The organism is Pseudomonas sp. B1-22, from assembly GCF_050474425.1.
Classification (GTDB): Bacteria; Pseudomonadota; Gammaproteobacteria; order Pseudomonadales; family Pseudomonadaceae; genus Pseudomonas.
In genome coordinates this window covers 1-108,687 of sequence record NZ_JBCHVH010000002.1, presented here as the reverse complement: position 1 = coordinate 108,687, position 108,687 = coordinate 1, and the positions used below count along the sequence as shown (strand labels likewise).

The window sequence follows — 108,687 nt, the reverse complement described above, 5'->3', positions numbered from 1 at the left end:
GGCAGGTGCTGTCTTCGGTGCGTTGTTAAAGAGCGGGCGGCTCGGTGGCCTGGCGCCGGTGTGCTGGCGCAGTGCAAATATGTACCAATGGTTCATATTCGGCAAGAACCGAAAGTACATATTTTCTGAGCATTCTGCTAAGTTATTGATTAATTGAGGTTTTATTTTTTACGAACCAGCGGTTCTTGAAGGTGACGCAGCGTCGAAGTACTGTATATGCGTACAGTAAAAGCAAGGAGCTATGGCAATGACGAAGCAAGCGGTCTCGGCATCCAAGGGAAGCGGCATCCACGCGCTGGATCGTCTACGGCTAAGGGTGGCGGCGATGGTTGGTAGCCCGAAGGCACAGGCAGACCGCCGGGCGACGATCTGGCGGCTGGACAGCGATACGGATCAGGCGTGGAACCAGGTGCTGGAGGAGTTGGCGGAGACTGACGGCCTGGAGATGACCAGGAACGAGGACGGTACGGTGCTGCTGCAATGGCAGCCAGGCGAGGAGGAGGGCGAGGGCGCCCAGGGAGAAGGTGAGGAGCTACCGGCCGACTTCAAGGTGCAGTACCTGCACGATCAGCCGGCACCTTTCTAAAACCGTTTGTGGCTTCGCTCTGGCTCATGCATCGTCATACCACCTCACCAGCGGGAGACGCTTATGGCAGGGCCAGACATCTACCGAGAAAACGGCTACAAGATCATGCAGAACGAAAAGGGCTGGGTGGTCTTCAGTGATGAGGGTGTTCGAGCGGGCCCATTCCCCAGCCTGGCCGAGGCGCGACAGGCCGCGCGGAACATGGAGCCCGAGAGGTAGCCAGAAACAAAAAGCCCCGCATTGCGGGGCTTTTAGCTATTTCGAGCGTTTTCCGGCAGCAGCCGGAGGGGATTCGGCAGAGCGAGCTTCTAGCTTCTCGTTAATCTGCTTGAGGAGGGCCTGAGTTTCGGATGCCTGTTTTGCGAGGTTATCTTGAGCTTGCTGAAGGGCCTGAGCTTGCTGCGTGATTCCAGCCTGAACGGTCGCAACGTCCCTGCCGGCGCCGAAGCTACTAATGGCATTCGAAACCAGCATCTGATTGTCGCTCTTGATTCCGAAGTAGATCGTGAAACCTGCCCCGACGACAGCAAGAACAACAGCAAGAACTCCGCCCCAGATATTGCCCTTTAGATTTTTGAGCCCGGCTAGCTCTTGGTTCACAGCCTTGAGGTCGCCAGATACGCTACCAAGGTCACCGCGAAAATTGCCAATCTGCTGGCCAATATCGCCTCGAAGCTGTCCCATCTCGCCGCGGAGCTCGCCCATCTCGCGCCGAACATCAGCAGAGTCCTGTCGAATTGCCGCAAGTGTCTCACGGACTGTGTTCTCAATAGACGCAAGCCTTGCGTCGACCTTGGCAGTCGTCGCCTCAAGCTTGGCATTGAGTTCTTCGCGTGTGATTTCAGTCATGGGGGCATTATGGGGCCGAGGTTCTTCTTTTTCAAAAGTGGCCAACAGCTCTTCGAGGCTTATTTCTCCTTTTTCAACTGCATCTTTACGGGGCTTTGGCGTCAGATACTTGCCAAATTGAGCCTTTATCGCCTCTTCGCTGATTTGAGAGCCGTTGCCTTGCTCAATCGTTGCCATCGGCATCGACCTCTACAAAGCAATCGCGGTAAAGGCCTAGGGCGTGAAGCCGCATAAAGCCACAATTTTGACACATCAGATGGATGACGGGCATGCCGCTCATATAAAGCTCCCCATCAATGTCCCCATGCGGGAGAGACAAGCCGACAATTTTGGGGGCGCCAGGATAGGTCCATTTATTGGTTCCGCACATCGGGCAGGTGTCACGCACGGACTTTTCGTTCAAAGCTGCTTGGAACTTCTTAAGGTCAAGCTTGGGAACTTTGGGCTTCTCAGTTTCAACTGTCATTTTTCTGACTCGTGAATACAAAATTGCGGCGACGGGGAATCCGCTGCTCAGCGTCCTAAACCAATTGCGAGTTCCAGACCAGCAGGACCCGGGCATGGATATAGGTCTCATCCATCCGGATGACCCGATCCTTGTGCTTCTTGTTGTCCGAGATCATGTCGAAGTGATCGGCATCCTGTACCTGCAGGCGCTTGATGTAGAGGTGCCCCTGCCAGGTGAAGATGAACACCCCGTCGCCGTTGAACGCTTGGACGCTGATGTCCACGATCATCGGGTCGGCATGCTTGATGGTGGGCTCCATCGAGTGGCCCCAGCCGTACACCATCTTCAGGTGGTTCGGATCGTCGTAGGTGACGCCGAGCTTGCGCAGCTGCTCCTGGCTGACCTTCACGTCGCGGAGCATTTCCATGTAGTCGGCCGGTACCTGGCCGTTGCCCATGGCGCCGCGGATGTCGTAGTGAGCGATGCTGATTTCGTCGCCGACCGGGCCGGGACGCGCGAAGTCGGCGACGATCACGTTGCCGCCATGCGTTGCAGACTCCTCAGCCTCCACGGCCTCGACGATGTTGCGCCGAGCATCGGCGGTGAGTCCTTTGCCGTGCTTCTCCAACATCTTGAACACGATGTCTGCCGCGGACGACTTCGTGGCCTGCGGTGTGGATAGCGGCGCTTCTGCGCCATCCCGCATCTCGCCCTCTCCATATTCAAGCCACTCGACGCGAACACCAAATGCATTGGCCATCGCCTGCATGTTGGAGCGGCCCGGCATGCTCTCCATGTTCAGCCACTTGCTCGCCGCTTTCGGCGTGACTTTGGCGATATCTGCGAGGCGAGCGCCAAGCCCCCAGTCAGGAATGCCTGCTGTGGCCGAGGCTTGCTTGAGGCGGGCGACGAAGGCCTGCCGAATATTCGATGACTGAACCATAGGTTCACTATCCCATGCGCTTGCGTGTACTTTCAGTTCCGATCTAATATGTACTTATGGTTCATAATTTGCGGAGGGCTCATGAGCCAGCTGAAGCAAGCAATTGATGACGCCGGCGGAGTCCCTGCCGTGGCTGCAGCGTGCGAGGTAAGCCCACGCGCCATCTATAAGTGGGTCGCGTCTGGCTGCCTGCCCCGTACCGAGTACACCGGCGAGACTCGATATGCCGAGCAGATTGCGCGTCTTGCCGCTGAGCGCGGTGAAGGCGTTGATCCGGCAGCTCTCCGCGCGAGCTCGACCCCAAAGACGAAAGCCATGGAGGGCTGCCAGTGAGCTCCATCCTTTCGCGAGATGCGGCGCCCGAAGAGCGACTCCGAGTACTTGAGGAGCGTTTGCTGGCGCAGGTCCAGAGCCTGCTCACCTTGGCGAAAGACCTGATGCAACTGCGCGAGGACATGGCAGCAGGCGAGGGCGGCCCAACCGATCACGACGACACCAGTTCGAGCTGAGCCTCGAACCCCGGCATCACCGGCCCTGACCACTCGGTGCTGATGATGTCGACCCTGGCCAGGTCTACCTGGCGCTGCAGGTGTTCCTGCACTGATGCACGGACCACTTCCGGCATCGAGGCAAGGACTGCATTGAGTTGAGCCTGAAGGGCGAGCAGTTGGCCCTGTAGGTGATGGATAGATGGCTGGCGCACGGGCGATTCCCTCCGCTGGCCTCCAACAAGAAGGCCTCTTTGATGGGGGCAGGTTAGGACCAGGAGCGCAACGTGAAAACGTCCAATTCCAGACAAGAACTCTCCCGCGACCAGGTGCTGGTGGCCTACGCCGCCGACCAGATCGCGCGCACCAACCTGAGCCAGGACGACTTCGCCCAGGCGCTGAGCCGCTCCCTCTATTCGATGTGCCCCGCCAAGGCGAAGGCCGAGCGCGTGCCTGACTTCGAGTCGGACGAGCTGAAGACCGACGTGGGCGAGTTCATCAAGGCGACTGGCCGCTGGCTGAAGCGCGTTCAGCGCCTGCTGGCGAGCGAGCAGGAGCTGCCGAGCTGGATGGAGGAGGGGTGGGTAGCAGCCCTGGAGCCTCAGTGGCGGGAGCGCTGCGTGAATGAACTTGCTGCGCGCTATGGCCTGGTCGGCGCCCGCGCATCGGCCGTTGAAGCCTGCCCGGTTGGCGCCTTCGCACAACTGGTGACCCGCCTTGGCCAGGCCGTCGAGCTGGGGAGCGAGGTTCTCGCAGACGGGAAGATCGATGCGACCGACCTGCCGCACCTTCCGGAGTTCATTGCCCGCCTGCTGGCGGTAGAGGGCGTTGCGTGCGGTCTGCGCCGCAAGGCCGAGAGCGAGTTGGCGGTCCACGCAGGCGCTCAGGCGCTGTCACTGGTCCGCTGAAAAAACAAACCCCGGCAGGAGTGGGGACTCGGCGCCGGGGTTCAGATCATCAGGAGGCAGTATGCACACCACCACTGGAACTGACAACGCCGCGCCACGAAATCGAGTAACGAAAAACGTGGCGCGCCCGATTACCATGAGCAGCCGCGAACTCGCGGAGCTGACTGGTAAGCGCCACCCTGACGTGAAGCGGGACATCCAGGTCATGCTCGATGCCCTGGAAGAAGATGTGAGCAGTTTTGCTCACATCTACCGCGACAGCATGAATCGGGAGCAGACCGAGTACTTGCTGGATCGCGACCACACCGACTGCCTCCTGACAGGCTATAGCGCGCCACTGCGGATGAAGGTGATCCGGCGCTGGCGAGAGCTCGAGGAGCAAGCTGCTGCGATGGCGGCATTCAAAGGGCCAGATCCGGCCTGGCTGGAAGCTCGCAGGATCGGCAAGGCGATGTTCAAGGGCCTGCACGACTACATATCGACGCTGGACGGTAGCGACAACCAGAAGCGCTGGGCGCATGAGAACGCCACCAATCGCATCTACAAGGCTCTGACTGGCGGTGTTGTTGGAAGCGCGAAGAGCCTCCGCAAGCTCTACGGCATCGAGAGCGGCACGCCCCGCGACAAGATGAGCCACCACGCCCTGGCCCAGATCAGCCTTGCTGAGCGGCGCATCTTCGAGGAATGCCAGAGTCGCGGGCTTGAGACGGTTCCGCAGTTCAATGCCGTGGTCGACGGCATCTGCGAGCGCTTACTGCACGGCATGGGGGCACTCTTGCTTGAGGACCGGCCCGCGATTGTCGGCCAGATCCCCGCGCCGGTTCAGTTGGTGCGCCGCACCGTGGTGACCGAAGAGTTCGCTACCCGGGGGGCAATCTGATGGCCGGCGACTGGATCAAGATGCGCACCGCGCTGGCAGATGACCCTGCGGTGATTGCGATGGCGGATCGCCTCGGCCTGGACGAGTTTTCCGTGGTCGGCCGTCTCCATCACCTGTGGAGCTGGGCCGACAGTCAGTCACGCGATGGTCACGCTGTTGGCGTGACAGTTCGGTGGCTCAATCGGTACGTGCAGTGCGATGGCTTCGCCGAAGCGCTCACTCAGGTCGGATGGCTGGTCATCGATGGCGAGGGCATCCGCTTCCCCAACTTCGACCGTCACAACGGTGAAAGCGCCAAGGCACGCGGGCTGGCGAAGAATCGTCAGGAAAAGCGGCGCGCAAAAGTCACGGAAGAAGCGGGGCAAGCGTCACGCAACGAGCGTGACAACAGCGTGACCAGAGAAGAGAAGAGTAAAGAGCAAACAAACACTGACGCGGGCGACACTGGTGCGGAAGCCAGCCAGGGCGGCGCCCAGCCGATGACGCTCGACTGGGAGCCTGACCAGAAGACCCTCAAGGCCTATGCCTTCAGCGCCGGCCTGAGCCTGGCTCTGTTCGACGAGAGGGTGATCGGAGCCTTCCGCGTCCACCACCACAGCCGCGGCACCGCTGACCTTCCTGCCGGTTGGGTTGGTCAGCTTGTCGGCTGGGTGCGCCGTGACGTGGCCAGGGATGCTGGCAAGGCGCCTCACCTGCGCGCCGTGCGGTCCGGCGAACCGGTCGATTTTGACTCCACCGGCTGGCTGGCGGGGGCTCCGCAATGAACCGCGCCGGTCAAGTAGCTGCCCAGGTCATGGCCCGACCCGCACCTGCTGCGGAGCTTGTCGTGCAGTCGCTCGACGACGGCGCCCGCCGGGCTGTCGAGGCGCTGGTCAACCAACTGTTCCGCGAAATCCGCACGGCCCGCCCGGGCTGGCGTCAGGCATGGCCGACCACCGAGGTGCTCGAAGCCTCGAAGGCCACGTGGGTGAAGACCTTCGTCGAGGCTGGAGTCACCGACTGGGATAGCCAGATTGCCTATGGCCTGCAGGGCCTGCGCGCGGAGCCGAGCGATTGGGTTCCGTCGCCGGGCAAGTTCGTCACCTGGTGCCAGCCAACCCCTGAAGCGCTGGGGCTGCCCTCGCTGGAAGCGGCCTACGCCGAAGCGCTGAGCAAGAGCCATCCGGCCATGGCTGGCGCGGCGCGCTGGTCTTGCCCTGAGGTGTACCACGCTGCTGCCCGTGCCGGCTTCAACACCCTGCAGGTACTCAGCCGGTCCGATGGCCTGGCGCTGCTCGAAGAGCAGTACCGGAAGATCCGCCGAGATAGGGCCAGGTGCGTGCAGCTGCCGCCGGTACCTGTCGCCGCCATTCCCGCCCAGCCGCACCGCACTCCGGAGGTCGGTAAGGCCGCCCTGGCCGAACTGCGCGCCAAGATGAAAGGAGCACGACATGCCTGAAGTGATGAAGTTGGGCGAGAAGCTCGACGCCGCCGGCAAGGCCATCCCCAACTGCTGGGAGACCGATGAAGGCTACACGATCAGCTTGACCGGCCGTCCCGCGCCCCTGCGCTATGCCGTCACGCGCCCCGGAGACCGCGCACCCTTCTCCTACGTGCCCGACGAGGTCGACATGCGGGCCGTGATTCGCGCCGACATCGAGGCCAGTGAGGTGTTGGTATGACGCCCGCCAAGCAAGAGGCCCTGATGCAGGGGCAGACCGGGATCGCCAGGAAGGTCTTCGAGTGCGTGCCGATCGCCGAGGCCTGGAGTTCGTTCCAGGTGATGGCCGCGCTGCGCAACCTCACCGGCAGTACCCCAGACACCCGGATCGTTTCCGGATGCCTCACGTCGCTGGCGGATGCCGGCCTGATCAAAAAGACCGGCCGCGACGCATACCAACGCCACCCGGTCGAGCAGAAGCAGAAGCCCAAGGAGCAGAAGATGACCGACCCGGCGACCAAGCCTGTGCCGCAAGTTGAGCAAAAACCGGTGGACGTTCCGCTGGAGCTGCTGGGGGAACTGGCCGGCGAGGTCGTTGCCATGGCTGAGAGCATGAAGCGGCTGGCGAAGCGAATCGAGGACTACGCCCTGGTGTTGGAGCAGGGCCGCGAGGCGACCGCCAAGTCCCTGGAAGGCTATCGCCAGCTCAAGGCGGTACTGAAGGGCCTACAGGAGGAAGCCGAGTGATGAAGCCCGTTAAGATCAAGCCGCTTAGCGCTGTCCCGCGCACCTTGCGCCGGCCTCGCATCGACTGGGAAGGCCAGCAGCAAGCCCAGCTGTTCGGCATCCTGAAGATCAAACACCCGGAGTTCTACCGGCTGGCATACCACGTTCCGAACGGTGGTCACCGTCACAAGGCCACCGCCGGGAAGATGCGCGCTCAGGGCGTGAAGGCCGGCGCCAGCGACATCGCGGTCACGCTGGCGCGCGGCGGATGGTTCGGTCTGTACATCGAGTTCAAGGCTGCGCCGCCGAACGACTCTGCCGTGTCTCCCGAGCAGAATGCCTTCATCCTCCGCGTCGAGCAGCAGGGCTACTACGCCACTGTCTGCCGCGGCGTCGAGGAAGCCCTGAAGGTCATCGAGTGGTATCTGGCCTTGCCGCCGACCCAGGTGGTGCGCCCATGACGACCATCGCTTCCATCGCCTTCACCAATGCCGAGATCCGCCGCCAGGCCGCCGGCACTTCCCGCGACCTGAAGGATCCACGCCATCAGGGGCTGCGCCTGCGCTTCGGTACCCAGCGCGAGCGCGGCAGCTGGTACCTGATCGTCCGCCGGGTGTGGCACAAGATCGGCACCTTCCCCGAGATGAGCGCCAAGGACGTACTGGCCGCGCTGCCAGAGCACCGGCAACGCCTGTCCAAGAACCCCGAGGCCGTGATCGGTCAGGCCGGCTGGACCCGTGTCGAGCAGGTGCTGACCTGGCACCGCGACCGCGTGATGCGTGACCGGGCGCTGTCGGAGAAGCGCAAGACTCAGGTGCGCTCGGCCATCGACTGCCACCTGCTGCCGCGCCTGGGATCGCTGCTGATCACCCAGCTGAGCCGGGCGCAGATCGACGAGCGCCTGATGTGGCCGCTGCAGCAGGAGTTCAGCCTGGGCTATGTCCGCCTGATCCTGCGGGTGCTGATGATGGCCTTCGCCAACGCCCTGCGCCTGCACATGCTCGACAGCAACCCGATGGCGGCCATCAAGTTCGGCGACTTCGTCCAGGCGAAGATCAAGCCCAAGGCGGCGCACCTGCATGGCATGCACGCCGAGCCGCTAATGGCCGCGCTGGCGGAGCGCTTCGAGGAGGAGCCCGCCGAGGGCATGCTGGCCCTGATGATGCTCGCCCATGGCAGCCGCATCGGTGAGACCCGCCAGGCCCGGTGGCGCGACATCAGCCTGGCCGAGCGCGTCTGGTTGATCCCGGCGGCCAATACCAAGACCCGAGTGCAGCATGAGCTTCCGCTGACCGACCAGGTGTGCGCGCTGCTACAGCGCTATCGGGAGCAGCAGGTGGAGGCCGGCGGGGAGCAGGCCTACCTGTTCCCCGGCACCGGAAGCAAGCCCATGGGGGAGAAGCAGGCCAGCGCAGTGTTCGCCAAGCTGGGCGGCGGCGAGTGGACCAGCCACGACCTGCGCAAGCTGGCGCGCACCACCTGGGCGGACCTGGGCGTGGACTACCTGATCGGCGAGCTGCTGCTGAACCACTCGATGGGCTACTCGGCGAAGACCTACATCCACACCACCGCCGAGGACCTGAAGCGGAGCGCCCTGGAGAAGTGGCACGGCTGGTTAGACGCCCGTGGCTTCGACCGGATTCACCGTCAGATATGTGCAGGATCGGCGGTTATCGAAAACGGCGCAGGCGCCAGCAGCGGCGCTGCCTCCAAGGCTTCGCTGGAATTTTCACAGGAGAGGCTGAACGTAGCCGGCGGGGAGGGCGCGGAGTGATCCAGACGCAACGTCGGCCAGATATGACGGCCCGTATCAAGCCCCTGCCCGAGTGCACTGGATGCACCGGGTCGGGCCTGGAGCAGGGCCTGTTCGGGAAGGTGGTCTGTGGCACTTGCCATGGCGCCGGTATGACCACCGCAACGGGTGAACCGTTACCGATCGAGGAGGCGCTGCTGCAACTGCGCCTGCGACTGAACAAGGGCCAGGCCGCTCTACCTCCAGTAGGAGCGAGCGAACCGCCCGTCTATGTCGAGAACCGCCACGGGGCGGGCGGCACCACTTACGCTGGGGATTGAGGGGGAAGGACATGATCTATTCGGGAACACTGAGCGCCGTTGTGGCCGTCCTGGCTGCCGAGTGCATCGACAACACCGCCAAGCAGGCGTGGCAGCGCCTCTACTCGGCCACTGACGTAGTCGCTAAGGGCTCGGGTATCACGCCGCATGAGCGCATGCAGGCTGACTGCTGGGTGCACGCCCGGCTTCACTCCGAACTGAAGCCGCGCCACTGGAACGTGCTGATGGCGCGGTACAGCACGCACGGCGCGCGGAAGGTCGCGGCCATCAGCGCCCTGGCTCCGCTGATCGCATCGCATGCCCCGGCTCTGTTCGTCTACAAGGCATTGACCGCATGGGCCATCCCGCAGCTCAAGGGCAAGCAGGTGGAGCGCAAGGTGCACGACAGTGGCGTGGTGAGCCGTAGCGCGAGGGCAGATGCCGAGCGCCAGGCGCTGTTCGCCTATGCGATGTCGACCAAGCGCGGCAAGGAGTATGTCCCGCCTGAGCGCGATCAGTTCGTGGTGTCGGCGCCCGCGGTCGTGGTCCTGCCTGCCGACTTCTACGACATGAACACCTGGGACCCGACGGCAGCCACCGAGCGCACTCGGCGCCGGTGGCGCAAGGGTGTGCACGACGTGCTTGATGGGATGGTGGCTGACGCCTTGGTCGCCGCCGAGGAGATCCTGAAGCGGGAGGGAGTGCTTCTTCGCGCTGCAGCTTGACTCCCGTGTCCGCGTGTCCGAAGATATTCCCATCCTGCCGTCATTGCGCGTTGCGATGATGTCTGACAAAAACCCGGCCACCGCGCCGGGTTTTTTGTTGCCCACGATTTTAGGTGCGCGCTCCTGCGCCTTCGCCCGCAGCACGCGCGGGCCTTTCTATTCACGCAGTGCCAGGGCTGGCCAAGCCTGGGGACACCCTTATGAGGACGAACACCATGACCGAGCCAGCCTCGACTGTTCTTGGCGGCATCGGGATCTACAAGCTGGGCGCGTTCGGAGGCTTCGCCTTCCTCGCCGCCATCCTGGTGATGGTCATGACCCTGCCCAAGACCCCGCGCGAGTTTGTGGTGGCGATGGTCAGCACCGTCGTCTCCAGCGTCTGCGGTGGTGCGTTCCTGGTTCGATGGCTGGACATTGGCCATTGGGTGCAGGACGACTTCGGCATGATCGCCATCTGCGGCCTGATCTTCGTCTGCGGCCTGCCGGCCTGGGTCGTTGTCCGCGCCTGGTTCGCCTGGAGCGAGGCGCGCAAGGGTGCGGCCCTGCCCGATATGGTGAAGGAGTTCCGCGAGGGCACCGGCCTGTGATCGTCGTCAGCGCTGACGGGCTGCAGGATCAGCTCGACGCGCTGACGGAACTTGAGCGCGACATGATCCCCTACGCGGTATCGACCGCCCTGACCAAGACGGCACAGGGTCTGATGGGGCGACTGCAGGACGAGATGCGCTCGGTGTTCGAGAAGCCCACGCCGTACACCCTCAATGCCTTGCGCCTGATGCCTGCGACCAAGGACAAGCTGAGCGCACGGGTTTGGTTCAAGAACGAGGCGGACGGGGCGCAGCCTGCATCGGTCTGGCTCGCGCCAGAGGTCCATGGTGGCCCTCGTCGGAACAAGCCGGCCGAGCTGCAGCTGAGAGACAAGGGCATCCTTCCTGCTGGCATGTACGTAGTGCCTGGCGATGGCGCTGAGCTGGACGCATACGGAAACATCAAGCGTGGCCAGATCATCAAGGCCATGTCGGGCGTGAAGGGCTTCAGCAAATCCGGCTACCAGGCCAACGCCACTGACAGCAAGCGCAGCGTGAGGAAGGCCAACGCCAAGAGCTACTTCGTCATGCGCCGCGGCAGCGAGCCAATTGGTATTGCCCAGCGCACAGGCTGGGGCAAGGGCAGCAGGGCAGAGGTGAAGATGATCCTGGCCTTCGTGGCCAAGCCTAGCTATGGCGAGCGCCTGAGCTTCTTCCAGATCGCAGAGCAATACACGAATGAGCATCTACCGCGCGAGTTCGATAACGCGATGGAGACCGTTCGTCGGCGCTTCGCCGCCCGATCACGTAGGGGTTGACAGGCGGCGCGACAGCCACCCCTGCCTTGGGTCCTCCCTGGGTGGGGGTGGGTAGAGGGTAATTCGAGCCCCGCGCGCGAACTACATATGACTTTTTTTCGGAGGTTGGTTGTTGTTTTGTCATGGCCGAAAAAGAAACAACCAAACAGCGCGGATGGTTGAACAAATCCGAGATGGCCGCGAGCCTCGGGATTTCGCCGCAAGCCTTTGAAAAATGGGGCGTTCAGCCAATCGAAAAGATCGGGCGCGAGACGTTCTATACCGTCGCGAATGTGGTCGAAAACCGCATCCAACACGCCGCCCGGAAACAACAACCTGAGGGGGACCTTCCGGAAGGTGTGGACCCCTACGTCGAAGCGAAGCTGCTCCAAGCGCGCCTCGATCTCACCCGTGCCCAGACCTATGCCCAGGAACAGAAGAACCAGGTAAACGACAAGCTCCTGGTCCCTGTCCCGTTCGCCACGTTCGCGCTGGCGAAGGTCGCCGCCAAGATCGGCTCGAAGCTGGAAACGGTCGGCAAGACCGTGAGCCGTCGTCACCCCGACATTGACCCCTTAATCCTGGAGGCATTCGAGCGGGAGATCGCATTGGCGCGAAATCTCTCCGCCGATTTCGGCGACGACATCCCGGGAATCCTCGATGAGTACCTTGCAACCCTGGATCAATGATCTGCGTGGAGCGATCAAACTAGGCCTGCAGGGTATGTACAAAGAGCCGCCGATGACGGCGGTGGAGTGGGCCGACAAGCACTTCTACATGTCGGCCGAGTCCTCGTACAACGAGGGAAGCTGGAAAACCGCACCCTTCCAGGTCGCCATCCTGAACTCGATGGGCAACGACCTGATTCGGGTGGTCAACTTCGTGAAGTCGGCGCGAATCGGCTACACGAAGCTGCTGATGGCGAACATCGGCTACAAGATCCAGCACAAGCGCCGCAACGTCATGATGTGGTCGCCGACCGATTCGGACGCCGAGGACATCAGCAAGAGCCACGTCATGGGCATGATCCGTGACGTCCCGGTCGTGCTGGAGCTGGCGCCCTGGCACGGCAAGAAGCACAGCCACAACACCCTCGATAACAAGATCTTCTCCAACCGACGCAACCTCTGGATTCGCGGCGGTAAGTCGGCGAGCAACTATCGCGAGAAGTCGGCCGACGAGGTTATCTACGACGAGCTGTCGAAGTTCGACGCGAACATCGAGGGCGAGGGCTCGCCGACCTTCATCGGTGACAAGCGTCTGGACGGCGCGGTCTACCCGAAATCCATCCGCGGCTCGACGCCTAAAACGGCCGGAAGCTGCCAGATCAGCCTTGCCGCCGAGGAGTCGCCGCGGGCAATGCGGTTCCACATCGCCTGCCCGCATTGCCGCCAAGAGCAAACCCTGAAGTGGGGCGGCAAGGACTGTGAGTTCGGCCTGAAGTGGACCGCAAACGAACTCGGCGAGGCGGTCGACGCCTGGTATGCCTGTGAGCACTGCAGCGCCTGTTTCTCCCATCGGGACATGGTGGTCGCCTCCGAGCAGGGCCGCTGGATTTGCGAAAAGACCGGCATCTGGACCCGCGACGGCATGGATTGGTGCGGGCCTGACGACCAGCCGATCCGCACGCCGCGCTCGGTCAGTTTCTACTGCTGGTCGATCTACAGCACCTGGACCACCTGGCACTCGCTGGTAGATGAGTGGCTGAAGGTCAAGGGGGATCGGGAGAAGCTGATCGCCTTTATCAACACGACGCGAGGCGAGGTGTGGGAAGAGGATCAGGGCGAGCGCGTCGAGTGGGAAACCCTGTACTCGCGCCGCGAACTCTATCCGGCCGTGCCGCCTCAGACATTGGTGTTGATGGGCGGCATCGACACCCAGGATGACCGATACGAGGGACGCGTCTGGGCTTTCGGGCTTGGCGAGGAAGCCTGGCTGGTGCACCGCTTTGTCTTGACTGGAGACCCGGCCAGCGAGGAGTTGCGCCGCAAGGTGGGTCTGGAGATTCACCGGCAGTTCACCCGCGCCGACGGTATTCCGATGCGCGTTGAGCGCTGGTGCTGGGACGCCGGCGGCCACTACGCCGACGAGGTGGAGGCCGAGAGCCTGAAGCACGGCGTGCACTGGGTGATCCCGACCTTCGGTGCCAGCACCTACGGAAAGCCCATCGCCAACTTCCCGAAGCGCCGCAAGCGCCGGGTCTACAAGACCGAGCTGGGCACCGACAACGCGAAGGAGCTGATCTACAGCCGCCTGCGTATTCCGGTTCCGATCCCTTGGCAGCCCACTCCGGGCTGCGTGCATTTCCCGCTGAACGACAGCATCTGCGACGAAGATGAGTTGAAGCAGATCACCGCCGAGAAGAAGAAGGCGGCGATGGTGAAGGGCGTCCGCGTGCTGCGCTGGGATGCCGGCGGCCGGCGCAACGAGGCGCTGGACTGCTTCGTGTACGCCCTCGCAGCTCTGCGCATCAGCCAGCAGCGCTTCGGTCTCGACCTGGATCAGCTGGAGTTGGTCCGCGTCGAGCCAGTCCCGGCGCCGGTAGCTGAGCGTCAGCCATCAAACGAAAACCCTGCCGCCGCCTCTGGCGGGTGGCTCAACACTGGAAGCGGACCATGGCTCTGACTGCACAGCAGATGCTCGAAAAGTACCTGGAGGCCGAAGCCGAGGTGCTGGAAGGGCGGACGGTGATCTTCAACGGGCGCACTCACACCATGGAGGACATCGAGAAGATCCGTGCCGGCCGCCGCGAGTGGGAGCGCCGTGTTGCGAGTGAAAACGGACGGCGCGGGCCGGCCTTGGCGGAGTTCAGCTGATGAACCTGATCGATAAGCTGCTGGCGCCCTTGGCGCCCAGGTTTGTGGCTCAGCGTCTGGCGGCCCGCGAAATGATCCTTGCCTACGAGGCAGCCAAGCCGGGCAGGACCCACAAGGCGAAGCGGCAACCGCTGGGCGCCGACACCTCGCTCCAGAAGTCGGCTGTCTCGCTGCGCGAGCAGTGCCGCAAGCTGGACGAAGACCACGATCTGGTCACCGGCCTGTTTGACCGATTGGAAGAACGCGTGGTGGGCGGCGCTGGGATTGGCGTCGAGCCGCTTCCGCTCAAGCTCGATGGCTCGCTTCATGCTGACTTCGCGATGGAACTGCGCAGCGCCTGGGCGGAGTGGTCGCTGAGCCCGGAGGCTTCCGGCGAATTGTCGCGGCCGCAGATGGAGCGCCTGGTGTGCCGCACCTGGTTGCGCGACGGTGAGGCTCTGGCGCAGAAGTTGATGGGCGCGGTTCCGAACTACTCCTTCGCCACAGCCACGCCGTTTGCCCTGGAACTGCTCGAGCCGGACTACCTACCATTTAGCTACAGCGACCTGTCCAAGGGGATCGCGCAGGGCATCGAGCGTGATGCCTGGCGCCGCAAACGGGCCTATCACCTGCTGAGGGATCACCCGGGCAACCTGCAGACGCTGGGCGGCAGCATGGCGGTCAAGCGGGTGGATGCGGAACGCATCATCCACATCGCCTATCGCAAGCGGATCGGGCAGAACCGAGGCGTGCCGATGCTGCACTCGGTGCTTGTTCGCCTGGCCGACCTCAAGGACTACGAGGAGAGCGAGCGTGTTGCGGCGCGCATCAGCGCGGCGCTGGCCATGTACATCAGGAAGGGCAACCCCGACAGCTACGCGGCCCAGCCCGGGAAGGAGCGCACCGGCCGAACGATCCCCATCGCTCCGGGCATGGTTTTCGACGACCTGGAACCTGGCGAAGACGTCGGGATGATCGAGAGCAACCGGCCGAACCCGTTCCTAGAGAGCTTCCGCAACGGCCAGCTGCGAATGATCGGCGCCGGCACCCGCAGCACCTACTCCTCGGTGGCGCGAGCCTACGACGGCACCTACTCCGCGCAGCGTCAGGAACTGGTCGAGGGATGGCTGGGTTACGACCTGCTGCAGCACGAATTCATCGACTACTGGTGCCGCCCTGTCTATCGGACCTGGCTGGAGATGTACCTGCTGGCCAGGAAGGGGCCTCTGCCTGGCGACCTAGATCCGCGCACCGTCTACGGTGCCGTATACCAGGGGCCGGTGATGCCCTGGATCGACCCGATGAAAGAGGCCAACGCCTGGGAGGCCCTGGTGAAGGCTGGCTTCTCCGACGAGGCCGAGGTAGCGCGAGCGCGCGGCCGTGATCCACGCGAGCTGAAAAAGTCGCGTGAGGCAGAAATCAAGGCGAACCGAAAAGCTGGCCTGGTCTTCAGCTCTGACGCTTATCACCAATACGTCAAGGATGGCATGAATCCCGTCGAGGCAGTCCAGAAGGTCTATCTGGGTGTCGGGAAGATGATCACCGCCGACGAGGCTCGCCAGCTGGTCAATGAGTTCGGAGCCGGCCTGGCATTGCCAGGGCCGGATTTCCCCAACGAGAGCAACAACGGAGGCGCCAATGGGCAGCCATCAACCCCTGATCCACAAAAGCCTGATGCTGCCGGCGGCAATGTCGGCGGCGCTGACTGAAGACAGCGCGCCGAAGGAGTCGTGGTACAGCATCAAAGCCGCCGCCCGCGGCGTTGCCGAAGTGCTGCTGTACGACGAGATCGGCATGTGGGGTATCACTGCGCAGCAGTTCGCTCGAGATCTGCTGGCCTTGGGCGAGCTGTCCAAGATCAAGCTGCGCATCCATTCCCCGGGCGGCGATGTCTTCGAGGGAACCGCGATTTACAACCTGCTGCTCAACCATAAGGCCGTCGTCGAGGTGTACATCGATGGCCTGGCGGCCTCGATGGCCTCGGTCATTGCCATGGCCGGCGACACGATCTACATGCCCGAGAACGCCATGATGATGGTGCACAAGCCCTGGGGCATCCAAGGCGGTGACGCGGACCAGATGCGCCGCTATGCCGACCTGCTCGACAAAGTTGAGGACACCCTGGTCTCGGCCTACGTGGTCAAGACCGGGAAGTCTCCCGACGACATCAAGGCGCTCCTCAAGGAGGAGACCTGGATGAATGGCCGAGAGGCCGTCGCTGCCGGCTTCGCCGATCAGCTCACTGAGCCGCTGCAGGCGGCCGCTCACCTTTCCTCCAAACGCATGCAGGAGTTCGCCCACATGCCCGAAGCTATGAAAACTCTGCTGGCCCCGCGCGCCTCTGGCCCCGCACCGGCACCCGCCGCTCCCGCTGCCCCGGCTGCTCCTGCCGCTCCGGTGGCTGCAGCTCCCGCGGCGCCGGTCGCCGCCGCCCCGACCGAAGCCGATATCCGCGCTCGCGTCGTCGCCGAGGAAGTCGCCCGTCGCGCCGCAATCACCGCAGCCTTCGGCGGCTTCGCTGCCGGCCATGCCGAGCTGCTCGCCTCCTGCCTGGGCGACATGAACGTCACCGTCGACCAGGCGCGCGAGAAACTGCTGGCCGCCATCGGCGCCCCCACCCAGCCCGCCAATGCCCCGGGCGCCGGCGCGCACGTCCATGCCGGCAACGGCAACCTGGTGGGTGATTCGGTGCGTGCCTGCGTGCTGGCCCGCGTTGGCCGTGGCGAGCGTCAGGCCGACAACTTCTACAACGGCATGAACCTGCGCGAGCTGGCGCGTGCCTCCCTGGTGGATCGCGGTATCGGCGTAGCCTCGCTGCACCCGATGCAGATGGTCGGCTTGGCCTTCACTCACACCTCCAGCGACTTCGGCCAAATCCTGCTCGACGTCGCCAACGCGTCGGTGCTGGCGGGCTGGGAAGAGTCCGGCGAGACCTTCCAGCAATGGACCAAGTCCGGCATCCTGACTGACTTCAAGCCGGCGCGCCGTGTCGGTCTGGGCGAATTCGCTTCTCTGCCCAAGGTGCGCGAGGGCGCCGAGTACACCTACGCAACCCTCGGCGCCCATGGCGAGCAGATCATTCTGGCCACCTACGGCAAGCTGTTCAGCATCACCCGTCAGGCGATCATCAACGATGACCTGCAGATGCTGAAGGACATCCCGTACAAGCTGGGCATGGCAGCACGCGCCACCATCGGCGACCTGGTCTACGCGGTGCTGACCGGCAACCCGAAAATGGCCGACGGCAAGGCTCTGTTCCACGCCGATCACGACAACCTGCTGACTGGCGCCGGCTCGGCTCTGTCCATCGAGAGCATGAGCACCGCGAAGAAGCAGATGGCCCTGCAGAAGACCCAGACCGAGGAGGGCAAGGCGCGAACCTTGAACATCCGTCCGGCGTACGTGCTCACCCCGGTGGCGCTGGAGGACAAGGCCAAGCAGCTGATCCGCTCCGCCTCCGTGCCGGGCGCTGACGTCAACTCCGGCGTCGACAACCCGATCCGCAACTTCGCTGAAGTGATCAGCGAACCGCGCCTGGACGATGCGTCTGCGTCCGCTTGGTACCTGGCAGCCAAGCAAGGTTCGGACACCATCGAGGTGGCCTACCTGGATGGAGTCGACACCCCGTACCTGGAGCAGCAGGAAGGCTTCACCGTCGACGGCGTGGCCAGCAAGGTACGCATCGACGCCGGCGTGGCCCCGCTGGACTTCCGCGGCCTGCAGAAAGCCAACGGCGCCTGATCGCAGTCGCCTCCCCAAGCCCCGCACCTGCGGGGCTTTTTCATTTAAGCCATCTGGAGACCCAACATGGCCAAGAATTTCGTACAGGACGGCGACGTCCTGACCCTGATCGCTCCCGCCGGCGGCGTCACCTCCGGTGTTCCGGCAGAAGTCGGCGACCTGGTGGTGGTCCCGCTGGAAACCGCCGCCGCCGGCGATGAGTTTTCCGCCAAGGTTGGCGGCATCTGGAGTCTGCCCGCCGCCGCCGGCCTGGCCCAAGGCGTGAAGTGCAGCGTCCTCGACGGTGAGCTGGTCGCCGCCGCCACCGCTTCTTCGGTGCCCTTCGGCTATATCACAGAGCCGACCGCCGATGGTTTCGCCTCGGCTCTGCTCGTCCAGCAATGAGTGCCGGCCGGTTCGCCAGCGCGATCGGCCGACTTCACCAGGTAGCCCACCGGCGTCTCTCCGATTCGGTGGGCGACTTTCATCCGCAGGTCGGTGCGCCGGTAGAAGGGCTGAACCTGCAGGTGAATCGAGATCTGGTGTACGAGGGGCCGGACGGGCGCTTTGTTGCTGACCAGGTTGGTATCACCTGGCTGGTCAGCGATCTCACAACGGCGGTCCGGGGCGACACCTTCGTCATCGGCAGCGAGCGCTTCCTGGTCGACAAGATCATTTCCGCCGACGGCCACGCCATCACAGCAGCGACCACCCCGCTATGAAACCGAACCTCCTGACTGAGGGCCGGAAGGCCCTAATTCGCCAGCTTGAAACCATCACCTCGGCCGGCGGCTATCGAACCGATGCCGGCATCAAGGTCTTGTCCGGCTGGTTCTCCGACCTGATCACGCCGGACACGCAGGGCTTTCCCTTGATCGTCGTGCAGAAGCATCGCCATCTGGAGCCGACACCTGGTCCGGCGGCAATGAAGATGCACCCTGGCTTCTCAGTCATCGGCGCCGTCGATGTCGGTTTCGATGGCTACGAAGATGCCCTCGAAGACCTGGAAGAGGACCTGATCCGCTGCCTGATGCCGGATCTCCACCAACTGCCGAAGTGGCTGCCGCGCGGAATCACCGGCTGCACCTACGGCGCGCCGCAGAGCTTCCCGCCAGGGAGCGGCCTGAAGTGCGCCACCGTGATCATCCCCATCTACCTGAAAACCATCATCGAGAAGGGCTAGCCGCCCTCTGCGGCGCCCGCGCCGCGCTCACTCATGCAACCCCATCCATCAGGAGAAGCTCCGCCGATGAGCGCTGATAAAACCGTGCAACTGGTCGAGATCGAACTCGCCGGCGAGCACACCCACCAGGGCCGCGACTACAAGGCCGGTGACAAGATCAAGGTAACCCCGCGCCAGAAGGCCTTCCTCGAAGAGGTCAAAAAGGTCAATGGCGCCGCCACTCCCTCGAAGGAGGCCTAAACGATGGCAATCCATAAAGAAACGGTCGTCATCGGCGGCCACCTGAAAGCGCGCGTCGCCGGCTCTGGCGTGCCGTTCCAGAAGGTCGGTCTGGTCTCCACGATCCAGCACGCCACCGAAACCAACAGCCTGACCCTGGCCGACACCACCACCCCGCAGGGTGGCGAGTACGACAGCCTGGACCGTGTGACCGGCGTGTCGCTCTCCATCAACTTCCGCGAAATCTTCACCTGGGTGCTGGCCGCCCTGGTCTGGGGTAGCGCTTCTGATGTCGCCGCCACTACCGTGACCGGTGAGATGCACGTTGCCGAGGTTGACGGAACGATCGCCCTCGCAAATATGCCGCTGACCATCTCCGGCGTGAGCAACGAGGCGGGCACCACCGACTACGACGAGTTCGACGACTGGGTCATGACTGGCTCGGGCATCGAGGTCGTCTCCGGCGGCGCGCTGGAAACCGCCATCAAGGCCGCTGCCCCCGGCACCCCGTTCAAGGTCAGCGTCGACTACAGCTCCGCCGCGGTGGATGTGATCGAGGCCCTGACCAACAGCGGCAAGGTGTTCGAGTTCCTCTTCGAGGGCGAGAACGCCGCCGGCACCCAGAAGCGCGTCGAGGCTCGCTTCTTCCAGTGCCGCCTCAACCTGGCGACCCAGATGGACTGGATCAACACCGAGGACTTCGGCGGCTTCCAGGCCACTGCCAAGGTGTTGCGCGACTCCACCAAGGTCGGCGCCGGTACGTCGAAGTACTTCCGCATCAAGAAGGAAAAGGCCGCCGCGTGATGGCTGCCGACATTGGCGGCTACCCGCCGTAGCCGCCCTGAACCTGCCACACGCAACCGTCCACGATGTAGATGTACGAAGTGGAGTCCCGCCAGTAGTAAACAAGCTGCTCAGGTCGTCCGCCGTTGATGGCGCTTGGCGATCCCCATGCGGAGATCGCGGCGGCGCGCGGCATACCTGGCTCGACGGACTTCGACACTACCAAGGACCGGAGTGCAGTGCTGCTGTAGCTGCGGCAGTACCCGGGGTCGCTCGACCCAGAGCCGCCCGATGAGCGCGGCTTCTGAGCCCATCGCTGCTGATCCTCGATCTGCTTCTTGCTGGCGATCGGGTCGGTGATGTTCTGCGGCGTGACGTCGATCTTCTGCGCGGGCGCCTCCATAGCCCCTGCACATGGCCGGTCCGAGAACGAGAGCTTCCCGTCGGGACCTGGGCAACGATAGACATCCGCGAGCGCGATGCCTGGCATGAGAAGCAGCAGGATGGCGAGTTTGCGCATATTGAGTCCATTCAGCTGGCGCGTGTCCGCACACGCGAGAAAGTTCTCAACGGTGATGCATTTCCTGAATTTGTTCAATAAGGCCTGCCTCGGCGAGGCGGGATGGGGGAGTCATGTCTGAAGTTGCAGGCCGCCGGCTGATCCGAATCGGAGATGTCGATGTTGTCGTCAAGGAAATCACGGTGGCTGATGCGCGAGCGCTCCTCGCTCGCGAGGGCGGTGAAATAGATTTTGTCCGCGACAGCCTGTTCACGGACGTCAGTTTGCGAGACCTCGAGATGTTCACGAATCTCACGGAGGAGCAGATGGATGGGATGCTCCCAAGCCAGCTACGTGCGGCAGCTGACGCGGTGATAGAGATGAACCGCCATTTTTTCGATCTTCTGGGCCGGCTGAGCAAAGCCATGGCGAGGCCCTCAGTCAGCTCGAACTGACGATTTGCGCCTTGGTCAGGCTTGGCCATGTTGGCGTCCTCCACTACCCGTGGCGCCTATTCCTGAGCGCCCTTAAGGGCTGAGACCATGACTGATATTGAAGTACGCCTCGGCGCGGACGTGGACGGCGCTACCCGTAACGTCGGGTCATTCCGGAGTGAATGGCAGAAACTCGTCAAGGAGGTCGAGAAGCCGCTACGCCAGGTCAACTCTTTCCGTGCCCTGGAGGATGAACTGGATAAGGGACAGCGTGCCACTGCGCGGGCACGCGACCGTCTGCGCGAGCTTGGGGATGAACTCGCCCGCACCGCCGCGCCCAGCAAGGAACTCCAGGCCAGTTATCGAGCTGCCACCGTCGAGCTTCAGAAGATGGAGCGTTTGGAAGTTCAGCAGCGCGTCCGTCTCTCCGCCATGCGTGCCGAGTTGCAGGGCGCCGGAATCGACACGCGCAATCTCGCCGCTGAACAGCGCCGTCTTCGGGTCGAGTTGGATCAGAGGGTATCCTCTGGCGGAGCTGATGCTGCTCTAGGTCAGGCGCAGGGAAATCTTGGCATCAGTCGACTCCGTCAACTCCAGGCGCAGCTTCAGACTCTTCCGGCTGACTACGACCGGCTTGCGAAGGCTGGTTTCCGCTCGGCTCAGGAGCAGGCCGCTGCTCAGGCGCAGCTGCAGCGCCAACTGGGGGCAACCCGCGCGGCCATCAAGGAGCTTTCGAGCGTCGATCAAGGCGGAGGTGCCCTGGGGTTTATCGGAAAGATCGGAGCTGCCGCCGTCGCCGGCTACACCCTGACCTCGCTGGTTGGGCAGTACGTTCGATCGGCTGACGGCCTGCGGAAGATGAATGGCCAGCTGAGCCTGGCCACCGAGGGGCAGCAGGAATTTAACGTTGCCCAGCGCGCTCTCGGCCAGCAGGCAGACGATTACCAGGCTTCGCTCAAAGGACTATATGACCTCTACTCGAAGCTAGCCCCTGCACTGCGCGATGCGAACAAGGGGCAGGTGGAAACGCTTGGCGTCACCGAGGCCGTGACGGCATCGATGAAGATTAGCGGTGCGACCGCCCAAGAGAGTGATGATGCGATTCGGCAGTTTGCCCAAGCCCTTGGCGCTGGCGCACTCCGTGGTGACGAGTTCAACTCCGTTGCCGAGCAGTCACCGCGACTGATGCGCGCATTGGCTGAAGGTCTGGGTGTTTCTCGAAGCGCGCTGAAGGGCATGGCTGACGCTGGTCAGCTGACCACCACTGTGGTGGTAAATGGCCTGCTCAAGGCGCTGCCTAAGCTCCGCGAAGAAGCCGCCAAGATGCCGAAAACCCTCGACGGCAGCCTCACTGGCTTGAAGAACCAGGCGAACGAAGCAGTAGGGGCGTTCGACAATCTCACCAACTTCACTGCGCGCCTGACCGAGCAAGTATCTGGGCTTGGCTCGCCACTCAAGAAAGCCTCGGACTACCTAAAGGCCTTCAACCAGAAGGGATTCAAGGGTGTTGGCGAGTTGTTTGACGCCAACTCCCTGGCCGACCAGGCGAAGTTCGCTCAGGACCGGGTTGCCGCAGTGCAGAAGGCCCTGGAGGAGCTGCGCAAATCCGGCAGTGTGAGTGCTGCCAGCCGGGTCTCTCTTGGAACGGGTGATCGAGCCGAACTTGAGGCTCAGCTGGCGATGTATCGAGCACAGTTGGCCAAGGTCCAAAGCGCCCAGGCGGAGTCCGTCCGGCAACAGGAGGGGTCTACCAAGGCGCTTGAGCGGACCTATGACGAGCGCTCTCTTGCGCTCGCAGAGAGCTTCGACGCTCAAGCTGCCGATACGCAGGCGGCCGCGGCGACCACCAAGGCGGCAGACGAAAAGGCTGTTTCCGATCGAGAGGCCTACAACCTTCAGCTGGAGCTGCTCGATCGCGAGCAAAGTGACTCCAGGGCCCGCCGGCTGGCGAAGGAGGAATTGGCCGCCCAAGAGGAGAACGGTGTCCATCTCGACGAAATCGACCTGCTGAAGAAGTACGTCGCTGAAACCGGAAGCACCTGGGACGACTACCTGAAGCGACAGCAGGAGAGGCAGCGTCTGGACCTTGCCGCCGAGAAGTCGTGGCAGGACAAGAAGAAAGCGGCCAGGGCGCAGGCTACGGTTGACCTGCAGGCTCAGTTGGCGCGGCAGACTGATGCGCTCAAGCAGGCGCAGCAGAACGCGGAGCAGATCAACTCCCAGACCACGGATGTTCTGCAGCCATTCAAGGATGCCCTTAAGCGCCCCACGGTGGCGGCTCCTGGTGCTGACTATGGCACCGCGAGTGCCTACAAGGCGAATGCCAGCCAGGCACTGCAGAAGGGGAACACGGCCGCCGCACTGAGGGAGGCTCAGAAGGCGCTCGATGTCATCCAGCAGATTGAGGAGGCCGGCGGCAACAGCTACGGCCTGCAGGGGTTCAAGCAGCAGTTGCTGGATATCGCCACCGGTGCGCAGGAGTTGGAGAAGGTGCGCGCCGCGGATGCGGTGAATCGTATTCAGCAGAGCATTGCCGATCTGCAGAAGCAGCTGGATGCCGTGAAGATTGTGGATGTTGGCTTCCAGTTGAGCGAAGACACCGTTGCGCAGCTCACTCAGCGCATCAAGGAACTGGCCGCCAGCTTGTCGCAGGCAATGATCATTCAACCGGTCATCGTCGGTCCGAGCGGGACTCCCGTTCTGGCTCCAACTGGCGCCGCGCCTGGAACGATTTCCACCGATCCGGCACAGCCTGCGTTCGATGTTGGCGGCTATACCGGCCCAGGCGGCAAGTACGAGCCAGCCGGTGTGGTTCACCGCGGCGAGCACGTACAGCCGCAGGAGGTGGTTCGTGAGCCTGGCGCTCTCGGCTTCCTCGAGCGCGTCCGCCTGTACGGCTTCCGGAACACGATGGAGGCGCTGCGCGGGAAGCTGCGTCAGGGCTGGCGCGGCTACGACACGGGCGGCCTGGTCTCGCCGAGGCCAATCCCCAGCATCCCCGCGCTGGCTCCGGCGCTGACCGCTGGCGCTGGTGGCGGGGACAGCTTGGGCACTGTAGTCCTGCAGCTGGACGGGAAGTCGTACAGCATGCAGGCCTCCAGCGACCAGTTCACCGCGCTGCATCGCGAGTCCCTGAAGAAGGGCCACCGACGAACCTCGAAACCCAACTAGCCCCGCTCTGCGGGGCTTTCTCTTTTCTGGAGCTGCTGAATGTCTCTACCCATGGTGATGCTGGGCGGGGTGCCTCTCTTGCTGGCCGCGGGCAGCGTGTCGCAGTCGATCACGCCGCTTGGCGGGCCGGAGATCATTCGCCTGAGCGGTGGCGTCGGTGTGCCAATGACCCACTGGCAGCGCTCGGCGATCTCACTCAGCGCTTCGGGCTGGATGCCGCCTGGGTTGGACGGACTCGACTACACACAGCCCCTGGAGCTGCGCTGTACCAAGCACCTGTCGATAGTCAGCACCTCTACCTCATTCGTCATCACCGGCACACCGCGCCCGGATTTCGCGCCCTGGGCGCTGGCGCTCGTCGGCAAGGAATGGGTTGAGACACCCGTGGTGCTGACCGGCAGCGATGCCGAGGTCACGCCAGTGCCCGGGGCGAGCGCCTACCAGGTGTGCTGGATGCCGGTCTTCATCGTCTCGGCGAAGCGCCCCCAGGGCGACATGGACCCCAGCAGCAACGCCCATGGCTGGCAAATCAACTGCGAGGAGCTGTAGATGCTGAACGGACTGCCGCTCAACAGCGCCGCGCTGAATGCTTTGTGGCAGTTGTCCATCACTCCGCCCGAGCCGGTTGCGGCGCCGACATCGCTCGTCTGGGCATGCCGGGTGCGCCTTGGCGTGGAGAACGTCAGCGCGCAGCTCACCGGCAAGGTACGAATCGAGCGCGAGGAGGGCGCCGCGGCCATCGCGGAGCTGTCCCTGTACCTGCCGGAGGCCGGCGTCGACGTGGTTGGCTGGACGGGGCGCCCGCTGGAGATCTACTTCCAGCACCTGGTCGATGGCGTCTGGGTGGAAGAACGGCGCTTTTCTGGCTGGCTGGAGCAACCGACCTACGACCCGCGCAATCGTATCGTTGCCTGCGAAGCCACCGACCGCCTGCAGGACCTGGTGGAGGCGATGGAGATCGACGCCATCGACCTGCTCGCCGGCGGGGTCTGGTCGGAGGATGTCTTCGAGGCGCTCGATGGCCGCAGCCGCTGGGACTATGCGATGGAGCGCATGGGGACGTTGCCGGCCAGCCTCGACCGCTCTGTGGCTGGCGCCCTGCGCGTCACGCCGTGGGCGAGAAAAGCCCCGATCAAGGTGTTTGGTCCGGGCACAACGATCGACCAATCCCTTTCGGTGGAGATCGCCAAGCTGTCCGATCGGGTGAACCGTGTCGAGCTGTCGATCGACTACCGCTACAGCCGGCTCCGGCAGCGCAGCTACAGCTACAGCTGGCAGCACCCGGACATTGAGGGATGGAGTGAGTCACAGGGCTTCTGCCTGTGGCGGCACAACACGACCGAGCTGCCGACCATCGACATGATCACCGATGCGCTCAGTTCGGCCGGGCTGCACTCGATGGGCGGGAGCTTCCTCACCGTTCCGCTGAGCGGCGTCTACTGCGACCCGCCTCAGGGGTGGACCAACCAGTTCGACAATCTGGTGCTGGCATTTGGGGTTGCGGGGGGCGTGCGCTGGGTTCAGCCGATCACCGAGAAATACGTGCTGACCGTGGAGGCTCCGCCCAGCATCGCCCAGGCTGGCGAGGTCATTCGCCGTGATGGTACGGCGGTGGAGAGTGAGCTGGATCGCGCGGACAACTGGGAGTCGGAAGACTTCTCGACGACCGAGCCGGATGCAGTGATCGACGAACTGGGTGACGCGGTGATCAACCTGCGCGAGCCCGAGCGCCTATCTCTGGCCATCCGCTGCCAGCTCGCGACGTCTGCGGCGTCGATCCTTTCGGCGCATCGGGGTACGCGGGTTGGCTTCCAGGTGCCGACATCGATGGCGCTGGGTATTGACCTCGTCCACACCGTCCGCCTGGAGGATCGCTGCACTGCCGAGGGCAAGACGTGGTCGATCATCGACGAACTCGATATCGACAACCAGACGGCAATCTCCACGCTCACCCTGGCAATCAGCCGCGGCGGTGGTGAGGCCGCTGACCCTTTGTTACCTCCCGCGCCGCCAGCGACCAATCCCGGTGGTCCGGTGCCGGCGCCGCCGTTCTTCTCGACGCAGCTTCGCGGCCGAGGGCTGATGACCTACGACGACGAGCGCGAGGGCTTCGCCGGGAACTATGACGAGGTCGACGCAGGGACGCCCGTGGATCCATTCCCCAGGCGCCTGCAGATGACGGCCCCGGACATCCCGGCAGAGCAGCGCGACGAGTACACCGCCGAAAAGACCGCCACCTACCGCGTGGCAATCCCTGACGACCCACTGGTGCTATGACCATGGCCGACATTCGTACTGACCTGAACAGCCTGCAGGTGGCTGAGCGAAAGCAGCGCGCCCTTCGAACGATCGAACCCCGAGGGGCACGGGCGGCAATTCGCGGCCGCTCCAGCTACTCCGCGCCATCCGCCGGAGGTGGCGGTATCGCCAGCCCGCTTATCGAGGTGAGCACCGAGTACTGGCCGGGCGGCTGGCGAAGCACTGATGGCCTCTTCGTCCTGCCGGCGCCGAAGCGGAAGGTGTTCACGGATGCCAATGGAGACGAGGCCGTGTTCATGTTCTCCGATCCAGGTGCTGCATGAGTGGGCCGCATTGGGGGTGCCCCTGGCACGGCCTGGTGCGCGCTGGGGTGCTGACGCTCCCGAATGGCCAAACCAAGGCCTACCCGGAACTGCCGCCCAGCGAACGGCGCACCGGCGACACCTTCCTGGTGCAGGTGCCGGGCGTGCCGGAGGTTGTTCGCACTCCAGCAGAGCAGGCAGCTGATACGGCGGCCGGCCGGCAGTGGTGGAACAAGGCGATCATCTCCAGCCAGCAGTTCCTGCTGTACGGGAAGTCGATTGACGGCTGGGTCTACTGCGATCCTGCCGGCGCTCGCTGGCGGGTGGATGGCCTGACCTTCGAACCTGTGACCGGCAACGCTGGCTCCTGGCCGGTCAAGCTGGTGCGCTTCGGCGAGTTCCAGGGGGCGGAAGAGAGCTACAGCCACACGGTTGCCCTGTCCGACCTTGGTCAGGCGACCCCGCCCCTCAACAGCGTGTCGCAGACCACGATGCAGGTGCGCGACATCTCGCCGGATGGTTCTCGCGCCCTGCTGGCCATCGTCGCCCAGCGTGGCATTTCGGGCGAGTGGCCCCTGTGGCCGGACGGCTCTAGCAGTCGCTGGATGCCGGCGCTGGGCTGGCTTGAGCTGACCATCAGCGGGCTTGGCTCCGAGGCGGTGCTCAGCCTTAGTGTGCTGCATACGCGCGCGCAGACCATCGGCACCTATAACGCTGACCTGGGCGAGCCGTCGGCACCGGTGTGGTACTGGCTTGAGACGACACGGACGGTCGTTTCGGAAGGGCCTCCGCTTATCACCGAGAACACGCCGTCTGTGCATACCACCAGCACAGGTGAGGGCCAAACTGGTTGGACCTCGCTACTGAAGGCAGGGCCTGGCAGCACGTCGGTGTACGAAGAGCGTACCGGCGCAATTTTGGCGGTGTGGTACGCCCCCGATGGCACCTACCAGCGCCTCACCTATGACGTGCGAATGGACCTGAACAAGTTCGCGTCGCCTGTCGAATGGGTCTGCACCGGCAAAGACCGTTTCGAAGACAGCGTCCTCGTGAGCGAGTACGTACTGGAGGGCAGCCAGAGCTTCGGGTGGAGCCGCTCGACGAAGGCGGTCATCCGCGTTGATGGCGTGGAGGTCGACTCCTTCCAACTGAGTGCCGAGCAGGTGGTAGGCACAAACTTCGAGCGGCGGGCCGGGTGGTCGCAAGTAGTGGACGGCGTGAGCACACCGATTGCTCCTCCGCCGGCCTGGGCGGCGGTCGCTGCGGAGTCTTCCACTGCAGAGCTGCAGGATTCGAGGTTCGTCCTGTTGGATCGCGTCGAGTTCGGCAATGGCAGCAACTACCACGCTGTGTGTCCCTACGAACTGAGTAACCACGCGTGGGCTCTCCTGGTCTGCGCCGCCGAAGGCGATGGTTGGCGGTGGACTTGGCGCCCCCTTGTTGGGCCTGCCGCTGTCACCGATGGCCAGACCACCACGCTCACCTACAGCAACGGCCGACGCCTGTACGGCAGCTGGTGTCCAGTTACCCACCAAATTGTCCGGGACACGGTGCCCGTGTTCTGGATTTGAACCAAGAGGCCTATGCCCAATGCGATACGTGAATAACTGGATTACTCGCCTGACCGGCGAGCTGGCCCAGGGGGCGGGTGTGCTGCCGGTCCCCCCGGCCATGCTGGAGCGCCTGGACCTATCCGACGGCGAGGAGTACACCCTCACCCTGGTCAGCACGCTCGACCCGGAGCAGCAGGTCGTTGAGATTGTGACCATTGCCGCCGACGGCGCGGGCCACGTCCTCACCCGTGCATGCGAGGGCACTTCCGACCAGACCTGGCCGGCTGGCTCATACGTCTACGCCAGCGTAACGGCAGGTATGCTGGAACAGCTCAACGGTGGTTCGGTGGGCGTTACCAGTTTCAACGACCGCCTCGGCGCGGTGGTGCTGACCGAAGATGACGTAAGCGGTGCGTTGACGTATATCCCGGTCAATCCGGACAGCCTTTCTCCGGTTGCTATCAGCGGCAGCTATGCCGATCTTGCCGACAAGCCCTTCATCCCGGCCACGCCGGGCGATGTCGGCGCCGCTACCGCTGCCCAGGGTGCCAAGGCTGACAGTGCCGTACAGCCGGCCGCGTTGACTGCAGGTCTCGCCACCAAGGTCGACAAGGTCGCCGGCTATGGCCTGAGCCAGGAGAACTACACCAGCGCCGAGAAGACCAAGCTAGCCGGCCTGGAGTCGAGCCACTTCAAGGGCCTCTACGCCTCCCTGGCGGCGCTCCAGGCCGCTCACCCGACTGGGGCCGGTGGTGATTATGCTGATGTCGACGCAGGTGCTGGCGTCGACGTGGTGCGCTACCTGTGGGACGTAAGCGATACCCAATGGGTAGCGCAGACCTCCGGCGGCGGCAGCATGACCCCGGCGCAGGTCAAGACTGCCTACGAGTCCAACGCGGACACCAATGCCTATACCGATGCCGATAAAACGAAGCTGGCCGGTGTAGCGCCTGGCGCCACTGTGAACCTGAGCACCACCGGCCTGGCTGAAGGCAGCAACCTCTATTTCACTGGCGCACGCGTGCTGGCCACTTTGCTGTCGGGGCTGAGCCTCGCTACGGGTGGAGCTATCGTCAATACCGATTCGGTGTTGGCGGCCTTCGGGAAAATTCAACGCCAGCTCAACGACCACTTCGGCGCGGGTGGTACTGCCCACGCCAGCGTGGTGGCCGGTGGTGCGGCGGGGTTCATGACCGGTTCCGACAAGACCAAGCTCGATGGGGTGGCGGCCGGCGCCACGGCGAACACCAGTACCACCAGTCTTTCGGAAGGTACGAACCTCTACTTTACCGAAGCGCGAGTGCGCGCCTCCTTGCTGACCGGTCTGAGCGTGGCGACCAACGCTGCGATCGCGGTGACGGACAGCGTGCTGAGCGCCCTAGGCAAGCTGCAGGCGCAGCTCACCGCGCATTTCGGTTCCGGTGGCACGGCGCACGCGGCCGCCACCACTGGTACGGCCGGCTTCATGAGTGCGGCCGATAAGACCAAGCTCGATGGCCTGAATACAACTGCTGCACCAGCCATTAGCTCCGGCACCCTGGCACTTGCCGCCGTCACGGCAGATACCGTCCAGGTAAGTCTGAATCAGAACATCACCGCAATCACGCTGCCTGCTGGTGCTGCTGGGGTGCGCAAGGACTTGCTGATCCGCTTTACCCAGGATGCCACTGGTGGCCGCACCGTAGCTGGCTGGACGGGCGTGACCTGGGAGGGCGGAAGTGCGCCGGCTATTGCTTCAGCGGCGAATGCCTCGACCATGATCGTGCTGTCGAACCTGGACAACGGCGGGTGGTATGGATTCGTTGACCAAGGCTATCGGCCGGACAACATCCTCGGAACGGTCTCTCAAGCCGCTGGAGTTCCGGCCGGCGCGATCATCGAGCGCGGCAGCAATGCTAATGGTGAATATGTCCGCTTTGCGGATGGGACCCAGGTCTGTTTCGCATCGAAATCCGACGCATCGGCAGCCATATCGAATGCCTATCTCGGTGGTTTCAGATCGGCCGGGCTCAGCTGGACCTTCCCAGCAGCATTTGTTTCGGCGCCTTTCCCATCAGCCTCGCCGGGCGATATCAACTCTGGCTTCGGCGCTTCGGCGGTTGGGCCAAGCACTACAAGTACAACCTATATCTACACGGCGGCTACTTCTCAGGCGGCAGCTACGCGCACTGTCTATCTGATTGCTATAGGAAGGTGGTTCTGATGCGAATTTCCTTATCGCCAGTCCGCGCGGACGCGCAACTGGCCGTCGAGCTCCACGGCGATGTCCTGACGGTGAACGGGCAAGAGTTCGATTTCACGCCCCTGCCGGATGGCGCCACGCTACCGCAAGAGGCTATCGGCTCCGATTGGTTCGTCAGTCCCGTTGAGCGTATCGACGGCGAATTGCGCTTGACGTTGCTCCTGCCGCATGGCCCGAACCCTCCGAGCGCCGTGGCGTTTCCCGAACCCATCACCATCACCGCTGATGGTCCCGTGGAGCTGCCGCAATGATCGACTGGAACCAAGTACAAACGGCTGAATCCAAAACCGATGAAGCCGTGGCCGCCGCGCAGCAGCACCTCACCGCTTTCGTGCAAAGGATCATGGACGCCGAGGCTGGCACGCGCGGCTATGACTCCATCCTGAGCCTCTGCACCTACGCCACCAGCTCCATCCCAAGATTCGCGGCCGAGGGCCAGGCAGGCGTCTCCTGGCGCGATCAGTGCTGGGCGCTGGGCTATCAGCTGGTCGCTGAAGTGAAGGCTGGGGCGCGCTTGATCCCCACCGAGGCCGAGATGCTGGCAATGCTCCCGCGTATGGAGTGGCCTGAGGTAGCTGCGCCATGATGCCGCCGCTCATGCTCCGCGCAGGCGGTGCCCAGATTCCTCCGCCTCCCATCCTGTACTGGAACCCTGCCGACAGTAGTGCCAGCTTCACGCTGGAGAACGCCAACCTAGACGCGTTTAACCGTAACGCTAGCGGGACGACAGCCAATGCCGTAGCCAGGGCATTGCCTCCAAAGAGTGCAGGTAAGTGGTACTTCGAGTTTGAGGTATTTCAGCAAGGCTCTCTAGTCGGAGAGGATATTGGGGTCGGCGTTGAGTCGGCTTCTTTGACCTTGTCTCACTACGTCGGTGAGCTATCCAAATCAGCCGGCTATTGGCGGAATGGGTCTAGGTACGTCAACGGCACCCTGACTAACGGCGGCTCCATATACTCGTTCGCACCTGGAGATGTCATCGGCATTGCGTTCGATGCCAGCACGGGCGGCCTATGGTTCCGTAAGAATGGCACATGGGTAGGGGCCGATCCGACTTCATCGGCGATTGCCACTGTGGCGGCCGGCGCACCTTACGTTGTGGCGTGCACTCTGTACCGTCCTGGCTGGGGCTGCCGCATCCGCAACACCCTTACATATTCTTTGCCTGCCGGCTTTTCGCGCTGGGCGTGATGCCAAATATTGCGCGTAGGTAGTGCCAAATCCGCAGCGCCGTTACTCCAAGCCCGCCACCTGGCGGGCTTTTTCATGCCTGGAGAAAACCATGGACCTTCGTACCGTGCGCCGCTCGATCATCGAGCCGGCGCTGTTGCTGCTGCCCGCGAAAATGGAAAGCCCGCAGGCGGTCGTCATGCTGCTGGTCATCGGGCTGCAGGAGTCGCAGTTCACCTATCGCCGCCAGATGGGTAACGGTCCGGCGAGGTCGTTCTGGCAGGCAGAGCAGGGCGGCGGCATGGTCACCGGCCTGCTGCGCTACCGCATCGACAACGTCCGCGAGTTGGCCACCGGCCTGTGCGCCGTGCGCGGAGTTGTGCCGGCCGCGCCCGAAGTGTGGAACGCCATCGAGCATGACGACGTCCTCGCCGCCGGCTTGGCGCGCCTCCTGCTGTATACCGATCCGGCACGCCTGCCTGCCCTCGGCGACGAGGCGGGAGCCTGGGATCTGTACCTGCGCACCTGGCGCCCCGGCGCTCACAGTCGTGGCTCGGAGGAGCAGCGCGCCGCCCTGCGCAAGAAGTGGGCAGCGAACTACGCCGCTGCGCTGGAGGCTATCCAGTGACCGGCCAGTGGAAGTTCATCGCCATGGCGCTGGCGGTCCTGCTGCTGGTCGCCGCCGGGGCCGCTCTGGGCGCCTGGCGCGCCGCCGGCCACTACCGCCCGCAGCTCGACGCGGCCAATGACGCCAAGGGCCAGTGCGTAGCCGCCCGCGACAACCTGGAAGAGTTGACCAGGGAGCAGGGCGTCAAGCTCGGCGAGCTGGTCAACCTGGCAGGGCAGCGGCAAGCGAAGGCTGCCCAGGCGGTCGCCGACGCCCAGCAGCAGGCCGGCCAGCACTATGCCGCCGCCCAGCGGCTGCAGCAGGAGCACGCAGACGGCGACCCGGCGGCGGTGGCCGAGGCGCTGATCGACAAGGAGTTGGGGCTATGAAGTGGCTGCTGGTGGGATTGGTCGCGCTGGCGGGATGCGCCGGTCAGGTCGAGCCTGAGCCGCGCACGGTGCGCGTGGAAGTGCCGGTGGCGGTCCCGTGCCGGGCTCCGGAGGTGCAGGAACCGGCCTGGGCGACCGCGGTGCTGCAGAAGGGTGACAGCCTGCAGACGAAGGTGCGGGCGCTGCTGGCCGAGCTGGAGCAGCGGAAGGGGTACGAGGTGCAGCTGCGCACCGCAGTGCAGGCGTGCCAGTAGCTTCAAGCCTGCAGGGGATCGATTAGCTCTGCGCCCTGGTTCCTGGTGTTCCCCACATCGGTTGACACTCGATATGCCTCGAAGTCCTGCCGTGCTAGGGCGATCGCGTTGTAAACCTGATCCAGCGATGTCTCCGGCGACAGCCAGGTCGCGCACTGCTCTGGCGACAGGATGACCGGCATCCGGTGGTGGATGGCCGCGGCCGGGCCTGCGGCATCATGGGTCAGCAGCGCGCAGGACAGCACGTCCTGACCAGTCGGGCCATCCCAGGTTGACCAGAGCCCAGCTATGGCCAGCACTCCATCGTCAGCAGCATGGTGGTAGTAGGGCTGGTTCACGGTGCGGCCAGCCTTGTTCTTCACCGGCTCCTTCTCGTTCCACTCGTACCAGCCTGCCGCCGGCATCAGGCAGCGCCGGTGTCTGATCGCATCTCGCCACATCGGCTTCGTTGCCGCTTCCTCGCTTCGTGCGTTGAAGCTCTTCTGCGGCGGCTTCGCCTGCTTCCACCAGAACGGGATCAGCCCCCAGCGGGCAGGGACCACTTCCTGTTCTCCCTCCTCGTTCAGGAGCACCATCGGCACCTGCTGGCTGGGTGCGACGTTGTAGATGCGCCTGATCCACTGGCCAGAGTTTCGGGCGCCGATATGCCAGTACCGCTCCATCGCGGCCTCTTCTGGCGTCACGTATCTCCCGCACATTCCCAGATCCTCAAACCGTAACCCGAATGAAGCCTAGTCCGGCGCACTGGGTACATTCGTCCAAGGTAGCGAAATTGGCCCGGCAGGCAGGGCAGACCCTGAAGGGGGATACTCGAGCTCGCTGCAGAAGATGCCGCGCCCTGGCAAGGTCGCCGTTCTCGCGCGCATCTGCAGCGGCATGGAGAGCCAGCAGGAATCCGTCCGGGTCGGTGATCGCCTCGACGTACAGGCCGCCTTTCAGGTATCGGCCGGTCTCGACCAGGGCGAATCGACGGCCGTTCTCCATGATTAGCTCCAGCCCCTGCAGCGCGCCGGCGAGGAAGGTGAAACCTGTCCCGCTGAATGCCCGAAGGTGGCCATCGTCCCCGCGCCGGATCAGCAGCGGCCATTCCGCACCAGTGAAAAGCAGCATGCCTCTGGATGCAGTGCCGACCTTGCGCCATGAGGAGTCGAAGACGTCGTAGGTGGATGCCTGGTGAAACAGATCCACGGCCAGCTCCTCGTTCATCGCTGGCCGGCCCCCGGCGGCGGCATCAGCGCGCAATAGTTGTCACGCAGCACGCCATGCGGGGGAGCGAAGTAAATGGGGACGCCAGCCCTGCCGGCGGCATACAGCGTCGCGCGTGTGTGCGATCCGCCAGGGAACGCCACCACTCCGTCGGGCTGGTGCTGAAACATTTCCGCGACGCTGCTGCAGGCGATGACTTCAGCGCGGACGTACCTTGCCCAGGCTCGCGCAAACTGTGCAACGCCGAGCGAGCTGGTCAGGATGATCGTCCGAACGTCTCGTAATTCATGGATGTGATCGAGAACGATCCGGACATGGTTTCGGTTCTCGTAGCGGTCGGAGCCACAGACGATGATGCGAACCGGCATGGATGGATACCGAAAATACTGTATGGATATACAGATTACTTGAGGCGGTTGAGGGGAGGGAAGAGGGTGCCCAGGACGGGCAAGATGGCCGTCTAAAACTAACTGATGTTTCGCCGAGATTCGCGGCCTCCAGCGGGTCTATCTCGCGTTTTCGTTTTAGACAGGTTCGGACTAGGACGCAGGCGTTTAACGGCCCGGAGCAATGCTTTTCCGCTACTGCTGCATCATCGGTGGATAGCCATTCCGGGCGCCCCGCTGCGGGGCGTTCAACATGCCGAACAGCCCCGTAAGGCCCGACTACTGTAGGAATATCCAACGCTAAGTTATTGATTCTTATAGGGTGGTTTGAGTGTTTTTGGGGTGGCGTTTTTCGCCAGAAAACGCTGTAGAATCAAAAGCATACGCGGTTCTCGGCGTCACCTTGACATGGTGGGGGTCGTTGGTTCGAGTCCAATTGTGCCTACCAAACATAGCTGCTCCGGCGGTTACGAAAAGGGCGATCCGAAAGGGTCGCCCTTTTTGTTTGCCCGCAGAAAAGTCGGCGTGCCTGTTATGGTGTCCTTTGGGGTGCGGTAGGAGGTGAGGATGAGCGGTCTACGATCCTGGTTGTTGTTCGGTGCGCTGCTGGCGTCCGCGCCGGCGCTGGCGGATATGCAAGTGGTCTGGCCGGAGGGCTGGAGTGTCTCGCGTTCGCCGAAGGAGGCGGTGGCGGATGCTCCGCTGATTCGCCAGCGCGGCGTGCGTCTGGCGGAGGATGGCTCCCAGGAGTTGGTCATGGAGGTTACGCGCAGCCGTTTGGGTGCCGATACCTCTATTAATGTGGAGAACGTCATCGGCGAGATGCGCAAGACGCTGCAGAAGGACTTCCTCCGACAGGGCTTCCAGGCTGCGTGCAGCAAGCCGCAGGCGGTGAAGCTGGGTGGGCTGGAAGGATTGGAAGTGCGCTGCGGTATCAGCCGGAACGGTACCGAAGTGCTGAGGCAGACCTTGCAGGTGGCCTTGGGCGACGGTGCGGCCTACTCGCTGACCTATGCGGCGCCGGCGGAGCGCTATGCGGCGCTTGCAGGAGAGATCGAGTCGGTGAAGGCCGGGATCAGCCTGCGCTGAGGATTGTGCAGGTGCTTGTCTTATATAGAAGGCAGAAAGCAAAAAGCCCCGCTTTGGCGGGGCTTTTCATTTTCAGGCTCAGGCGGCGAGGGTGGCCTGTACGCGCTCGATCACCGCTTGCAGTGGCGCTTCGGCCTGGTACTGCTGCGGATAGAGGCGCTCGGTGTGCTTGGCGATGCCGTGCTCGTTCACCAGCGTGAAGCTGAAGCCGTGCTTGCGCTTGGCCTGGATAACGCAGTTCAGAGGGGCGAAGGCCACCGAAAGGGTGTGAATCGCCTCCTGGATATGTGGGGAGGTTTTCATTGTCTTGTCTTTCCAAATAGGTAACGGTCCTATGACCGTTGAATTCTTAAAAAGCTCCGGGTGCCATCTGAGAATGCAGAAAACGTATGACCGGAATATGGCAGCGAATGGAAACTTGAGGGTCGGTTCGCGTCAGTCTGCGGTGTTGGGTGAAAGCAGTTGAACTGACGTAGGCGCAATCGCTCGGGCAAACTTTCCTGGCGCGGCTGACGTGCTCTGGAATCGATGCGGAGGAGGCGCTGGCCGTGGCCCTGTAGTGCCCAGCTTCAACCCTGGATCAAGGTAGGGGAGTGCTGGGAGGGGCGACCTTGGGTTTGGTACTCGCGTTCGAGATTATATGGATTTCTGTTGGCAATGGCCAGCTAATGCTGTGCCGTTGGTCAGAATTATTGCGAGTGAGTAAAGAAAAAGCCGCAGGGCGGGAGCGCACTGCGGCTTTTTTCGTCTTACTTCTGCAGCCAGGATTCGACGGTTTCAGCGCCGAACTGTTGCTTCCAGGCTTTCAGGGTCTTGTGATTGCCGCCCTTGGTCTCGATGACTTCGCCGGAATTGGGGTTTTTGTAGACTTTCAGCTGGCGGCTGCGGCGATGCTGGATCGGCGCCGGTTCGCTGGTGGTCTGCGGGTCGAGAATGTTGATGACATTCCGCAGGTTCATGCCGTACTGGTCCATCAGGGCTTGCAGTTGGTCCTTGAACTCCAGCTCCTTTTTCAGGCTGCTGTCATTCTTCAGTTTTTCCAGCAGGGCGAGTTGTTCTTTAAGCTGGCGTTCGGCTTCGCGGAATTCCGCAAGTTTGGACATCATATGCTCCCGTCGGCAGGGGTGAATTGTGGGGGCGATTCTCTGTTCTAGTCGTTATCGCCGTCAACTATGGATATGAATTGTTGCGATTCGGGCAATACGTCTTAAATCCTTCGGGCTGTTATCCGGGGCGCAGATTAGTTGTTTCTTGAGGGATAATGCTTGGATTAAAGGGGTGGCGCCGGCCAAGTCCCTCTGAATACTGTGTGCTTTATTGTGGTGCGTTGAGTGCGAGTGCTGGATGAATAACGAGATTGTGCGGTATCGGGTCAATGATTATGAGCTCGCGTGCCAGGTGGTGGGGCAGGGGGCTCCGCTTGTGCTGGTTCACGGATCGCTCTGCGATTACCGCTATTGGCAGGGGCAATTTGCCGCGTTATCGGCTCGCTATCGGGTGGTGGCGCCCAGTCTGCGGCATTATTTCCCAGAGCAATGGAATGGCGAGGGCGCGGGTTTCACCACCGAGCAGCATGTGAGCGATCTGCTTGCGCTGTTGGATCAGTTGCCCGGCCCTGCGCATCTGCTCGGGCATTCGCGCGGCGGTAATCTCTGTCTGCGCGTGGCGTTGGCGGCGCCGCACAAGTTGCGTTCCCTGACGCTGGCCGATCCGGGCGGAGACTTTACCGAGGACGTATTTCGTATGGCGGGCCTGGTCTCGCCAATATCTCCGGTAGAGCGCAATCAGTTTCGCCAGCAGGCGCTGGACATGATTCGCGCGGGGCAAATTGGCGAAGGGCTGCAGCTCTTCGTCGATACGGTGAGTGGTGTGGGTGTGTGGGGGCGTTCTTCACAGCAATTCCGTGAAATGGCTACAGCCAATGCCATGACTCTGGTAGGGCAGGTGGCGGATCATCCGCAGCCGATTTCCAATGCTCAACTTGATCAGTTGCAATTACCGGTTCTATTGATCGGCGGGGCGAAGAGTCCGGAGCCTTTCCCGCGCATTATCCAGGCGCTGCAATCGGCGCTGATCGATGTCCGTACTGCGATGATTCCCGGTGCCTCCCATGGCATGAACGTGATTCGTCCGGCGTCCTTCAATCGCACCGTGCTGGAATTTGTCGACCAATATTGAGCGATGTCAGGGCTGCCGCTCGTCAGTCATCGAAAGTTGCAGTAACATCGCACGCCCTGCCCGCTATCGATTGCGGGCGGGTTTTATCCGATTTTCTTCCAGTGATCTCCGTCCGCGCGCGAATGCGCAGGGTGCCGACAAGGCGCCTGCCACTGTGAGGCAGGCCTGCCCGGCGGACGACGCTTACTGGCACATCCCAACCCATGTGGCCTTTCGTAGGGGTCACCACTAGGAGAGGAGGCGCCATGCCCATCATTACTCTTCCCGACGGTAGTCAGCGTTCCTTCGATCATCCGGTCAGCGTGACCGAGGTGGCGCAATCCATTGGTGCGGGCCTGGCGAAAGCTACCCTGGCCGGCAAGGTCAACGGCCGCCTGGTCGATGCCTGCGACATCATCGACAGTGACGCGACCCTGCAGATCATTACCCCGAAGGACGAGGACGGGCTGGAAATCATCCGCCACTCCTGCGCTCACCTGGTGGGCCATGCGGTCAAGCAACTGTACCCGACCGCCAGGATGGTCATCGGCCCGGTGATCGACGAAGGCTTCTATTACGACATCGCCTTCGAGCGCCCCTTCACGCCGGAAGACATGGCTGCCATCGAAAAGCGCATGGCCGAGCTGATCGACAAGGACTACGACGTCATCAAGAAGATGACCCTGCGTGCCGAAGTCATCGAGACCTTCAAGGCTCGTGGTGAGGAGTACAAGCTGCGCCTCATCGACGACATGCCGGACGAGAAGGCCATGGGCCTGTACTTCCACGAGGAGTACGTGGACATGTGTCGCGGCCCGCATGTGCCGAACACTCGCTTCCTGAAGGCCTTCAAGCTGACCAAGATTTCCGGCGCCTACTGGCGTGGCGACTCGAAGAACGAGCAGCTGCAGCGCGTCTACGGCACTGCCTGGGCGGACAAGAAACAGCTGGCGGCCTACATCCAGCGCATCGAGGAAGCCGAGAAGCGCGATCACCGCCGCATCGGCAAGCAGCTCGATCTCTTCCACCTCCAGGAAGAAGCGCCGGGCATGGTCTTCTGGCACCCCAACGGCTGGACCGTCTACCAGGTACTCGAGCAGTACATGCGCAAGGTGCAGCGCGACCACGGCTACGTGGAAGTCCGCACCCCGCAGGTCGTCGATCGCATCCTCTGGGAGCGCTCCGGCCACTGGACCAACTACGCCGAGAACATGTTCACCACGGCGTCGGAAAGCCGCGACTTCGCGGTCAAGCCGATGAACTGCCCGTGCCACGTGCAGATCTTCAACCAGGGTCTGAAGTCCTACCGCGATCTGCCGCTGCGCCTTGCCGAGTTCGGCGCCTGCCACCGCAACGAGCCGTCCGGCGCGCTGCACGGCATCATGCGCGTGCGTGGCTTCACCCAGGACGACGCCCACATCTTCTGCACCGAAGAACAGGTGAAGAAGGAAGCTGCAGACTTCATCAAGCTGACCCTGCAGGTCTATTCGGACTTCGGCTTCACTGACGTCTCCATGAAGCTGTCCACTCGTCCGGCCAAGCGCGTCGGTTCCGAAGAGCTATGGGATCGCGCCGAAAGTGCGCTGGCCGACGCCCTGAACGAATCCGGCCTGGAGTGGGAATACCAGCCGGGCGAGGGTGCCTTCTACGGTCCGAAGATCGAGTTCACCCTGAAGGATTGCCTTGGCCGTAACTGGCAGTGCGGCACCCTGCAGTACGACCCGAACCTGCCGGAGCGTCTGGATGCCAGCTATATCGCCGAAGATAACAGTCGTACCCGTCCGGTCATGCTGCACCGCGCGATCCTCGGCTCCTTCGAGCGCTTCATCGGCATGCTGATCGAGCATTACGCCGGCCTCTTCCCGGCCTGGCTCGCGCCGACCCAGGCCGTGGTGATGAATATCACTGACAAGCAGGCCGAATGGGCTGAAGAAGTGGTGCGTCAGCTCGAGCAAAGCGGATTCCGTGCCAAGTCTGACTTGAGAAACGAGAAAATTGGCTTTAAAATCCGCGAGCATACTTTGCTCAAGGTTCCCTATCTGTTGGTTATCGGTGATAGGGAAGTTGAATCGCAGGCCGTCGCCGTACGTACGCGCGAAGGGGCAGACCTCGGCTCGATGCCGATCGCCCAGTTCGCTGAGCTGCTGGCTCAGGCGGTTTCCCGGCGTGGTCGCCAAGACTCGGAGTAATCATTATTAAGCGTGAAATGAGACAGGATAAGCGGGCTCTCCCGAAACCGCCGATCAACGAGAACATCACCGCCCGTGAGGTTCGTCTGATTGGTGCTGACGGTCAGCAGATTGGCGTGGTCTCCCTCGACGAGGCCCTCCGTCAAGCCGACGAGGCCAAGCTGGACCTGGTGGAAATTTCTGCTGATGCGGTGCCCCCTGTCTGCCGCATCATGGACTACGGCAAGCACCTCTTCGAGAAGAAGAAGCAGGCCGCTGCTGCGAAGAAGAACCAGCACCAGCAACAGATCAAAGAAATCAAGTTTCGTCCAGGGACGGAAGAAGGGGATTACCAGGTAAAACTACGCAACCTGGTACGTTTCCTTAATGAAGGGGACAAGGCCAAGGTATCGCTTCGATTCCGTGGTCGTGAGATGGCCCACCAGGAGCTGGGCATGGAGCTGTTGAAGCGGGTCGAAACCGACCTCGCCGAATTCGGCACCGTGGAACAGCATCCCAAGCTGGAAGGACGCCAGCTGATGATGGTCATCGCTCCCAAGAAGCGTAAATAACCTCCCGGGCACTGGCAGGCCTGATGGTTATCAGTTGTTAACGAATGCGGAGTACTAAACATGCCAAAGATGAAAACCAAGAGTGGCGCCAAGAAGCGCTTCAAAGTGACTGCTGGTGGCATCAAGCACAAGCACGCTTTCAAGAGCCACATCCTGACCAAAATGACCACCAAGCGTAAGCGTCAGCTGCGCGGCACCTCGCTGCTCGCTGCTTCCGACGTTCGCCGTGTAGAACGCTCCCTGCGTCTGCGTTGATTTCTGGTAGAGGATAGATAAATGGCTCGTGTTAAGCGTGGCGTGATTGCCCGTCGTCGTCACAAGAAGATTCTGAAGCTCGCAAAAGGCTACTACGGCGCGCGTTCGCGCGTGTTCCGCGTTGCCAAGCAGGCGGTAATCAAGGCTGGCCAATACGCCTACCGTGACCGTCGTCAGCGCAAGCGTCAGTTCCGCGCCCTGTGGATCGCCCGTATCAACGCTGGTGCTCGTCAGAACGGTCTGTCCTACAGCCGTCTGATCGCTGGCCTGAAGAAGGCGGCCATCGAGATCGACCGTAAGGTCCTGGCCGATCTGGCTGTGAACGAAAAAGCGGCGTTTACCGCGATTGTCGAGAAAGCGAAAGCCAGCCTGGCTTAAGCCCCACGACAGTTACCGGATCTCGGTCCGGACGTAACGTCACCGATAGGGGAAGAGCCTTACCGCTCTTCCCCTATTTTGTATCTGGAGTTGGTACATGGAAAACCTGGACGCGCTGGTTTCGCAGGCCCTGGATGCCGTGCGAAACACCGAAGACGTCAACGCCCTGGAGCAGATCCGGGTTCACTACCTCGGCAAGAAAGGCGAGCTGACCCAGGTCATGAAGACCCTGGGCGACCTGCCGGCCGAAGAGCGCCCCAAGGTCGGCGCGCTGATCAACGTCGCCAAGGAAAAGGTTCAGGATGTGCTGAACGCCCGCAAGGCCGAGCTGGAGGGCGCCGCCCTCGCCGCCAAGCTGGCTGCCGAGCGCATCGACGTGACCCTGCCGGGCCGTGGCCAGTCCTCCGGCGGCCTGCATCCGGTCACTCGCACCAAGGAACGCATCGAGCAGTGCTTCACCCGCATCGGCTATGAAGTGGCCGAGGGTCCGGAAGTCGAAGACGACTACCACAACTTCGAAGCGCTCAACATTCCGGGCCACCACCCGGCGCGTGCCATGCACGACACCTTCTACTTCAATGCGAACATGCTGCTGCGCACCCATACCTCGCCGGTACAGGTCCGCACCATGGAAAACCAGAAGCCACCGATTCGCATTGTCTGCCCGGGCCGCGTGTACCGCTGCGACTCCGACCTGACCCACTCGCCCATGTTCCACCAGGTCGAAGGTCTGCTGGTCGATGAAGACGTCAGCTTCGCCGACCTCAAGGGCACCATCGAGGAATTCCTCCGCGCCTTCTTCGAGAAGGAATTCTCCGTCCGCTTCCGTCCGTCCTTCTTCCCCTTCACCGAGCCTTCGGCGGAAGTCGACATCCAGTGCGTGCTCTGCAGCGGCAAGGGTTGCCGCGTCTGCAAACAGACCGGCTGGCTGGAAGTCATGGGTTGCGGCATGGTCCACCCCGACGTGCTGCGCATGTCCGGTATCGATCCCGAGAAATACCAGGGCTTCGCCTTCGGCATGGGTATCGAGCGCCTGGCCATGCTGCGCTATGGCGTGAACGACTTGCGCCTGTTCTTCGACAACGATCTGCGGTTCCTCGGCCAGTTCCGCTAGCCCGCACGACCGTCAACGCATTTAGGAGAGCAGGATGAAATTCAGTGAACAGTGGCTGCGGAGCTGGGTAAATCCGCAGGTATCCCGTGACGAGCTGGTGGCTCGTCTGTCCATGGCGGGCCTCGAGGTCGACGCCGTGATCCCGGTTGCCGGCCAGTTCAGCGGCGTGGTCGTGGGCGAAGTGCTGTCGACCGAGCAGCACCCGGACGCCGACAAGCTCCGCGTCTGCCAGGTCAGCAACGGTTCGGAGACCTTCCAGGTCGTCTGCGGCGCGCCCAACGTGCGCCCGGGCCTGAAGATCCCCTTCGCCATGATCGGCGCCGAACTGCCGGGCGACTTCAAGATCAAGAAGGCCAAGCTGCGCGGCGTTGAATCCAACGGCATGCTCTGCTCGGCCAAAGAGCTGGAAATCAGCGAAGAGAACGCCGGCCTGATGGAGCTCGCCGCGGATGCGCCGGTGGGCGCCAACATCCGCGACTACCTCGAACTGGACGACGCCTCCATCGAGATCGGCCTGACCCCGAACCGTGGCGACTGCCTATCCCTGACTGGCCTCGCTCGTGAAGTCGGCGCGCTGTACAGCGCCGAGGTCAAGCCGGTGGTGGTCAATGCCGTCGCCCCGCAGATCGACGAAGTGCGCACTGTGGAGCTGCTGGCGCCCAAGGCTTGCCCGCGCTACCTCGGTCGCGTCGTCCGTAACGTCGACCTGAGCAAGCCGACTCCCCTGTGGATGGTCGAGCGCCTGCGCCGTTCCGACATCCGCAGCATCGACGCCGCCGTCGACATCACCAACTATGTGATGATCGAACTGGGCCAGCCGATGCACGCCTTCGACCTCGATGAGATCAAGGGCGGTGTGCGCGTGCGCATGGCGGAGGAGGGCGAGAAGCTCGTCCTGCTCGACGGCCAGGAAGTCACCCTGCGTGCCGACACCCTGGTCATCGCCGACCACGAGCGCGCCCTGGCCATCGCCGGCGTGATGGGTGGCGAGCACAGCGGCGTCAGCGCCAAGACCCGCGGCCTGTTCCTCGAAAGCGCCTTCTTCGACAACATCGCCGTTGCCGGCAAGGCTCGTTCCTACGGTCTGCACACCGATGCCTCGCACCGCTTCGAGCGCGGCGTGGACTCGCAGCTGGCCCGTCGCGCCATGGAGCGCGCCACCGAACTGCTGCTGCAGATCGTCGGCGGCGAAGCTGGTCCGATCGTGGAAGCCGTCAGCGAATCCGACCTGCCGAAGGTCGCGCCGGTCACCCTGCGCGCCGAGCGCGTCACCCAGATGCTGGGCATGACGCTGGAAAACGCCGAGATCGAGCGTCTGCTCAGCGCCCTGGAATTCGACGTCCAGAAAGCCGGTGCCGATGCCTGGACCGTGGGCGTGCCGAGCCATCGCTTCGACGTCTCCATCGAAGTCGACCTGATCGAAGAGCTGGGCCGCCTATACGGCTATAACCGTCTGCCAGTTCGCTACCCGCAGGCCCGCCTGGCGCCGAACACCAAGTCCGAATCCCAGGCCGAACTGCCGGCGCTGCGCCGCCTGCTGGTCGCCCGCGACTACCAGGAAGCCATTACCTACAGCTTCATCGATCCCAAGCTGTTCCAGCTGTTCCACCCCGGTGTCGAGCCGCTGATGCTGGCCAACCCGATCTCCGCCGACATGGCCGCCATGCGCGCCTCGCTCTGGCCGGGTCTGGTGAAGTCCCTGCAGCACAACCTCAACCGCCAGCAGACCCGCGTGCGCCTGTTCGAAAGCGGCCTGCGTTTCGTTGGCCAGCTGGAAGGGCTGGTGCAGGAAAACATGCTGGCCGGCGTCGTCTGCGGTGCCCGTCAGCCGGAAGGCTGGGCCAACGGCCGCGAGAGCGTCGACTTCTTCGATGTGAAAGCCGACGTCGAAGCGCTGCTGGGTAACGCCGGCGCCATCGAAGCCTTCACCTTCTCCCCGGCGGAGCACCCGGCGCTGCACCCGGGCCAGACCGCCAAGATCGAGCGCGACGGCGTGCTGGTCGGCTACCTGGGCGCCCTGCACCCGGAACTGGCCAAGGCGCTGGACCTGGATCGCCCGGTCTATGTCTTCGAGTTGGTACTGGCCGAAGTGGCCAAGGGTCGCCTGCCGAAATTCAGCGAACTGTCGCGCTTCCCCGAAGTGCGCCGTGACCTGGCCCTGATCGTCGATCTGGATACCCCGGCCGAATTCGTCCTGGCAAATATCCGTGAAACGGCGGGGGAATGGCTGACGGACCTCAGGCTTTTTGACGTCTACCACGGTAAAGGCATTGATCCGCTTAGAAAAAGCTTGGCCGTTGGCTTGACCTGGCAGCATCCATCACGCACTCTTAATGATGACGAGGTGAACGCGACTACGCAGAATATCGTCGCCTCGCTGGAACAAAGGTTCAACGCCACGTTAAGGAAGTAGCGTATGGGGGCTCTGACGAAAGCTGAAATTGCTGAACGTCTGTACGAAGAGCTGGGCCTGAATAAGCGGGAAGCCAAGGAACTGGTGGAGCTCTTCTTCGAAGAGATCCGCCAGGCGCTGGAGCATAACGAACAGGTGAAGTTGTCGGGTTTCGGCAACTTCGACCTGCGCGACAAGCGCCAGCGTCCCGGACGCAACCCGAAGACGGGAGAGGAAATCCCGATCACAGCCCGGCGCGTCGTCACCTTTCGTCCAGGGCAGAAACTGAAGGCCAGGGTTGAGGCTTATGCTGGAACCAAGTCATAACGACGAGCTGCCCCCCATTCCGGGCAAGCGCTACTTCACCATCGGTGAGGTGAGCGATCTTTGCGCGGTGAAGCCGCACGTGCTGCGGTACTGGGAACAGGAGTTCCCGCAACTCAACCCGGTCAAGCGACGAGGCAACCGGCGCTACTACCAGCGCCAGGATGTGCTCATGATTCGCCAGATCCGCGCGCTGCTCTACGACCAGGGCTTTACCATCGGTGGCGCCCGCCAGCGCCTCACCGGCGACGAAGCACGCGAGGACGCCACCCAGTACAAGCAACTGATCCGGCAGATGATCGCTGAATTGGAAGATGTTCTGCATGTGCTGCGCAAGTAACTGAAAAAAATGAAAAAAGCACTTCTCCAAAGCAAATGCTTGGGGTATAGTGCGATCCGCTTCCGAGGGAACTTGGAAGCAACGTCGGGGCGTAGCGCAGCCTGGTAGCGCACTTGCATGGGGTGCAAGGGGTCGAGTGTTCGAATCACTCCGTCCCGACCATATTTTTCAGCGACTTAGGCCAGTTCGGAAACGACTGGCCTTTTTCGTTTCAGGGACTTTTGCGGGACTCTTCATCCTGCCTTCCTCCTCAGTATCGTCAGCACCGGCCCTCGCGAGTCGGTAGCCGATATCTTGTTGGCTTCATCGATCAGTTTTCCCAACTCTGCGGCCGAGTAGTGACTGGTGATGCTGCCGTTCTTGTGCCCCAGCAGAGCTCTCCGGTCCTCTTCCGTTACCCCGGCCGCCCGAAGCCGGCGGCCGAAAGTGTGCTTCAGGTCGTGGATACGGATCGAAGCGAATCCGGGTGGAGCAGGGCGCAGAAACTTCTCCTGGAATTTCTTTGCCGCCCGTACCCTGGCTTTCTTCCAGGCCGAGTCGTTCATCCGGTGTACTGGCATCGCCTTGCCGTTCTGGTCGGGCATCCCATAAGGGAACACCCAAACTGGGTCCAGGCCACGCTGCCCCTCGATGACGGATTTCGCCACGTTGTTCAGCGCTACCAAACGCTCGTCGCCGTTCTTAACTCCCGAACTCTCATGTCTGCCACCGAAATCCGCAGGTATGAGGAAGACGCTAGTCTTGAGCTCTGGAACCTGTATTTCCCAATCCCAGCGCAATTTCACGACTTCCTGTTCGCGCGAGCCGCTGTTCACCTTGTAAAGCGCCATGCGGCGCAAATGATCAGGCAGTTCGGCGAAGAGAATCGATTGCTCTTCCCAGGACAGCGGATAGGGCGACCGGCTGGTTTTCTTTTCCTCCAGCTTGGTGATCATCGGTACCACGTCGAGCCAGGGACGCTTCTGCTCATCACGCCATTTCCTGGCGCAGAGATTCAGGATGCGTATGACGCGTTCCAGGGCGATGTTCACTGTTCGGTAAGAAACCCCGTGTTTCACCTTGCCGTCGCTGGTCTTGCTGGGTTTCAGGCGATCCTTGATGTACGGGGCCAGCGTTTCATCATCGATGTGAGTGACAGGGGTGTCCCCGATATACGGATCCAACTGCTCCAGATAGATAGCAGTAAGTCCGATCGAGGGTTGGTCCTTGTACTCAACCAGATAACGGGTGGCTGCTTCCCTCCAGGTTCTGATCCTGCGTACACCGTAGATCTTCTGCTCGCGCAGCTTTTCTAGCTTGTGTATCAGGTATTGCTCCGCCTCCTTCCTGTCGCTTGATCCAGTGCTTTCTTGAATTCGCTGACCTCTGAAGACCTTGTCGATGTGCCAGATCCCGTTCCTTTGGTAGAGGCCGCTAATGGTTTTTTGCGCCATGGTTTTTCTCCTTGGCGCTCGCTGCGGGAATGATCATGTCCCTTGGCACCTTCCTTTTCAATGCTGGCCTGGTCGATGTAGGCGTCGGCCCAGGCGTCCAGTTCCTCTCGATCGAAGCCGATGCCCTGCACCCCTATACGGAATTCCCGGACGTAGGGGCGAACAGTCTTGTTGAACTCGGTGCGGCACATGCCGAGGTAGGCGGGTGCCGCATTGGCCCGAAGTATTCGGGGCATGCAAGAGATCAAGCGGGCAGGGCGTTGCTCGGTTGTTGCGGGCATGGCTGTCCTTCTCCTCGTTGCCCTGTTCCTCATGCAAATGCTGGCTGCTGCCTATTGGGTAAACAACGCGGTGGAGAGCGCCGGGGAGGGTTTGGTACAACAGGGACACTTGGATAATTGGTGCCATGGCGGGTTCGGGCCGACTCACCATCGGTTGGCTTGGCGGACCTGGCCATATTGGGGCTTAAGGATCGGTGTATGTTTTCTGCAGAGGTGTTCGAACAACCAAATTCAAGCCCTGGCGGGCCGGTCACTCGTGAGGAGTTGTACGCAGAGGTTTGGCAACGCCCAATGACCAAGATTGCTGAGCATCACGGCGTCTCCTCCAGTTTTATGGCGCGTGTGTGCACGCGTATGAACGTTCCGCGCCCACCGCGTGGACACTGGGCAAAACTGGAGAATGGAAAGCCGAGCCCTCAGCCGCCATTACCCGAGGCAGGCCCGGGAGATCTGCAGGTTTGGCGCCGGGGCGATGTCTTGGGGCCCATATCTCGGCCGCTTCCGAAGGCGCCGAGCCCACGTGTAGTTCATCCTGAGCAACTAAGAGTCTCGCGCACCAAGCAGCACCCAACAGTTGTCGGAGCGTACGAAATCTTTGAACAGGGACGGGTGATCGATCAGGGGTTTCTCAAACCAGGAAAGCAGCGCCTGGTTGATATCGTAGTAACCAAGCAGCAGCTCGAAACGGCCCTGAAAATTGCGAATCAGCTCTTTCTCAAACTCGAAGCCGCCGGTCATCGCGTCATGTTTGCCCCAAGTGATCGAGTGTATTCCCGGGCTCCGATAGATGAGCATGAGCATCCACCCAGGAAGCCGCGGCATCGCTATCCTGCGCTGTGGTCACCCTCCAAGCCCACGGTGATGTTCGTGGGAACGGTGGCCATCGGACTGACCCTGTTCGAAATGACCGAGGAGCTCGAAGCTCGCTATGTCGACCGTGAGTACATTCCGGTTTCCAAGATTCCAGCGCAGCAGCAGCGGCGACTGCATCCGACTCTCAACTGGACCACGCGCATGGATTTCGCCACTGGGCGCCTGTGCCTAAGGGCTTTTTGCCCCTATCCCAATGCAGATTGGAGCCACAGTTGGAAGGAGAGTAAGGGGAACCGGTTGCATAGCCAGTTGGATGACATCGTCCAGCAACTCACAAATGCGGCCCCTGTGATTGCTCGCTTGGTGGAGGAGGGCGAGGAGCGGGAACGAATTCGGCGCCAGGAATGGCAGGAGGAACTGCGACGGCTTGAGGAGAAGCAGGAACTCAGGCGACAGGTCGAGGCCCGGCAGAATGCGCGCTCAGACTTGCTTGTAGCGATTCAGCAGTGGGATGAAATCAAGCGGATACAGGCTTTCTTTCGTGATGCGGAAGCGTCTGCGTGCGAGTTGGCTGGAGAGCCTCAGCGCGTGGCAATGGAAAAGCTCGCACAGGCACGTGAACTCATCGGCGATTTGGATGCGCTGAAGGCGTTGATGAAGTGGAAGGGGCCAGAAGAGCGCTAAGATTTATGTCTATTTTTTATTCCAAGTTAATTTCTGCTAATAATTAGAATAGTTGGAATATCAGTATCGCTTGTAAGGAGAACTTGGAGAGGGTGGCTGGGATAAGTATACAACTACAGTCTTTAGGATAAGCCTCCATAGAGAGGCTTACCCATTAAAGCGATGCTTCGATTATTCGTACTCTACATATTCTGGATTCCAGCGTTGCATGCAGAATTTAACGATTTTCTTCTCGCGACTACTGATAGAAGAGATTCCCCATTCACCTTTTACTAGGAAGCTATCAAGTTCGTTCTGGGTTTTGTAAGGTGCTCTTTGGAAGTAGGTAGAATTTTTGACTTCTATTCCATTATTACCCTTGGAGGAATTTGCCGAAGATGGGTCGAAGGTTAGGTTGCCCAGTCGATGAATATGGTATTCAAGGAAGTCGTCATCCAGTTCTGGGATTATCGAATATTTTTTGACAATGCCGATTTCTTCTGGATTTTGCGAGGCAATATGCTCAATTGTTAGGGTGGTCTTTCTGGTTGAGTTTCTGAACTCCTTCTCCGACATGTCTGCACAAATCGGCTGTTCTGTCTTTCGGAGGTGGTTCTCATATTTCCAGAGAAGGTAACTCATGTCCTTTGAGTACATGTATGCGTAGAAATTTGTTGATTCAAGGTGGTCCTTGAATATCCGGTTTGAACTGTGTGATTTGATAAGTGAGGTTATTTTGTCGTAAAGCGGTGAGAATTTTCCAGTGAAGTCTCTGGCGGCAGTAAATAAGGTTGCCTGCCCTGTGTTGGAGCGGGTCTGTTGAATGGAAAATACTCTGAAGCTGTAGATTTCTAGAAGCTTGCAGAGGACCTCGAATTGTTTCTTTTTTTCTGTGTTGTCGAGTTTGTAGGCTTTTAGAAGTAGAGGGTAAAAATTTCCGAGCCTTTCTAGGCATACAAGATCTCGGAATGGCTCGAGATCAGACTGCATCATCTGCCTGAAGCTTCTAAAGCTCTCTTTAAGTTCTTTGCTGAACCGATCTATGAATTTTAGTGCCTCGTCCCGCTTTCCTTTGTTAATTAGCGGATTAATTATTTTTCGGATGAAGTTGACGGGTTGTTGGTATTCTGCCTTGTCGGTCCACTTCTCAAATGCTACGCAGTGATACTGTAGGGCTGAATCTTCGGAGAACTTATCGTCGATTTGTTCGAGTTCTCTATAGATGTCCGTGAAACGCTCCTGGATAGACGATAGATGGACGTCTACATTCTCTCCGGTAGCAAGATATGTTTTATACATGAGAAAGCTTTTAATCTTCTCCAGATTTGTAAGGCCTTTGCCTCGGTCGTTGGTGGTTTCGAAGATTAATGTGGCTTCGGCTGTGTCTTTAACTGAGTAGGTAAGGACCTTCGTGTTGGAGTCTAGTTTTGATTTCAGTTCGAGAAGTTCGTCTGTCGTTTTTTGTTTGAGCGCTTTCTCAAAGTATTGCTTTGCATTGTAGAGGCGGCGTTGTGATGGCGTCTGAATGAAGTCCAGGCCGTTTCCGTCCCCGATAATGTAGCTTTGGAAGAAGTCGTTGTCGGGAGAGATTGCTTGTAGCTTGGTGCGATTACGGCTTATTACATATGTTTCAGTCACCAAGTCTAGGCCCTTATCAACAAATTCGTCATCAGGGAGCCTGACTGCGAGTTCGCTTAGTAGTGACTTCATAAATATTATGATGGTTGTTATTCGTTGTTGGCCATCGACTACATCGATTATGTCGTAGCCTTGGTGCTTGTCGCCTCTTTCTTGGAATAAAATGGTTCCGAGAAAGTAGTCGCGTTCAAGGGATTGGTTTTCAATGTCTTCGAGGAAGTCTGGGAGTTGTCGAGACTCATCCCAGGCATACGCCCTTTGATAGTCGGGTATTTTGAATATCTTCCTTCCGTCGAAAAGTTCCTTTAGCTTTTTCTGTCCATTTTCCATCTCTAGTTCCTTGAGGACTATGTTGTGGGCAAGCAGTAACGGTAAAGTTAGGACTCCTAATCCTTCAAAAGCATCGATGATGCTCCATGCCGAATCAGTCGCTTTTCAAGCGTTTGTCAGGGGCTGCTTTTGGTAAAGAAGATTGCTCATGCGGAGCATTATGTTGGGCGACTGGTTTTCTGAGTTTGGATACTGACCAAGCAAAGCACACAATGCCGAAGCCAAAGAGCAGATAGGCATCGGGGATTCTCTTTAGTATCGACCCGATTATACCAAGCACGACGAAGCCTAGCGCGGGGGCCGGGTGTCTTATTAGGCAGTAGAGGAAAACTAGTGCGACGGCAAACAGTAGTACCTGAACAGCTTTGGTCAACGCAGCAATTACAAGAAGCGCGGCAATGCCCGTTATTAGAGACCCACGTGAATATCTCGAAGAGCGACGTCTTCTTGACATGGTTTTTATCCTGGAAATGGAAGTTCTGAGATAGTGGGCATCAATCACCGGCCTGCAAACATCTGTTCCGTCGGCATCGCAAATCCTAATCGATGATAGCGAAAGGCCTGCAGGACTGCAGCAAGCAGTTGATTGAGTGCGGGAAAGCCCAACGTCGCTGATGTCCGCTTTAACCCCGGTCACGCGGTATCGCCATTCCGAACTCAACTCTGGCCTCCCCTTGGCCAGCGCATAGCTCAACGCTGCACTCCCTCTCTGAACTCTTCCCCATTCTGCCTTTGCCGCCCGCAATGCACTCGATCGGTGGGCGTAGGTATGTCGCAGAATCTTGGCGTTCTTCGTCGCCCACGATCGCCTCCATCCGTTCCGACCCCTCCACGTAGTAGTACGCCTTCACACCGCGATAGGCGTCCCGATCTGTCTGCAGGAAGCGATGCTGGTCGCCTTCGGCGCGGGTGTTCGTGTACTCACCCAGCGGCAAGAAGGACGGTATCCAGTTCATTCCGGTGAGCGAGGTGGCGGCCAAGGATGAGTTCGGTTCGATCAAGAACATCAGCCGCGACGACATGCTCGCGGCGCTGCGCATTCCGCCGCAGCTGATGGGGGTGTGCCGGTGAACGCGGGTAAGCGAATGGGCATTACTCCTGAACAACCTGGGCCTTGAACGGTTTGGGGTAAGAGCTTCGTTGGCGCATGGAGATCCCGGCGATAAGGGCTATCGCGTCCGCTTAAAAATACGCGGACACCATCGCCCTTAATGCTGGAGTGCGGAAGGTGACTTGGCTGGACGCTTACGAACGCGGGTGGCTTTGGACCGATCAAGGACGCGGCGGAGGTGTGGACGGCGAACGAACTGGAGTCGGTTCAGGCGCGGCTCCAGCAGGTGAATGAGTGGGTGGGGGAGGAGGTGGTGAGGTTTGGGGGACCAGCCCCAGGATGAGACGGTCCCTCCTCAATTTTTTGCCAACTACCTAATCGGGAGTTCCCACTTGGGGTCAAGGTCCTCTTGCTTAGAGCTGAAATGCTCCACAGCAGCTTTTACCCCTACGATTGCCCCGTAGCCTGCGACTGCCGCGGCGACAGGGATGGCTGCGGCAACGGTAATGCCTGCTGCCATGCCTCCACCGACCAAAGCGCCAAGCGCGGCAAGACCAGACGTAACACCCGCTGCGGACAGACCCGCTACGCCCAGGCTGCTGACAACTGCAGTTACCGAGCCTAAGCCGAGAACACCACCACCAACTGCGCCGATGCCTTCGGAGATCTTCTCCTTCTCCGCATCGGAAAGCTTTGCGTAGCGCTCATAGCCGAGGGCAAGCAGGATGCCCCCTTGCTTGATCATTTCATCCGTAGGGTAGGATTTTGCGGTGGTTAAACGCTCCATCGTTTTGTTGGAGCAACCAATAGCCTTTGCAATCTTATCCAGGGAGACATTCTGGGATTTAGCGGCCTGATAAATCGTCGCTCCAAAATTGGCGCGGCTGAGCTCTTCCATGGCAAACCTTTATGTCGAGGGGGGAGGGAACAGGTCGGAATATAGCTGCATGTCATTGTGCTATCAATGCATGCAGGGCGCTTCTAGGCCGGCCTAAGCCGGCCGATTCATCCACAAACCTGAACTGTGTATAGGGGATTGGTGGTGGGCAGAGCGGGAGGTATCCCCCCGCTACTGGCACCGCGCCCAATCAGCAAAGGCAGCGGCAGGGTGGCATCGAGCAGGTATCGCAAGGCGAGCCTCGGTGCTGATCGCCGCACCATTCGCAGGAGTACCAGTTCAGTTTGCCTTTGCTTACCACACGGCCTTTGATAGCAAGAATTTTCATTTCAAGCTCCTGTCAGGATTTCGTCTTTCAGTGGTGCATGGATGTTCAGGCTTTCGATGCTGATCGTGTTGTTGAGCACAGTGAAGCCGACAACTCTTTGCTGTTTAACAGCATTCAGGTGTGGGAAGTCCTTGAATCTGTCCCTGCTGACGATGTAGGTCAGAGTGTCAAATTGAGCTGCGTTGAGGATGGTCTCATCGGCAGCAACCTTGCTTTTCATTACGTGCACCTCTGCACCAGGGAAAAGAGCTTGGAGCTGGGCAGCGGTAGTCTTTAGCTTGGTGCGAATGCCGGGGTCAAAGATCAAGGTAACCCTGAACTTCTTGAGCATCAGTGGAACCACGGCTAAAAGGCCTCGCAGCCCAATGAACTCACCATCCTGGGTGTTGCAGAGGTTGTTCCCATCGAGAACGAGAGCCTTGATTTCGGCGGACGCCCTGGAAACGGCAAGCTCAATGGCTCTTTTGAGCTTTTCGATATTGGCTTCTACGCCACGCAGTTCACCCTTTGATTGGCTGATCACCACTCCCGGCTTTCCGTTACCCAAAGCAGTCTCGCACTTTCTGTGAATTTCCATTCGCTCGTAGCTGTTGGCAGCTCTTGCCAGAGCGCTTTCGAAGCCCTCAGCGGTGCGAATGACAGACAGCAGATTGCTGCGTCTAGCTTCGAGTTCACGAAGACTGCTTACTTGCGCGCCGATGAGGTCGTTGATTTCAGCTTCCTTGGCCCTTAATGGCCCGAGTTGCTCCTCTAAGACGTTTAATTCGATCCCGTTGGTATTCAGCCTGGCCTGCAGTAAGAGGATGTCCGTGCTCAGGTGTTGGCTGATGTTGAAATCCAGGACAGAAGCACTTTCGGTGAGGTTGTGAATCCGGCCCTTCCTTGCATCTACCTTGCTGGATATGCGGCTTAGCTTGGTGGCGCATGCTGCAAGAACCTGCTTCGCGACGGCCCGCTGGGAGGAAAACCAGTATCGAGGATCGAAGCCGGCCTGAGCCTGAGTTTTAGCGGCTTCGTGGTCTGCTTTTGCCTGGTCAAGATCCTTGAGATCGATCAGTAAGCCGATCTCCTCAGTTTGCAGGTTGCTTTGAGTCTCCCGCAGGAGCTGACGTTGTTCCTCCAGGTCAAACTCTTCAAAAGCCTTCAACTGCTCATCGAGCTTCAGTTGGTCAGCTTGAAGGTTACGGATTCGTGAGCTGAGTTCCGAGACCTGAAATGCATAAGGGTTGTACGACATGGCGACATCCTCGTTATCTGTCGTCTTTGAGCCAAGATTGCTGGCGCTGCAGGTAGCGGGAAACTAATGACTGCTGGCCTTGGCTTGTTTCATGGCGGCGGCATGCATGTGCTTTCCGTACCACTGGAATGCAATGGTGGTGGCGATCCCAGCGGCAAAGGCAATTCCGTTTGCTGCGAGGTACTGGAGAGGCGATAAGTTGATGCCAAACATGGGTGTGTCTCCTTAGGACTCACAGATTGCGTTCAGCAATTTGGGCTTCTCAGCCTGAGGTTGCCCGCACTCACTGCAGAATTTTGCTGCAACAGGGAGCTGGGCACCGCATTTGATGCAGGGGTTCTGCAGGGTTTTGCGTCGCATGTAGGCGATCTGGATGACACACGGAACCGTTACGCGATAGGCCGGGCTAGAGAGGTCGTATGCAGTCCAGATAGCAGCAAGGGCCCACCCAATAGGGCCGGCCAGCGCTGCGGCGGTGTTGGGTGCGAAAGCAGCTGCGCCGTAGGCCAGGCCTCGCCCGATCACGGAGCTTGCAGTGGCATTCGCGATGTATGCGGACATTTGCAAAATGCCAGTCGATGAAACCAGGGCAAGAAGGCCTGCAATTGCCGCGGGGCCGGAGCCTGGGATGTAGGTTTGGCCGACTGAGTCAAAGAAGGTTGCGCGCTCGGCCTCGGTCATTTTTTCGAGGGACTTTTCCATGACCTTGGAAATTATGGCGGCTTCAATCGTAAGGCAGTCGTGCTGGGCGTTATGAGGGGCTTTGACCCGCTTGGCGACATCGCTCGCGATTTCCTTGTAGGAAATGCCATCCCCGCCGCGGAGGAAGTTCGCCAGGGAGTTGCCGCCAAAGCGGCGGAGCTCCTCGACAATGAGAGCGCGGCATTCTGGATCAACCTTATCGCTGTTCTTGGCAGAGGTCAGTTTGGAACACACCTCGGACGAAAGAGAGATGCGCCCGTTGCCACTGTCGGTGATGAGGTCGATAAGGATGCCCAGATCGTCAGCCTCGGCATTGGTCAGCAAGTCAGCTAGGTCGTTGTCTTTGATGAGTTGCATGATCAGTTCCCAGTGGGTTCTACAGGGTTGTAAGGCGTGATTGTGTTGACGTAGGAGGCTGCAAATGCGGCTAGCAGTACCTTGGTAGTCCGATCACTCACGTTGTTGTCGATCAGGGCATTGAACACACTGCAGTTACGCTGGCGCCATTCATTGCGGGCGACCAATCGAGCAAGTTCGGATTTGTTCTCAACTCCGCCGAAAGGGGGGCGGTCAGGATGGATGCCGCATTTGGAGAGGATTTTTTCAAGGAGGTTGGCAGGAGCGTATCCGTCAATGCCCACCAACTCTTCAGCGGCGGCGAGTGGGTCACGTATACCGTTGATTGCCAGGATGATCGTGCTCCACTCAGCGGTCCCCATGAGCAGGAAAGGAACTGGAAGGTCGAGAGCCTTTGCCAAGTTGCTCAGGGTGCGGAGATCCGGATTAGGTGCAGAGCCTGGGGTTGGGCTTTTCAGCGCCCTTATGGTGCTTCGAGCAATGTTCGATCTTCGGTGAATCTCGGTCGTGCGCAGAGGACTTGTCTTGCCATCCAGCCGAACGGGGCCGGCGACTTTCAAGATGGCATTCAGGTTTTGAGTCAGCTGGTGGGCGACAGTCTGCGTTGAGTTGAACTGGGGGGCATCTTGCATTGTTGCGCTCCGTTGAATCACTGAGCGCAGGTTACAAGGACGGAGTTGAATAGAGAATGCAAAAGTGGAGTGTATAAGCTCCGCTTTTTTTATTTATGGAGCGTATGCGATCCATATTTTAAGTTTTATTGTCATTGCGATCGTGCGGATGGGGCACGCTGTGCTTTGCACGAGAGTCTGAGGATAGGGCGCAATAACACTTCTTGGCCGGTTTCTACCGATTTTCTCCGGCTGCTAGGGATTGGAAGCGGCCGCGCTATGTCATGTCGGACGGCTGGATTTAGCTGTTGGCGTGCGTCGTCCTCCGTCCGCCACGCCTCCGCGCTAGAGAGGATGATTTTTCTGCGTTTCTTCGGTGGCCCGGAAAGCAGACTGGCTGCTGGACGCACGTTGGTGATGCGAATTGGCCCTGCCTTTCTGCTGCTGCCGGTCTACCTGGAGCGGTCGCATGGCCCAATGGAAAGGGGGGCGTTCGCGTGGAGAGGTGCTTTTGTTAGGAGGGTCGCTGGGGGCATAGGGCGCGGACGGTACAACTCGACTTCAGGTTCACGTTTTTGGTACGGAGTGAGGTGCAGGTTTATCTCGCTCATAGCCAACAAAAAAGCCGCCTCAGAGCGGCGGCTTTCGGTGAAGCGACGATCACTTCAGGCTGTTTCCTGGCTTTCCCTGATGCTTTTCGCTTCTTCGAGTACCTTACGCTGGCTTTCGATGGCGCGCGCAGAAGCTGCACCATAAGCAGCGCGCTTCGCAGCATCAGAATTGCTTCTAAAAAAGCTCGACAGGGGGCTTGGGCTGCCTGCAAAAGCTCTTTTCATCGGTTAGGCCTCGGTTAAAATTCGATCAAGCTCGACGGCAGAGTATCCAAAGGTGACGAGAGCGTCAATTTTGCCGGGATCGACGTTCAGTTCGACAGCTTGGTTGCTGCCGTCTGTGTCTTTGACGATGAGGTCAACCTTCAGCTGCAGGCGAAAACTGCGTTTCAACTCCTTGACAACCTCCTTTGCTGCGAAAAGCTGCCTGATGAACTCGGCCTTCGGGATATTCCTTCCTTCAGTCAGTTCTCGAGCTTTCACGAACTCCCAGGCGAGCAAAGGATCTTGATAGACATACACGACAGTGATGTCCCTGTTGCGTCTCAAGGAGCGCTCAACATTTCGGCGAGCTACCTGCGCGTTGGCGAGCGTGCCATCCAGTAGAAATGATTGGCGCTGCTCAAGTACCAGATCGTGCAATCGCTCGACGATGCTGTTCACTGCGCGCTGAAAAAGCCTCGAGTTGCTGCCGGTGTAATCGGGGAAGTATATCCGCAGGTCGTCTGGATCAATTCGAAGGGCCTTTGCGCCGAAGTCTTCGAATCCCGCGATTAGCGCCTTGGACACCTCTGTCTTGCCAGCACCAGGGGAGCCTGCCATAAAAACCGAGACAGGTGTGTCCTCTCCCGGATACATCTTGACGTCCGCTAGCTCCCTGGCAATCCGCGTTCTGTTGGCTTTCGCGAATGCAATTGCTCTCTGTTCAATCTCTGATTCATCTTGCGTCATGGAACCGTTGCTATGGCGGCGGTATTGGTGGAGAAGCCTAACAGCGAAGAACAGGCATGTCCTCAGCCTGTGACGGCTCTCCTGAACACCCGATCCCTTGCCATGAACGCCTCGAGCATGTGCGGGATAAGCGTCAGGGCATCGACCTCTTCGCCATAGGCTTGCGAGTGCAGCGCCGCGTAGCGCTCCAGGTCGGCCTTCAGGCCAGCCGGGCAGGTGAAGGTCAGCTTCAGGTTCTCGGTTTTCGGCAAGGGGCCGAGGCGCAGCTTGTTCGTGCTCATTGCGGGTTCCTCTGCTGGATGAACAAGGGTTGGTAGGGGCGCAGCACCAGATCGCGGTTGACGATCACGCGCAGGGGCAGGCCGGGACGCTGGGTCAGCGTGGGCTGGATATCGAGATTGCGGCGGGTGACCTCCTGGCCCACCTGGTTCACCGTGTCCTGCAGGCTGTCGCGGCCGGCAATGATGATCCGGTCACCATCGGTTCGGTTCTCCGGTGCCGCCAGCTCGGCGCCGATGCCCAGCAAACTGGTCATGGCCGCGCCGGCGACGATCCGGTCCCAGTGCCAGTCGACGCCATCCTCCAGGCCGGAATAGCCAGCGGTGTCGCTGCCCACCAGATTGTCGAGCTGGAAGGACGAGGTGTCCGGCAGGATCACCCGCTGCCACACCACTTCCACGCGACTCTGCCCATAGCTCACCTGGCTGTTGTAGCGGCCGAGCAGGCGCGAGCCTTGGGGAATCAGCACATGCTGACCGGTGGCGCTGTCATAGACCGGCTCGGTCACCGTGGCGATGACATCGCCTGGCAGGTCCGACTTGATTCCGGTCACCAAGGCCGCCGCCATGACGGTGCCGGCCACCACCTGATAGGGTGAGTCGGGCATTTGCAGAAATCCGGAATTACGGATCTGTGCATTTGCGGATTTACTGAGAAACGCCTCGTTCTGCTGCTGCGGGCTTTGTGTCGCTGCGGTGTCGCTGGGTATTGCAGCGGTCGATGCAGGAGTGGCTGCCATGGGATCGAATCCCGCATGCCCTGCCAGGCTCGGACTTGGGCCTTCAGCACTCGGCTTCCTTCCACTGCCAGAGCGGAAAAACACCGAGGACAGCGCCGCTTCCTCGGCCTCCTTGAGCCTGGCAAGGCGCTCAGCCTCGGCTGGGGCGGGCCCGGCATGGCGGTAGTCGTAACCCTGTGCCTGCTCGGCCCTGAGGATGGGGCCACCCAGGTCGCCGGGCAGCGGCGGTCCCAGTTGTGGCACCTCAGGCGCCGCGGGAGGGGGCAACTGCGCGTAGTCCGCCGGTAGTTGCTCCAGCCCCTCGGAGCGGGTCACGCGGTCGACGTTGTACAGCTCACTTTGCTCCGTGCCCTGACGACGCTGCTGGGGCTGCAACGACCACAGCATGGCGCCGAGGACGGCGCTGGCCAGTCCTCCGGCGAGCACGGCCAGCATGCGTGGATTGAGGCGGGTGACAGGGCGAGGCCGCGCGCGCAACTCGAGAGATTCCGGTGCGACCTTAGGCGGCAGCGGCGCTGCGCCCTGGATATCGTCCGTGGTACTCATGATTAGGGCCTCCGTGCCACGCCATCGGTACGCTCGATCCGCACCACGTCGCCCTTGTCCGCGCCCAAGCGCAGTTCGGCCGCGCCGAACAGCCGATCCACGATGTAGTAGGGCGAGCGGAAGCGGTAGTTCACCAGTTGTCCGTCGCCTTCCGGACCGATCACGAACAGCGGCGGCAACTCGCCCTGGGCGATGCCGGCCGGGAACTGGATATACACCTTTTTGCCGTCGTCGAAGGCGCGCAGGGGTTTCCAGGGCGGGTTGCTGCCACTGACGGCATAACGAAAACGCAGCTGCTCCAAGGTGAGGCCGGCATCGACCGGTACCGCCGCCTTCGCGGCCGTAGCACGGCGTTGCAGGGCAAGCATGCGGTCCTTGGGGTAGTCCCAGGACACCGAGGCCATCCAGGCGTGCTCGGTGGCGGTCAGTTCGATCAAGTAGGTGCGCCGCGTGGTGGTGATGACCAGGTTGGTCTTGAGGTCGACCCGCGTTGGCTTGACCAGCACGCTGACCCGCAGCTCCTCACCACTGCCGCTGGAGGTGTCACCGACGATCCAGCGCACCGTGTCGCCCGCCGCCACGGTGACCAGTTCCTCGCCCGCCTGCAGGTTGATCGCCGTTACCCGGCCCGGGCTGGTGTACACCTGATACAGGGCACCGTCGGAGTATGGCCAGACCTGGATGGCGTTGATGTAGCCCTCCCGGGTGGGGGCGACCCGGGCGTCGCGGTTGGCGCGCGAGACGCGTACGCGCTCATCGATTGGCTCCTCGACCGGCTTGCCAGCTTGGGCGTTCGGCAGCGGCTTGAGCTGCGCCGGCAGGGCCAGCGGCTTCGGCATTTCCACCATCTCGATGGGCATGGGGGGCTCCGGCAGGCGCTGCGCCTCCACCGGTTCGTCCAGGGCAATCACCGGTGGCGCGTCCTGACTGGCGCAGCCGGCCAACATGGCCAGGAGCAAAGGGCAGGCGGAGAATTGCAGGGAGGGTTTCATGGCTTTTGGGTTCCTTCCGTAGTGTCCAGTTCACGGCTCCACGACAGGCCGTTGACGTAGATGCCCAGCGGGTTGCGGCGCAGCTTCTCTTCGGTGTGCGGCGGCTGCAGCACCACCGAGACCACCGCCGTCCAACGCTCCAGCCCGGCGGCCGCGCCGTTGACGTAGCGGCGCTCGTTCCAGCGCACCTGGAACGAGCTGTCACTGGCGCGCACCACGCTGGTTACCTCCACCGTCACCGACTCCTTGCCGACCCGCGTGAAGGGATCGTTGGCGCGGGCGTAATCGTTGAGCGTGGCGGCGCCGCGGTCGGTGGTGGAGTGGTAGGCCTCCAGCCAGTTCTGCCGCACCACCACCGGGTCGATGGACAAGGCACGCACCTGCACGATGAAGCGCGCCAGGTGATGGGCGATCTGTGCATCCTGGGGGTGGTAGGGGCTGGCGGCTTCGCCCACCGCGCGGACCTGGCCGGCGTTGTCGACCTCGACCACATAGGGCGTGACCAGCGACTGCGCCGAGCGCCAGACCAGGCCGCCGGCCATCAGCAGGGCTAGGCTCAGGCAACCGAACGACATCAGCCGCCAGTTGCGCGCCTGAGCCAGGCTGCTGCCCATGCGCCGGTCCCAGACCTGCGCCGCGGCTTGGTAGGGCGTGGCCGGTTGCGGGGTGTCGCTGTAGCGCACCCGGGGACGTTTGAATCGCATCCTCGTTCTCCTTCACAAATTCGACGGGTCGCGCACCTGCGGCCCGGGGGATGAGCCGCCACCATCGCCACCGCGCAGGGTGTGCGCGACGGTGGTGGCCGCATGGGTGAGCTGCTGCTTGCGTTGCAGGCGTCTAGCCCAATCGGGTTGCTTGGCGGGAGATGTCGCTGGTCCGGCCGTAGTTTCCGTACCGCCAACCGCCGCGCCTGCGCTCCCAGCTCCCGGTGCCATGCCAGCGGCCGCCGGCTTGGCAGCGCCCATGGCCAGGCGCGCCGCGCCGGGCGCCATGCGGGCGCCGGCCAACACGGCGCCGCCGACTCCCGTGGCCACAGCGGCTGCGCCGGCAGCCATGCCCGCAACACCGAGGGCCGTACCGGCAGCTGCACCGGCCCCCAGTTGCGGGGCGCCGGAGACCAAGCCGGTGGCGATGCCCGGGCCGAAGATGCCCAGTCCTAGCAATGCCAGCGCGGCAAGCATGACCACCAGGGCATGGTCGATGGAGGGCTCGTCCGGCACGGCCTGGAACTCGGCAAATAGCCCGGTGCCGATACCGACGATCACTGCCAGCACGAGCACCTTGATGCCGGAAGCGACCACGTTGCCCAGCACTTTCTCGGCGAGGAAGGCGGTCTTGTTCCACAGGGCAAAGGGCACCAGGACGAAGCCGGCGAGGGTGGTCAGCTTGAATTCGATCAGGGTGACGAACAGCTGAATGGCCAGGAAGAAGAAACTGATCACCACCACCAGCCAGGCAACGAACAGCACCAGAATGCTGTGGAGGTTGCTGAAGACTTCGGGGAACCCGCTCATGCGGCTGATGTGTTCCAGCAAGGGGCTCCCCGCAACAATGCCGATGGAGGCCAGCCGTCCTGGCTGCAGGAACTCGCCCTGGCTCAGCGCGGAACCCGAGGCCAGCAACCCCAGCCCGGCGAAGGAGCGGAAGACGATCTCGGCCAGCGTATTGAAGTTGCCGATGATGAAGGCGAAGGCGCCGACGTAGAGAGTCTTCTTGACCAGCCTGGCGGTGACGTCCTCACCGCCCATGGCCCAGAGCAGCCCGGCAAGGGTCATGTCGATGGCCACTAGGGTCAGGGTGAGAAAGGCCACCTCGCCACCGAGCAAGCCGAAGCCCGAGTCGATGTAGAGCGAGAACACCGCGAGGAAACGATCGATCACGCCAACGTCGTTCATCGCATGTCCTCGTCGAAGCTCGGCGGAATGGCGGGCAGGCTCTCGGGGGTGAGGAATTCGCCGGGGCGAGCGCCACTCGAGTAAAAGCGTTCTTGCAGGGATAGCTCTGACCGGGTCCCCTTACCGTCATCGTCCTGGCCACAGGCAGCCAGCGCGAGCAATAGGGGCAGCACCACGAAAGCTTTCATCGCAGTGCCCTCACTGCCGGTAGAACTGCACGGGGTAGGGCGTGTAGGGCGTGCCACTGCCCATGAAGCGTCGCCGCAACTCACGGGCCTCCTCGGCTGCCGCCGTCTGGCGCGCAAGCTCCAGGGCGACGGCGCGGTTCTGGGTGATCTGCAGCTGCTGGGCCTGGATCGACTGCTTGGCCTGCAGGGCCAGCAGCTGGTTGGTGGCCTGGGCCGCCTGCAGCGCGCCGCCGGCCAACTGGCTCTGCTGCACCAGGTCGGCCAGCACGCTCTCGTCCTGGGCCAGGTTCTGTGTCACCTGGGCTTGCACGCGCAGGGCGGTGTGCAGACCGTCCAGCCCTTGCTGCGAGCGCTCGCGAGATTCTTGCGCCATACGTTCGCCGCTGACACTGCCCGTGTATTCAGCCGGATACAGGCGGGCAAACTCCTGGTCCAGGCGCTGGACGTTGTATGCCAGCCCCCGGGCCTCGGCCAGCAAACGCTCGGTGGTGGCGAGGTTCATGCGCAGCCGATTGACCACGTTGTAGTCCAAGGGGGCCAGGTGTCGGGCCTGGTTCAGCAACATCTGGGTTTCGTTCTGCAGTTGGCTGACCTGGTTGTTCACCACCTCCAGGGTGCGCACCGCGGTCAGGGTGTTCTGCGCCAGGTTGGTAGGGTCGATCACGGTGAGGGCGCTGGCCGGCTGGAATGCCAGCAGGCCCCCCGCCAGCAGGGTGGCGAATGGAGAAAGAAAGGTGCGGGAACTCATGGCAAGCACTCCTTGCTGTGCGAGGGGTAAGAGGCAATCAGGTCGGCGGCCCAGTCCAGGCCACGGTGGCGTAGCCAGGTGGCGGCGAACTCCGCTGTCCCGGACTCCTGCAGGATCCGGCTGAGCTCGCGTTGCTCGGCGGGGCTGGCGGAGGCGGCAAAGGCCAGCGCCACCGGTCCCAGGTCGAGGTCGAACAGCCGGTTGCCGAGGCGTGACTGATAGTAGTAATCGCGCTTGGGGGTGGCCTGGGCGATGATCTCGATCTGTCGGTCGTTCAACCCGAAGCCCTGGTAGATGCCGCGGATTTGCGGTTCGCTGGCCTGTGGGTTGGGCAGGAAGAGGCGGCTTGCGCAGCTCTCGATGATCGCTGCGGCAATGCTGGAATCCTTGATGTCGGCTAACGACTGAGTGGCGAAGATCACCGAGACGTTCTTCTTGCGCAGCGTCTTGAGCCACTGGCGGATGCGTGCGGCGAACAGCGGGTCGTCGAGAAACAGCCAGGCCTCGTCGAGGATCAGCAGGGTGGGGGCGCCGTCGAAGCGTTCCTCGAAGCGGGCGAACAGGTAGCTCAGCACGGCCGCTACCGCTGCCTTGCTGTGCATCAGCTCTTCCATCTCGAAGCACTGCACGTCGGCCGTGCCCAGGCGGTCCCGATCGGCGTCCAGCAATTGGCCATGAGCGCCGCCCAGCACATAGGGTTGCAGCGCTTGGCGCAGGGCATTGTCCTGCAGCAGCACGGACAGCCCAGTCAGTGTGCGCTGTGCCTCGGGAGCGCCGGCCAGGCTGTCCAGCGCGGTCCACAGCGCGGCCTTCTGCTCCGGGCCGACCGCGACCCCCTCCTGCAGCAGGCGCGCCTCCAGCCATTCGGCGGCCCAGGCGCGGTAACCGGCCTGGTCGATGCGCGCCAAGGGTTGGAAGGCCAGGTCGCAATCACCGCCCAGGTCGTAATGCTCGCCGCCCAGGCCCAACACCGTCGCGCGCAGCGAACGCCCCATGTCGAAAAGGAACAGGCGCGAACCTCGATAACGACGGAACTGCAAGGCCAGGGTCGCCAGCAGCACCGACTTGCCCATCCCGGTGGGGCCGGCCACCAGGGTGTGGCCAACGTCGCCGACGTGGGTGACCAGGCGGAACGGTGTTGCCCCGTCGGTGCGGGTGACCATCAGCGGCGGGCCATCCAGATGCTCGTTGCGCGCGGGGCCTGCCCAGACCGCCGACACCGGCATCAGGTGGGCCAGGTTGAGGGTGGAGATCAGCGGCTGCCGCACATTGGCGTAGGCGTTGCCGGGGATGGACGACAGCCAGGCCTCCACCGCGTTGAGGCTCTCGGCAATGGCGATGAAGCCGCGTCCCTGGATCACCCGCTCGACCAGGCGCAGTTTCTCCTCGGCGACCAAGGCGTCGTGGTCACTCACCGTCACGGTGGCCGTCACATAGCCGAAGGCGACCTGGTCGGCGCCCAGTTCCTGCAAGGCGGCATCGGCGTCGCTGGCCTTGTTCGCCGCATCGCTGTCGAGCAATGGGCTTTCCTGCTGGAAGATGGCTTCGCGCAGCAGTGCCAGGACCCCCTTGCGCTTGGCGAACCACTGCCGACGCAGGCGTACCAGTTCCTTCTCGGCCTCGTCCTTGTGCAAGCAGATGAAGCGGGTCGACCAGCGATAGGCGATGCCCAGGCGGTTGAGGTCATCCAGTAGGCCGGGCCAGGTCGAGGTGGGAAAGCCGCGCACCGAGAGCACGCGCAAGTGCTGCTCGCCCAACCGCGGCGCCAGGCCGGTGGTCAGCGGGCTGTCGGCCAGCAGGGCATCGAGATGAAAGGGCACGTCGGGCACGGCCACCCGCTGGCGGTGCGTCGATACCGTGGTGTGCAGGTAGGTGAGCGTTTGGCTGTCGTCGAGCCAGGCGAGCTCCGGCATCACCCCGTCCAGCAGGTCGAAGAAGCGATCGCTCTCGGCGATGAAGGCGGCCAGCCGTTCGCGCCAGTCGATGCCGCGCTGCGTCCGGTGCTCGTAGAGCAGGCCGGCCGCGTGCGAGCGCGACTCCTCCGGCGGCAGGTAGAGCAGCGTCAGGTGGTAGGCACTCTCGAAGTGGCTGCTCTGCGCCGCGAAGGCGGCACGGCGCTCCTCGTCGACCAACCAGGACAGTGGCTCGGGAAAGCTGCCGTCGGGGTAGTCGGCGGTGACCACGCGTTCGGCCTCGATGAACAGCGCCCAGCCTGAGCCCAAGCGGCGCAAGGCGTTGTTCATGCGTGCCGACGTGGCCACCAGTTCGCCCTGGGTGGCGCTATCTAGGTCCGGCCCCCGAAAGCGCAAGGTGCGCTGGAACGAACCGTCCTTGTTCAGCACTACACCCGGGGCAACGAAACCAGCCCAGGGCAGCCAGTCGGCGAGCTGGGCGGGGCGACGCTGGTATTCGGTGAGGTTCAGCATGGCGACGCTCCTCACACGTCCAGCAGCGGGCGTTGCTTGATATGCCGGGCGAAGACCTGCAGGAACTGCGGATCCAGGCGGGCGCCCCACACCGCCAGTGTGTGGCCGACCAGCCAGAGCACCAGGCCCGGGATCCACAACTGCAGGCCCAAACCGACCACCGCCGCCAGGGTGCCATTGAGGATGGCCACGTTGCGCGGCGCGCCGCCGAGCAGGATTGGGTCGGCCAGCGAACGGTGCAGTGGCACCTCGAAGCCGGGGATGAAATCGTGCTCACCGTTCATGCGACCACCGCCCCGCCAGCGAAGCTGAAGAAGCTGAGGAAGAACGACGACGCAGCAAAGGCGATGGACAGGCCGAAGACGATCTGGATCAGTTTGCGGAAGCCACCGCTGGTGTCGCCGAAGGCCAGCGTCAGGCCAGTGGTGATGATGATGATCACCGCGACGATGCGCGCCACCGGGCCCTGCACCGATTCGAGGATCGATTGCAGCGGCCCTTCCCAGGGCATGCCGGAGCCGGCGGCAAGCGCTGGCAGAGACGCACCCAGGCAGATGGCACTCAACATCAATGTGCTGGCGATGTGCCGACGATAAACAGCGGAAGCATGAAGGAGAGTCATGGTTGATTTCCTGAGACGGAAGACGAGGAAAGGAAGGTGTCGATGGAGGCGAGCTGATAGCCGCGGTCGTCGTGGCCGATGACGCGAGCGATCTGCTGGACATGGCGAGCCTGGCCACGCCCGGCGAGGAACACCACCAGGTTGACCGCCTCGGCGATCAGCGCCCGTGGCGCGGCCAGGGCGACCTCCAGGATCAGTTGCTCCAGGCGCAGGAGGGCGCCTTGGGCGGAGCCGGCATGGAGGGTGGCAATGCCGCCCGGGTGACCGGTACCCCAGGCCTTGACCAGGTCCAGCGCCTCGCCGCCCCGTACCTCGCCAACCACCACCCGATCGGGGCGCAGGCGGAGGGTGGCGCGCACCAGGTCAGCCATGGACACCACACCAGGCTTGGTACGCAGGGCAACGTGATCGAGGGCAGGGCACTGCAACTCGACCGTGTCCTCGAGCACCAGCACGCGGTCACCCGTGTCGGCCACTTCGGCAAGCAGGGCGTTGGCCAGGGTGGTCTTGCCGGTGCTGGTGCCGCCGGCCACCAGGATGTTCTGCCGCTCACGTACCGCGACGCGCAGATACTCGGCCTGAGCAGCGCTGAGGATGCCTTCAGCCACGAACTGTTTGAGGGGAATGACGCCGGCGGCTCGCTTGCGCAGTGCAAAGGTCGGCCCGGCGGCCACCGGTGGCAGTACGCCCTCGAATCGCTCGCCGGACTCCGGCAATTCAGCGCTGAGCAGAGGCTTGCCGCGGTGTACTTCGGCACCAATATGTGCGGCAATCAGGCGGATAATCCGCTCGCCGTCGGCGGCGGGCAGCGTGCCCAGGCGGGATCGGCCGCCGGTGAGACGGTCAAGCCAGAGAGTTCCGTCCGGATTGAGCATGACCTCCACCACATCCGGATCATCAAGGGCGGTGGCGATTAGCGGCCCCATCGCTGTGCGCAGCATGCGCGTGCGGCGATCCAGCGACACTGCACCCGCGCCTGACACTGAGGAAGCAAGGGTGTTCATGGGCTATCTCCCATGGCCGAACCCTCTGGGATTTCCATACACTGGGCGTCTGGCTGGATCTCTTCGTGCACGTCATTGACCAGGCTGCGCCCGCGCTGCAGGTGGCGGCCGAGTTGCTCGATGAACTGGGCAAAGCGCAGCTTGCCCTGCGCGCGCGCTGCTTCCTGGTGCGCCTCGGGCACCGGCGTGCTGACCGTCAGGTAGTAGCGCACGTAGAGGGCGACGGTCTCGATCAGGATGTTCTGGTCGCGCTCCAGCCGCTCGAACTGGCGTGACAACCGGTCCAGGCGTTTGGCGATGGCTGCCTCTCGCTGGTCGCCGGAATCCGGCGACAGCCACGAAGCCAGTGCCGCGGCGATGATCGATGACTTTGACACCCCTTTCTTGATCGCCAGCTCGTTCAGGCGCTTGGCGTGCTCGGGTTGGATGAACAGGTTCAGGCGGGCTCGGCTCATAGGGCAATTCCATCGTCAGGGTCGAGGGTGGCCAGTCGCGCTGCGCGTTGCAGGCGCGGATCAGGCTGGTTTGGGAAGGGGGCAGGGGTGTCGTCCTCGTCGAGGAGCAGCAGGTCGCTGGACAGTTCGTCGAAGTCAGGCAACTGGGCGATTTCCGCCAGCTCGGGCTGGCGCCGAGGCCCACCGTCCTCGAGGGATTTGCCGTCGGCCAATCCAGTCGGCGGAACACCAAGGGCCGTGGGCACGGCCAGATCGCTCCAATCGTCCGCCCGTGCGGCGGGCGCGTCGGCATAACGCCCAGGTTGCAGTTGCGGTGCGGGCAGTATCCGGCGCCGGAAGTTGGTGTCGGCGAAATAGCGCAGCTTTTTCGCCCGGATCGGTGCATGGCCGGAGAGCATCACCACCGACTCGTCGGTGGGCAGTTGCATCACCTCGCCCGGCGTCAGCAGTGGTCGGGCCGTCTCCTGGCGCGACACCATCAGGTGCCCCAGCCAGGGCGCCAGGCGATGGCCGGCATAGTTGCGTTGCGCGCGCAGCTCGGTGGCGGTGCCCAAGGTCTCGGAGATGCGCTTGGCAGTGCGCTCGTCGTTGGTGGCGAAGGTTACCCGCACATGGCAGTTGTCGAGGATCGAGTGATTCTGGCCGTAGGCCTTGTCGATCTGATTGAGCGACTGCGAGATCAGGAAGGTGCGCAGCCCGTAGCCAGCCATGAACGCCAGGGCCGATTCGAAGAAATCCAGCCGCCCCAACGCAGGAAACTCGTCGAGCATCAGCAGCAACTTGTGCCGACGCTCGATGCCGTCGGCGCCATCGAGCGACTCGGTCAGACGCCGGCCGATCTGGTTGAGGATCAGGCGGATCAGGGGCTTGGTGCGGCTGATATCCGAGGGTGGTACGACCAGGTACAGCGATACCGGATGTTCGGCCGAAATGAGGTCGGCGATACGCCAGTCGCAGCGCGAAGTCACCTCGGCCACCGTGGGATCCCGGTACAGGCCCAGGAAGGACATGGCCGTGGACAGCACCCCGGAACGCTCGTTCTCGCTCTTGTTGAGCACCTCGCGAGCGGCCGAGGCCACTACCGGATGGGGCGAGTCGCCCAGATGGGGCGTGCTCATCATCCGGTGCAGGGTCAGCTCGAGCGTGCAAGCCGGGTCCGAGAGGAAGTTGGCGACGCCGCGCAGGGTCTTGTCCTGGCCGGCATACAGCACGTGCAGGATGGCGCCGACCAGCAGCGCATGGCTGGTCTTCTCCCAGTGATTGCGCCGCTCCAGTGCACCCTCCGGGTCGACCAGGATATCGGCGATGTTCTGTACATCGCGCACCTCGTGGGTGCCGCGGCGCACCTCCAGCAGCGGGTTGTAGGCTGCGGAGGCCGAGTCGGTGGGGTTGAACAGTAGGCAGTGAGAGAAGCGCGAGCGCCAGCCGGCGGTCAGGCTCCAGTTCTCTCCCTTTATGTCATGGATGACTGCCGAGGCCGGCCAAGAGAGTAGGGTGGGCACCACCAGACCGACGCCCTTGCCCGAACGCGTGGGGGCGAAGGCCAGCACGTGCTCGGGGCCTTCGTGGCGCAGGTACTGCTCCTCGAACAGGCCGAGGAACACACCGGCCGACCGGGTCAGACCGGCCTGGCGCACCTCATCCGCATCGGCCCAGCGTGCCGAGCCGTAGGTGGTGACCTGCCGAGCCTGGCGTGCGCGCCAGATGGCCATGCCGATGGCCACCACCAACGCCAGCAGGCTGCTGCACGCAGCGATGCTGCCACCGACGTTGAAGACCTCCGGCGCGTAGGCATCAAAAAAGAACCACCATTCAAATAGACGCCATGGGTGATAAATCGGCGTGCCCAGCCATTCGAACCAGGGTGCCCCCAGACGTGACTGGTATCCTAGTGCTGCAGCCGTCCACTGCGTGGCGCCCCACACTCCCGAAAGGGTAATGGCCAGCACCACCAGTACCTGACCGTACAGCACCGTCGTCGCTTGCATCCCTGAACCCAACCTCTCCGGTACAACACTCGGCACGCAGATGTGCCGCGGGTGAGAGACTCGGTAGTAACGGGGAAGGGGTCAAAGACCGTTTCGGAGATGATCCAGAGCGGGTAGGAAATAGTTCTGGCTCAGGAACTGAGGAGGAGGAAGCAACGGATCAGGGCGTAGTGCGGGGGATGTTCGGCATGACAGGCAACTTAGGTCAACGCGGAGATCGACCCAATGCGGTCGGTGGAGAAGTTTTGGAGCTGGGGACGATTCAACGGACGCACTCGGCGGAAGGTTTCTGTAGCCAGACTTGCCAGATTGCACAGGCCTTTCACATTCGAGCACTCTCATCACTCTGACGCGCCATCTCACCACGCGACCTGCCCCACCACATACCTGCACCGACTTTTCGTACAGAACCTTGCAGAGCAGCCCTCCAGCCCGCTTTGGAGGGCTGAGCTAGGCTAGATTGCGCGAGCTGAGAACTCGTCCATCCAGGCTATTACCTTACCAATGTCCTCAGCGATTTCGTCGGGCACCGGAAGCATCGACGCGAGTTCGTCCGGCTGGGAATGCTCGAACCTGGAGTACTTAGTCATCATCTCGTCGATCAATGCGCAGTCCTCAAGCTTGATCTTCGCCAGCGACCTGATCTGCCTCGTCTGGACAGAGCGTCGAAAACGTTCCATCAAACCATCTAGCATCACCCTTTCGATCGAACGCTCGACGAGAATTCGGAAATCGCCGCAAAGAGATTTCACCGCCGAATCGTAGTCTGTTGCATTACCCTGGTCGGCGAGCTTTCGAATCTGTGGCAGTTTCTGATCACGCAGCACAGCGAAGCCGCTTTTCGGTTTCTTGTGGCGAACGTCCAGCTCGTCCACGCTTCCAGTTGAAGCTCCTAGGCGGCGGAGCGTGAGAACTGAAATGCTTGTGGTTGTTGCGCCAGCTGCGGCTATCCTTTTCTCGGCTTCGACTGCATCTTCGAGTAACGCGATGAGGGAAAGCCGGTGGGTGAAAACGATGACCTGACGAGTTTTCGCCAGAGCGAGCAGACGCTCGACGACGCGTTCCTCGAATTCCTGATCCAACGACGACACGGGGTCGTCAAAAATGAACGGAGTAGGAAGACCGGATCCACTTATATCAGCAAGAAACGCAGCCAGAGCAACGACGCGGCTCTCCCCTTCGCTCAGCACTGCCTTTGCGTCGGCGGCTATGGTTGCGCCTTTGATAGACAGCTTGAAGCTGATCTTACCCTTCCCTTCCTTGACAGGTACTGGCTCGACCTTGAGACGGCCACCGCCAAGCGCCTTCAACTCTGCTAGGAATCTCTCCTGGTACCCCGCAGCTAGTTCGTCATTGGCGATCTCGTTCTTCTTCAGTGTTATGGAATTGGTCCTCGTGAGAGCTTCTGCCTTCTCGATAGCGCGCACAGAACCCAGACGGGTGATTTCAGCCGTCGCCGCTTCCTTCTGAACCGAAAGCCAATGACGGGCTTTCAATTCCTTCAGGGTGCGCTCCAGTTCTTGTTTTTTGCCTTCCTTTCGCAGATCAGCAAGCGCCAAGGATTCCTTCTCTAGGGAGACCGTTTTCCGGGAAAAAGCTGCATCGATACCAGAGAGATCAACGACAGGAAGCTCCTCTAAGCTGACCGCGCTCGGTAGAGCTTTAAGCAAGGCCTCAACCATCTCGTATGCTGTGGATGAGTTCTCCGCGCTGACCTTCAGAAATTCCATGTTGTGGTCCCATACCTTCCGCTCGAAATGCTTCGGCAGCAGGCCCACCGCATCGTTGTAGGCTCTCTCTGCGGTACTCGCCGCCGCTTCCAGCCCGCCTTTCACGAATGTTTCGAACGTGGTCAAGCGCTCGCGAGCCTCATCGTCCAGCGGTTGGTGGCAAAGAACACAGAGATCGCCTTCACTGACAGCAGGGAAGGGTTTGTCTGGATATGCTGTCTCTTCCGAGTACTTTCGCGCCTGCTCCCAAAGGAGCCGCCATGACGCATTTCCAATTCCTTCGAGAGCAGATTCTGCAAATACCTTTCCAGCGTCCTCGGACGCCGCTTTCCGTTTCATCATGGCGTCGCCACGCAAGCTGATAATGTGCGCGACTTTCTCCGACGACAGTGCTGTTCGAATCGGATCGAACGACGATTTAAACAGTTCAAGTGTTCGCTGGTCGGCCTTCAGCTGCTGTTCCCGTTGCGTGGGATCGATCTGCTTCAAGGCAGCTTCTGTGGTGTGTCTTGCCTCTTCGTCGCCTGAGCTCCACGCCGCCGCCTCGTCAAGCGCGATGGCCGTAGTATTGGCCTTGAGGTTGGTAGCAAAAGCGGCTGCAGCAGTGCCCGTGTGTTCGAGCGGCACTGCGGGAAAATTCTTCGGCAGTGCTGCCTTTCGTGCGGCGAGTTCCTTCGCTACCGCGTCAGCCACAGTGAGGAGCGCAGAAAGGAAACGCATCCGACGCGGTTCGTACGAGGCTTCGCTGTTTGATCCAACGTAGGCATCAGCAGCGTCAGAGTCGAAAACATGAACGGTGCGGAGAGAAGGAACGGCCCCGGTGCTTTCCGACCAGGGAAAATTCTTCGTACCTTCTACCGTTGTCACCGATATTTCGCAGGACGGGGCGGCGGCGCCTCCAGTGAACACGTTCGGAAGAATTTCGGCTTTGTTCTTCGCGCCACAAGCCTGTTTGAGCAGCTTGGCGTATCCCGACTTTCCAGTGCCGTTCATCCCGAATACAGACACCAAATTACCTTCGCCGAAATCTAGGCAGGCGTTGTTTTGGATGGCGTTAACGCCAATCACCTTGTCTAGCTTTCGGATCCGAAACGATGTTTGTGTCACCGCTTCGGGAAATAAGTCCGCCGGGGGCTTTTCGAAGGCAGCCTTCAGCCCACCTGCTTCGGCCTGGCAGAGATCGGCAAGCTCTTTAAGCTTCTCTGCGTCTGGAAGCTTTCTAGTGGCCGCCAGCATCGCCGCTGCAGTTTGTAGCCACTTCGGACGTTCCGACAGCCACTGCCCAAATCCGTCATTAGCAATTACGCCAGATGCCGCTTTTTCCATGTCGATCCCCTATGACCAAACGACGCCTGCAGTATATGCAGACGGTAGGTGCATTTCGCCACTACATTGCGTTTCGGGAAATGATGAAATGGCTTGGCAAGCGGAGAGCCGCGTCCTCGGGCTCGTCTCGGGGAGCTTTGGTCGTCCTTTACCTGATGCGTGCACTTACATTCTTCTCAGAGCCTCAGTCGGTCTGAATAGGGGTGGCCCCCGTTTGTGGCTGGCGCCGGAGGATGAATCTAAAACCCTTTGACAGGATAAGGAGTGTAGGGCGTGCCCTGGCCCATAAAGCGTTTTCGCTCCGCCTCGGTCACGGCATGGCATTGAGCGTTACCCAGCTTGTCCCAGTCGTCTCTGCACTGACGTTGCAACTCCTTCAGCCTCTCAGGCTTTTCAGCAAGCGCTTCGGCAGACTCGAATGGCATTGGCTTTTCGCATCCGCTCAACAGCAGTGCAATCAGTAGCAACGACATCTTGTTCATCAAGCGATCTCCTTTCGGTAGGTTTGGTTGGATAGCAATGCCTGCCCGTCTGCCGGGCTCAGTCGCTCGATGAACCTGGCCAGTGGCTCGGCCGGTTCGCCCTCACGTCGCACCAGATAGGTGGTCAACATCGTTGGGCAGCCAGCCAAGGGCCGGGCGACGACATCCGGATTGTTGAGTTCGGTAATGCGCGCCAGGCTGGAGAAACCCAACCCGTATCCCGCAGCTACTAGCGCCATCATGAGATCCAGAGTGGGTACGCGTTCGGCGATGGTCAGTCGTGTATCCACGGTGCCCAACACCTGCTGCAACTGTTGCCAGAAACCTTCACAGACCTGGGGGTCGCAGAGCACCAAGGGATAGCGGACCACTTCGTCGAGCGGCACGTGGCGATAGGTCAGCAGTGGATGGCGGGCGGGTACCGCCACTACCAGAGGGTCGAACCAGATCGGTTCGGCCACCATCGCCTCGCCGACCTGTGGGGATTGAGCCAAGCCGATGTCGAACAGGTCATTGTTAAGCCCTCTGACCTGTTCGGTGAAGGTGACTTCCGAAAGACAGATTTCGACTTCCGGTTCTTCTTCTCGACATTGGGCGAGGAGGGCAGCCAGGCGTGACTGCGGGATACCATCGGATAGCGCCACGCGAATGCGCCCGCGGTATCCAGCCGCGGCGCTCTTGACGCTGGCCTTGGCTTGGTCGACGACCGCGAGCACGCGGCGGGCTTCTTCCAGCATCACCTTACCGGCCCAGGTCAGGCGCGTGCGTCGCGTCGTGCGCTCGAACAACTGGACACCCAGGCGGTACTCCAGTTCCTTGATGATCCTAGAGAGGGGCGATTGTTCGATGTGCAGACGCGCGGCCGCACGCGCAAAGTGCAGTTCCTCTGCCACGGCGATGAAACAGCGAAGGTGGCGCAGTTCCACGGCTCTTCCTTTCTTGGGGGATTCAGTTGTAGGGCTCGGCCTGCACGTCGCAGGTCCAGTTCCGCGAGCGACGCAAGTTGACGATCTGCAGCAGGGCGCCCAAGGCAGCCACGCCGCCCGCGCAGGCGGCCAGGGTCCAGGTGGGCATCTGCAACAGCAGCACGAAGCCACCCGCCGCGGCGCCAATGGCGCTGCCCAGGTAGAGCGCCGACTCGTTCAGCGCGATGGCCAGGTTGCCGTCACCCTGGGTCTGGCGCGCCAGGATCAGTTCATTGTTCTGCGGTACCTGCAACGCCCAGCCGACGGCGCCCCACAGGGCGATGGGCAGCATCACCAGCCAGGTGCCGAGGGCAGCGGACAGCGGCAGCACGAACAGCGAAACGGCGAGGATCAGCATGATGGCGAAGGTCAGGACCGGCCCCTTGATGCGGTCCACCAGCGGGCCGACCAGGAAGCTGCCCAGCACCCCGCCGATGCCCCAGACCCAGAGGTAGGGGGTGACCGAGCGCACCGCGCCATAGGCCGGATCAGCCAGCAGCGGGGCGATGAAGGTGTACATGCCGAGGCTGGCGATGGCGGCGAGCAGGGAGACCAGCAGGATGACCAGCACATGGCCGTCGCCGAGGATGGCCAGCTTCTGGCCCAGTGTGGTGGCGGTGGCCGCCGGCAGTGCCGGGAGCTTCAGCAGCAGGCCGAAGAAGGCCACTAGGCCGAGCAGGGTGACCAGCCACAGGGCCGCCTGCCAACCCATCTGCTCGGCGACCAGCAGGCTGAGCGGCACGCCCAGCACCACGCCGCTGGCCATGCCACCCATGATGATCGCGATGGCCTTGCCGCGGCGCTCCGGGGTGGACACGGCGGCCGAGGCGCCGATGCCCATGGCCAGGTAGACCCCGGCGCCGATGCCGGCAACGGCGCGCCAGATCATCAGTGTGGTGAAGTCCTTGGCCAGCGCACTGGCGGCGTTAGCGATGACGAACAGACCCAAGGCCAGCAGCAGCCCAGTGCGCTGGCGATGTGCCGGGGTCAGGGCGACGAAGAGCGGCGAGCCCAGGCCGTAGGCCAGGGTGAAGGCGGTCACCAGTTGGGCGGCCACCGCGACGGATACCGCGAACGAGGCCTCGATCATCGGGATCAGCCCGGCGGTGACATAGGAGGCCATGCCGAGGGCGAAGGCCCCCAGCGCTATGAGGTAGACGGGGGATTGGTTGGATGTGTGCATGCTAAGGCTCGCTTGCGCTCCAGCGGAGCGCGTTCAGGGGACGACAGAAGGATGCGGCCCCGCACCGGGGCCACATCCGGTTGGGGACTAGAGTTCGAGGCTGACGTCGTACTCGTTCAGCCAGGTGTTGAGACCGACCGCCAGCTCCATGCCCATGCGCTCGTACATGGGTGAAACGCTGCCGATTGGCTTGGCCAGGGTTTGCTGGATACGGCCGCTGTCGAGCAGTGGCGTTACCGGCGCGTTGCGATCCGCCTGGATGGCACTCAGGGCGTCACGCAGCGCTTGCTCGTAGGCCGGGTCCTGGGTCGAGGGGTAGGGGCTCTTGACCCGCTCACTGATCGACGCCGGCAGTAGGTCGCGGGTCGCCGCGCGCAGGATGCTTTTCTCCCGTCCGTCGAACGCCTTCATCGCCCAGGGGATGTTGAAGGCGTACTCCACCAGGCGGTGGTCGCAGAACGGCACCCGCACCTCGAGGCCGGCGGCCATGCTCATGCGGTCCTTGCGATCCAGCAGGGTCTGCACGAAGCGCGTCAGGTTGACGTAGCTCATCTGCCGCATGCGCCGGTCCTGCGCGCTTTCGCCCGGCAGCACCGGCGCCTCGGCGATGGCCTGGGCGTAGCTGTCGCGCAGGAAGCTGTGCATGTCCAACTGGGCCAACAGACCCGGGTCGAACAGGGTCTTGCCGTCGAAGTACTTGCCGGTGACCGAGGCCAGCCAGGGGAAGGTGTCGGCCTGGATCGCCTCCGGGTCGTGGAACCAGCGGTAGCCACCGAACACCTCGTCCGCGCTCTCCCCGGAAAGTGCCACCGTCGACTGCTTGCGCACCTCCTGGAACAGGCGGTAGAGCGACGGCCACATGTCGCCCCAGAATGCCGGCGGCAAGTCGAGGGCGCGCACGATCTGCGCGCGCAGCGCCGGGTCGGCCAGCTCACGACTGTCGAGGACGATTTCTTGATGGCTGGAGCGGATCTTCTCCACCAGGTCGCGGACGAAGGGTGCATCCGGCGTGCCGCGAACGGCATCACCGGTGAACCCAGCACCGTGATCGACGAAGTCGACGGAGAAGGAGCGGATGTTCTCCTTGCCAGCGGCCAGCAGCTTCTTAGACGCTAGGGCGGTGATGATCGAGGAATCGAGTCCACCGGAGAGCAGGCTGCACAGCGGCACGTCCGCAACGATCTGGCGGTCGACGATGTCCTCCAGCAGATCACGGGTATGGCGGATGGTCTCGTCCAGCGAGTGACTATGCTCGCGGGCCTCCAGCTTCCAGTGGTGACGGCGACCCAGGCCCTGTCGGTTAATCCGTACGATCTCGCCCGGCATCACCTCGCGCATGCCGGCGAACACGGCATGTCCTGGCGTCTTCACCATTTCCAAGATCTCGCGCAAGCCATCGGCGTGCACCTTGCGTGGTACCAGGGGATTGGCCAGCAGCGCCTTGGGCTCCGAGCCAAAAATCACCCCGTCCGCAGTGGGGAAGTAGTAGAGCGGCTTGACGCCCATGCGGTCGCGGATCAGCAGCAGCTCCTGCGAGCGCAGGTCCCAGATTGCGAAGGCGTACATGCCGTTGAGCCGCTCGACGAAGGCCTCGCCCCATTCCACATACGCGCGCAGTACCACCTCGGTGTCGCTGCGGGTCTCGAACTGGTGCCCGCGCCGCTGCAGTTCGGTACGCAGCTCGCGGAAGTTGTAGACCTCGCCGCTGTAGGTAATGGCGGCGACCTCACGCAGGCCACCGTGCATGGCCGTCATCGGTTGGCGACCGCCTTCCAGGTCGATGATCGACAACCGGCGATGGCCCAGACCGACCGGCCCGTCGATCCACAACCCACCTGCGTCCGGCCCACGCAGGGCCATGGTGTCGGTCATGCGCTGCAGGGTGTCGCGTTGTGCTTCCATGTTCCGGCTGTAGGACAGCCATCCAGCGATTCCACACATAATCTTCTCCTTGTGAATGGGTTATCCGAGGCTTTCCAGATCGCTGTCCTCGGCCAGCAGCAAGCGTGTCTCTCCATGGACGTAGCGCGCCGGTGGTGGGGTTTGGGCGTGGGTGTCGAGCTCGTTGAGCAGGCGCTGCAGGGACATGGCCGTATCGAGACCAGCGAAGGCTTGGCGCGGCGGTTCCTTGAGCGCTACTGCGCGTACCACCTGCAGGCACAGCCGCGAAAGCTTGTGCAGGGTTTCCAGTCCAGGTATGTCGGGAGTGGTAGTGAACGAGTGCAGCAGTTCCTCGGCACCGTTGGCTCCGCGCGTCCAGATGCGTAACTGGTCGTGATCCCAACAGGGCGTATCGAACACCAGGCGTGCATGGATCAGTCGGGCGTCGCGGTCAACGAAGCTGTAGTCCACCGTGCGCTGGCGGACGATGTTGACGAAGCAGCTGTAGCCAGTGACCGGTGCATCACCCAGGCTGGCGGTGAGCTGCACGGTGTCGAGGACCTCTTCTCCGGAGATTGAGAAGTCCGAGCGCACGCCGAGTACGCCATGCAGCCTGAGTGCTCCCGGACGCGGGCATATCCAGCCGATCAGGTCCAGAGCGTGGATCACCTCGCTGGTCACACCGCAGGTGGGGCGATAGTCGTTGATGCGATCCTTGCCCCAGTGAAAGTGGGCGCGCACCAGTTGCCAGTCGTGCCGCTCGACCCAGTCACGCAATTGCCGGGTGGCGTCCGAGTAGCGTTCCACCAGGTCCAGGGCGAAGCCACTGACGTGCTCCAGCGCGGCAGAGAGCTCGGTCAGATCATCCCGCGGGGTGACCAGGGGCTTCTCGCAGATCACGAAACCCCGGTAGCCGGCCAACTGCTTGAGCACCGGCGCATGGCTGTGGTCGTTGACGCTGACCACGACGATGTCCGGCGCGAACTCCTCGAGCGCTCGGCAGACGCTGTCGAAGTAGGGCAGTTCGGTAGGCTTCTGCCTGCGTCCGACATAGGCCAGCATTAGCGGCATACCGGTGCTGGTGGCGATGTGCTCGAAGGCGCGACGGTAACGATTGCCGGCGTAGCCCAGGCCGATGATCAGGATCTTCATGCCGAGGCCTCCTGACGGAACATCAGGCGCTCGTCGCTGGCGGCGAAGCCCAGGGCCTGGTACAGCGTCCCGGCGGCGTCCGTGCTTTGAAGGACCACGGACCTGACGCCGCGGTTGGCGAACCAGCGCAGCAGATGCTGCATCAACTGCCGGGCAATACCCCGATGGCGCCACTGTGGCTCCACCACCACCGACTGCACCCAGCCAGACAAGCCGTTGAGGCAGCCGGGGGACGGGGCACGCTGGTCGATGATGGCGGTCGCGCAGCCCAGCACCTGGCCGGACTCCTTGTGCTCGGCGGCGACGATCTGCACGCAGTCGCTCTCGCCCAGGCGGCTGCCCAGCCAACTGCGGTAGGCCGCCCGCCACTGCGCGGCATCCTCCGGGTTTTTGCTGGAGTAGCTGGCCGAGGTGCCGTCCAGCAGGTGGGCGCGCAGTTCGATCAGACTTGCCAGGTCGGCCAGCGTTGCCGGGCGCACGGTGAGGAAGGACTGATCCATCTCAGGCCACCTCCGCGCTGAATGCCTGGGAGGCGAGCGGAATCGAGAAATGCTCGAAGGTCTCGCGCAGCGATACGGCTAGGTGTTCGATCTGCGCGTCGCTATGGTTCGGGGTGGCGTTGACCCGGAAGCGTTCGGTACCCACCGGCACCGACGGGTAGTTGATCGGTTGCAGGTACACACCGTGGGTGTGCAGCAGGCGTTCGGCCGCGGCCTTGCAGCGTTTTGCCTCGCCCACCAGTACCGGCAGCACGTGGGTCTGGGAACAGGGCATCACGGGCACGTCATGGTGCTTGAGGCGCTCGCGCAGCTTCGCCGTCTGCGCATGTAAACGGTCACGCTCAGCGCTGTTGGCCTTGAGGTGCTCGACGCTGGCCAGGCAGCCGGCGGTGACTGCTGGGGGCAGGGACGTGGTGAAAATGAAACCGGTGGCAAAGGAGCGTACCGCGTCGACGATCACCTGGCTCGAGGCGATGTAGCCGCCGATCACGCCGATGGCCTTGGCCATGGTGCCCTGGATGATGTCCACCTGGTCGGCCAGCCCGAGTTCGGCGGCAATGCCTGCGCCGCGTGGGCCATACATGCCCACGGCATGCACCTCGTCGAGGTAGGTGAGGGCGTTGTAGCGCTTGGCAACCTCGACGATCTTGGCGATCGGGGCGATGTCGCCGTCCATCGAGTAGACTGACTCGAACACTACGATCTTCGGCTGCCCCAGCGGGTAGCCAGCGAGGATCTGCTCTAGATGCTCGACATCGTTGTGACGAAAGATCTGCCGCGCGTTCGGCGTCGAACGGATGCCGTTGACGATGGAGGCATGGTTCAGTTCATCGCTGATCACGACGCAGTCGGGGAGGCGCCGCAGCAGGCACTGGATGGTCGCATCGTTGGAGCCGAAGCCAGTGGGGAACACCAGCGCGGCTTCCTTGCCGTGCCAGTCGGCCAAGCTAGCCTCCAGACGGGCATACACTTCGTGCGAGCCGCCGATGTTGCGTGAGCCGCCGGAGCCGGCGCCGTAAGTCTCCAGTGCCTCGTGCATCCGCTCCCGGACGACCGGGTGCTGCGACATCCCGAGGTAGTCGTTGCTGCACCAGACGACCACAGGTTCCTGGTCGCGGCCTTCCAGTTTGGCCAGTGGGTACTGACCGCAGATGCGGCTGAGAGTGGTGAAGGTGCGGTACTGGTTGGAGGACTTCAATGTCTCCAGTTGTTCACGAAGAAGTGCTTGGTACATCCCTTTATCTCCTTAGCAAGTTGATGACACGTCGATGTGTGCTTCCTCATCAAGCAAGAGCCCTGGCGCGCGCGTTTGCGGCAAGGGCGGGGTATTCTTGTCGGGATTTATAGGGGTTACAATTTGACTGTTTATACTGTTACAGGAGGTAATTGGATGAGCGCGCCCCGAACACTGGAACGTACCCGGGTAGAGTTGGCCGAATTCCTGCGTAGTCGCCGCGAGCGCATCTCGCCGGAAGAGGTGGGGCTACCCGCCGGCAGCCGAAGGCGCACGCCCGGGTTGCGCCGCGAGGAGGTGGCCGCGTTGGCGGGAGTGGGTTTGTCCTGGTACACCTGGCTCGAACAAGGGCGGGACATCAGCGTGTCCTCCAGCTTCCTCGACAACCTTTCCCGGGCCCTCAAGCTGGATGCCACCGAGCGTCGTCATCTGTTCCTGCTGGCTCACCAGCGTTTGCCGGCGGAGCCGGGGCGGACCTGGTGCGTGGTGCCGCCGCTGATCCATCGGCTGATGGCGGATATCCCGACGCGCCCGGCCTATGTGCTCAATTTGCGCTGGGACGTGCTGGCCTGGAATCCCGCGGCGGACCGGGTTTTCGGTTTCTCCGCGCTACCGGCTGACCGCCGCAACCTGCTGTGGATGCTGTTCACCAGCCCGGCCATGCAGGCGCTGTTCAACCCGTGGGAAGAGCAGGCGCTGCAGATCCTCTCCAGTTTCCGTCGCGACTTCGTGCGAGCTACCCAGGATCCAGAAATCGCTGCACTGGTTAAGGACCTGGCAAAGGTTTCGCCCGACTTCCGGGACTGGTGGCAACAGCAGGACATCCATGGCCCGTGCCAGGGCATTCGCAACCTGTGCATCGAGCCGATTGGCCAGATGGTGTTCGAGCACACTACGCTGACCATCGACGAGGATCGTCACCTCCGGCTGGTCTACTACGCGGCCAAGGAGGGGCGGCGGGAGAGCCGAGCCTTCGAGCAGTGGCTGCAGCAAGAGCCAGCGCAGGTGTAGGTGTGGGGTGGTCAGCCAATCGCCGGTCCGCGCTGGCGTCCCAGATGCCAGGACACGCTGTTTCCCTGGACCACGGCTGAGAGGCTCTGTCCAAGCCTAGGCTCGATCACTGGCTTCCAGGGCACCAGGCTGAAGCCCATACCATCATCGAGCAAGGCGAAGCGCCCGCTGGCCAGCTGCACGCTGCGCTGGTAGACCCCGCTGACCCGTTCGCCATCAACTGAGGGGCGGTAGTGCAGTCCGGTCTGCGCTGCGATCTCGCGCGCCGTCGCCGATAGCTCTCGTTCACGCAAAGTAGACAGCAGGTTTCGCGCGAGTACGACACGCTGCCCCTGGCGTTCGGCCAGACCCTGTTCCATCAGGAAGTCCGCACGCTGCTTGAGCGCCTCGCGCACCTCCAGGCCGAAGCCCTTATCCGCCAGCCCTCGATTGCCTGCGATCAACTGCTGATCCAGCCAAGTCGCACCGATGGCACGGACCTGGCGTTCCACCGACAACGGCGTGCGCAGTTCGACAGCGACATCACCAAGCCGACGGGTATCATGCTGCTGGCCTCGTTCCGGTAGGTCAGTGGGCACACGCCAGATGCCCTCGGCTAACCGCTCCACGATACCGGCCCGACGAAGGGTTTCCAGGCGCCGCACATGGCGTTCAACCAGAGCATCGGGATCGTGTCCTTCCGGAGCCTGTGACCTGGTCTGCGCCAGATGATGGCCGGTGCGATACAGGCCATTTACAGCCTGCGAGGCAATGGTGCGATCGACGGCTCGAGGCTCGTTCATGGATCGCGTCTCCACCAAGGCGCCGATTGAGTAATCGGCCAGCTCCGTCCGGGCCGGCAGGGCCAGGTAGTGAGCTTTGCCATCGAGTCCATCCACCACCAGGTAGCCGCGGTCGTGCAATTCATCCGCCAGCCCTTTGGCTACTACCCGGCCGACCACAGCAGGGCCATCGCCACCTGGCTCGAAGACCGCCAGGTCCCGGTGCGTGCGACCCATGGCGCGTTGCAGCGTGCGCACGATGTCGTCGCGCTCGCCCATGGCGCGCAAGGTCGCCTCCGTATCGTCGCGCATGATCCATTGCCCGGGCCGATCTTCACGGGCCAGGCCTAGCCGTTGAAGGTGCTGCAGGCGACCGATCAACAACTGCCGGCGCGGATGGTGGGCAAGGGCCTCCAGATGTAGTACACCGGCCTGTCGCTCGTGCAGCAGAGTGCGATCCAGGCTGGTCCAGCGTTCCTGTTGCACCTCGCGCTGCAGGCTGCGCTGGATCTCCAGTTCAGTGCGCGGGCCGAGCCACTCGGTGGCCAGTTCTGCAGCGCGATTACGCATGCCTTCGGCGATGTAGTCGCGGGCAATGATCAGGTCCTTGCCGGTGTCGTCCTTGCCGCGCAGAACGATGTGGGTGTGCGGGTTGTCCGTGTTCCAATGATCGACTGCCACCCAGTCGAGAGAGGTACCCAGATCAGCCTCCATCCGGCTCATCAGGTGTCGGGTGTAAGTCCGCAGGTCATCGAGCTGCTCGGCATCCTCGGGCGAGACGATGAAGCGGAACTGGTGTCGGTCTTCCCGGCCGCGCGCCTCGAAGGCTTCCACGTCGGCCTGGTTGGTCAGCGGCCCGTAGGCTTTACCGGGATCGCCCTCGCGGCTCACGCCGTCGCGTTCGATATAGCGCAGGTGGCTGATGGTCGATCGCTTGCCGGCCTGGCGCAGGTTTACCAGGCGAGTCTTGATCGTGACCCGGCGGGCGTTGGGCGACTGTTGTTGCCTACTGAAACGCGCGGCGGCATGGCCTCGACCGAGGCGGGCGCCGGGCTGCTGGCCTGCCTTCCCCGCCTTGCCGCTGCCAGCCTTGTTGGCCTGACGAAGTACCTGGTTGATGAAGGCCTGTCCGCGTTGCTTCGGTTTCCCGGGTTGCGGACGGAAGCGTTGCTCGTTGTCCTGATTGCGTTCCTTGCTCATCCTGAGGAATCTCCAAACCGATCGTAGTGGAGCGTGGTAGGCACGCGCCTGAGCCAGTGTTTTCGCGCCGAACACGTCAGGCCGGCACCTGATCGCACCTGCGCTGTGCCACATCCAACCCCCATGCAGACTGCTTTCGGGCGCCACGAAGTGCTGCGCCCTTTTATCTTGCCCTCCGCTTTTCCCCTGCCTTGGCGCTCCGGGTGTGAGTAATCAGGTGGGACAGGCCTGGCCTTGGCATAGGCCTGAACGGGCAGGCGAGGGCATAGCAGCCTGCACGTTGCCGGTGGTCGCTCGCGCAATCCAATCACGCGAAGTCGGCAGGACAGTTGGCGCGAAATCGACAGGCTCATCGGCGCGACTCCAACCACAACGGCTGCGCCCGACCGATCACCGCGTTGGTGCCGACTGGGCCGAAGTAGCGGCTGTCGAACGACTCCGGGTTGCTGGTGCTGAGCAGGAAGAGTTCTTCGCCAACCAGATGTCGGCAGGCCTGCCAGGCTGGCAGTGCACGACCGTGTCGATCTCGATGCAAGCGCCTGGCGACAATCAGGCCGTCAACCAGCACCTGGTCACCCTGCACGCAGACGTGTTGTGGCGAAATGGCGGCCACTGTCTTCAGCAGCGGGACATGCGCCGGCAGATAGCCACGCTGTGCCGCCAGCGTTGCCGTGTGTGCAGGTAGTTGGACGAGCACCAGGTCGCCAGCCGCCAGTGAACCGGCCGACGTGATGTGGTACCAGCCAGTGGGCACACTGTCGGAGGCGTTGTAGACCACTCGTGGTGACGACGCGCCGAGTACCATCCAACACAGCGCGGTCAGTCCGCCGGCAGCCAGCGCTAGCGTCCATCGGACCCCACGAGTAGCTGCTGTCATCGCCGCGGTCTTCGAGCGAACGGTCACATGCGAGCGGGCAGACGACACCCTAGCACTCGTGCGACAGGGCGCGACCTGGTGCAGGGCGTTCCCCAGGCCCTCGATGGCGACCATCTCTTCGACACCCGCCCGCAATCGGTTGCCGCCATCCGCCTCCGCTGGCGACATGCTGCGATCTGGATCGTAGTTGCAGTCCGTCATGGTGTGACCTCCGGGAACTGTCGCTCCAGTAGTTCGCGCAACATCTCTGCCACCGTGACGCCCTGGCTGAATGCAGCCAGCTTGATGCGCGTGCGCAGTGCCGGCGTGATGTCCAGCGTCAGCCGTGCCGTGTAGCGCTCCACCTTTGCGGTGTCGATGGAGGCGCTCTGGCGTATCCAGGCCTCGGCCTGCGGGTCGGCCATTGGACGTGATCCGATGCCGATGCGCTTGCTGCTCATGGCGACCACCTCAAAAGCTCGTCCACCAGGCTGCTGACCTCGCGTGCGGCGGCGCTATCCGGTGCCAGCTCACGTGCCAGTCGGCCAGCTGCGACGCTCTCAGCGAAGACGATGCGCTGGCGCACCTCGACCTGCAGGGCGGGCAGTGGTTGGTCGGCCAGGGCGCCGCGGGCTTCCCGACCGATCACCGTGGTACTGATGCGCCGGTTGATGGCGAATGCTGCGCGCAAGGTCGGCCGGAACACCTGCGCTTCGCGGATCAGGCTGACCATCTCCGCGCTGGCCCACAGGTCATAGGGGCTGGGCTGCACCGGAATCAACACGCGATCGGCGGCTAGCAACGCCGAGCGGGCGAGGGCAGCGATGCGCGGAGGACCGTCGATGATCACATGGTCGGCGCGTCGCGCCAGCTCCGGCGCTTCCTGGTGCAGGGTTTCCCGTGCCAGGCCAACGGCACTGAACAGCCTAGGCAAGCCCTGCTGGCTGCGTCGCTGTGTCCAGTCCAGCGCCGAGCCCTGTGGGTCGGCATCGAGCAGGATCACGTTCTGCCCTCGCAGGGCCAGTTCACCGGCGATATGGGTGGCCAGGGTGGTCTTGCCGACCCCGCCTTTCTGGTTGAGCAGGGCGACGATCATGGCCGGATCTCCCTAGCCAAACAGCCCAGATCAAAACCTGCCCACAAATGGGCGCTGGCCCAATAACAAGTTAGAGCCTTTAAGTTAGTAAAGTTAAGGGAGGCTGGAAGCTGCGCCAGACGTGGCCTGCAGGGGCATCCGTACTCCTGATAGCACGAGAGGTGTACTCCCGATAGCACGAGCCGGGTTGCGCCTGATAGCACGAGAGAATTCACAGCTTGCCCGCAAGTTATCCCCGTGCCGTCTACGGCACGGGGCGAAAGGCCAACAGCTCGGTCGAGGGCGGCATGTGCACGACGTCCAGTTGGTACCCCGGCAGCGATTGTCGAGCGACCAGCGCGCGCAGGTCGAAGGCGAAGTCCGAGTAGCGCGCGATGCTCCCTGACTTGCGGTGCAGGTGCCGAAAGTCGAACTGCCAGCCATCCTCCTGCCTCCCGCCATGCTTGCGTACCAGGCGGTACAACCAGCGCTCGATGCCGCCGGTGAGTCGGAAGTAGGCTGGGTCGATGGTCAGCACCAGGGCTTGGTCGAGCACCCCGCTGTAGAACCAGTCCGGCAGGATCAACTCGATACCCAGCGGGCGGCCATCCGCGGCGGCCAGTTCCTTCCACTCGTTGATCCAGGAGAAGCGGTGCAGGCGCCGCCCGGTTACCTCGCGGATCGAGGTGGCCACGCTGGTCGACTGCAGCCGATCCAGAGCTGCCTTCAGTCGCTGGTAATCGCGCAGCGAAGTACCACGTCCGATGAAGCGCAGAATCTCGTATGGCGTCGTCCGCATGAGACGCGACGTGGGGATATCCGCATCGCGTGCCTCGACGATCTGACTGGCTGCCCAGATCAGAATGTCGGCATCCCAGATCGTGGCAATGCCGTGCTCCAGAGTGCCCTCCACACGCACCGTCACGCCGCCGGAGCGAAAGTCGATGGGCACCGTGCGCCGCGACTTGGCCAGCGAGAAGAACGGATGTGCCATCAGATCCTGGGCATCGCGCGGCGCCATGTCGCCCGGTAGTGCCCGGAACAGATCCAGCTGCTCGCTTTCCTTCGGCTGGGCAGATTGGTAGCGACTCATGGGCGAGGGCTTCACTGGTCATGTCGGGTGGCTCCCTGGTGGCGGTCGACGTACTCGGGATCGAAGGTGGTCTCGAAACTACGTGCATCGGCCCAGGCCTGGAGATCAGTCAGCGCATACATCACCCGGCGACCAAACTTGTGAAAGCGCGGCCCGCCGCCGATCACCCGCTGCTTCTCCAGCGTGCGTGGCGAAAGGCGCAGGAAGGTCGCCGCTTCGTCGTTGGTGAGATAGCGAGGGGCAGGGGAGGCCTGGGGCATCTGAGCTGCGCTATCGCACGCAGCTGGACTCATGGCGCGTGCCGAAGGGCCAGCTTTGCGATGCACTGCGGAGTCGAGGTCGATGAGGCGAGGAGTACGGGAGAGGTCGGGTGAGTGCGGCATGATGTGTCCTCCATTGACGTGGGAGGAGCACCGTGCGGGAGCTGGCGTGCTGGATCATGTCGGGGTGGGTCTGGGTAAAGTCGAAGGCGAGCGGGGCATGGATTGATGCGCAAAGAGTCAGGGTGCTGACCGAGCACGCCCGGGTAGGAAGGCGAGAACTTTCCGGCAGGCAATTACGCAAGTTCCCACGCACACAGTGCTGCTGGATTACGGAGCTGCGGCTTCATGCAGAACCTGAAAAACGCATCGGTGCATTTCTGTGCTTCCGTAGAAGCGTAAATCCGCTTCCCCACAAATCCGCAGTTCCGTAGAAGCGGATTGGCTCATTTGTGCAGATACGCAAGTCCGTAACAGTCTGAATGTCCGGCTGAGATTTGGCTCACCTGCTTCCGGCTGATTGGGTGCGTGCAGCACCCAATCAGCCTCCAAGGTGGGGCGCGCGGGTGTCCGAAAGGACAGGGGCGCAAAAAACAAGGGCACTGGGTCAATCCCGGTGCCCGCAGCTCACACTACTTGTTCCAGAACACATGCACTTGCTCGAAACCGGTCTCCAGGGCGAACAGGTCGCCTCCGATCTCCATGTCGCGGGCCATGGCCCGGTAGTCGATGTAGTGGGCCAGGTGCTGGGGAACGCTGGTGGTCTCCTCGGTCAGTTCCTGGGCATAGTCGGTCAGCGAGGCATAGCAGCCGCAGTAGTCCTCCTCGGCGGCCTTGCGCGCTTGCTCCAGGTCGTTGAAATGGGCGAGCAGGGCGCCGCCAAAGTCGGGGTACTCCTCGATGAAGCATGCGATCTCATGGGCGACTTGCAGCCCCTCGTATTCGCCGAGGCGGTAGCCGTCGAAGCCCTCGAAGTCGTGGATGGCATACTCCTCCGCACCCTTTACCGGCGAGGCGGCCAGCATCGCGTCGACCGTTGCCTGGATGTCGTCCATGTCCAGGGTCGCATCGATCCAAACACCATGCAGGTAACCGGCGTTGTAGGCGGCCAGGTCGGTAACGTAGATCCTGATTTCTTCGCTCATGGCTTTCGCTCCTTCGTCTTCAGGGTTCTGCGCTTGCGTTGCGCATGAACCTCTGCCGACTAGGGCGACTAAGGCCGTCGTGAAAAAATCAGGAAAAATCGCGGAGGCTCCACCCAGCGCAGCGGCCGGGTGGAAACCGTCTATTTTTCTTGAATTTGAGGGGGCAAGAACCCCTGCTCTGGAAGAAGAAAAGGTCAACACCCGGTGGTGACCGGCCACATTCATTCGTCGCAGCTGGCTATCCGGCTCAATGGCAAGCATGCTGCTCAAGGGATGGCGGAGTGTACCTACTACTCTCGCCATTGGGCATACTCGGTTGGCCTGAGGATGGCGAGGAATGGCCTGTGTCCTCCACAACAATCACAAATCCTGGAAAGGGATAGACAGCAGAAGGAGCAGGGATGGGCGTATTCACTCCCGCTGGAGAAACACGTGTCGCGGTCCTGGTCGATTGCGACAATGTATCTCCCGAGATTCTGGAACACGCACTGCGTGTTGTGGCCCAGTTTGGGCGTGTGGTAATCCGCAGGGGATATGGAAACCACGGAACGCTGGCCAACAAGTGGCAGGAAGCGCTGGTGCGCTTGGCCTTCACGCCATGTCTCCAGTACCAGTACGCAGCGGGCAAGAACACGTCGGATATCGCGCTGGCGCTCGATGCCCTGGAAGCGCTCTTCGACCATCGGGTCGACACTTTCTGCCTGGTCACCAGCGACTCGGACTTTGCCTACCTCTGCCGCAAGCTTCGTGAGCGGGGCGCCACCGTCTGCATTGTCGGTGAGTCCAAGACACCGGCCGCACTTCGCAATGCCAGCGACCAGTTCTTCGAGTGGAGTCGAGACGAACACGCCGAAGAGCCCGCAGAGCAGACCGAGAAACCTGCCGCCAAGCCGGACTCCAGTCTGAAAACCGAACCCGCCAAGCCTGACGCTGCAAAGCCCGCGGTCAAACGCAGACCGAGGTTCGTTGTAGATGCAGTATCCTTGCTCGCCGCCAGAACCAGCGAGGGCAAGGTCACCCTGAGCGCCCTCGGGCAATACCTGAAACGAACTGATCCCGCATTCTCGCCCAGTGCATACGGCCACTCGGGCCTGCTTGACATGATCAAGACCTACGACCTGCTGCAGCTCGTCCAGGAAAACGGTGGCCACTGGAGCGTGAGCCTGGCCGCACGCGAAGAAGCCGTGCCCGAAGCGATCAACTGATCCCATCTTGCAAAAAAGGGGGCCAGGCCCCCTTGGCTCAGATGAGCCCGTGCTCCGCGAAGGAAACTGACCGGGTTCCTGCGATGATGATGTGATCCAGCGTACGCACGTCCACCAACGCCAATGCTTCCTTGATGCGCAGGGTGATCGACTTGTCCGCTTCGCTGGGCTCTGGATTACCGCTGGGGTGGTTGTGAGCGATGATCGCCGCGGCTGCATTCAGGCGCAGTGCCTCCTTGACGACCTCACGTGGATAGACCGCTGTGCTGTCGATGGTGCCCTGGAAAAGCTCGACGTACTGGATCAGTCGATGCTTGGCGTCCAGGAACAGCACTGAGAACACCTCGCGCTCGTAGCCGGCCAGTTTCGCGCGAAGATAGTCCTTGACCACATCTGGGGAAGTGAAGCTGGCCCCACGCTGCAGCTTGCAATCGATGGCCTGGCGCGCGGCCTCAAGGATCTGATCGGCAGATGCCGGCAGATAGCACCCTTGGTCGTCACGCACGAGCAGGGTAGCGGCGATAGCGTGGACAGGTTGCGACATGGTCGTTCTCCGGTTGCTCGGGCGGAATTGCCCGATCCCGGACCAGCACGGCGCAGCGCAGCAGTCAGGGGGCGAAAGCCGGCCCGGCCGCAAGCGTGCGCCGCACGCGCAGCCCTTGACGGCGAGAACGCCGTGATAGGGTGAAGGGAAACAGCAAGACCGGCCTCCGGACTTTCATGTGGCACGGACGGCAAGCGAAGCGCGCAGGCCCATGGGGCCGGAGAGGAAATGCGTGTATCTCAAGAATGCCCATCGCTAGGCAGAAAGCTCGAGCCGGCTGAACCGGCTCGAGCTTCTAGCCTAAAGCGTCAAAGGCAGATCCCTGATCCGTTGCTCATTGCACTGCAGCGAACTCAGCCGCTGCTGAATGCGGCTCAAGAAACCGACCTCGAAAGCACGCCTTTCCATTGCACAGGGGAGAAGATCACGCTCGGCGATCATGATCGCCCAAAGCCAGCCGCTTCGCGCGTTGTCGAGCCAGGTTTGGGCCAGTCCCACGCCTTGATTGAATGCCTGCCGGCAGTCCGCGGCCCAGATGATTTCCATGCCTGGATGACCGTCGTGTGGCGGAAGGCAAGTCATGACGCCTTCGTTCACCTTGCACCTCCTCGCGCTTCGGAAAGCGCACGACGGAACAGCACGACAATCTCGTCGAGCAGATCCTGGGCCGAGTAGGTCGCAACTCGTAGGCGCAAGTTGTCCGGCTGGATTCCATCCGGCCCGGCCATTTGATCCAGCAGATTGCCGAGCATGGTTGCGCGCAATTCGGCCGCAGCCTCGACGGGGAGGGGAGAGCGTTCGGATTCATGCAGCGGACTCGGCCGCCGGGGAAATGGGATAACGCAGGTTTCGAACTCAGCCATGGCGCACCTCCGGAATAGAGGTGAACAAGACCGGAAGCCCAAGGCGGAGCTCTTGGGTAAAAGGTGGGTAGCGCATTCCTTATGCTCCTCGGACAGTTGGAGGAGCCACCAGTGCCGTTTCGACTCGGTAATGGTGGCGAACCGTACGGGGGTCGAAATACCGGCGTCCGAGGGAACCGGCCAGGCAAAAGCCTGCCCCGCACGGTCCACCATAGAAATGCAGCAGCTTGGTGAGCTAACACCAGCTACGCATCTATGAACGCTACCGCGCCCTCAGACAATTCGGGTTTCGACTCCCGGTCATGGGATTGACCATGACGGGCGCACTCTAGCCTGCGGGTCTCAGGATGGCAACCAGGTGTGGCGTAGCTGGATTGGACGGTGTAGTAGGGGGACATCACTTGAATTACTTGGGCTCCCACGACAGGTAACGCCTGATGCAAGTGATCAGCCCGAACAGCTTGCTCGCTGATTGCGGAGCCCTTGTGGCCATTGGTCATTCACCCATCGGAGCGGGGAAGTGGCGGGTAGTAAGGCGGTGTCAAGAGGGAGACAGGCGTCGAGTTTTTACGTATGCTGTATTTATATACAGTATTGACCGAATTGACATGAGCATAGCTGCTGCTTGTGGCTGAAAGAAATTTACAAAACGATGATAGGGGATAGAATGGTGATGGAAAGTCACACATTTGACCCAGAGGGGGAGTCAATGAGCCATTTCGAGAGCGGTATTGCGGTGCATCCGATTGAGGGGGCTCTGGGTGCTAATGCATCGGAAGACGTTGCTGGAAGTGATCGTGCGCTCTTGGGCAGGCTGCTCGAAATCTACGACCAGAAGCATCTTGCTGAGGTCCTGAATGGAATTGACGGCCACTGGTGCCGTGAAACCATCAATCGCTGGGTTAAGGGTAAAGCGTCACCGAAGTTGTCCCATGTCGAATACACCCGCCTAGAAGCTCTGCTTCCGAAGCGAAAGGTGTTTGATCCATCGTTCACCTTTATCGATTTGTTCGCGGGGATTGGTGGGATCCGAAAGGGATTTGAGGCGATTGGTGGGGAGTGCCTGTTCACGTCCGAATGGGACAAGAATGCAGTGCGCACCTACAAGGCGAATCATTACTGTGATCCCGCCCGCCATTGTTTCAACCTCGATATCCGAGATGTCACGCTTTCCGATAAGCCTGATGTGAGTGAAGAGGAAGCGTATCGAAACATTGACCGCGAGATTCCTGATCATGATGTGCTTCTGGCTGGGTTCCCCTGTCAGCCGTTCTCACTTGCAGGGGTATCCAAGAAGAACTCGCTAGGACGGAAGCACGGCTTCGAGTGTGAGACTCAGGGAACGCTGTTCTTTGACGTAGCGCGGATTTTGGCAGCCAAGCGACCAGCTGCGTTCCTTCTGGAAAATGTGAAAAACCTGAAAAGCCATGACAAGGGGCGTACTTTTCGGGTCATTTGCGAAACCCTGGACGAGCTCGGTTATGAGGTTGCCGATGTTGATGCGCCAAAGGGATCTGACCCCAAGGTCATTGATGCTCGGCACTTTGTACCTCAGCATCGTGAGCGAATTGTTCTGGTTGGCTTCCGGCGAGATCTCAATGTTCACCAAGGTTTCACCCTGAGCAGTATCAACAAGTATTTTCCAAAGCAGCGCCCCACCTTTGGTGAGTTGCTCGAGGCAAACGTAGACGACAAGTACATCCTGAGTCCCAAACTCTGGGAGTACCTTTACAAATACGCACAAAAGCATCGTGAGAAGGGGAACGGCTTTGGCTTCGGACTGACTGGGCCGCAGGATGTGGCAAGAACGCTATCGGCGCGGTACCACAAGGACGGTTCTGAAATCCTCGTCGATCGTGGATTTGTCGAGTCGGAGGATTTCTACGGTGCAAAAAACCAGAAGAATCGACCGCGGAGATTGACGCCCACTGAGTGTGCGCGGCTCATGGGCTTTGACAAGCCCAACGAGAGCAACTTTGTTATCCCGGTTTCTGATACTCAGGCTTACCGTCAGTTTGGAAACTCGGTTGCCGTTCCAGTTTTCGAAGCGGTGGCCCGCTTGATGGAAGACCGCATTCTGGCTGCAAAAAAGAAGCTCGCAAACGTTGAGCTGCCTCAGCTGGAAATGGCTCTTGCTTAAATCAGGCGCTTGAAGGCTTTCACGGCATCCAGGTAAGCGGCCGAGCATGGCAATGCCAGAGTTGACCCTGATGGGTACTACTTGAGGAATAGCTTTTGGTTGATATTGTCGAGCCGGTGGTGCGCTCTCGGATGATGTCAACCATTCGCGGAAAGCATACCCAGCCGGAGCTTGCGATAAGGCGATACCTGCATTCATGTGGGTATCGCTTTAGGCTGCATCGGGCGGATCTGCCCGGCCGGCCTGATTTGGTGCTGACCAAATATCGACTGGTCATTTTTGTGCATGGATGTTTTTGGCACCGGCACTCGGGATGCTTCTACGCCACGTCACCGGCGACCAGAAAGGAATTCTGGCAAGCAAAGCTCAATGGCAATGCAGAGCGGGACCAACGGCACATCAGTGAATTGGCAGAGCTCGGATGGAGAACTCTCGTCATTTGGGAGTGTGGACTTAAACATTCCCTCAGCGAAATTCACGAACTTCCTCCACTGATCGATTCCGAAATCGAAAGATTGGAGTGGCCCGTTGCTCCCCCTCGAATTCGAGGTGAGCATGGCCGGGAGCTGAGCGGCGGCTAGAAATCGGGGAGTGCTATGGGTGGGCTCCGAGGCTGAAGAATCGATTGAGACTCTTGCAGCCCCACATTCGCGCCAACACCGAACTTACGAGTCGTTGAATTGCACCTTAAGCCCCTTGTCGATCCAGATCGTGCGCCGTTTCCCAAGCTCTGTTCTGAAAAAATCCCGGAAGGTGATCACGTTCTCATGGCGTTCATACTCCGTGTATTTGGAGTCCTTGAGCTGCTCAGGTACAACCAGGTAGATACCATTCTCTCTCATCTCTTCGACGGAGTCCCCCGCGATGCCGTCGTCGACGGTGCCAAGGTATAAGTCGGACGCTTTGTTCTCGCTTAGTACCTGCTTCCATCGTTCGCGCAAAAGCGTCTTGAGGCTCAGGATGAATGCATCATCGCGTTCCCGCTCGGGATCCCTGTAGAGTTTCAGTGATGGCAGGATGAAGTCTGGCCGCTGGTTGCCGACAAAGCGTTGTTCCTGAAAAGGAATCCCTCCATCGGCGAGCATTCGTTGCACGTGCTGCTCGAATGAGTATCCGGCCCTGCTTTTCGAACGCTGGCCGGCACTGACCATTACCTCTTTGTAGATTTCATCGTATTTGGTGACTAGCTCCGTGACGACAGTTGTCAGGTCTGGAGGAGTCTTGCCTCCCGACAGCATGTGAAGCAGTTTCGCGGAGTAGTGGCGTGCCGAATGCTGGCGGAACAGGTGATACTCGATGTCCCTGCTAATCCGCATGAGGGCATTGCCGGGGCACTCCAGCTTAAACGGGTTCAGATCAGCCGCCCCGGTCTCTCTAAGGAACTCAGTCTGTGCCTGTGCGGCCAGTTCAGCAGTTTTTGGAAATGCGCAAGCTGCCCACAGGCTTTCCATGCGCCCCTCAGTCAGAGCCTGGAGCAACTCCTCGATAAATCCAGTGGGAGCCACCTCCGGAACGATGGCATGCGCTGTATCGAAGAGGCTGTACTCGAATGCTGAGTCCAGCTCGAAAATGGTCTCGACATATGCCGAGCCCTCTTCGTCTGCGGAATCAAGTACCACGCAGTAATACGTCACTCCGGTCGAGTCTTCATGCCGACCTGCGAGGAACCATGAGGCAGGACCGATGCCAGCAAATTCAGCCTTTGGCACGCCTGTCAGGTGGCACTCCTTGCCCTTGTTTGAATAGTTTACCAGCCGTGATTGCTTGACTTCTCCCGTGCGAACCCAGCACGTCTGGATACGGCACTCGTAAATGTGCGCGGCACTTGAGGTGGCATTCGACAGGGACGGAAAAAATGAGCCTTCTCTCAGTTCCAGGGGAATGTACGGACCATTTTGGTGGCCGAACTCAGGGCCGTCAGCCCATTTTCGGTCATTGTTTGATAGCTTCTTGATGGCTATCTTTGAGCACTTCTGGAGAATCTGCTCGATTAAGCTGATCGTTGATTCCGTAGCTGCAATAGGCATGCTTCACCTCTCCTTGGGGGGCTGATTCTACCAAGGCTTGCTCATTGAACGACATCGTGGCCGGGGTAAAGCACCTTAAGGTCACGGTGGGAGTAAACGGGCGCGGTTCAGGGCAGGTCCTCGGTCAGTTTCCTAGGTTGGTGTGATATGTGGGGTGGATTCGAGCTGCACGCCAGTGATTGTGGTTGCAGGGCTCTCATGTTTTCCTGGGGGGAGAGCCCAAGATCGCGAAACCTGCGAGACTGCATGGCGATGGGGCCTCGCTGATGTGACCGGTTGGAGTTACCGCTGCTGTTTAGGATGCTTGAGAACGTTAGGATCGCTTGGATGCAGTATTTTGAAGTGCACGCGTTACATGACTCAGTCCCTACTTGGGTGGCTACCGTGCTTGGTTTGGGGTACCGGTGGCGCCTAAGTTCCACCAGTGTTCGCCGGATTGGCCTATTGTCGATGCCGTGTGAGTCTGAGGCTGCAGGTCTCATTGCGCTGGGCGCGTTGCGGAGCGATCTTGAGCGCACGACTGCAAACCACTTGGATACGCACTTCGATGTTCTGTTGCAGGCCTGTCTTGAGCGCGCGGCAGCTCAAACGCGTCGCGCGGCCTTTCCCGAAGAGCTCTCGTGGGACGTGCGCAACGCAGTTGACGATACCCGCTGGCGTTTTGTTGCCTACGATGGCCAACGAGATGCAATTGTTCTCGAGAGCGCCACACATCGGCCGGTTGTTAAACGCAAAGGCAAAAGCATCCCTAACCCAAATGGCGCCTGCAGCAGATATATCATGCGGGATAACGCAATCAGATGGCAGTTGCGTGATTCTCCCTTGCCGCAGTTGCCTCCGGAGGGGAAGGCGCTGGAGCCATCCGCGTATAGCAATCTGCCAGGTTGCTTTGGCCATATCCTGGAAGAAAACCTGCTCCGATCCTATGACGGTCTGGTGCTGGTCGGGCAGGGTGCTGCGCGTGACTCCACCTACATGCAGAAGTTCTATTCGACGGGCTTCGTCTCAGCTGAGCGCCAGCTTCCGTTGGGCGATCTGCTGACTCTGCATCACGGCGAGCGGAATTACATACGGCGTCTGCGCTTCCTCAGTGAGCGCGCACATCACGGTGCAAGCGTACAGGCAGCTTGGTTGGTCGTGGCCGATGGTATATCGGCGCTGCTCCTTGCGGAGAAACTGTTTCCCACCTGCGACATCATAGGGGTCTGCAATCGTGATGCCTCCATCGAGGCCGTCCTCCAGCTAAAGGACTGGCTGAACGATACCGTTCGCTACTACACCGACGCAGAAACAAGCCACTACCGGTCGGGCGAAATGCCAGCCGGCATGCTGCTGCGTGTCCTGCAACGGAGGACATGAACATGCCTGTCTCAACTACCGCACGCTTGCAGTTCCTGCATAACAATCCTCCGGTCCAGGAGCTCTACATTGGCGAGTCTCCGCTCTTTTCTGCGATTCGCCAGCATATGCGGTCGCTGTATTCCTTTCTGTATCGGCCGGAGGATGATGTGCACCAGAACGAACCTGCACTGATGCTCCGTTTCGAGATGCAGAAGTGGTTAACGTCGCCTTTGATGCCTGATATCGGTCTGTTCCACCGCTGCGGTCTTGCTGATGACGGGCGCACCCGCCGGCAGTGGGGAGCGCAGGCCGCGCAAACCGTTGAGCTGCTGAGAGACCTTATTACCCGTTACGCTGAGGAAGGCTCCGTGCTCAATACGGAGTTCGTTCGGCTATTCGTCGACCTTGCCGGCGAATACGCAGAAGATCGAATTGGGATTTGGTGCCATCACAAGGAGCGCGACCTCTATCGCGACCTGCTCGAGGGGCTGGCCGAACTTGATGACGGGGCATTCGTTAGCACGTTGGCAGAGTACCGCAAGAGTCCTCCGGTCGATGCACTGATCCGATTTGGACCATTGCGTACGAGCGGTTTCGGCAGTGTGCCAGAGGCACTGATCACGTCACCGTCATACCGCAGGCTGATCCGCTTGGTCTGGAAGGGGCTGGAAGATGAGGATGGCTTTGCCGACGATCCGGTGCTACCTGCGCACAATTACCTGGCGACCCTGACCTCGGTCCGCAACATAATCACCGGAAATCAGGGAGCGGTGACAGCGCCTCGTGAGAGCGAGCCAGTGGATGATCTTGCGTATCTTGACCAGAAGGCGCCCGCCGGCAAAACCCGGCATCGCTGTGTGCTGGTGGAGTTTCCTGCCGAGTACGGCGTGCTGCTGCGCCCCGGTTCCCGCTTGCTGGTGTTCACGCCCGATTGCGCTGATGCTGAGGCCGTTGGCTACCGGCACATCGGTGACGTTGAGGCCGGTGATTACCTACTGATCCATGATGCTGATGCGGACCTAGGTGATGTAAGCGTGGATGCCACCAAGGCGCCGCTGGCTGCCCTGTGGAAAACGGCGCTGGCCGATGTCTGGAGACGACACCCGGGTGTGTGTGCTCAGAAAATGCAGCAAGCCGGCATCGGTCTGCTGGATCTGTCCCGTGCGGTCCAGAAGTGGACAGCAATGAATGGCACGGTAATTCGCGCTCCCTTGCGCAAGAAGCATTTTGAGGCACTGCTGACAAAGGTGCTTGATCCGGAGCTAATTCCTTCGATGGTGGTGAATGGCAGGACAATTCCAGGCTGGCGCCGGGCCTGGACGGAAGTCGAGTCCACACGGGTAACCGCGATACAGCACGGGGCTGTGGAGAATGCCATCGTCAATGAGCAACTGGTTGCAGAGCTGCGCAAGGAATTGCCCGCCATTCGCGACATGATTTCACTGGATGATGTTCATCGTCACCTGCTTCAGCCGGTCAGCGGACTCACTGGCAGCGTGGCATTCAAGCCCGTGATCAGCCTGTCGTCGGATTTTGCAGCACCGGCAGAGCTGCTTGGAAAGCCGCTGAAGATGCCTATCGCTGAGCAGTTCCGCGCAGACTTGGGAGGCGATCATCTGTGCGCATGATTCCCGGATTTATCGATGAGTCCGCCCCGCCCGGGGAGGTGGCTCTGTACCGGAAACTTGAAAGCGCCCAGTGCGACTGGACTGTCATCCATTCGTTGGACCTGGCCCCGAGCAACCATAACAGGCGCACCGAGCTCGACTTTGTGATCCTTATTCCCGATGTTGGCATTCTCTGCGTAGAGGTCAAGTCGCATCGCGAGATCGGCTTCGACGGCGACCGCTGGTACCCGGAGAGCATCACCAAATCGCCATTCCGTCAGGCGCAGGATGCGCGTTTTACCCTGCGGCGCCGGCTGGTGGACCGGTTAGCGGCCTTTTCCCAGGTGCCGGTGGTTCACTGCTGCATATTCCCTCGGGCGGACTTTGCTGTGCCGCCCAACCTGTCGGTCCAGCCTTACGAGGTGATGGACCGCGGCCGGTTCGAGGCCTGTACCACGGGTGATGCACTGAGTGATGCGCTGAAAGCCATGGCCCTTCGGATCATTGATGTGGATTCGACGATCACTCCCCTGAAGGCACCGCTGTCTGGGCAGCAAGTAGAGGACTTCGTAGGTTTCTGTTTCCCCATTCGCACACGCCGACCGGAAAAGAACGCCGAAATCCGCTATCGCGAGGAGGAACTCGAGAAACTCCTGCGCGAGCAGCAGCGCCCATTGCTTCGTTTGACGGAGTACAACCCCCGGGTGCTTGTGGAAGGTGGAGCCGGCACCGGCAAGTCTCTGATTGGTCTGGAGGTTGCCCGACGCAAAGCCGCCCAAGGGCTTCGTGTGGCGTATCTATGTTTCAATCGGTTGATTGGCCAATGGGCCGCCAACCAGCTTGAGACCGATCGAAATCCACTGCTGGTTGGCGGCTCCGCCCTCAGCGTACTGATGTCTTTGACCGGGGTGAGTGTGCCTGATAATCCCGACGATGATTTCTGGTCCGACCTACCGTTGCAGATCCAGGATCGTCTCACGGACCCCTCGTGTACAAATGATGCCCGGTTCGACTACCTCGTCATCGACGAGGCGCAGGACATACTTGGGCGTCCGGACCTGCTGGACTGTATTCGTCTGTTGCTGGACGGCAACCTGGACGGAGGCCGATACCTGATGCTGGGCGACTTCCGCAATCAGGTCCTGACTGGCGCTACGGAGCTCGAGGTCCCCCTTGCCGCCTTGCGGGGCTATTCCGCCCGCTGGGTACTTACGGAAAACTGCCGGAACTACAAGGCCATTGGTCAAATCGCGATGAAGCTTTCTAAGGCCGACCGGAGTACCTACTCCGGGTATCTGCGTCAGGGCGGCGGCCTGCATGCATGGAATCTTGGTCTGTACAAGGACGCAGCGGATCAGGCCCGCCAGATCATTACGTGCATGGATTCGGCCCTGGCCAGCGGGTTTTGTGAAGAGGACATTACTGTTCTCTCCTTCGGAGCCGAACAGCAATCGGTGCTTCCCCTGCTTCGCGAGATGTGCCGCCGTCCCTTCGTCATTGCCGGGAGGACAGGTGCCAAGGGCATCCGCTGGTCCACTGTTTCCGCCTACAAGGGCCTTGAGAACAAGGTCATCATAATCACCGACGTGACTCCTTCCGACAGTGGGTTCGATCGCAGCCGCTTCTACACGGGAATTACACGGGCCCAGGAGCGACTCCATCTTTTTTGTCACGCGTCAGGTGCTTCACAGCTGACCGCATGGGTCACAAGCGCAGGGAAAGAATATGAATAACGAAAGATCTGCCGAGATTGAATTTCTGCGCGGCGAGCTGGTGGGCCCTGCGCGCCCTTTGGGTGCGGATCGCACCAACACCACAGTGACCGTTGATGCACAGGGCTGCTTCCGGATCGCCGAGGAGGCCGACGGTACCCTGTACTACCAATGCGATGGCAGCGCTGTTCTGCAGGAAATCGTTCACTATCGTGGCGAAACACCCATGCAGCGTTATGGCGCGGGTCTTTTGCACCCGCGCAACGATGTGCGTGGGGCGGTGATTGACGAATCAGTGAATGGGGGGGCATTCGGCGATCAGACGACCGACGATGAACCGGACGACGGCGCATCGGTTGAAACTGTACAGGCTGTGGTCTCCGATCCGGAAGGGCCTGCGTCCTCTGCGGTGTTCGCTAGCGGCGACGCGGAGTCTCAAGGCGGTGGCGCCGAGGCGGATGACGACGATTTCGCGGTCAGCAGCGACGATATGTACCAGCCGTCGGTCATGGGCATCACCTTCTGCCTCGAGGAGGGGGACGGCGAATTTGTGGTGTCGCTACCCCCCATGAAGAAGTTTTTCTGGCAGTTGCCAGAAGCGGCCGCATTTCCAGTCAACGGACGGTACGAGCCCTGTATCAAGGTCACTTCTAAGGAGGGTAGCGAACACCGGACTGAGGCGTGGCGGCGTGTGCCGGCGACTACTGAGGATACGTGCGAACGGTTTCTGCTGGCCAGCCTGAAGCCAGGTAAAACCGAGTCCAGGAACTTGGCACTGGCGGGGGGGCTGGGCCTGCAGATCCAGGTGTTTCCGCGGCGCATGCATGGCAAGTGGATCATCACCTGCGTGCTGCGGAACCAGCTGGATGCGAGCATCATGAAGAGCAAGGCGGAACGGGTCCGAGGCGTGCTCTTCCAAGCCTGCTTTGAGGTGCGCGTGCAGGGTGGTGCGGCCTTTAGTCGTTACCCTGAAGGCGTCAGGCCGTTCGGGCAGTTCGATGATGACGAGCAGACGCTCGCCCTGCTGTACCGTGACGAGGCCACTTGGGCGATCGGGCATGGCTGTGCGGCGGGATGGGATAGTGTGGAAGGTGCGACGCCGGAAGCGGTCTTCGCCGATGTGATGCCGGCCGTGGAACTACCGAGTATGACGCCCGACATCAGGGATGGGGACGGCAAACCGGTCACCCTGTCAATGCGCGAGCTGGCAGGGCTGCCGTCCTTTGCCTCGGGCGGCGCGGGCTGGGAGGCACTCGACCGCCTCGCTGGAGAGTATGCCGCGTGGATCGAGGCACGCGAGGCTGACAGCTCGGGGCTAGAGCACCATTTACGTGAGGTGGCCACGCGTCATCTTGATGGCTGCAGGAAGTGCCTGACACGCATCCGCGAGGGTATTGCCATTCTGCAGCAAGATGAAATCGCGCTGGAGGCGTTCCGTCTGGCTAACAAGGGAATGATGCTCCAACAGATAGCCTCCAAGCAGATCGTGCGCCGCCCCCTGGTCCGTCTCGATGGCAACGTGGTGGCAGCCAAACTCGCGGAAGGTCAGCCTCGCACTCCATGGGAGGTCTGGGCCGCCGATTCAGAGAAAGTGGGTATCGGCAACTGGCGTGCCTTCCAGGCAGCCTTTGTGCTGATGAGTATCGCAGGGCTAGTTGACGGGCGTAGTGACGACCGAGAGGTCGTCGACCTGATCTGGTTTCCTACAGGTGGGGGCAAGACCGAGGCATACCTCGCGGTTGCGGCCTTTTACATGTTCCACCAGAGACTGATTGCGCACCCCGACGACGAACTTCGCCGCGACGGCACCAACGTCTTCATGCGCTATACCCTGCGCATGTTGACCACCCAGCAATTCCAGCGTGCTGCCAGCCTGATCTGCGCGATGGAGCAAATTCGCATACGACGCAAGAAAGAGCAGTCCCATCCTCAGTTAGGAGAGGCCCGATTCTCGCTGGGGTTGTGGGTAGGAGCTGATGGCTCTCCGAACAAGTTTGAAGCAGCCGTTGCGGCTATTCGCAAGTACGAGCGGAGCGACGTATCTGGGAATCCGTTGGTACTTACTGAGTGTCCTTGGTGCCGAAGCACAATTGGCCGACTGGAGAAGGATTCCGACGGCGGCCGTGCCAAAAGCAAAGGCAGCAATCTGGCTGGACTGCCAATTTCCGGCAGGCGTCCTTACCTGAAGTGTTCCGATACCTGCTGTGAATATGGTGACGCGCGTGACAGCCTTCCTGTCGAGGTGATCGACGAGGCCATCTATGACGAGCCGCCGTCCATGTTCATCGGTACAGCAGACAAGTTCGCCATGATGGCCTGGAAGCCGGAAACTGGGGCACTTTTTGGCTTCCATCACGATAGTGAAGGAAATGTCACCCGTGTTAGGCAGCCACCAGGGCTGATCATCCAGGACGAGTTCCATCTGATTTCCGGGCCGCTGGGCACGATCTACGGTCTGTATGAGGGCGTGATCGAGCGGTTTTGTACCGCAGAGGTAGGCCGGCACCTGATTCGGCCCAAGATCATCGCATCGACGGCCACCATTCGTGGCGCAACTGATCAGGTGCGCACCGTCTACGCCCGCGAGAATCTGCAGTTGTTCCCCAGTCCGGGATTGGAAATGGGGGACTCGTTTTTCGGACGCTACGCTAGAGACCGCGACGGCCGGCTTGCAGAGGGGCGCCTGTACCTTGGCATTCATGTCGGCGGTTACCGGTCATTCCTGACGGCACAGGTTCGCACATTCTCGGCAGCGTTGTTCAGGGCCTGGATGTTCGAGGATGACAAGAAGGATGCATGGTGGACCTTGCTGGCGTTTTACAACAGCCTTCGCGAGCTGGGGGGGGCCCAGACTCTGTTCCAGTCTGACATTGCCGCGCGCATGAAGGATTACTCGCTCCGCTATGGGCTCAAGGGCAGCAAGCAACGCTACCTCAATACAGTCGAGGAACTGACCAGCCGCCAAAGTCAGGCACAGCTGGTTGAGCTGATGGACCGGCTGGCTCTGGACTGGAATGACAAGAAGTCCATTGATGCCTGCCTTGCATCAAACATCATCGAGGTGGGGGTTGATATCGATCGGCTGGCATTGATGGCCGTTGTCGGCCAGCCCAAGTCGACCGCGCAATACATCCAGGTTACGGGGCGCGTCGGCAGGCGCTGGGATAGCCGACCGGGCCTGATTCTGAGCATGTTCAATCCAAGCAAGAGTCGTGACCGATCACATTTCGAGCAGTTCCACAGCTATCACCGCCGGTTGTATGAGCGTGTAGAGCCCACGTCGGCCACACCATTTTCGGTCGAAGCAGTGGAGCGTGCCTTGACCGGCGTCCTTTTGGTTTGGGCCAGGCAGTGCCATAACGCTAAATCACCCGGCGAGGCATTTGGTGACTATGTCGGCTATCTGGAGGAGGCGTTTGAACTGCTGCTTGAGCGCTGCGAAATCATCATGGAAAAGCAGCCAGCGGAGTCGGATCGCGTGCGCGATGCCATGTATAAGGTATACAGCGACCTCCGCACGAAATGGCAGGCCAACCCGCAGGAGTGGTGGGCATACCCGCAGAAAAGGGACGGTGAATACCTGATGCTGTGGTCCGGCGTGTTCGCGACCCGCGAACAGAAACAAAAGGGTGCTCGGGTTCTCAGCAGCATGCGCAATGTCGATGGCACTGCCCGCGCGGCGATCAGCGACAACTATTTTGTGGAGGAGCACACAGAGCATGGCCAGTGAGATTCGGCTGGGGCAACTGATTGCACCCTTTGGTCCGGGAAGTATCTACACCGACAAGAATGGTGTTCCCAACATCGTCTGCGGCCTTGACTTCTGGCACAAGCAGAGGGATGAGCGTGGCTACTGGAAAGCAGATGGGGCAGCCATGCGCAAGCATGCGATTTACGAGCCCCGACTTTCCGCGCTGCTCCGGGTTCATCAATTCCGCCAGCCGCCGGAGTATTGTTTTGACGAACAGAACCCCGGTCTCTCCAGACTGGAGGTTCAGACACACCGCTTCCCCACTTGGTATGTCGACAGTTTCAGCGGAAAAATGCGCCGGGTTAGTCTTGGTACGCTGAAACTGGCCCCTCTGGAAAAGGGCGAGAAACAGGCGCGGTGGCGTCCGGTCCGGTTCATTAGTGTCTGCAGCCGCGGGCATATCTCGGACTTTCCTTGGAAGGAGTGGTGCGGATGCGTGTGTCCGGGGGACAGTGGCCTGGTCCTGAATGATTCGGGCGGTCCAGACCTGCGCTCCGTGAAGGTCTCCTGCACGACTTGCCGGAAATGGAAAACGCTGGCCGGGTCCATGGGCATGGACCGTGATCAGGAAAGTGGCACGATCAAAGGTTCCGGGCTCCGTTCCGCGGGCATCCTCCGCTGCAGCGGGGAGCGTCCCTGGCTAGGACGGGGGGCTCAGTCGTGCGATGAACCTCCCGTAGCCGTGCTGATTAACCAGTCGAACATCTATTTCGGCATGACTCTATCCTCGATCTACCTGCCGGACATGACCAGCGAACAGACCGTCGCCGAAATAAAGAAAATACTGCGGCGGGACGAAATGGATCTGAGCATCATCAAGTTCCTCCTCGAGATGGGGGAGCGGCCGGACGTTCTAGGCAGGCTTCGCGACATCCTGAGACCCCATTACTCCACCCTTCCCGATGACGAGTCGATTATGAAGGCCATCGACTCCCTCAGCCAGGGTACCTCGGTGGCCAGCGGGGGGGATCAGCCCGTTATGGAGGAGTCGGAAACGCTGATGTTCCGGCGGGCCGAGTACAACGTTCTGCGCAATGAAGTGGGGCCTGGTGTCGACGATGAGCTTAGAGTCATCCCCAGCCAGGTTCCGGAGGAATTGAAACGCTGGTTTGGGCGGGTCAATCTGGTCGAGCGCTTGCGCGAGACGCGCGTATTCTGTGGATTTGAACGTCTTATTCGGGCGAGGGATCCGCTCAAAGCCATGCCGTCATCGGCCATGAATCAGCTTTTCCTGCATCCGCCAGAGCCCGCGCACCAGTGGTTGCCCGCCATCAAGAACTACGGCGAGGGAATTTTTGTCGAGCTGAGCGAGGATGCCGTGCGTCGATGGCTAGATGATAACGCAGGTTGGCTGGGGGCGCGGCTCGACCAAGCGTTTGTAAGCCGCATGGGTAACGAGTTGAATCTCCTTCCTCCCCTCCAGGCTAAAGACTGGACGCCGCAATGGGCCGCCCGCTACCTTCTGGTTCACAGTCTGGCGCACATCATGATCAATCAGATGGTGTTCGAGTGCGGTTACTCGTCTGCTGCGCTGAAGGAGCGCATCTTCGTGTCGAGCGATCCGGAGGCACCAATGGCAGCCTTCCTCATATATACAGCTGCTGGGGACTCGGAGGGGAGTCTGGGTGGACTGGTCCGCATCGGCCGGCCTGAGATGTTCGAGCCAATGGTGCGCAGGGCGCTTTCGCGGGCTTCTTGGTGTTCCGCCGACCCCGTGTGCTCGGAGGATTTGGGTGGTACAGGGGCGCGGCGAGTGAACAAGGCAGCCTGTCATGCATGCGTTCTGCTACCGGAAACAGCCTGCGAGACAGTCAACAGTGGATTGGATCGAGCTATGGTTGTCGGGACCCCCCAAGCGCCGCAGTATGGGTTCTTGTCCGATCTAATTACAGCGCACTCTATCTGACCAGTGCTCGTAGGAATAATCTGCCGAGGGAAGGCCAGGCAAGGCGGAAAGCGGCGAGGAAGCAGAGTTTTCTGGTCGTAGAGACTATCCCGAGTCGCTTTTCAACGCAGCATGACCGAACTCAGGTGTTTTCAATGCAGCGCCCCATGCGGATTCATGAGGTGCTGATTCTGGGTGGAAGATTCCAGTCCTACCTGATTTTTACACGCAGTGAAAAAAGATTGGGAAGATCTTCCTCACTGAGTAATCTCCATGGGTAGCCGTGATTCCTTACCCCATTCCCCTTTTCCGACATCATGAACTCAAAGACGATTCGGCGTTCGCCTACAAGCTCTTTGAAATTCTGGATCAAGGGTCTTTCGCAATACACAAGTTCCGTGTAATGGAAGCTTTGTTCTGTTCCTTTGCCAAGTACTTTTGCCTTGATGAAAACAGCCCTAGAGTGCTTCTCCAGAAGTCGCTGCTCGAGCGTTTTATGAGACCAGTACCCTAGGAGCGACGTATTCTTTAATAGATTAATTTCGGTTGGACAGTCCGTATCAAGCCAGAGGCCAAGGTTATTGATTTTTGTTGTGACTTGCGAATAACAGCGATAAAAGCCATTTTGGTCAGGCTGGCCAATATTCTTTATGAGTTGAGAGTTGGATGATTTGGTATGCCAGGCAGGTGCCTGCTGGAAAAGATTGATTTTGCTACCCTTTCCGGTGCCCTTATCATGTTTGCACTTGATTTCTATTCCCTTGAAGTCGGCCGTCTTGTCGTTATTCTCCTCAACTCCAGCCATGAACTCAAAGGTGTAGCCGATGCCGGTGTCTCCCGCTCTTAGGGTATTTATATAGCCTTGAGAGCTTATTCGATCGAAATGTGATAGTAGCTCTTTGAGCACATCGTCAGTGCTGAATGAGGTAGAGCTGGAGTCAAGTAGAATGAATGATTCATTTTTTGTGGGGACATCGCCGAAAAGAACTTTGCACAAGGCCGGGAAGCAGGTATCGACATTTTCAATGACCGCGTCAACGTAGTACCCCGTCGAGCCGTCCGTATGTTCGGCCCTCATGAATACGGCCATTCTTGCGCCATTCTTGCGGTTTAGCGCACCATTGAGGCGAGTTATCCTGCGCTCAGGGTAGCGCTGGTAATATTTATAGGAAAGTTTCGTTTCCTTCCCATTTACGCAATCAAATGCAGAGAAGAACGTTGCTGTGTTCTGGTCTGGATTATCGATTTTAAGCTCTGGAAAGAACTCGTAAATTTCTGTTGGTATGACAACGCCGTGTCTCCCAGAGTCATCATTGTGGCTGAGGATTTTTGCAAATATATGTGCAGTTACTAAGGTCTTTCCGAGCCCATTTGCTAGGCTCTGGCTGTAGGCGCGAGGTGATTCAAGGGATCTTGATAGCATGGTTGGTCGTGTATTTCTGTTTTTCTAAAGTTGATTTCTGGTTGGTAAGGGTCTTTGAAGGCATCAAAAGCTTCACAAAGTTGCCGGATTTTCTCTGGCTGATGACGAAACTTTCTGGGGAGTAAGAAAACAAAAATTACTGGGCGTCGACCTGGGGGCGCTATTTGGAAGCTAAAAGATGTTTTCAAGCCCGCAGGCACGTCTGTACGTACCAGTGAATAACGATACATTTCAACTTGGCTGGGCATTTACCCCGACTGGCTGTTCTTAGAACGCGGTGGTATAGGCGAACTCCGGCGTGCCCCAGGCTGGCAGTGCCTTGGCTGAGTCCTTGGTGGGCAGGCTGATGACTTGGCCGTCGGTTGTCTTGGCTTGCAGCGTTTTCGCTTTTCGCAGATCGTCCCAAACGAAGAGGAGGTCGTTGGCGCCCACTCGCGAGGCGGTGTCGTAAGGCGTCTGTACTTCCACGGCATCGACCAGCAGGTCAAATCCCTGTCGCTGTAGCTGCCGTATTCCGCACCATTCAAGGTCAGAGTCATGCTAACCGGGTGGTCTTCGCTGCAGGCGATATAAAGGGAGTTTCCGGCGTTGTCCGAGACGTTGTATTCGGATGTACCCTGACCCCAGCCGCTGGACCATTGGCCGATCTCGCCGTAGCCCATGGCGGCAATCGGCAGGGAGAAGAGGGCAAGAAGGCAGCTGATTTTCTTCATGATCTTCCTTGATGTTTCACAACGGGAGGAGCTGGTGGTCCGGGCAGCTCAGCGTTTGTTGCGATCGCTCCTACTGCTGCCCGTATACCATTCAGAGCAGGTCGCGACGGCTCAGGTCGCCTTGGCGGTAGATGTCTTGCCAGGTGCAGGAGTTGAATTCGTCGAGGAAGGTTTCCAGCTGTCCCAGCGTGCCCATTCCGGCGAGGTTCCAGTCGTCGTACATTAGTTCTTCGCGGATTCTGAGCATCGCCATCACGGATGGCCTGTAGCCTGTTTCCTTCAGGAGTTTGCCCATATAGGCGTTGATTTTCTGGGGGGCGGCACATTGCTGAAGTTGATCGACTGCGATTGCGCAGCCCAGGATTTCTTTGAAGTCGCCTTCGTCAGTGCAGCCGGTCAATGCCAAAACGCGAATCCCAGAATACAAGTCCTGTTGTTCAGATCATCCTCGTGTCCATGAGAAGGTGCGAATGATATCACGATGATCTCAAAAACTGCCTGCTTGTTCGGATCATGCTGGGCCGGATATGCGCTTCGAGCAACCTAGGCGCAGTTCGCCGTCCGTTGCTTGCTGAATGTCGAAGCGTCTCGAACACATTGCGTGCGGCCCAAGCATCAATGGCTAGGACGCGGACTTTGCTGGCCGAGGATCAAAGTCAGAGGTCTCGCAACCCGAAGCCGCCAATCTGCTCAGGGACTTTTGCGGGAATTCGTTGAAAACCGTCAGGTAGCGTAGGACATCGGTTGCAGCGAGCGCCCTAGATGATGCTAGAAAAATCAGTGAGTTACGATTTCGACCACTGGCATGGGGTGCAAGGGGTAGAGTGTTCGAATCACTCCGTCCCGACCAAATTTGAAAAGGCCGGTTCAGCAATGAGCCGGCCTTTTTGCATTTCTCTTTCCGCAAAGATTACCTAGATCGATCGCCAGCTCGGCGCGTCTCTCAGTGCCCAGTCATCCTGTGTTGCCAGGAAAGTCGGTAGGTCCCGTCGCGCTATCCAGATTTCGCCTTGCCACTTGATCACGCCGATGCGTTGGTCGGCCCAGGTCATGAAGGCGCGGTGGGGATTGGTGTCGGGGATGTGCTGTGTGTCGTGGAGGGTGGGGAGGACTTCGTCGCTGAGCCATTTGGCTATGTTGCGGTGTTCGGGGTGCCAGAAGCGGTAGAGGGCTTTGTAGGCGCCGGATTCGCTGATGACTTCCACTTCCTCGCGGAAGCCGCTGTGGTATTCCAAGACGACGGCGCGTTTCTGTTCCGGGTCCATGCGGTTGGGCAGGCGGTAGGGGCGGCGGGCGTTGATCAGGCGGGCGAAGTCGTGGGCGACGAACCAGGGTTGGCGTTCGATCAGGACGGCGCGCAGTTGGTAGGTGTAGCGTTGGAAAACGACAGGCTTGTAAGCGTCTTGCATGGTGAAGCTCCACCTACGAGGTTGAGGAGCCGCCACGCGTCGTCGTCAAGCGAAGGGTGGCGGACCGCGCAGGGTTGACGAACCGGGAGATGGAACCGGCAGACCCGAGGATCTCCCTGCGCGATCCGCCATAGAGCCAGTAGTGAATACTACTGGCATGAAAGGGCCTACAGGAAACCATCGCTGTTTCCTGCACGCGTTTTCAGCGCTTTCGCGTCATCTCAGTTCCGGTCGTCAAACCAGGCCACGGGATTGACCGTGACGCTCGGAGAATGGCGGACGGCTTTCCGAGGCGGCAACCTGCAACGCTCGTAGGAATCCAGGGCGCGTGCGTGGAGGTGCGAGGTCCTGGTGAGTCTTCTCTATATAGAAGAAGCAGCGGAGTGGAGGAGGTGGGACGCTTGAGCTTGGGCCTGGCTACCGTCGGTGCTACTGGCGGTGCGCGGTTGCCGGAGGGGATTGCTTCTATAGTAGGAGAGGGAGGGGAGATACCCTTTGTCATCTTTCTGCAAAAAGCCGTTGACGGGCATTTTTAACTCCCTATAATGCGCACCACTCCCAGCGACGAAGCGCTGAAAGAGCTTGAAAATCAAGCACTTACAGTGAATCGAAGTTGAGAATGGTGATCAGGCAGGTGATTCACTTGCCGCTCTTCATTGGCTGCTCCGGCGGTGAGCTGAAGAGAAGGTCATCGAGGTGCTTGACAGTGGGTTTGATCGCTGTAGAATGCGCCTCCCGCTGATGAGAAGGTTTCCTTCGCTGATGCGCAAGCGGTTGAGTAGAAAAGAGATTTTCGAAAATAACGCTTGACGGAAAAAGAGGTTAGCGTAGAATGCGCGCCTCGGTTGAGGCGAAAGCCTCAGCCAAACGCTCTTTAACAAGTCGAATCAAGCAATTCGTGTGGGTGCTTGTGATGTAAGACTGATGATCGACTGATTATCAGCAACGCAAGTAACACTCGTGAACTCGAGAGTTTTAGCTCATTAAGTTGAGCATGCGATTGCTGAGCCAAGTTTAGGGTTTTCTCAAAACCCAAGCAGTATTGAACTGAAGAGTTTGATCATGGCTCAGATTGAACGCTGGCGGCAGGCCTAACACATGCAAGTCGAGCGGATGA

Annotated in this window: 112 protein-coding genes, 1 tRNA gene, 1 rRNA gene and 1 pseudogene; 61 read left to right on the top strand and 54 right to left on the bottom strand. The window is 61.1% G+C overall.

The features are described 5' to 3' along the window. Positions 1–247 precede the first annotated feature (247 nt). Complete coding sequence (locus ACQ5BL_RS07285; RefSeq protein ID WP_430293015.1) at positions 248–586, top strand: DUF1654 domain-containing protein; 339 nt, start codon at positions 248–250, stop codon at positions 584–586. A 255-nt stretch (positions 587–841) separates the two neighbouring features. Here the strand turns inward: ACQ5BL_RS07285 and ACQ5BL_RS07280 are convergent, their stop codons facing one another. From ACQ5BL_RS07280 to ACQ5BL_RS07270, 3 genes are read right to left on the bottom strand one after another with little or no spacing between them, the layout of a single operon-like run. Next, a complete protein-coding gene (locus ACQ5BL_RS07280; protein WP_430293013.1) occupies positions 842–1,612 on the bottom strand; it encodes a hypothetical protein in 771 nt (256 codons plus the stop codon). Continuing rightward, positions 1,599–1,901 carry a hypothetical protein gene (locus tag ACQ5BL_RS07275; protein WP_430293011.1) on the bottom strand — a complete coding sequence of 101 codons (303 nt, stop codon included), beginning with the start codon at positions 1,899–1,901 and terminating at the stop codon, positions 1,599–1,601. The genes ACQ5BL_RS07280 and ACQ5BL_RS07275 overlap by 14 nt, the downstream gene beginning before the upstream one ends. A 55-nt stretch (positions 1,902–1,956) precedes the next feature. Beyond that, positions 1,957–2,826, bottom strand: coding sequence for a S24 family peptidase (locus ACQ5BL_RS07270; protein ID WP_430293010.1), 870 nt, complete (start codon positions 2,824–2,826; stop codon positions 1,957–1,959). An 81-nt stretch (positions 2,827–2,907) separates the two neighbouring features. Here ACQ5BL_RS07270 and ACQ5BL_RS07265 point away from each other — a divergent pair, with 81 nt between their 5' ends. Beyond that, positions 2,908–3,159 (top strand): hypothetical protein, encoded by a 252-nt coding sequence (locus ACQ5BL_RS07265; protein WP_430293008.1) that lies wholly within the window; start codon positions 2,908–2,910, stop codon positions 3,157–3,159. Next, entirely contained in the window at positions 3,156–3,335 is a 180-nt protein-coding gene (locus tag ACQ5BL_RS07260) for a hypothetical protein (protein WP_430293006.1), read from the top strand. Before ACQ5BL_RS07265 ends, ACQ5BL_RS07260 begins: the two co-directional genes overlap by 4 nt. On the opposite strand, the gene ACQ5BL_RS07255 is transcribed toward ACQ5BL_RS07260, so the two are convergent. After that, on the bottom strand, positions 3,311–3,529 hold the full coding sequence (locus ACQ5BL_RS07255; RefSeq protein WP_430293005.1) for a hypothetical protein: 219 nt from the start codon (positions 3,527–3,529) through the stop codon (positions 3,311–3,313). The genes ACQ5BL_RS07260 and ACQ5BL_RS07255 overlap by 25 nt on opposite strands. 72 nt (positions 3,530–3,601) lie before the next feature. On the opposite strand from ACQ5BL_RS07255, the gene ACQ5BL_RS07250 reads away from it, so the two are divergent. The 22 genes from ACQ5BL_RS07250 (at position 3,602) to ACQ5BL_RS07145 (ending at position 20,070) form a co-directional block, all read left to right on the top strand. Then, positions 3,602–4,222 carry a hypothetical protein gene (locus ACQ5BL_RS07250; protein WP_430293003.1) on the top strand — a complete coding sequence of 207 codons (621 nt, stop codon included), beginning with the start codon at positions 3,602–3,604 and terminating at the stop codon, positions 4,220–4,222. A gap of 136 nt (positions 4,223–4,358) precedes the next feature. Further along, positions 4,359–5,102: a Rha family transcriptional regulator gene (locus tag ACQ5BL_RS07245; RefSeq protein WP_430293134.1), complete on the top strand. Its 744-nt coding sequence runs from the start codon at positions 4,359–4,361 to the stop codon at positions 5,100–5,102. Then, positions 5,102–5,866 (top strand): DnaT-like ssDNA-binding domain-containing protein, encoded by a 765-nt coding sequence (locus ACQ5BL_RS07240; protein ID WP_430293001.1) that lies wholly within the window; start codon positions 5,102–5,104, stop codon positions 5,864–5,866. The genes ACQ5BL_RS07245 and ACQ5BL_RS07240 overlap by 1 nt, the downstream gene beginning before the upstream one ends. 62 nt (positions 5,867–5,928) lie before the next feature. Beyond that, the gene (locus tag ACQ5BL_RS07235) at positions 5,929–6,540 is read left to right on the top strand and encodes a replication protein P (RefSeq protein WP_430293000.1); all 612 of its coding nucleotides are present in this window, start codon (positions 5,929–5,931) and stop codon (positions 6,538–6,540) included. Then, a complete protein-coding gene (locus tag ACQ5BL_RS07230) occupies positions 6,533–6,763 on the top strand; it encodes a hypothetical protein (RefSeq protein ID WP_430292998.1) in 231 nt (76 codons plus the stop codon). The genes ACQ5BL_RS07235 and ACQ5BL_RS07230 overlap by 8 nt, the downstream gene beginning before the upstream one ends. Further along, complete coding sequence (locus ACQ5BL_RS07225) at positions 6,760–7,269, top strand: hypothetical protein (protein ID WP_430292996.1); 510 nt, start codon at positions 6,760–6,762, stop codon at positions 7,267–7,269. Before ACQ5BL_RS07230 ends, ACQ5BL_RS07225 begins: the two co-directional genes overlap by 4 nt. Next, the gene (locus tag ACQ5BL_RS07220) at positions 7,269–7,709 is read left to right on the top strand and encodes a VRR-NUC domain-containing protein (RefSeq protein WP_430292994.1); all 441 of its coding nucleotides are present in this window, start codon (positions 7,269–7,271) and stop codon (positions 7,707–7,709) included. Before ACQ5BL_RS07225 ends, ACQ5BL_RS07220 begins: the two co-directional genes overlap by 1 nt. After that, positions 7,706–9,022: a tyrosine-type recombinase/integrase gene (locus tag ACQ5BL_RS07215; RefSeq protein WP_430292992.1), complete on the top strand. Its 1,317-nt coding sequence runs from the start codon at positions 7,706–7,708 to the stop codon at positions 9,020–9,022. The genes ACQ5BL_RS07220 and ACQ5BL_RS07215 overlap by 4 nt, the downstream gene beginning before the upstream one ends. 131 nt (positions 9,023–9,153) lie before the next feature. After that, the gene (locus tag ACQ5BL_RS07210) at positions 9,154–9,321 is read left to right on the top strand and encodes a hypothetical protein (protein WP_430292991.1); all 168 of its coding nucleotides are present in this window, start codon (positions 9,154–9,156) and stop codon (positions 9,319–9,321) included. A gap of 11 nt (positions 9,322–9,332) precedes the next feature. Further along, positions 9,333–10,025 carry a hypothetical protein gene (locus ACQ5BL_RS07205; protein WP_430292990.1) on the top strand — a complete coding sequence of 231 codons (693 nt, stop codon included), beginning with the start codon at positions 9,333–9,335 and terminating at the stop codon, positions 10,023–10,025. 215 nt (positions 10,026–10,240) lie between these two features. Further along, on the top strand, positions 10,241–10,612 hold the full coding sequence (locus tag ACQ5BL_RS07200) for a hypothetical protein (protein ID WP_430292988.1): 372 nt from the start codon (positions 10,241–10,243) through the stop codon (positions 10,610–10,612). Positions 10,613–10,674: 62 nt separating this feature from the next. Further along, positions 10,675–11,370, top strand: coding sequence for a hypothetical protein (locus ACQ5BL_RS07195; protein ID WP_430293133.1), 696 nt, complete (start codon positions 10,675–10,677; stop codon positions 11,368–11,370). 122 nt (positions 11,371–11,492) lie between these two features. Further along, positions 11,493–12,038, top strand: coding sequence for a terminase small subunit (locus ACQ5BL_RS07190; RefSeq protein ID WP_430292987.1), 546 nt, complete (start codon positions 11,493–11,495; stop codon positions 12,036–12,038). Continuing rightward, positions 12,010–13,974, top strand: coding sequence for a phage terminase large subunit family protein (locus ACQ5BL_RS07185; protein WP_430292985.1), 1,965 nt, complete (start codon positions 12,010–12,012; stop codon positions 13,972–13,974). Before ACQ5BL_RS07190 ends, ACQ5BL_RS07185 begins: the two co-directional genes overlap by 29 nt. After that, a complete protein-coding gene (locus ACQ5BL_RS07180) occupies positions 13,965–14,165 on the top strand; it encodes a primosomal replication protein PriB/PriC domain protein (RefSeq protein ID WP_430292984.1) in 201 nt (66 codons plus the stop codon). Before ACQ5BL_RS07185 ends, ACQ5BL_RS07180 begins: the two co-directional genes overlap by 10 nt. Continuing rightward, on the top strand, positions 14,165–15,853 hold the full coding sequence (locus ACQ5BL_RS07175) for a phage portal protein (RefSeq protein WP_430292982.1): 1,689 nt from the start codon (positions 14,165–14,167) through the stop codon (positions 15,851–15,853). Before ACQ5BL_RS07180 ends, ACQ5BL_RS07175 begins: the two co-directional genes overlap by 1 nt. After that, positions 15,783–17,885 carry a ClpP-like prohead protease/major capsid protein fusion protein gene (locus tag ACQ5BL_RS07170; protein ID WP_430292981.1) on the top strand — a complete coding sequence of 701 codons (2,103 nt, stop codon included), beginning with the start codon at positions 15,783–15,785 and terminating at the stop codon, positions 17,883–17,885. Before ACQ5BL_RS07175 ends, ACQ5BL_RS07170 begins: the two co-directional genes overlap by 71 nt. Positions 17,886–17,951: 66 nt before the next feature. After that, positions 17,952–18,269, top strand: a complete 318-nt coding sequence (locus ACQ5BL_RS07165) for a capsid cement protein (protein ID WP_430292979.1) — start codon at positions 17,952–17,954, stop codon at positions 18,267–18,269. Continuing rightward, on the top strand, positions 18,266–18,586 hold the full coding sequence (locus ACQ5BL_RS07160) for a head-tail joining protein (RefSeq protein ID WP_430292978.1): 321 nt from the start codon (positions 18,266–18,268) through the stop codon (positions 18,584–18,586). The genes ACQ5BL_RS07165 and ACQ5BL_RS07160 overlap by 4 nt, the downstream gene beginning before the upstream one ends. Further along, positions 18,583–19,047 (top strand): hypothetical protein, encoded by a 465-nt coding sequence (locus ACQ5BL_RS07155; RefSeq protein ID WP_430292976.1) that lies wholly within the window; start codon positions 18,583–18,585, stop codon positions 19,045–19,047. The genes ACQ5BL_RS07160 and ACQ5BL_RS07155 overlap by 4 nt, the downstream gene beginning before the upstream one ends. A 66-nt stretch (positions 19,048–19,113) precedes the next feature. Further along, positions 19,114–19,287 carry a DUF7210 family protein gene (locus ACQ5BL_RS07150; protein WP_430292975.1) on the top strand — a complete coding sequence of 58 codons (174 nt, stop codon included), beginning with the start codon at positions 19,114–19,116 and terminating at the stop codon, positions 19,285–19,287. 3 nt (positions 19,288–19,290) lie between these two features. Next, positions 19,291–20,070: a hypothetical protein gene (locus ACQ5BL_RS07145; protein ID WP_430292973.1), complete on the top strand. Its 780-nt coding sequence runs from the start codon at positions 19,291–19,293 to the stop codon at positions 20,068–20,070. 19 nt (positions 20,071–20,089) lie between these two features. Here the strand turns inward: ACQ5BL_RS07145 and ACQ5BL_RS07140 are convergent, their stop codons facing one another. After that, positions 20,090–20,569 (bottom strand): DUF4124 domain-containing protein, encoded by a 480-nt coding sequence (locus ACQ5BL_RS07140; protein ID WP_430292972.1) that lies wholly within the window; start codon positions 20,567–20,569, stop codon positions 20,090–20,092. 113 nt (positions 20,570–20,682) lie between these two features. Between ACQ5BL_RS07140 and ACQ5BL_RS07135 the strand changes: the two genes are divergently transcribed. The 13 genes from ACQ5BL_RS07135 (at position 20,683) to ACQ5BL_RS07075 (ending at position 32,929) form a co-directional block, all read left to right on the top strand. After that, positions 20,683–21,003 (top strand): hypothetical protein, encoded by a 321-nt coding sequence (locus tag ACQ5BL_RS07135; protein ID WP_430292970.1) that lies wholly within the window; start codon positions 20,683–20,685, stop codon positions 21,001–21,003. Between the two features lie 87 nt (positions 21,004–21,090). Beyond that, positions 21,091–24,153, top strand: coding sequence for a tape measure protein (locus ACQ5BL_RS07130; RefSeq protein WP_430292969.1), 3,063 nt, complete (start codon positions 21,091–21,093; stop codon positions 24,151–24,153). A 39-nt stretch (positions 24,154–24,192) separates the two neighbouring features. Continuing rightward, on the top strand, positions 24,193–24,702 hold the full coding sequence (locus ACQ5BL_RS07125; RefSeq protein WP_430292968.1) for a hypothetical protein: 510 nt from the start codon (positions 24,193–24,195) through the stop codon (positions 24,700–24,702). Next, positions 24,703–26,430 carry a hypothetical protein gene (locus ACQ5BL_RS07120; RefSeq protein WP_430292966.1) on the top strand — a complete coding sequence of 576 codons (1,728 nt, stop codon included), beginning with the start codon at positions 24,703–24,705 and terminating at the stop codon, positions 26,428–26,430. A gap of 2 nt (positions 26,431–26,432) precedes the next feature. After that, positions 26,433–26,735, top strand: a complete 303-nt coding sequence (locus ACQ5BL_RS07115) for a hypothetical protein (protein ID WP_430292965.1) — start codon at positions 26,433–26,435, stop codon at positions 26,733–26,735. Between the two features lie 47 nt (positions 26,736–26,782). Then, positions 26,783–28,285, top strand: a complete 1,503-nt coding sequence (locus tag ACQ5BL_RS07110) for a hypothetical protein (protein ID WP_430292963.1) — start codon at positions 26,783–26,785, stop codon at positions 28,283–28,285. Between the two features lie 28 nt (positions 28,286–28,313). Then, positions 28,314–30,470, top strand: a complete 2,157-nt coding sequence (locus tag ACQ5BL_RS07105) for a hypothetical protein (protein WP_430292961.1) — start codon at positions 28,314–28,316, stop codon at positions 30,468–30,470. Then, on the top strand, positions 30,470–30,760 hold the full coding sequence (locus tag ACQ5BL_RS07100) for a hypothetical protein (protein ID WP_243808521.1): 291 nt from the start codon (positions 30,470–30,472) through the stop codon (positions 30,758–30,760). Before ACQ5BL_RS07105 ends, ACQ5BL_RS07100 begins: the two co-directional genes overlap by 1 nt. Continuing rightward, positions 30,757–31,095 (top strand): hypothetical protein, encoded by a 339-nt coding sequence (locus ACQ5BL_RS07095; RefSeq protein ID WP_243808522.1) that lies wholly within the window; start codon positions 30,757–30,759, stop codon positions 31,093–31,095. The genes ACQ5BL_RS07100 and ACQ5BL_RS07095 overlap by 4 nt, the downstream gene beginning before the upstream one ends. After that, positions 31,092–31,700, top strand: a complete 609-nt coding sequence (locus ACQ5BL_RS07090) for an SPRY domain-containing protein (RefSeq protein WP_430292960.1) — start codon at positions 31,092–31,094, stop codon at positions 31,698–31,700. The genes ACQ5BL_RS07095 and ACQ5BL_RS07090 overlap by 4 nt, the downstream gene beginning before the upstream one ends. 91 nt (positions 31,701–31,791) lie before the next feature. Then, the gene (locus ACQ5BL_RS07085) at positions 31,792–32,307 is read left to right on the top strand and encodes a hypothetical protein (protein ID WP_243808523.1); all 516 of its coding nucleotides are present in this window, start codon (positions 31,792–31,794) and stop codon (positions 32,305–32,307) included. Positions 32,308–32,330: 23 nt separating this feature from the next. Beyond that, positions 32,331–32,675, top strand: coding sequence for a hypothetical protein (locus ACQ5BL_RS07080; RefSeq protein WP_430293132.1), 345 nt, complete (start codon positions 32,331–32,333; stop codon positions 32,673–32,675). After that, positions 32,672–32,929, top strand: coding sequence for a hypothetical protein (locus tag ACQ5BL_RS07075; RefSeq protein WP_243808525.1), 258 nt, complete (start codon positions 32,672–32,674; stop codon positions 32,927–32,929). The genes ACQ5BL_RS07080 and ACQ5BL_RS07075 overlap by 4 nt, the downstream gene beginning before the upstream one ends. A 2-nt stretch (positions 32,930–32,931) precedes the next feature. On the opposite strand, the gene ACQ5BL_RS07070 is transcribed toward ACQ5BL_RS07075, so the two are convergent. The 3 genes from ACQ5BL_RS07070 to ACQ5BL_RS07060 are packed head-to-tail and all read right to left on the bottom strand — an operon-like array spanning position 32,932 to position 34,503. Next, the gene (locus ACQ5BL_RS07070) at positions 32,932–33,627 is read right to left on the bottom strand and encodes an SOS response-associated peptidase (RefSeq protein WP_430292958.1); all 696 of its coding nucleotides are present in this window, start codon (positions 33,625–33,627) and stop codon (positions 32,932–32,934) included. A 10-nt stretch (positions 33,628–33,637) separates the two neighbouring features. Beyond that, positions 33,638–34,117, bottom strand: coding sequence for a hypothetical protein (locus ACQ5BL_RS07065; RefSeq protein ID WP_243808527.1), 480 nt, complete (start codon positions 34,115–34,117; stop codon positions 33,638–33,640). Between the two features lie 14 nt (positions 34,118–34,131). Beyond that, complete coding sequence (locus ACQ5BL_RS07060; protein WP_243808528.1) at positions 34,132–34,503, bottom strand: SLOG family protein; 372 nt, start codon at positions 34,501–34,503, stop codon at positions 34,132–34,134. A 585-nt stretch (positions 34,504–35,088) separates the two neighbouring features. Here ACQ5BL_RS07060 and ACQ5BL_RS07055 point away from each other — a divergent pair. Next, positions 35,089–35,610, top strand: coding sequence for a DUF4946 domain-containing protein (locus tag ACQ5BL_RS07055; protein WP_243808529.1), 522 nt, complete (start codon positions 35,089–35,091; stop codon positions 35,608–35,610). 78 nt (positions 35,611–35,688) lie between these two features. Here the strand turns inward: ACQ5BL_RS07055 and ACQ5BL_RS07050 are convergent, their stop codons facing one another. Then, the gene (locus ACQ5BL_RS07050) at positions 35,689–35,913 is read right to left on the bottom strand and encodes a hypothetical protein (RefSeq protein ID WP_207886971.1); all 225 of its coding nucleotides are present in this window, start codon (positions 35,911–35,913) and stop codon (positions 35,689–35,691) included. A 446-nt stretch (positions 35,914–36,359) separates the two neighbouring features. Continuing rightward, positions 36,360–36,713, bottom strand: a complete 354-nt coding sequence (locus tag ACQ5BL_RS07045; RefSeq protein ID WP_243808530.1) for a histone-like nucleoid-structuring protein, MvaT/MvaU family — start codon at positions 36,711–36,713, stop codon at positions 36,360–36,362. 241 nt (positions 36,714–36,954) lie between these two features. Here ACQ5BL_RS07045 and ACQ5BL_RS07040 point away from each other — a divergent pair, with 241 nt between their 5' ends. From ACQ5BL_RS07040 to ACQ5BL_RS06995, 10 genes are all read left to right on the top strand, one after another. Next, positions 36,955–37,788, top strand: coding sequence for an alpha/beta fold hydrolase (locus ACQ5BL_RS07040; protein WP_243808531.1), 834 nt, complete (start codon positions 36,955–36,957; stop codon positions 37,786–37,788). Between the two features lie 245 nt (positions 37,789–38,033). After that, the gene (thrS, locus tag ACQ5BL_RS07035) at positions 38,034–39,956 is read left to right on the top strand and encodes a threonine--tRNA ligase (protein WP_430292957.1); all 1,923 of its coding nucleotides are present in this window, start codon (positions 38,034–38,036) and stop codon (positions 39,954–39,956) included. Continuing rightward, a complete protein-coding gene (gene infC / locus ACQ5BL_RS07030; protein WP_207887006.1) occupies positions 39,956–40,507 on the top strand; it encodes a translation initiation factor IF-3 in 552 nt (183 codons plus the stop codon). The genes thrS and infC overlap by 1 nt, the downstream gene beginning before the upstream one ends. A gap of 60 nt (positions 40,508–40,567) precedes the next feature. After that, positions 40,568–40,762 (top strand): 50S ribosomal protein L35, encoded by a 195-nt coding sequence (gene rpmI / locus ACQ5BL_RS07025; protein WP_205334978.1) that lies wholly within the window; start codon positions 40,568–40,570, stop codon positions 40,760–40,762. Between the two features lie 21 nt (positions 40,763–40,783). Next, a complete protein-coding gene (rplT, locus tag ACQ5BL_RS07020) occupies positions 40,784–41,140 on the top strand; it encodes a 50S ribosomal protein L20 (protein ID WP_003099086.1) in 357 nt (118 codons plus the stop codon). 97 nt (positions 41,141–41,237) lie between these two features. Next, entirely contained in the window at positions 41,238–42,254 is a 1,017-nt protein-coding gene (gene pheS, locus ACQ5BL_RS07015; protein ID WP_024763164.1) for a phenylalanine--tRNA ligase subunit alpha, read from the top strand. 34 nt (positions 42,255–42,288) lie between these two features. After that, positions 42,289–44,667: a phenylalanine--tRNA ligase subunit beta gene (pheT, locus tag ACQ5BL_RS07010; RefSeq protein ID WP_430292956.1), complete on the top strand. Its 2,379-nt coding sequence runs from the start codon at positions 42,289–42,291 to the stop codon at positions 44,665–44,667. A 3-nt stretch (positions 44,668–44,670) separates the two neighbouring features. After that, positions 44,671–44,973 carry an integration host factor subunit alpha gene (gene ihfA / locus ACQ5BL_RS07005; protein WP_003090661.1) on the top strand — a complete coding sequence of 101 codons (303 nt, stop codon included), beginning with the start codon at positions 44,671–44,673 and terminating at the stop codon, positions 44,971–44,973. Then, on the top strand, positions 44,954–45,310 hold the full coding sequence (locus ACQ5BL_RS07000; protein ID WP_015476661.1) for a MerR family transcriptional regulator: 357 nt from the start codon (positions 44,954–44,956) through the stop codon (positions 45,308–45,310). The genes ihfA and ACQ5BL_RS07000 overlap by 20 nt, the downstream gene beginning before the upstream one ends. Before the next feature lie 85 nt (positions 45,311–45,395). Beyond that, positions 45,396–45,472, top strand: a tRNA-Pro gene (locus ACQ5BL_RS06995). Between the two features lie 71 nt (positions 45,473–45,543). Here ACQ5BL_RS06995 and ACQ5BL_RS06990 read toward each other — a convergent pair. Both ACQ5BL_RS06990 and ACQ5BL_RS06985 read right to left on the bottom strand, forming a co-directional pair. Continuing rightward, positions 45,544–46,728, bottom strand: a complete 1,185-nt coding sequence (locus ACQ5BL_RS06990; protein WP_430293131.1) for a tyrosine-type recombinase/integrase — start codon at positions 46,726–46,728, stop codon at positions 45,544–45,546. Continuing rightward, complete coding sequence (locus ACQ5BL_RS06985) at positions 46,614–47,024, bottom strand: hypothetical protein (protein ID WP_430292955.1); 411 nt, start codon at positions 47,022–47,024, stop codon at positions 46,614–46,616. The genes ACQ5BL_RS06990 and ACQ5BL_RS06985 overlap by 115 nt, the downstream gene beginning before the upstream one ends. Before the next feature lie 291 nt (positions 47,025–47,315). On the opposite strand from ACQ5BL_RS06985, the gene ACQ5BL_RS06980 reads away from it, so the two are divergent. Next, positions 47,316–48,521 carry a hypothetical protein gene (locus ACQ5BL_RS06980; protein WP_430292954.1) on the top strand — a complete coding sequence of 402 codons (1,206 nt, stop codon included), beginning with the start codon at positions 47,316–47,318 and terminating at the stop codon, positions 48,519–48,521. A gap of 171 nt (positions 48,522–48,692) precedes the next feature. Here ACQ5BL_RS06980 and ACQ5BL_RS06975 read toward each other — a convergent pair whose 3' ends face one another. Further along, positions 48,693–50,468 (bottom strand): DUF262 domain-containing protein, encoded by a 1,776-nt coding sequence (locus tag ACQ5BL_RS06975; RefSeq protein ID WP_430292952.1) that lies wholly within the window; start codon positions 50,466–50,468, stop codon positions 48,693–48,695. A 909-nt stretch (positions 50,469–51,377) separates the two neighbouring features. Here ACQ5BL_RS06975 and ACQ5BL_RS06970 point away from each other — a divergent pair. Beyond that, positions 51,378–51,530: pseudogene (locus ACQ5BL_RS06970) on the top strand (phage portal protein); the annotation flags it as partial. Positions 51,531–51,889: 359 nt separating this feature from the next. Here the strand turns inward: ACQ5BL_RS06970 and ACQ5BL_RS06965 are convergent. The 26 genes from ACQ5BL_RS06965 to hemA form a co-directional block, all read right to left on the bottom strand. Beyond that, a complete protein-coding gene (locus ACQ5BL_RS06965) occupies positions 51,890–52,417 on the bottom strand; it encodes a hypothetical protein (protein WP_430292951.1) in 528 nt (175 codons plus the stop codon). A 329-nt stretch (positions 52,418–52,746) separates the two neighbouring features. Next, positions 52,747–53,982, bottom strand: coding sequence for an NYN domain-containing protein (locus tag ACQ5BL_RS06960; protein WP_430292949.1), 1,236 nt, complete (start codon positions 53,980–53,982; stop codon positions 52,747–52,749). A 63-nt stretch (positions 53,983–54,045) separates the two neighbouring features. Next, positions 54,046–54,195: a hypothetical protein gene (locus ACQ5BL_RS06955; protein WP_430292947.1), complete on the bottom strand. Its 150-nt coding sequence runs from the start codon at positions 54,193–54,195 to the stop codon at positions 54,046–54,048. A gap of 12 nt (positions 54,196–54,207) precedes the next feature. Beyond that, complete coding sequence (locus ACQ5BL_RS06950; protein ID WP_430292946.1) at positions 54,208–55,041, bottom strand: hypothetical protein; 834 nt, start codon at positions 55,039–55,041, stop codon at positions 54,208–54,210. Between the two features lie 2 nt (positions 55,042–55,043). Continuing rightward, positions 55,044–55,673, bottom strand: a complete 630-nt coding sequence (locus tag ACQ5BL_RS06945; protein ID WP_430292945.1) for a helix-turn-helix domain-containing protein — start codon at positions 55,671–55,673, stop codon at positions 55,044–55,046. An 818-nt stretch (positions 55,674–56,491) separates the two neighbouring features. Next, the gene (locus tag ACQ5BL_RS06940; protein WP_430292943.1) at positions 56,492–57,214 is read right to left on the bottom strand and encodes a zeta toxin family protein; all 723 of its coding nucleotides are present in this window, start codon (positions 57,212–57,214) and stop codon (positions 56,492–56,494) included. A 62-nt stretch (positions 57,215–57,276) separates the two neighbouring features. Next, the gene (locus tag ACQ5BL_RS06935; protein ID WP_430292942.1) at positions 57,277–57,495 is read right to left on the bottom strand and encodes a DUF2274 domain-containing protein; all 219 of its coding nucleotides are present in this window, start codon (positions 57,493–57,495) and stop codon (positions 57,277–57,279) included. After that, positions 57,492–58,778: a TrbI/VirB10 family protein gene (locus ACQ5BL_RS06930; protein ID WP_430292940.1), complete on the bottom strand. Its 1,287-nt coding sequence runs from the start codon at positions 58,776–58,778 to the stop codon at positions 57,492–57,494. The genes ACQ5BL_RS06935 and ACQ5BL_RS06930 overlap by 4 nt, the downstream gene beginning before the upstream one ends. A 2-nt stretch (positions 58,779–58,780) precedes the next feature. Next, positions 58,781–59,770 carry a P-type conjugative transfer protein TrbG gene (gene trbG, locus ACQ5BL_RS06925; RefSeq protein WP_430292938.1) on the bottom strand — a complete coding sequence of 330 codons (990 nt, stop codon included), beginning with the start codon at positions 59,768–59,770 and terminating at the stop codon, positions 58,781–58,783. After that, positions 59,767–60,474, bottom strand: coding sequence for a conjugal transfer protein TrbF (gene trbF, locus ACQ5BL_RS06920; RefSeq protein WP_430292937.1), 708 nt, complete (start codon positions 60,472–60,474; stop codon positions 59,767–59,769). The genes trbG and trbF overlap by 4 nt, the downstream gene beginning before the upstream one ends. A gap of 12 nt (positions 60,475–60,486) precedes the next feature. Beyond that, complete coding sequence (gene trbL / locus ACQ5BL_RS06915) at positions 60,487–61,665, bottom strand: P-type conjugative transfer protein TrbL (RefSeq protein ID WP_430292936.1); 1,179 nt, start codon at positions 61,663–61,665, stop codon at positions 60,487–60,489. A 198-nt stretch (positions 61,666–61,863) separates the two neighbouring features. Further along, complete coding sequence (gene trbJ / locus ACQ5BL_RS06910) at positions 61,864–62,601, bottom strand: P-type conjugative transfer protein TrbJ (RefSeq protein WP_430292934.1); 738 nt, start codon at positions 62,599–62,601, stop codon at positions 61,864–61,866. Next, positions 62,598–65,027: a conjugal transfer protein TrbE gene (trbE, locus tag ACQ5BL_RS06905; RefSeq protein WP_430292933.1), complete on the bottom strand. Its 2,430-nt coding sequence runs from the start codon at positions 65,025–65,027 to the stop codon at positions 62,598–62,600. Before trbE ends, trbJ begins: the two co-directional genes overlap by 4 nt. Before the next feature lie 11 nt (positions 65,028–65,038). Next, positions 65,039–65,311, bottom strand: coding sequence for a VirB3 family type IV secretion system protein (locus ACQ5BL_RS06900; protein WP_430292931.1), 273 nt, complete (start codon positions 65,309–65,311; stop codon positions 65,039–65,041). After that, the gene (locus ACQ5BL_RS06895; protein WP_430292930.1) at positions 65,308–65,649 is read right to left on the bottom strand and encodes a TrbC/VirB2 family protein; all 342 of its coding nucleotides are present in this window, start codon (positions 65,647–65,649) and stop codon (positions 65,308–65,310) included. The genes ACQ5BL_RS06900 and ACQ5BL_RS06895 overlap by 4 nt, the downstream gene beginning before the upstream one ends. Beyond that, on the bottom strand, positions 65,646–66,653 hold the full coding sequence (gene trbB / locus ACQ5BL_RS06890) for a P-type conjugative transfer ATPase TrbB (protein ID WP_430292928.1): 1,008 nt from the start codon (positions 66,651–66,653) through the stop codon (positions 65,646–65,648). Before trbB ends, ACQ5BL_RS06895 begins: the two co-directional genes overlap by 4 nt. Further along, positions 66,650–67,108, bottom strand: a complete 459-nt coding sequence (locus ACQ5BL_RS06885; RefSeq protein ID WP_430292926.1) for a CopG family transcriptional regulator — start codon at positions 67,106–67,108, stop codon at positions 66,650–66,652. The genes trbB and ACQ5BL_RS06885 overlap by 4 nt, the downstream gene beginning before the upstream one ends. Beyond that, positions 67,105–69,096, bottom strand: coding sequence for a conjugal transfer protein TraG (locus ACQ5BL_RS06880; RefSeq protein WP_430292925.1), 1,992 nt, complete (start codon positions 69,094–69,096; stop codon positions 67,105–67,107). Before ACQ5BL_RS06880 ends, ACQ5BL_RS06885 begins: the two co-directional genes overlap by 4 nt. A gap of 455 nt (positions 69,097–69,551) precedes the next feature. Beyond that, positions 69,552–72,152 carry an AAA family ATPase gene (locus tag ACQ5BL_RS06875; protein ID WP_430292923.1) on the bottom strand — a complete coding sequence of 867 codons (2,601 nt, stop codon included), beginning with the start codon at positions 72,150–72,152 and terminating at the stop codon, positions 69,552–69,554. Positions 72,153–72,391: 239 nt separating this feature from the next. After that, positions 72,392–72,634, bottom strand: coding sequence for an EexN family lipoprotein (locus tag ACQ5BL_RS06870; RefSeq protein ID WP_430292922.1), 243 nt, complete (start codon positions 72,632–72,634; stop codon positions 72,392–72,394). Continuing rightward, on the bottom strand, positions 72,634–73,560 hold the full coding sequence (locus ACQ5BL_RS06865) for a LysR family transcriptional regulator (protein WP_430292920.1): 927 nt from the start codon (positions 73,558–73,560) through the stop codon (positions 72,634–72,636). The genes ACQ5BL_RS06870 and ACQ5BL_RS06865 overlap by 1 nt, the downstream gene beginning before the upstream one ends. A 22-nt stretch (positions 73,561–73,582) precedes the next feature. Beyond that, a complete protein-coding gene (locus ACQ5BL_RS06860; RefSeq protein ID WP_430292918.1) occupies positions 73,583–74,782 on the bottom strand; it encodes an MFS transporter in 1,200 nt (399 codons plus the stop codon). An 87-nt stretch (positions 74,783–74,869) separates the two neighbouring features. Then, complete coding sequence (gene asnB / locus ACQ5BL_RS06855; protein WP_430292917.1) at positions 74,870–76,723, bottom strand: asparagine synthase (glutamine-hydrolyzing); 1,854 nt, start codon at positions 76,721–76,723, stop codon at positions 74,870–74,872. A gap of 21 nt (positions 76,724–76,744) precedes the next feature. Next, on the bottom strand, positions 76,745–77,815 hold the full coding sequence (locus ACQ5BL_RS06850) for a Gfo/Idh/MocA family oxidoreductase (RefSeq protein WP_430292916.1): 1,071 nt from the start codon (positions 77,813–77,815) through the stop codon (positions 76,745–76,747). Continuing rightward, on the bottom strand, positions 77,812–78,315 hold the full coding sequence (locus ACQ5BL_RS06845) for an N-acetyltransferase family protein (protein WP_430292915.1): 504 nt from the start codon (positions 78,313–78,315) through the stop codon (positions 77,812–77,814). The genes ACQ5BL_RS06850 and ACQ5BL_RS06845 overlap by 4 nt, the downstream gene beginning before the upstream one ends. A gap of 1 nt (position 78,316) precedes the next feature. Further along, positions 78,317–79,549: a 5-aminolevulinate synthase gene (gene hemA, locus ACQ5BL_RS06840; RefSeq protein ID WP_430292914.1), complete on the bottom strand. Its 1,233-nt coding sequence runs from the start codon at positions 79,547–79,549 to the stop codon at positions 78,317–78,319. Positions 79,550–79,705: 156 nt separating this feature from the next. Here hemA and ACQ5BL_RS06835 point away from each other — a divergent pair, with 156 nt between their 5' ends. Beyond that, positions 79,706–80,560: a helix-turn-helix transcriptional regulator gene (locus ACQ5BL_RS06835; RefSeq protein WP_430292912.1), complete on the top strand. Its 855-nt coding sequence runs from the start codon at positions 79,706–79,708 to the stop codon at positions 80,558–80,560. An 11-nt stretch (positions 80,561–80,571) separates the two neighbouring features. Here ACQ5BL_RS06835 and ACQ5BL_RS06830 read toward each other — a convergent pair whose 3' ends face one another. From ACQ5BL_RS06830 to ACQ5BL_RS06800, 7 genes are all read right to left on the bottom strand, one after another. Next, positions 80,572–82,521, bottom strand: coding sequence for a DUF3363 domain-containing protein (locus tag ACQ5BL_RS06830; protein ID WP_430292911.1), 1,950 nt, complete (start codon positions 82,519–82,521; stop codon positions 80,572–80,574). Positions 82,522–82,870: 349 nt separating this feature from the next. Continuing rightward, the gene (locus ACQ5BL_RS06825) at positions 82,871–83,398 is read right to left on the bottom strand and encodes a S26 family signal peptidase (RefSeq protein WP_430293130.1); all 528 of its coding nucleotides are present in this window, start codon (positions 83,396–83,398) and stop codon (positions 82,871–82,873) included. Positions 83,399–83,595: 197 nt separating this feature from the next. Further along, positions 83,596–83,838, bottom strand: a complete 243-nt coding sequence (locus ACQ5BL_RS06820; RefSeq protein WP_430292909.1) for a hypothetical protein — start codon at positions 83,836–83,838, stop codon at positions 83,596–83,598. Further along, complete coding sequence (parA, locus tag ACQ5BL_RS06815; RefSeq protein WP_430292908.1) at positions 83,835–84,473, bottom strand: ParA family partition ATPase; 639 nt, start codon at positions 84,471–84,473, stop codon at positions 83,835–83,837. The genes ACQ5BL_RS06820 and parA overlap by 4 nt, the downstream gene beginning before the upstream one ends. A 244-nt stretch (positions 84,474–84,717) precedes the next feature. Next, the gene (locus ACQ5BL_RS06810; RefSeq protein WP_430292906.1) at positions 84,718–85,545 is read right to left on the bottom strand and encodes a replication initiator protein A; all 828 of its coding nucleotides are present in this window, start codon (positions 85,543–85,545) and stop codon (positions 84,718–84,720) included. A gap of 11 nt (positions 85,546–85,556) precedes the next feature. After that, positions 85,557–85,838, bottom strand: a complete 282-nt coding sequence (locus tag ACQ5BL_RS06805; protein WP_430292905.1) for a helix-turn-helix transcriptional regulator — start codon at positions 85,836–85,838, stop codon at positions 85,557–85,559. Between the two features lie 599 nt (positions 85,839–86,437). Continuing rightward, the gene (locus ACQ5BL_RS06800) at positions 86,438–86,950 is read right to left on the bottom strand and encodes an antirestriction protein ArdA (RefSeq protein WP_430292903.1); all 513 of its coding nucleotides are present in this window, start codon (positions 86,948–86,950) and stop codon (positions 86,438–86,440) included. A 401-nt stretch (positions 86,951–87,351) separates the two neighbouring features. Between ACQ5BL_RS06800 and ACQ5BL_RS06795 the strand changes: the two genes are divergently transcribed. Further along, positions 87,352–88,155, top strand: a complete 804-nt coding sequence (locus ACQ5BL_RS06795) for an NYN domain-containing protein (RefSeq protein ID WP_430292901.1) — start codon at positions 87,352–87,354, stop codon at positions 88,153–88,155. A 37-nt stretch (positions 88,156–88,192) separates the two neighbouring features. Here the strand turns inward: ACQ5BL_RS06795 and radC are convergent, their stop codons facing one another. The 3 genes from radC to ACQ5BL_RS06780 all read right to left on the bottom strand — a co-directional run bounded on the left by radC (position 88,193) and on the right by ACQ5BL_RS06780 (position 89,562). Further along, the gene (radC, locus tag ACQ5BL_RS06790; RefSeq protein WP_430292899.1) at positions 88,193–88,699 is read right to left on the bottom strand and encodes a RadC family protein; all 507 of its coding nucleotides are present in this window, start codon (positions 88,697–88,699) and stop codon (positions 88,193–88,195) included. A 300-nt stretch (positions 88,700–88,999) separates the two neighbouring features. Then, positions 89,000–89,296: a LasR-specific antiactivator QslA gene (locus ACQ5BL_RS06785; RefSeq protein WP_430292898.1), complete on the bottom strand. Its 297-nt coding sequence runs from the start codon at positions 89,294–89,296 to the stop codon at positions 89,000–89,002. Further along, a complete protein-coding gene (locus tag ACQ5BL_RS06780; RefSeq protein ID WP_430292896.1) occupies positions 89,293–89,562 on the bottom strand; it encodes a hypothetical protein in 270 nt (89 codons plus the stop codon). Before ACQ5BL_RS06780 ends, ACQ5BL_RS06785 begins: the two co-directional genes overlap by 4 nt. Positions 89,563–90,271: 709 nt before the next feature. Here ACQ5BL_RS06780 and dcm point away from each other — a divergent pair. Together dcm and ACQ5BL_RS06770 are read left to right on the top strand one after the other, a co-directional pair. After that, positions 90,272–91,702, top strand: coding sequence for a DNA (cytosine-5-)-methyltransferase (gene dcm / locus ACQ5BL_RS06775; protein WP_430292895.1), 1,431 nt, complete (start codon positions 90,272–90,274; stop codon positions 91,700–91,702). 95 nt (positions 91,703–91,797) lie between these two features. Continuing rightward, positions 91,798–92,283 (top strand): very short patch repair endonuclease, encoded by a 486-nt coding sequence (locus ACQ5BL_RS06770; RefSeq protein WP_430292894.1) that lies wholly within the window; start codon positions 91,798–91,800, stop codon positions 92,281–92,283. An 84-nt stretch (positions 92,284–92,367) separates the two neighbouring features. On the opposite strand, the gene ACQ5BL_RS06765 is transcribed toward ACQ5BL_RS06770, so the two are convergent. Next, positions 92,368–93,729, bottom strand: coding sequence for a type II restriction endonuclease (locus tag ACQ5BL_RS06765; RefSeq protein ID WP_430292892.1), 1,362 nt, complete (start codon positions 93,727–93,729; stop codon positions 92,368–92,370). Between the two features lie 531 nt (positions 93,730–94,260). Here ACQ5BL_RS06765 and ACQ5BL_RS06760 point away from each other — a divergent pair. From ACQ5BL_RS06760 to drmB, 5 genes are read left to right on the top strand one after another with little or no spacing between them, the layout of a single operon-like run. After that, entirely contained in the window at positions 94,261–95,088 is an 828-nt protein-coding gene (locus ACQ5BL_RS06760) for a hypothetical protein (protein ID WP_430292890.1), read from the top strand. Continuing rightward, a complete protein-coding gene (locus ACQ5BL_RS06755) occupies positions 95,085–96,698 on the top strand; it encodes a hypothetical protein (RefSeq protein WP_430292888.1) in 1,614 nt (537 codons plus the stop codon). The genes ACQ5BL_RS06760 and ACQ5BL_RS06755 overlap by 4 nt, the downstream gene beginning before the upstream one ends. Further along, the gene (locus ACQ5BL_RS06750; protein ID WP_430293129.1) at positions 96,695–98,410 is read left to right on the top strand and encodes an NERD domain-containing protein; all 1,716 of its coding nucleotides are present in this window, start codon (positions 96,695–96,697) and stop codon (positions 98,408–98,410) included. The genes ACQ5BL_RS06755 and ACQ5BL_RS06750 overlap by 4 nt, the downstream gene beginning before the upstream one ends. After that, positions 98,403–102,119, top strand: coding sequence for a helicase-related protein (locus ACQ5BL_RS06745; protein ID WP_430292887.1), 3,717 nt, complete (start codon positions 98,403–98,405; stop codon positions 102,117–102,119). The genes ACQ5BL_RS06750 and ACQ5BL_RS06745 overlap by 8 nt, the downstream gene beginning before the upstream one ends. Continuing rightward, positions 102,109–104,046, top strand: a complete 1,938-nt coding sequence (gene drmB / locus ACQ5BL_RS06740) for a DrmB family protein (RefSeq protein WP_430292886.1) — start codon at positions 102,109–102,111, stop codon at positions 104,044–104,046. Before ACQ5BL_RS06745 ends, drmB begins: the two co-directional genes overlap by 11 nt. A gap of 190 nt (positions 104,047–104,236) precedes the next feature. On the opposite strand, the gene ACQ5BL_RS06735 is transcribed toward drmB, so the two are convergent. The 4 genes from ACQ5BL_RS06735 to ACQ5BL_RS06720 form a co-directional block, all read right to left on the bottom strand. Next, positions 104,237–105,448, bottom strand: coding sequence for an MvaI/BcnI family restriction endonuclease (locus ACQ5BL_RS06735; protein WP_430292884.1), 1,212 nt, complete (start codon positions 105,446–105,448; stop codon positions 104,237–104,239). 267 nt (positions 105,449–105,715) lie between these two features. Beyond that, on the bottom strand, positions 105,716–105,916 hold the full coding sequence (locus ACQ5BL_RS06730) for a hypothetical protein (protein ID WP_430292883.1): 201 nt from the start codon (positions 105,914–105,916) through the stop codon (positions 105,716–105,718). A 336-nt stretch (positions 105,917–106,252) separates the two neighbouring features. Continuing rightward, on the bottom strand, positions 106,253–106,567 hold the full coding sequence (locus ACQ5BL_RS06725) for a hypothetical protein (protein WP_430292881.1): 315 nt from the start codon (positions 106,565–106,567) through the stop codon (positions 106,253–106,255). A 508-nt stretch (positions 106,568–107,075) separates the two neighbouring features. Continuing rightward, positions 107,076–107,570, bottom strand: coding sequence for a BRO-N domain-containing protein (locus ACQ5BL_RS06720; protein ID WP_430292880.1), 495 nt, complete (start codon positions 107,568–107,570; stop codon positions 107,076–107,078). A 1,044-nt stretch (positions 107,571–108,614) separates the two neighbouring features. On the opposite strand from ACQ5BL_RS06720, the gene ACQ5BL_RS06715 reads away from it, so the two are divergent. Then, positions 108,615–108,687: ribosomal RNA gene (locus ACQ5BL_RS06715) — 16S ribosomal RNA — on the top strand; the annotation flags it as partial.

Excerpts from the sequence above, each read along its gene's own strand:
- ACQ5BL_RS07285 (WP_430293015.1), top strand. The coding sequence starts at position 248 with ATGACGAAGCAAGCGGTCTCGGCATCCAAGGGAAGCGGCATCCACGCG.
- ACQ5BL_RS07280 (WP_430293013.1), bottom strand. The coding sequence starts at position 1,612 with ATGGCAACGATTGAGCAAGGCAACGGCTCTCAAATCAGCGAAGAGGCG.
- ACQ5BL_RS07275 (WP_430293011.1), bottom strand. The coding sequence starts at position 1,901 with ATGACAGTTGAAACTGAGAAGCCCAAAGTTCCCAAGCTTGACCTTAAG.
- ACQ5BL_RS07270 (WP_430293010.1), bottom strand. The coding sequence starts at position 2,826 with ATGGTTCAGTCATCGAATATTCGGCAGGCCTTCGTCGCCCGCCTCAAG.
- ACQ5BL_RS07265 (WP_430293008.1), top strand. The coding sequence starts at position 2,908 with ATGAGCCAGCTGAAGCAAGCAATTGATGACGCCGGCGGAGTCCCTGCC.
- ACQ5BL_RS07245 (WP_430293134.1), top strand. The coding sequence starts at position 4,359 with ATGAGCAGCCGCGAACTCGCGGAGCTGACTGGTAAGCGCCACCCTGAC.
- ACQ5BL_RS07240 (WP_430293001.1), top strand. The coding sequence starts at position 5,102 with ATGGCCGGCGACTGGATCAAGATGCGCACCGCGCTGGCAGATGACCCT.
- ACQ5BL_RS07230 (WP_430292998.1), top strand. The coding sequence starts at position 6,533 with ATGCCTGAAGTGATGAAGTTGGGCGAGAAGCTCGACGCCGCCGGCAAG.
- ACQ5BL_RS07225 (WP_430292996.1), top strand. The coding sequence starts at position 6,760 with ATGACGCCCGCCAAGCAAGAGGCCCTGATGCAGGGGCAGACCGGGATC.
- ACQ5BL_RS07220 (WP_430292994.1), top strand. The coding sequence starts at position 7,269 with ATGAAGCCCGTTAAGATCAAGCCGCTTAGCGCTGTCCCGCGCACCTTG.
- ACQ5BL_RS07215 (WP_430292992.1), top strand. The coding sequence starts at position 7,706 with ATGACGACCATCGCTTCCATCGCCTTCACCAATGCCGAGATCCGCCGC.
- ACQ5BL_RS07210 (WP_430292991.1), top strand. The coding sequence starts at position 9,154 with ATGACCACCGCAACGGGTGAACCGTTACCGATCGAGGAGGCGCTGCTG.
- ACQ5BL_RS07205 (WP_430292990.1), top strand. The coding sequence starts at position 9,333 with ATGATCTATTCGGGAACACTGAGCGCCGTTGTGGCCGTCCTGGCTGCC.
- ACQ5BL_RS07200 (WP_430292988.1), top strand. The coding sequence starts at position 10,241 with ATGACCGAGCCAGCCTCGACTGTTCTTGGCGGCATCGGGATCTACAAG.
- ACQ5BL_RS07195 (WP_430293133.1), top strand. The coding sequence starts at position 10,675 with ATGATCCCCTACGCGGTATCGACCGCCCTGACCAAGACGGCACAGGGT.
- ACQ5BL_RS07190 (WP_430292987.1), top strand. The coding sequence starts at position 11,493 with ATGGCCGAAAAAGAAACAACCAAACAGCGCGGATGGTTGAACAAATCC.
- ACQ5BL_RS07185 (WP_430292985.1), top strand. The coding sequence starts at position 12,010 with ATGAGTACCTTGCAACCCTGGATCAATGATCTGCGTGGAGCGATCAAA.
- ACQ5BL_RS07180 (WP_430292984.1), top strand. The coding sequence starts at position 13,965 with ATGGCTCTGACTGCACAGCAGATGCTCGAAAAGTACCTGGAGGCCGAA.
- ACQ5BL_RS07175 (WP_430292982.1), top strand. The coding sequence starts at position 14,165 with ATGAACCTGATCGATAAGCTGCTGGCGCCCTTGGCGCCCAGGTTTGTG.
- ACQ5BL_RS07170 (WP_430292981.1), top strand. The coding sequence starts at position 15,783 with ATGGGCAGCCATCAACCCCTGATCCACAAAAGCCTGATGCTGCCGGCG.
- ACQ5BL_RS07165 (WP_430292979.1), top strand. The coding sequence starts at position 17,952 with ATGGCCAAGAATTTCGTACAGGACGGCGACGTCCTGACCCTGATCGCT.
- ACQ5BL_RS07160 (WP_430292978.1), top strand. The coding sequence starts at position 18,266 with ATGAGTGCCGGCCGGTTCGCCAGCGCGATCGGCCGACTTCACCAGGTA.
- ACQ5BL_RS07155 (WP_430292976.1), top strand. The coding sequence starts at position 18,583 with ATGAAACCGAACCTCCTGACTGAGGGCCGGAAGGCCCTAATTCGCCAG.
- ACQ5BL_RS07150 (WP_430292975.1), top strand. The coding sequence starts at position 19,114 with ATGAGCGCTGATAAAACCGTGCAACTGGTCGAGATCGAACTCGCCGGC.
- ACQ5BL_RS07145 (WP_430292973.1), top strand. The coding sequence starts at position 19,291 with ATGGCAATCCATAAAGAAACGGTCGTCATCGGCGGCCACCTGAAAGCG.
- ACQ5BL_RS07140 (WP_430292972.1), bottom strand. The coding sequence starts at position 20,569 with ATGCGCAAACTCGCCATCCTGCTGCTTCTCATGCCAGGCATCGCGCTC.
- ACQ5BL_RS07135 (WP_430292970.1), top strand. The coding sequence starts at position 20,683 with ATGTCTGAAGTTGCAGGCCGCCGGCTGATCCGAATCGGAGATGTCGAT.
- ACQ5BL_RS07130 (WP_430292969.1), top strand. The coding sequence starts at position 21,091 with ATGACTGATATTGAAGTACGCCTCGGCGCGGACGTGGACGGCGCTACC.
- ACQ5BL_RS07125 (WP_430292968.1), top strand. The coding sequence starts at position 24,193 with ATGTCTCTACCCATGGTGATGCTGGGCGGGGTGCCTCTCTTGCTGGCC.
- ACQ5BL_RS07120 (WP_430292966.1), top strand. The coding sequence starts at position 24,703 with ATGCTGAACGGACTGCCGCTCAACAGCGCCGCGCTGAATGCTTTGTGG.
- ACQ5BL_RS07115 (WP_430292965.1), top strand. The coding sequence starts at position 26,433 with ATGGCCGACATTCGTACTGACCTGAACAGCCTGCAGGTGGCTGAGCGA.
- ACQ5BL_RS07100 (WP_243808521.1), top strand. The coding sequence starts at position 30,470 with ATGCGAATTTCCTTATCGCCAGTCCGCGCGGACGCGCAACTGGCCGTC.
- ACQ5BL_RS07095 (WP_243808522.1), top strand. The coding sequence starts at position 30,757 with ATGATCGACTGGAACCAAGTACAAACGGCTGAATCCAAAACCGATGAA.
- ACQ5BL_RS07090 (WP_430292960.1), top strand. The coding sequence starts at position 31,092 with ATGATGCCGCCGCTCATGCTCCGCGCAGGCGGTGCCCAGATTCCTCCG.
- ACQ5BL_RS07085 (WP_243808523.1), top strand. The coding sequence starts at position 31,792 with ATGGACCTTCGTACCGTGCGCCGCTCGATCATCGAGCCGGCGCTGTTG.
- ACQ5BL_RS07080 (WP_430293132.1), top strand. The coding sequence starts at position 32,331 with ATGGCGCTGGCGGTCCTGCTGCTGGTCGCCGCCGGGGCCGCTCTGGGC.
- ACQ5BL_RS07075 (WP_243808525.1), top strand. The coding sequence starts at position 32,672 with ATGAAGTGGCTGCTGGTGGGATTGGTCGCGCTGGCGGGATGCGCCGGT.
- ACQ5BL_RS07070 (WP_430292958.1), bottom strand. The coding sequence starts at position 33,627 with ATGTGCGGGAGATACGTGACGCCAGAAGAGGCCGCGATGGAGCGGTAC.
- ACQ5BL_RS07060 (WP_243808528.1), bottom strand. The coding sequence starts at position 34,503 with ATGCCGGTTCGCATCATCGTCTGTGGCTCCGACCGCTACGAGAACCGA.
- ACQ5BL_RS07055 (WP_243808529.1), top strand. The coding sequence starts at position 35,089 with ATGAGCGGTCTACGATCCTGGTTGTTGTTCGGTGCGCTGCTGGCGTCC.
- ACQ5BL_RS07050 (WP_207886971.1), bottom strand. The coding sequence starts at position 35,913 with ATGAAAACCTCCCCACATATCCAGGAGGCGATTCACACCCTTTCGGTG.
- ACQ5BL_RS07045 (WP_243808530.1), bottom strand. The coding sequence starts at position 36,713 with ATGTCCAAACTTGCGGAATTCCGCGAAGCCGAACGCCAGCTTAAAGAA.
- ACQ5BL_RS07040 (WP_243808531.1), top strand. The coding sequence starts at position 36,955 with ATGAATAACGAGATTGTGCGGTATCGGGTCAATGATTATGAGCTCGCG.
- thrS (WP_430292957.1), top strand. The coding sequence starts at position 38,034 with ATGCCCATCATTACTCTTCCCGACGGTAGTCAGCGTTCCTTCGATCAT.
- rpmI (WP_205334978.1), top strand. The coding sequence starts at position 40,568 with ATGCCAAAGATGAAAACCAAGAGTGGCGCCAAGAAGCGCTTCAAAGTG.
- rplT (WP_003099086.1), top strand. The coding sequence starts at position 40,784 with ATGGCTCGTGTTAAGCGTGGCGTGATTGCCCGTCGTCGTCACAAGAAG.
- pheS (WP_024763164.1), top strand. The coding sequence starts at position 41,238 with ATGGAAAACCTGGACGCGCTGGTTTCGCAGGCCCTGGATGCCGTGCGA.
- pheT (WP_430292956.1), top strand. The coding sequence starts at position 42,289 with ATGAAATTCAGTGAACAGTGGCTGCGGAGCTGGGTAAATCCGCAGGTA.
- ihfA (WP_003090661.1), top strand. The coding sequence starts at position 44,671 with ATGGGGGCTCTGACGAAAGCTGAAATTGCTGAACGTCTGTACGAAGAG.
- ACQ5BL_RS07000 (WP_015476661.1), top strand. The coding sequence starts at position 44,954 with ATGCTGGAACCAAGTCATAACGACGAGCTGCCCCCCATTCCGGGCAAG.
- ACQ5BL_RS06985 (WP_430292955.1), bottom strand. The coding sequence starts at position 47,024 with ATGCCCGCAACAACCGAGCAACGCCCTGCCCGCTTGATCTCTTGCATG.
- ACQ5BL_RS06980 (WP_430292954.1), top strand. The coding sequence starts at position 47,316 with ATGACCAAGATTGCTGAGCATCACGGCGTCTCCTCCAGTTTTATGGCG.
- ACQ5BL_RS06975 (WP_430292952.1), bottom strand. The coding sequence starts at position 50,468 with ATGGAAAATGGACAGAAAAAGCTAAAGGAACTTTTCGACGGAAGGAAG.
- ACQ5BL_RS06965 (WP_430292951.1), bottom strand. The coding sequence starts at position 52,417 with ATGGAAGAGCTCAGCCGCGCCAATTTTGGAGCGACGATTTATCAGGCC.
- ACQ5BL_RS06960 (WP_430292949.1), bottom strand. The coding sequence starts at position 53,982 with ATGTCGTACAACCCTTATGCATTTCAGGTCTCGGAACTCAGCTCACGA.
- ACQ5BL_RS06955 (WP_430292947.1), bottom strand. The coding sequence starts at position 54,195 with ATGTTTGGCATCAACTTATCGCCTCTCCAGTACCTCGCAGCAAACGGA.
- ACQ5BL_RS06950 (WP_430292946.1), bottom strand. The coding sequence starts at position 55,041 with ATGCAACTCATCAAAGACAACGACCTAGCTGACTTGCTGACCAATGCC.
- ACQ5BL_RS06945 (WP_430292945.1), bottom strand. The coding sequence starts at position 55,673 with ATGCAAGATGCCCCCCAGTTCAACTCAACGCAGACTGTCGCCCACCAG.
- ACQ5BL_RS06940 (WP_430292943.1), bottom strand. The coding sequence starts at position 57,214 with ATGACGCAAGATGAATCAGAGATTGAACAGAGAGCAATTGCATTCGCG.
- ACQ5BL_RS06935 (WP_430292942.1), bottom strand. The coding sequence starts at position 57,495 with ATGAGCACGAACAAGCTGCGCCTCGGCCCCTTGCCGAAAACCGAGAAC.
- ACQ5BL_RS06930 (WP_430292940.1), bottom strand. The coding sequence starts at position 58,778 with ATGAGTACCACGGACGATATCCAGGGCGCAGCGCCGCTGCCGCCTAAG.
- trbG (WP_430292938.1), bottom strand. The coding sequence starts at position 59,770 with ATGAAACCCTCCCTGCAATTCTCCGCCTGCCCTTTGCTCCTGGCCATG.
- trbF (WP_430292937.1), bottom strand. The coding sequence starts at position 60,474 with ATGCGATTCAAACGTCCCCGGGTGCGCTACAGCGACACCCCGCAACCG.
- trbL (WP_430292936.1), bottom strand. The coding sequence starts at position 61,665 with ATGAACGACGTTGGCGTGATCGATCGTTTCCTCGCGGTGTTCTCGCTC.
- trbJ (WP_430292934.1), bottom strand. The coding sequence starts at position 62,601 with ATGAGTTCCCGCACCTTTCTTTCTCCATTCGCCACCCTGCTGGCGGGG.
- trbE (WP_430292933.1), bottom strand. The coding sequence starts at position 65,027 with ATGCTGAACCTCACCGAATACCAGCGTCGCCCCGCCCAGCTCGCCGAC.
- ACQ5BL_RS06900 (WP_430292931.1), bottom strand. The coding sequence starts at position 65,311 with ATGAACGGTGAGCACGATTTCATCCCCGGCTTCGAGGTGCCACTGCAC.
- ACQ5BL_RS06895 (WP_430292930.1), bottom strand. The coding sequence starts at position 65,649 with ATGACTCTCCTTCATGCTTCCGCTGTTTATCGTCGGCACATCGCCAGC.
- trbB (WP_430292928.1), bottom strand. The coding sequence starts at position 66,653 with ATGAACACCCTTGCTTCCTCAGTGTCAGGCGCGGGTGCAGTGTCGCTG.
- ACQ5BL_RS06885 (WP_430292926.1), bottom strand. The coding sequence starts at position 67,108 with ATGAGCCGAGCCCGCCTGAACCTGTTCATCCAACCCGAGCACGCCAAG.
- ACQ5BL_RS06880 (WP_430292925.1), bottom strand. The coding sequence starts at position 69,096 with ATGCAAGCGACGACGGTGCTGTACGGTCAGGTACTGGTGGTGCTGGCC.
- ACQ5BL_RS06875 (WP_430292923.1), bottom strand. The coding sequence starts at position 72,152 with ATGGAAAAAGCGGCATCTGGCGTAATTGCTAATGACGGATTTGGGCAG.
- ACQ5BL_RS06870 (WP_430292922.1), bottom strand. The coding sequence starts at position 72,634 with ATGAACAAGATGTCGTTGCTACTGATTGCACTGCTGTTGAGCGGATGC.
- ACQ5BL_RS06860 (WP_430292918.1), bottom strand. The coding sequence starts at position 74,782 with ATGCACACATCCAACCAATCCCCCGTCTACCTCATAGCGCTGGGGGCC.
- asnB (WP_430292917.1), bottom strand. The coding sequence starts at position 76,723 with ATGTGTGGAATCGCTGGATGGCTGTCCTACAGCCGGAACATGGAAGCA.
- ACQ5BL_RS06850 (WP_430292916.1), bottom strand. The coding sequence starts at position 77,815 with ATGAAGATCCTGATCATCGGCCTGGGCTACGCCGGCAATCGTTACCGT.
- ACQ5BL_RS06845 (WP_430292915.1), bottom strand. The coding sequence starts at position 78,315 with ATGGATCAGTCCTTCCTCACCGTGCGCCCGGCAACGCTGGCCGACCTG.
- hemA (WP_430292914.1), bottom strand. The coding sequence starts at position 79,549 with ATGTACCAAGCACTTCTTCGTGAACAACTGGAGACATTGAAGTCCTCC.
- ACQ5BL_RS06835 (WP_430292912.1), top strand. The coding sequence starts at position 79,706 with ATGAGCGCGCCCCGAACACTGGAACGTACCCGGGTAGAGTTGGCCGAA.
- ACQ5BL_RS06830 (WP_430292911.1), bottom strand. The coding sequence starts at position 82,521 with ATGAGCAAGGAACGCAATCAGGACAACGAGCAACGCTTCCGTCCGCAA.
- ACQ5BL_RS06825 (WP_430293130.1), bottom strand. The coding sequence starts at position 83,398 with ATGACAGCAGCTACTCGTGGGGTCCGATGGACGCTAGCGCTGGCTGCC.
- ACQ5BL_RS06820 (WP_430292909.1), bottom strand. The coding sequence starts at position 83,838 with ATGAGCAGCAAGCGCATCGGCATCGGATCACGTCCAATGGCCGACCCG.
- parA (WP_430292908.1), bottom strand. The coding sequence starts at position 84,473 with ATGATCGTCGCCCTGCTCAACCAGAAAGGCGGGGTCGGCAAGACCACC.
- ACQ5BL_RS06810 (WP_430292906.1), bottom strand. The coding sequence starts at position 85,545 with ATGAGTCGCTACCAATCTGCCCAGCCGAAGGAAAGCGAGCAGCTGGAT.
- ACQ5BL_RS06805 (WP_430292905.1), bottom strand. The coding sequence starts at position 85,838 with ATGAGTCCAGCTGCGTGCGATAGCGCAGCTCAGATGCCCCAGGCCTCC.
- ACQ5BL_RS06800 (WP_430292903.1), bottom strand. The coding sequence starts at position 86,950 with ATGAGCGAAGAAATCAGGATCTACGTTACCGACCTGGCCGCCTACAAC.
- ACQ5BL_RS06795 (WP_430292901.1), top strand. The coding sequence starts at position 87,352 with ATGGGCGTATTCACTCCCGCTGGAGAAACACGTGTCGCGGTCCTGGTC.
- radC (WP_430292899.1), bottom strand. The coding sequence starts at position 88,699 with ATGTCGCAACCTGTCCACGCTATCGCCGCTACCCTGCTCGTGCGTGAC.
- ACQ5BL_RS06780 (WP_430292896.1), bottom strand. The coding sequence starts at position 89,562 with ATGGCTGAGTTCGAAACCTGCGTTATCCCATTTCCCCGGCGGCCGAGT.
- dcm (WP_430292895.1), top strand. The coding sequence starts at position 90,272 with ATGAGCCATTTCGAGAGCGGTATTGCGGTGCATCCGATTGAGGGGGCT.
- ACQ5BL_RS06765 (WP_430292892.1), bottom strand. The coding sequence starts at position 93,729 with ATGCCTATTGCAGCTACGGAATCAACGATCAGCTTAATCGAGCAGATT.
- ACQ5BL_RS06755 (WP_430292888.1), top strand. The coding sequence starts at position 95,085 with ATGAACATGCCTGTCTCAACTACCGCACGCTTGCAGTTCCTGCATAAC.
- ACQ5BL_RS06750 (WP_430293129.1), top strand. The coding sequence starts at position 96,695 with ATGATTCCCGGATTTATCGATGAGTCCGCCCCGCCCGGGGAGGTGGCT.
- ACQ5BL_RS06745 (WP_430292887.1), top strand. The coding sequence starts at position 98,403 with ATGAATAACGAAAGATCTGCCGAGATTGAATTTCTGCGCGGCGAGCTG.
- drmB (WP_430292886.1), top strand. The coding sequence starts at position 102,109 with ATGGCCAGTGAGATTCGGCTGGGGCAACTGATTGCACCCTTTGGTCCG.
- ACQ5BL_RS06735 (WP_430292884.1), bottom strand. The coding sequence starts at position 105,448 with ATGCTATCAAGATCCCTTGAATCACCTCGCGCCTACAGCCAGAGCCTA.
- ACQ5BL_RS06720 (WP_430292880.1), bottom strand. The coding sequence starts at position 107,570 with ATGCAAGACGCTTACAAGCCTGTCGTTTTCCAACGCTACACCTACCAA.